General features: G+C 60.8%; 72 protein-coding genes and 1 pseudogene. 5 read left to right on the top strand and 68 right to left on the bottom strand.

Features of this window, described 5'->3' with window-relative positions:
- Nucleotides 1–139 precede the first annotated feature (139 nt).
- From B3H65_RS03565 to yedF, 10 genes are all read right to left on the bottom strand, one after another.
- Entirely contained in the window at nt 140–1,582 is a 1,443-nt protein-coding gene (locus tag B3H65_RS03565; protein WP_286684158.1) for a glycoside hydrolase family 32 protein, read from the bottom strand.
- 101 nt (nt 1,583–1,683) lie between these two features.
- Nucleotides 1,684–3,135, bottom strand: a complete 1,452-nt coding sequence (locus B3H65_RS03560; protein ID WP_286684157.1) for a PTS transporter subunit EIIC — start codon at nt 3,133–3,135, stop codon at nt 1,684–1,686.
- Between the two features lie 45 nt (nt 3,136–3,180).
- On the bottom strand, nt 3,181–4,563 hold the full coding sequence (locus B3H65_RS03555; RefSeq protein ID WP_286684156.1) for a family 43 glycosylhydrolase: 1,383 nt from the start codon (nt 4,561–4,563) through the stop codon (nt 3,181–3,183).
- Between the two features lie 180 nt (nt 4,564–4,743).
- Nucleotides 4,744–5,754, bottom strand: coding sequence for a LacI family DNA-binding transcriptional regulator (locus B3H65_RS03550; RefSeq protein ID WP_286684155.1), 1,011 nt, complete (start codon nt 5,752–5,754; stop codon nt 4,744–4,746).
- 612 nt (nt 5,755–6,366) lie between these two features.
- Nucleotides 6,367–7,392 (bottom strand): XdhC family protein, encoded by a 1,026-nt coding sequence (locus B3H65_RS03545; protein WP_286684154.1) that lies wholly within the window; start codon nt 7,390–7,392, stop codon nt 6,367–6,369.
- A 52-nt stretch (nt 7,393–7,444) separates the two neighbouring features.
- A complete protein-coding gene (gene selD, locus B3H65_RS03540; protein ID WP_286684153.1) occupies nt 7,445–8,530 on the bottom strand; it encodes a selenide, water dikinase SelD in 1,086 nt (361 codons plus the stop codon).
- Between the two features lie 50 nt (nt 8,531–8,580).
- Nucleotides 8,581–9,369 (bottom strand): selenium-dependent molybdenum cofactor biosynthesis protein YqeB, encoded by a 789-nt coding sequence (gene yqeB / locus B3H65_RS03535; protein ID WP_286684152.1) that lies wholly within the window; start codon nt 9,367–9,369, stop codon nt 8,581–8,583.
- A 19-nt stretch (nt 9,370–9,388) separates the two neighbouring features.
- Nucleotides 9,389–9,619 (bottom strand): DUF3343 domain-containing protein, encoded by a 231-nt coding sequence (locus tag B3H65_RS03530; RefSeq protein WP_286684151.1) that lies wholly within the window; start codon nt 9,617–9,619, stop codon nt 9,389–9,391.
- Entirely contained in the window at nt 9,616–10,776 is a 1,161-nt protein-coding gene (locus B3H65_RS03525; protein ID WP_286684150.1) for an aminotransferase class V-fold PLP-dependent enzyme, read from the bottom strand. The genes B3H65_RS03530 and B3H65_RS03525 overlap by 4 nt, the downstream gene beginning before the upstream one ends.
- Entirely contained in the window at nt 10,773–11,438 is a 666-nt protein-coding gene (gene yedF, locus B3H65_RS03520) for a sulfurtransferase-like selenium metabolism protein YedF (RefSeq protein WP_286684149.1), read from the bottom strand. The genes B3H65_RS03525 and yedF overlap by 4 nt, the downstream gene beginning before the upstream one ends.
- Nucleotides 11,439–11,576: 138 nt before the next feature.
- On the opposite strand from yedF, the gene yqeC reads away from it, so the two are divergent.
- Nucleotides 11,577–12,278, top strand: coding sequence for a selenium cofactor biosynthesis protein YqeC (gene yqeC, locus B3H65_RS03515; protein WP_286684148.1), 702 nt, complete (start codon nt 11,577–11,579; stop codon nt 12,276–12,278).
- Between the two features lie 87 nt (nt 12,279–12,365).
- On the opposite strand, the gene hydA is transcribed toward yqeC, so the two are convergent.
- The 6 genes from hydA to dpaL form a co-directional block, all read right to left on the bottom strand.
- Nucleotides 12,366–13,733 (bottom strand): dihydropyrimidinase, encoded by a 1,368-nt coding sequence (hydA, locus tag B3H65_RS03510; protein ID WP_286684147.1) that lies wholly within the window; start codon nt 13,731–13,733, stop codon nt 12,366–12,368.
- Nucleotides 13,730–14,407, bottom strand: coding sequence for a nucleotidyltransferase family protein (locus B3H65_RS03505; RefSeq protein ID WP_286684146.1), 678 nt, complete (start codon nt 14,405–14,407; stop codon nt 13,730–13,732). The genes hydA and B3H65_RS03505 overlap by 4 nt, the downstream gene beginning before the upstream one ends.
- Before the next feature lie 116 nt (nt 14,408–14,523).
- Nucleotides 14,524–15,468, bottom strand: coding sequence for a carbamate kinase (gene arcC, locus B3H65_RS03500; protein ID WP_286684145.1), 945 nt, complete (start codon nt 15,466–15,468; stop codon nt 14,524–14,526).
- A 12-nt stretch (nt 15,469–15,480) separates the two neighbouring features.
- Nucleotides 15,481–16,683, bottom strand: coding sequence for a knotted carbamoyltransferase YgeW (gene ygeW / locus B3H65_RS03495; protein WP_286684144.1), 1,203 nt, complete (start codon nt 16,681–16,683; stop codon nt 15,481–15,483).
- 147 nt (nt 16,684–16,830) lie between these two features.
- Entirely contained in the window at nt 16,831–18,234 is a 1,404-nt protein-coding gene (locus tag B3H65_RS03490) for a YgeY family selenium metabolism-linked hydrolase (RefSeq protein ID WP_286684143.1), read from the bottom strand.
- Between the two features lie 61 nt (nt 18,235–18,295).
- On the bottom strand, nt 18,296–19,510 hold the full coding sequence (dpaL, locus tag B3H65_RS03485) for a diaminopropionate ammonia-lyase (RefSeq protein WP_286684142.1): 1,215 nt from the start codon (nt 19,508–19,510) through the stop codon (nt 18,296–18,298).
- 237 nt (nt 19,511–19,747) lie between these two features.
- Between dpaL and B3H65_RS03480 the strand changes: the two genes are divergently transcribed.
- Nucleotides 19,748–20,401, top strand: coding sequence for a helix-turn-helix transcriptional regulator (locus B3H65_RS03480; RefSeq protein ID WP_286684141.1), 654 nt, complete (start codon nt 19,748–19,750; stop codon nt 20,399–20,401).
- A gap of 178 nt (nt 20,402–20,579) precedes the next feature.
- Here the strand turns inward: B3H65_RS03480 and B3H65_RS03475 are convergent, their stop codons facing one another.
- The 17 genes and pseudogenes from B3H65_RS03475 to B3H65_RS03395 all read right to left on the bottom strand — a co-directional run bounded on the left by B3H65_RS03475 (nt 20,580) and on the right by B3H65_RS03395 (nt 45,379).
- A complete protein-coding gene (locus B3H65_RS03475) occupies nt 20,580–21,581 on the bottom strand; it encodes a BMP family protein (protein WP_286684140.1) in 1,002 nt (333 codons plus the stop codon).
- A gap of 13 nt (nt 21,582–21,594) precedes the next feature.
- The gene (locus B3H65_RS03470; RefSeq protein ID WP_286684139.1) at nt 21,595–22,530 is read right to left on the bottom strand and encodes an ABC transporter permease; all 936 of its coding nucleotides are present in this window, start codon (nt 22,528–22,530) and stop codon (nt 21,595–21,597) included.
- 3 nt (nt 22,531–22,533) lie between these two features.
- Nucleotides 22,534–23,625 carry an ABC transporter permease gene (locus tag B3H65_RS03465; RefSeq protein ID WP_286684138.1) on the bottom strand — a complete coding sequence of 364 codons (1,092 nt, stop codon included), beginning with the start codon at nt 23,623–23,625 and terminating at the stop codon, nt 22,534–22,536.
- Nucleotides 23,618–25,147, bottom strand: a complete 1,530-nt coding sequence (locus tag B3H65_RS03460) for an ABC transporter ATP-binding protein (RefSeq protein WP_286684137.1) — start codon at nt 25,145–25,147, stop codon at nt 23,618–23,620. Before B3H65_RS03460 ends, B3H65_RS03465 begins: the two co-directional genes overlap by 8 nt.
- A gap of 259 nt (nt 25,148–25,406) precedes the next feature.
- Nucleotides 25,407–26,807: an ATP-binding cassette domain-containing protein gene (locus tag B3H65_RS03455; RefSeq protein ID WP_286684136.1), complete on the bottom strand. Its 1,401-nt coding sequence runs from the start codon at nt 26,805–26,807 to the stop codon at nt 25,407–25,409.
- A 5-nt stretch (nt 26,808–26,812) separates the two neighbouring features.
- Nucleotides 26,813–27,850: an ABC transporter substrate-binding protein gene (locus tag B3H65_RS03450; RefSeq protein WP_286684135.1), complete on the bottom strand. Its 1,038-nt coding sequence runs from the start codon at nt 27,848–27,850 to the stop codon at nt 26,813–26,815.
- Between the two features lie 3 nt (nt 27,851–27,853).
- Complete coding sequence (locus B3H65_RS03445) at nt 27,854–29,611, bottom strand: [FeFe] hydrogenase, group A (RefSeq protein WP_286684134.1); 1,758 nt, start codon at nt 29,609–29,611, stop codon at nt 27,854–27,856.
- Nucleotides 29,605–31,434: an NAD(P)-binding protein gene (locus B3H65_RS03440; RefSeq protein WP_286684133.1), complete on the bottom strand. Its 1,830-nt coding sequence runs from the start codon at nt 31,432–31,434 to the stop codon at nt 29,605–29,607. The genes B3H65_RS03445 and B3H65_RS03440 overlap by 7 nt, the downstream gene beginning before the upstream one ends.
- Nucleotides 31,435–31,698: 264 nt before the next feature.
- Complete coding sequence (locus B3H65_RS03435) at nt 31,699–32,451, bottom strand: acyl-CoA dehydratase activase (protein ID WP_286684132.1); 753 nt, start codon at nt 32,449–32,451, stop codon at nt 31,699–31,701.
- Between the two features lie 161 nt (nt 32,452–32,612).
- Nucleotides 32,613–33,548: pseudogene (locus B3H65_RS03430) on the bottom strand (double-cubane-cluster-containing anaerobic reductase); the annotation flags it as partial.
- 12 nt (nt 33,549–33,560) lie between these two features.
- Complete coding sequence (locus tag B3H65_RS03425; RefSeq protein WP_286684131.1) at nt 33,561–33,923, bottom strand: hypothetical protein; 363 nt, start codon at nt 33,921–33,923, stop codon at nt 33,561–33,563.
- 112 nt (nt 33,924–34,035) lie between these two features.
- Nucleotides 34,036–36,804 (bottom strand): selenium-dependent xanthine dehydrogenase, encoded by a 2,769-nt coding sequence (gene xdh, locus B3H65_RS03420; RefSeq protein WP_286684130.1) that lies wholly within the window; start codon nt 36,802–36,804, stop codon nt 34,036–34,038.
- A gap of 16 nt (nt 36,805–36,820) precedes the next feature.
- Complete coding sequence (locus tag B3H65_RS03415; RefSeq protein ID WP_286684129.1) at nt 36,821–37,300, bottom strand: 4Fe-4S binding protein; 480 nt, start codon at nt 37,298–37,300, stop codon at nt 36,821–36,823.
- 3 nt (nt 37,301–37,303) lie between these two features.
- Nucleotides 37,304–40,297, bottom strand: coding sequence for a putative selenate reductase subunit YgfK (gene ygfK / locus B3H65_RS03410; protein WP_286684128.1), 2,994 nt, complete (start codon nt 40,295–40,297; stop codon nt 37,304–37,306).
- A gap of 85 nt (nt 40,298–40,382) precedes the next feature.
- Entirely contained in the window at nt 40,383–41,726 is a 1,344-nt protein-coding gene (gene ssnA / locus B3H65_RS03405; RefSeq protein ID WP_286684127.1) for a putative aminohydrolase SsnA, read from the bottom strand.
- A 137-nt stretch (nt 41,727–41,863) separates the two neighbouring features.
- Nucleotides 41,864–43,294: a uracil-xanthine permease family protein gene (locus tag B3H65_RS03400; RefSeq protein ID WP_286684126.1), complete on the bottom strand. Its 1,431-nt coding sequence runs from the start codon at nt 43,292–43,294 to the stop codon at nt 41,864–41,866.
- A 756-nt stretch (nt 43,295–44,050) separates the two neighbouring features.
- The gene (locus B3H65_RS03395) at nt 44,051–45,379 is read right to left on the bottom strand and encodes a uracil-xanthine permease family protein (protein WP_286684125.1); all 1,329 of its coding nucleotides are present in this window, start codon (nt 45,377–45,379) and stop codon (nt 44,051–44,053) included.
- A 441-nt stretch (nt 45,380–45,820) separates the two neighbouring features.
- Between B3H65_RS03395 and B3H65_RS03390 the strand changes: the two genes are divergently transcribed.
- Nucleotides 45,821–46,504, top strand: a complete 684-nt coding sequence (locus B3H65_RS03390) for a helix-turn-helix transcriptional regulator (RefSeq protein ID WP_270480677.1) — start codon at nt 45,821–45,823, stop codon at nt 46,502–46,504.
- 181 nt (nt 46,505–46,685) lie between these two features.
- Here B3H65_RS03390 and B3H65_RS03385 read toward each other — a convergent pair whose 3' ends face one another.
- A complete protein-coding gene (locus B3H65_RS03385) occupies nt 46,686–47,066 on the bottom strand; it encodes a RidA family protein (RefSeq protein ID WP_009141913.1) in 381 nt (126 codons plus the stop codon).
- Nucleotides 47,067–47,358: 292 nt separating this feature from the next.
- Between B3H65_RS03385 and B3H65_RS03380 the strand changes: the two genes are divergently transcribed.
- On the top strand, nt 47,359–49,935 hold the full coding sequence (locus B3H65_RS03380; RefSeq protein WP_286684124.1) for a U32 family peptidase: 2,577 nt from the start codon (nt 47,359–47,361) through the stop codon (nt 49,933–49,935).
- 173 nt (nt 49,936–50,108) lie between these two features.
- Here the strand turns inward: B3H65_RS03380 and B3H65_RS03375 are convergent, their stop codons facing one another.
- The 22 genes from B3H65_RS03375 to B3H65_RS03270 all read right to left on the bottom strand — a co-directional run bounded on the left by B3H65_RS03375 (nt 50,109) and on the right by B3H65_RS03270 (nt 65,127).
- Nucleotides 50,109–50,537 carry a secondary thiamine-phosphate synthase enzyme YjbQ gene (locus B3H65_RS03375; RefSeq protein WP_286684123.1) on the bottom strand — a complete coding sequence of 143 codons (429 nt, stop codon included), beginning with the start codon at nt 50,535–50,537 and terminating at the stop codon, nt 50,109–50,111.
- Nucleotides 50,530–51,390 carry an amidohydrolase family protein gene (locus B3H65_RS03370; RefSeq protein WP_286684122.1) on the bottom strand — a complete coding sequence of 287 codons (861 nt, stop codon included), beginning with the start codon at nt 51,388–51,390 and terminating at the stop codon, nt 50,530–50,532. Before B3H65_RS03370 ends, B3H65_RS03375 begins: the two co-directional genes overlap by 8 nt.
- 86 nt (nt 51,391–51,476) lie before the next feature.
- A complete protein-coding gene (locus B3H65_RS03365; RefSeq protein ID WP_286684121.1) occupies nt 51,477–52,310 on the bottom strand; it encodes a PTS system mannose/fructose/sorbose family transporter subunit IID in 834 nt (277 codons plus the stop codon).
- Entirely contained in the window at nt 52,300–53,073 is a 774-nt protein-coding gene (locus tag B3H65_RS03360; protein WP_286684120.1) for a PTS mannose/fructose/sorbose/N-acetylgalactosamine transporter subunit IIC, read from the bottom strand. The genes B3H65_RS03365 and B3H65_RS03360 overlap by 11 nt, the downstream gene beginning before the upstream one ends.
- Entirely contained in the window at nt 53,070–53,561 is a 492-nt protein-coding gene (locus B3H65_RS03355; protein ID WP_286684119.1) for a PTS sugar transporter subunit IIB, read from the bottom strand. Before B3H65_RS03355 ends, B3H65_RS03360 begins: the two co-directional genes overlap by 4 nt.
- A gap of 9 nt (nt 53,562–53,570) precedes the next feature.
- Nucleotides 53,571–54,632 carry an SIS domain-containing protein gene (locus tag B3H65_RS03350; RefSeq protein WP_286684118.1) on the bottom strand — a complete coding sequence of 354 codons (1,062 nt, stop codon included), beginning with the start codon at nt 54,630–54,632 and terminating at the stop codon, nt 53,571–53,573.
- Nucleotides 54,633–54,919: 287 nt separating this feature from the next.
- Nucleotides 54,920–55,645 (bottom strand): GntR family transcriptional regulator, encoded by a 726-nt coding sequence (locus B3H65_RS03345; RefSeq protein ID WP_286684117.1) that lies wholly within the window; start codon nt 55,643–55,645, stop codon nt 54,920–54,922.
- Entirely contained in the window at nt 55,630–56,394 is a 765-nt protein-coding gene (locus B3H65_RS03340) for a GntR family transcriptional regulator (protein WP_286684116.1), read from the bottom strand. The genes B3H65_RS03345 and B3H65_RS03340 overlap by 16 nt, the downstream gene beginning before the upstream one ends.
- Before the next feature lie 763 nt (nt 56,395–57,157).
- Nucleotides 57,158–57,475, bottom strand: coding sequence for a 50S ribosomal protein L24 (rplX, locus tag B3H65_RS03335; RefSeq protein ID WP_147327616.1), 318 nt, complete (start codon nt 57,473–57,475; stop codon nt 57,158–57,160).
- Between the two features lie 24 nt (nt 57,476–57,499).
- Nucleotides 57,500–57,868: a 50S ribosomal protein L14 gene (gene rplN, locus B3H65_RS03330; protein ID WP_009141916.1), complete on the bottom strand. Its 369-nt coding sequence runs from the start codon at nt 57,866–57,868 to the stop codon at nt 57,500–57,502.
- Nucleotides 57,869–57,968: 100 nt separating this feature from the next.
- A complete protein-coding gene (gene rpsQ / locus B3H65_RS03325) occupies nt 57,969–58,238 on the bottom strand; it encodes a 30S ribosomal protein S17 (protein ID WP_117678758.1) in 270 nt (89 codons plus the stop codon).
- Between the two features lie 17 nt (nt 58,239–58,255).
- On the bottom strand, nt 58,256–58,471 hold the full coding sequence (rpmC, locus tag B3H65_RS03320; protein WP_009141918.1) for a 50S ribosomal protein L29: 216 nt from the start codon (nt 58,469–58,471) through the stop codon (nt 58,256–58,258).
- Nucleotides 58,472–58,903, bottom strand: a complete 432-nt coding sequence (gene rplP, locus B3H65_RS03315; RefSeq protein ID WP_009141919.1) for a 50S ribosomal protein L16 — start codon at nt 58,901–58,903, stop codon at nt 58,472–58,474.
- Nucleotides 58,903–59,613, bottom strand: a complete 711-nt coding sequence (gene rpsC / locus B3H65_RS03310; protein ID WP_009141920.1) for a 30S ribosomal protein S3 — start codon at nt 59,611–59,613, stop codon at nt 58,903–58,905. Before rpsC ends, rplP begins: the two co-directional genes overlap by 1 nt.
- 5 nt (nt 59,614–59,618) lie before the next feature.
- Nucleotides 59,619–59,990, bottom strand: coding sequence for a 50S ribosomal protein L22 (gene rplV, locus B3H65_RS03305; RefSeq protein ID WP_009141921.1), 372 nt, complete (start codon nt 59,988–59,990; stop codon nt 59,619–59,621).
- Nucleotides 59,991–60,004: 14 nt separating this feature from the next.
- A complete protein-coding gene (rpsS, locus tag B3H65_RS03300) occupies nt 60,005–60,265 on the bottom strand; it encodes a 30S ribosomal protein S19 (protein ID WP_006235035.1) in 261 nt (86 codons plus the stop codon).
- 30 nt (nt 60,266–60,295) lie between these two features.
- A complete protein-coding gene (gene rplB / locus B3H65_RS03295; protein ID WP_009141922.1) occupies nt 60,296–61,126 on the bottom strand; it encodes a 50S ribosomal protein L2 in 831 nt (276 codons plus the stop codon).
- A gap of 161 nt (nt 61,127–61,287) precedes the next feature.
- Nucleotides 61,288–61,575: a 50S ribosomal protein L23 gene (gene rplW, locus B3H65_RS03290; RefSeq protein ID WP_009141923.1), complete on the bottom strand. Its 288-nt coding sequence runs from the start codon at nt 61,573–61,575 to the stop codon at nt 61,288–61,290.
- Nucleotides 61,575–62,201 carry a 50S ribosomal protein L4 gene (rplD, locus tag B3H65_RS03285; protein ID WP_117678759.1) on the bottom strand — a complete coding sequence of 209 codons (627 nt, stop codon included), beginning with the start codon at nt 62,199–62,201 and terminating at the stop codon, nt 61,575–61,577. The genes rplW and rplD overlap by 1 nt, the downstream gene beginning before the upstream one ends.
- 50 nt (nt 62,202–62,251) lie before the next feature.
- Nucleotides 62,252–62,872, bottom strand: a complete 621-nt coding sequence (gene rplC, locus B3H65_RS03280; RefSeq protein ID WP_009141925.1) for a 50S ribosomal protein L3 — start codon at nt 62,870–62,872, stop codon at nt 62,252–62,254.
- Nucleotides 62,873–63,276: 404 nt separating this feature from the next.
- Nucleotides 63,277–63,912 (bottom strand): histidine phosphatase family protein, encoded by a 636-nt coding sequence (locus tag B3H65_RS03275; protein WP_286684115.1) that lies wholly within the window; start codon nt 63,910–63,912, stop codon nt 63,277–63,279.
- A 63-nt stretch (nt 63,913–63,975) separates the two neighbouring features.
- The gene (locus B3H65_RS03270) at nt 63,976–65,127 is read right to left on the bottom strand and encodes a cation diffusion facilitator family transporter (protein ID WP_286684114.1); all 1,152 of its coding nucleotides are present in this window, start codon (nt 65,125–65,127) and stop codon (nt 63,976–63,978) included.
- A gap of 879 nt (nt 65,128–66,006) precedes the next feature.
- On the opposite strand from B3H65_RS03270, the gene B3H65_RS03265 reads away from it, so the two are divergent.
- A complete protein-coding gene (locus tag B3H65_RS03265; RefSeq protein ID WP_286684113.1) occupies nt 66,007–67,053 on the top strand; it encodes a type IV toxin-antitoxin system AbiEi family antitoxin domain-containing protein in 1,047 nt (348 codons plus the stop codon).
- A gap of 88 nt (nt 67,054–67,141) precedes the next feature.
- On the opposite strand, the gene rpsJ is transcribed toward B3H65_RS03265, so the two are convergent.
- From rpsJ to rplJ, 12 genes are all read right to left on the bottom strand, one after another.
- The gene (gene rpsJ, locus B3H65_RS03260; RefSeq protein WP_009141931.1) at nt 67,142–67,450 is read right to left on the bottom strand and encodes a 30S ribosomal protein S10; all 309 of its coding nucleotides are present in this window, start codon (nt 67,448–67,450) and stop codon (nt 67,142–67,144) included.
- A 63-nt stretch (nt 67,451–67,513) separates the two neighbouring features.
- Nucleotides 67,514–69,622: an elongation factor G gene (gene fusA, locus B3H65_RS03255; protein WP_286684112.1), complete on the bottom strand. Its 2,109-nt coding sequence runs from the start codon at nt 69,620–69,622 to the stop codon at nt 67,514–67,516.
- A gap of 21 nt (nt 69,623–69,643) precedes the next feature.
- Nucleotides 69,644–70,117, bottom strand: a complete 474-nt coding sequence (gene rpsG, locus B3H65_RS03250; protein WP_009141933.1) for a 30S ribosomal protein S7 — start codon at nt 70,115–70,117, stop codon at nt 69,644–69,646.
- Between the two features lie 48 nt (nt 70,118–70,165).
- The gene (rpsL, locus tag B3H65_RS03245) at nt 70,166–70,537 is read right to left on the bottom strand and encodes a 30S ribosomal protein S12 (RefSeq protein ID WP_009141934.1); all 372 of its coding nucleotides are present in this window, start codon (nt 70,535–70,537) and stop codon (nt 70,166–70,168) included.
- Between the two features lie 221 nt (nt 70,538–70,758).
- Nucleotides 70,759–70,938: a hypothetical protein gene (locus B3H65_RS03240; RefSeq protein WP_286684111.1), complete on the bottom strand. Its 180-nt coding sequence runs from the start codon at nt 70,936–70,938 to the stop codon at nt 70,759–70,761.
- Between the two features lie 88 nt (nt 70,939–71,026).
- Nucleotides 71,027–71,275 carry a hypothetical protein gene (locus tag B3H65_RS10475; RefSeq protein WP_414630709.1) on the bottom strand — a complete coding sequence of 83 codons (249 nt, stop codon included), beginning with the start codon at nt 71,273–71,275 and terminating at the stop codon, nt 71,027–71,029.
- A complete protein-coding gene (locus B3H65_RS03235; protein WP_286684110.1) occupies nt 71,163–71,954 on the bottom strand; it encodes a hypothetical protein in 792 nt (263 codons plus the stop codon). Before B3H65_RS03235 ends, B3H65_RS10475 begins: the two co-directional genes overlap by 113 nt.
- A 158-nt stretch (nt 71,955–72,112) precedes the next feature.
- Nucleotides 72,113–76,597, bottom strand: a complete 4,485-nt coding sequence (locus B3H65_RS03230; protein ID WP_286684109.1) for a DNA-directed RNA polymerase subunit beta' — start codon at nt 76,595–76,597, stop codon at nt 72,113–72,115.
- A 5-nt stretch (nt 76,598–76,602) separates the two neighbouring features.
- Nucleotides 76,603–80,109 carry a DNA-directed RNA polymerase subunit beta gene (locus B3H65_RS03225; protein WP_286684108.1) on the bottom strand — a complete coding sequence of 1,169 codons (3,507 nt, stop codon included), beginning with the start codon at nt 80,107–80,109 and terminating at the stop codon, nt 76,603–76,605.
- Nucleotides 80,110–80,570: 461 nt separating this feature from the next.
- A complete protein-coding gene (locus tag B3H65_RS03220) occupies nt 80,571–81,479 on the bottom strand; it encodes a UTP--glucose-1-phosphate uridylyltransferase (RefSeq protein ID WP_286684107.1) in 909 nt (302 codons plus the stop codon).
- Between the two features lie 297 nt (nt 81,480–81,776).
- A complete protein-coding gene (gene rplL, locus B3H65_RS03215) occupies nt 81,777–82,154 on the bottom strand; it encodes a 50S ribosomal protein L7/L12 (protein WP_009141939.1) in 378 nt (125 codons plus the stop codon).
- A 106-nt stretch (nt 82,155–82,260) separates the two neighbouring features.
- Nucleotides 82,261–82,782, bottom strand: coding sequence for a 50S ribosomal protein L10 (gene rplJ, locus B3H65_RS03210; RefSeq protein ID WP_117678766.1), 522 nt, complete (start codon nt 82,780–82,782; stop codon nt 82,261–82,263).
- Between the last annotated feature and the right edge of the window lie 176 nt (nt 82,783–82,958).

Here is an 82,958-nt window from a genome sequence, read left to right as displayed (position 1 = left end):
TCCAAGGGAGAACCCCCGGGATGCATCGCGAAGCGCGCATCCCGGGGGTTCTCCCTTGGAGCCTTTCCCGTCGCAATTAACCCAGGTGCTCGCAGCGGGCATTGGAACACTGAACTTCTTTCCGTCCTCAGGCTATCGCCTATCGCGCAAGACGGTAGAACTCCATCGATGCCACAGCCGCGGATTGTAGCTCCATCGTAGGCACTGCCGGCGAATACGTACGACTCGTAAGCACGACCTCTCCAGTGTTGGCAAAGACCTCAAACAAGGTCGTATCCGACAGGATGCGCAAATCACGGAGCTCGCCAACTTCCACCGACCTCTCATCGCGCCCGTAGCCCTCCTTGCCCATATCGAGAGTGAGCATACCATCCACGTAGCGTAAGAAAACGCCCTTGCGAATCGCAAGCTCAAGCGCCCTAGTCCCTTGGCAGGAAACCACAACGTCAAAAAGGCGACCCGGATTCTCGATATACTCACCAGCATTTACGCGCACAACCTCTCCGCGCAAGCTTTCAAGTTCACATGCGGGCCACTGGCAGAGCTTGCCCTCACGCATGGTCAGCTCGCGTGGCACTGTCAATGCACATTGCCATCCGCGCCCAGCCGTTGGATTCAGAGCTGTCGCATCAGGGCATCCCGCCCAGCCAATCATTAGGCGGCGACCACCGTTGTCCTCGAAGGTCTGCGGAGCATAGAAATCAAAACCCGCATCAACCATCGACGGCTTCCCCTCCTCAACAAGCTCAAAGGTCGAAGCGCTCCAATCGGCCTTGACGCGAAACCAGACGCATTGATGCGGGTTTCGATACCGCCATCCCTCAGCAGGCACGCCTTGCGGACAGCAAACAAGAACAAGTTCGCCGTCCAGCTCAAATAGATCTGGGCATTCCCACATATAGCCAAATTTCTCGCCCAGTTCGATACGCGTTGAATATTGCCAAGCTTCAAGATCGCTTGATGTGTACACGAGGACGCAGCCGCGATCATCTTTAGTTCTAGCACCAAGAACCATATAATAGATGCCATCATGCCCGAGAATCTTGGGGTCGCGCACATGGGTGCTGATATCATCCGGATAGTCTCGTGGACCCACCGCGATACGTTTCTCCCCCAGCTCATATGGATTGTCGATAACCATATGAATCTGATTCTGCTCGCGCCCCGCCAGCACGTAGTCGTAGTCATTGCGATCGAAACGCTTCACATTACCGGTGTAAAAAAGGTGAATTGAGCCGTCATGCATAAACGCAGAGCCCGAATAAGCACCGCTCGAATCTATATCGGAATCAGGGAAGAGTACCGGTCCGCAATTCTCATATGTTGCAAAGTCCTTCGTCACAAGATGATTCCAAAGGGTTGCGCCGCCGTGCGCAGCATCAAACGGGTCGTACTGATGATAGATATGATAGGTATCGCCAACTTGGATAAGACCATTGGGGTCGTTAAGCCATCCTAGCTCGGGCTCAACGTGAAACGCTAGCCTGTCTGGATCTGTCGCGATGCGAGTCACCGTGCCATCCTGCCCCGCGCGCCACAGCTCGTAATCCGCACGCGTCGCCTTTTCTTTCTGATTGAACACCTCACTGACCTCCTTTTGCACGAGAAAGGACGCACAGCCCCACGAGCTGAACGCCCTTTCTCCAAGCGCTTAAATATGCTGGGTTCTTTGAATGACTCAGGCTAGAAGCTGACGTCGAAGCCAGCTCCCGCGCCTTCTTCATCAGTAGTCGGAACACCCTTTGCCTTGTTATAGGCAAAAATCAAAACAATCGGCACGAAGAAGGCGATGAGGTTACCAACCACATACCACACTAGCGTCTCGGGGGTAACAATCAGTAAGCCGAGCACACCGGTCAAACCCTGGCCGATAGCACGGACCTCAAAAAGTTTGACGAAAGCCCCACCACAGCCAGCACCGATGCAAGCGCAGACGAACGGAATGATCGAGTAGCGCATGTTAGCAGCAAAGATAGCGGGTTCAGAAATGCCAACCAATGTCGGGATGAATGAGGACATGCAGATGCTGCGCTCTTTGGAATGCTTCTTATGAATGAGGTACATGCCAATAGCGCCGCCGCCCTGGGCAATAATGGAAACGGACCAGATGGCCTGGATGTAGTTGAAGCCAGTCGTAGCGACGAGATTCGCCTCGATACCCTGAATGAACTGATGGGTACCAGTCACAACAAGTGGCTGAAGGAACGTGGCGAAAATGAATGCACCGAATATCCCCATCCTGTTGTAGAGAACATCGATCACACCAGCGAGTACGTCACCAATAAGGTTACCAAGCGGGCCGAATACGGTGAACAGCGCAACATTGGCAAGAATAAGCGTGACGGTTGGGACAAAGACGAACGAAACAACCTCGGGGATATACTTCTGAGCAAGCTTCTCAATCCTTGCCATAAACCAAGCGGTCAAAATGGCGGGGAATACACCGCCCTGGAAAGCGACCATGGGGATGGAGAGGGGGCCAAAATCCCAGTAGTCAGCACCGGAAGAGTCGAGCACGAACGCGTTGCGATTCATGAGACTCGGATGAACCATAACAATACCGACGAGGATGCCTAGGATTGGATTGCCGCCAAAACGCTTAACCGCGCTGTACATAACAAGTACGGGCAGATAATCGAAGGTGGTAGCGATAATGCCGAAGAAACTCGCGACATTCTTGAGAAACTCGCTATGGTCGGCAAGGCTGCCCTCCATGCCAAAGAGGCCGTTGGCCACAAGGAGCGACTTTAAGCCGATGATGATGGCAGCGCCGACGAAAGCGGGAATGATGGGGATGAAGATATCGGAAAATACCTTGAGAACCGAGAAGACCTTACCCTTCTTGTCAGCCTCGGCACCCTTAGCCTCGGAAGCGCTGATTTCCTTAACGCCCGTTAGAGCCATAAACTCTTCGTAGACCTTGTTGACGGTGCCGGTGCCAAAGATAATCATGAGCTGGCCGCTGTTATAGAGCACGCCCTTGACGCCATCTATATTCTCGAGCTCGGCTTTATTATATTTATTCGTATCCTTGAGCACTAAGCGCAATCGGGTCACGCAATGCGTGGCGCCTTCAATGTTCTCCAGGCCGCCAACGTTATCGACGACTTGCTGGGACACTGCCTTGTAGTCCATGTTTTTCTCCATTCCTTTACAAGGGCATAAGATAACGCGCTGTCGTTACAGAGACGCGATCGTTGCGTTTTCGCACTTGAGCGTTCCGTCGGTGACCGTCAGTGCCACTCCCTGACCCTTCTTGTTGCAGAAGCGCGCGTTGAGCGCGACATCGTCGACAAAGATAGTCGCGATATCGTCGTCAACGACCAGGCGCACATGATGAGTGCCCTCGCCCTTAAAGAACAACGGACGCTCGAGGCCCATGTTGTTGACCTGGAACCACGGATACTGGGGGGCCGCCGCAAACTCGAGCTTGCCCTCGCGCAGGTTGGCGCGGAACTCATAGGCAAGACCGGACTCGGCGTCCTCGGCAAGCTTCACCGAGAAGCCGGCAGCGTCACCGGCGAGCTCGATATCGGCGTCGAGCATATAGGTGGAGCCGGCATCCGCGGCGAGCACCTGCTCGACCTTGCCCGACTCGCAGGAAAGCTCAAGGGCCCCGACTGCCTTAGCCTCGCCAAAGGCGCCAAGCATGCTGTCGGGAAGCTTGGTGCCGAGCGTTCCGTCGGCACGCTGAACGATCTCGAGGGGCATAAAAGTGCCACCCCACAGGTAAGAGCTGGGGTCGCCGCCCTCGTCGCGCGTAGGAACCCAACCAAAGAGAACGCGGCGCTCGCCGTCAAATGCGGTACGTGCGGCATAGTACGCGCGGCCATCGAAGGAATCGTCCGCAGGAGTGATCCAAGGACCGTTGATAGAGCGAGACATGCGGTAACGGGTCTTGTTGCCATCGCTGTACTCGGAGAAGACCAGGTACCACCAGTCGCCCATCTTAAAGAGATCGGGCATCTCGAACATGGTGTACAGACCCGGATTCCACCAGTCGCCCTGGAACTCCCAGGTGCTCAGGTCCTTAGAGGTAAACTTGACCAGACGACCGGTCATCAGATGCTTATCCTCGCCCACACGCGTGCCGAGGATGAGCATGTACTCTTCGTTCTCCTCATCCCAAAGCACAAAGGGATCGCGCCAGTTGCGGTCATCGTAACCCTCCTGGGGCGGAAGCAGCGTCTCGGCGATGTTCTTCTCCCACTTGACGGCGTCGTCGCTCGTTGCGTGAAGAAGAACCTGCTTCATCAAACGTGCGCGGACCTTATCGCGATTGCAACCAGTGTAGAGCGCATGGTACTTGTCGCCCACCTTAAACACCGTGCCGGCATAAATGTACTGGTCGACTTCCTCGTCGCCGCCACGCTCAAGGCTCTCGCCAAAGTCCTTGTAGTTGACGAAATCCTTGGTCGTAGCGAGCGCCCAGCCAAACGGCTCTCCGAAAGGTTCGGGGTTACGCGTGTCACGCTGATGATAGAGATAGAACGTGCCGTCCTCACCGTACGGCATGATGTCGCCTACCCAAATTCCCTCAGGCTGATAATAGACTTTGTGCATCCGGGGCTTCCTTTCCCACTGAAGACTTACTCGGTACGATCGCAAGATATGTCAAGCGTTTTCATATGTCAATCGTTTTCACACTTGAACGTCTTTCAACAGCTCAAGTCATAGGCAAACGGTTGACATATACCGGTGAACGGTAATGGGTAATGCTAAAGAACTAGGGCACCAGTAAGGCTAGGCGGTTTTGCCCTCAATAAGCTCAACGGGGAGTTTTATATTCGACTCGGGCTTTTCACCGTTAATGAGAGCTATGACCGATTGCGCCGCAAGCTCACCTATGCGCTCGATATCTTGCCGTACGGTTGTCAATTCCGGCATAAAGGTCCTCGTACGACGAGCGCCATCCGCGCCAATAACTTTGATGTCCTTCGGCGCACTCAGACCTCGTCGAGCCATGACGTTGAGGCAAATGGCGGCCATCATATCATCTCCGGCAAAGATGCCATCGATATCAGGATTCTCATCAAGAATCTGCGCGACCGCAGTCCCCTTCTCTTCATCAGACTTTACAAACTCAACCTCACGCACAAGAGCGGATAAGCCTGCATCAGCGACTGCATCTAGGTATGCCTCGGAACGCTTGTTACCGGGCATTCTCATGCGACTATTATTACGCAAGCACAGGATGCGAGAGCAGCCGCCATCAATCAGACGTCGCGTGGCAATCTCGCCGATGGCATAGCTATCACTGGCGATTTGGACAGAGCCTTCACCTAAATCACAATCGATGCCAACCAAGCTCAAGCCCATCTCGGCATATGCCTCAGCGCCGATATTAAGCGAATTGACAATGACGCCATCGACCATGTTACGCCTGAGCATGTCGATATAGGAGCGCTCTAGATCAGGACGGCAAGCGCTGTTGCAAAGCAGCATCTTAAAGCCGTTTTCCGCAAGCGTTCGTTCAACAACCTGAACAACTTCACCATGAAACGGGTTGCTAACAAAGGGAACAATCATCCCAACAAGATTCAAGCGGCCGTTAAGCATAGCACGAGCAATATCGTTGGGAGCATAATTGATACGCTTCATCGCCGCTTGAACTTTGTCACGGGTTTCTTGACTAATGTAGCCGCGATTGTTAAGAACGCGAGATACTGTCGTTGGAGAAACCCCGGCGGCAGCGGCAACTTCCTTGATGCCCGGCTTTCCGGCATCCTTCGACCGCGCCGTTCCGCGAACCATAGCGCCCTCCAAATCTACTTGTTATCCGATTTCATGAAAGTAAAGCATACCCTAACTCCAGCAACCAATATAACGAAAGAGCGCTTCTGTTGGGAGAAGGCATACATCAAGCAAGAGCGTTCAAATGAAATGCTAATTGATGGTTTTTATTTAATAAGCCCCTACGCGACACCCACAAGGAAAACTCTGAGCGCTTTCCAAACCAAAAACAACAATGCAGACCAGATTGCACACACCCATAGCTGCGCGGCGACGACCTCATTAATCGCGTTGGAAAGTTGGTGTAAGGGAAATCGATATAAGGACAGCGGGCGCCTAAGAGTCAAATCGGCTACGAAAAGGAATCAAAAAAGCCAACGAACGCAATGAGCGTACTGCCACACCCCTGCCCGCTCCGAAGGCCTCTCCAACATGGGGCCTGCCTGCACTCTGCTCGTGTCCATAGTCAATGAGATGATGGACATGCAGGCCGTCACGCCTGCATGGAATGAGCCAACACGCGCAGGAGACAACGAAAAGCAGAACTCGCAGCCCAAGGGAAGTGTCCCCGGGATGCTCCGCGAAGCGCGCATCCCGGGGACTCTGCATTTGGGGCCTGTCTTGCCTTTTGCTCTACAGCTGGTAATGCCGCCTATGAGCGATCAACTCAGCCGCAATGGAGATAGCGATCTCGTTAGGCGTCTCGGCGCCAATCTTGATGCCGATGGGCATATGGATGCTCGCGATATCCTCGTCCGAATAGCCTTCCTCGGCCAGCTTGCCATGGATAAAGGCGGTCTTTTTCTTGCTGCCCAAACATCCCAGGTAGGCGGGATGGGCGGCAAGGGCCTGGGACACCACGGCAAAGTCGCTACCATGGCCCGCAGTGGACGAGATGACGATGTCGCGCGGACCGATCTTGCAGCTCGCCGCCAAATCGCCGTAGTCGACCAGGCGACGGTCGAGCACGCCGGGCAACAGCTCTTCGGAAAGCATCTCCGCGCGGTTGTCGCAGGAGACCACGGCGAACCCGGCGCCGGCGAGCACGGGCGCCAGGGCGCGGCCGACGTGGCCGCTGCCGAAGATATAGGTGAGGCCCTCCGGGCAGAGCGGCTCGAGGTAGACGGGGGCTCCATCCACATCGGTCACGCCGGCGGCGACGCCCGGCTCGACATCGACAACGGAGAGCGCAGGCGCGCCCACGATGGTCGCAGCGGACTCCGCACCATGGGCCGGAGCGTCCGCGGGACGGACCGACGCGAACGGTGCGAGGTCGATCTCAAGCGCTCCATCGCCACGTTCTACCAGCACTTTTTCAAGCTGCTTAAAAAACTCCAGCTTATCGCTATCAAGATAGAGATAGCACAGGTCAATCATGCCGCCGCACACCATGCCGGTATCGCTTACGCGACCACCCATGGTATAGCTCACCGTGCGCGAGGAGCCGGCGGCGAGCAGCTCCACGGCCTCGCGTATGGCGATGTCCTCCACGGCACCGCCTCCCACCGTACCCGCGATCGAACCAGTGGCATCCACGGCCATCCAGGCGCCGGCGGAGCGCGGGGACGACCCGCGCGTACCCGTGACCACCGCCAACTCGACCGCGCGCCCCTGCTCGAGCGCAGCGATCAGCGCGCTTGCAACTTGAAGCTTCTCCATCGAATATGTTCCTTTCATCACGCCAGGACCGCTCGCGAACAACGCGGCGGGGCTACCAGTGTACGCGAAGGCGCGGGGCGGGACCGACACCATCGGGCGCATCGCCATCATCCCCCGCTCCATCATAGGGAAGGACCCTACCCACCTCTACCGCGACGGGCACGCGCGGATCCGCGGCAAGCTCAGCAAGCATCGCGGGCGCGTCCTCCGCATCCACGCAGATCATGAGACCGCCGGAGGTCTGCGGGTCGAAAAGCAAGTCTGCCACGTCAAGCGGCACGTCAGAAAGGTCGGCTGACGCCTGGGCGTACTCGCGGTTGCGGTATGCCCCCGCGGGCACAATGCCCATGGCGGCGAACTCGCGCGCACGGGGCAAGAACTCGAATGCCGCCGCGTCGACGTCGATGGCAACACCTGCGCCCTGCGCCATCTCCAGCAGGTGCCCCATCACGCCAAAACCGGTGATGTCCGTGCAGGCGTGAACGCGGTAGCGCACCATGATATCGCGCGCGCCGCGGTTGAGGGTGGTCATGATGTCGAGCGCGCGCTGCGCGAGGTCCACGTCCACCAGGTCCGCTTTCATGGCAGACGTGAGCACGCCGATGCCCAGCGGCTTGGTGTATACCAGCACGTCGCCCGGGCGGGCGCCTGCGTTGGTGAGGATGCGGTCCGGATGCACCAGGCCGGTGACCGCCATACCGTACTTGGGCTCGGGGTCGTAGATGCTGTGGCCTCCGCACACGATTGCGCCCGCCTCCGTGGCCTTGGCGCAGCCGCCGCGCAGGATGTCGCGCACGGCGTCAGGATCCATATCCTGCGGTACCGCCATGATGTTCAGCGCCGTCTTGGGCTCGCCGCCCATGGCGTAGATGTCCGAGAGCGCGTTGGTCGCCGCGATGGCACCGAAGGTGAAGGGGTCGTCCGCGATGGGCGGAAAGAAATCGAGCGTCTGCACCATGGCGACGTCCGGGGCCACCTTGTAGACCGCGGCATCGTCCGCGCGATCGAACCCCACCAGCAGGTTGGGGTCGTGCGGCTGCTCGAACCCCTCGAACAGCTTCGCCAGCTGGCCGGCGCCCACCTTGGCACCGCAGCCCGCGCAATCCGCCAGTTTGGTCAGCTTCACATCGCTAGCCATCACATACTCCAATCCGTACGCCAGGCGCATTTCTAGGACAATAAGAGGGGTTAAAAGGGGGACGAGAAGTGCATGATCGCCTCGAGCACGCCTCCGCCCACAGCGGACGCCTTGTCGGACACCGTGTCGCAAAACGCGCGCTCGCCGCGGGGGTCGATGTCGCCCGACTTCATGCCGCGCACCACCCGCACGCCCGGGGCGATGAGCCCGCGCAGCACGCCGTCGATGGTCGCGACCATGGGCTCGCCCGCCACGCGACCGACCACCTCGCCCGCGCTCACCGCGTCCCCGATGGCGCGCACGCACTCAAAGGGACCGTCCGCCGGCGCGCGCAGCACGCGGTCCGCGCCCACGCCCGCGATTACGCCCGGGACCCCGGTGTTAGCGATGGGGCTGCCCTGGTAGATAGCGCGCCCCAAGTAGTGGCCCCGCTTGGTCTCCACCGCGGCGTGGCAGTCGATCCCCGCCGTGAAACCGGGGCCCACGCCCACCACCACAGGCGCCATGTCCATACTGGTCCCCAGGTTGCGCTTGGCCAGAATCGCGTCGACCACGGCATCGGGCGCCAGCGCGCCGATCATCCGTGCGTCCGAATCGACCACCACGGCGACGTCGCCCGCGGCGGCGATCGCGCGCGCGACACGCGCATCGGCGACGAGGCGGGCCGTCACGTCCTCCACGCGCGCCTCGCCCAGACGGATGGCCTCGGAGAACGCGACCGTCCTGCGTATGCAGGTTGGCTCGGCGATATCCGCCATAACCACCTGGCAGCCGGCGCGATGCAGGCGCAGCGCGATGCCGGTGGCGATGTCGCCGGCGCCCCTCACGTAAACAAGCATGGCATCTTCCTCTCAGTCCCTACAGCATAAGGTCCACGTAGCCCGCGTCTATACCCTCATCTTGCATGAGCCGCTCGAACGTCGGGCGCTCGAAGGGTTCCATGCGCCAGGCGAGGCCGCAGTCCGCGTTGATCTGCACAGGCAGCGGAATCAAGCGTCCGGCGACCCCGCGCTCGGTGCACGCGCGCTCCGCATGGATGGCGTCATGCGTGCTGTGAAACGTCGCCACGCAGCACGGTCGCGCCCTCATCGCGAATTCCCCGCATCGTCCGAATTTTCTGCCGCCAGCTCGGACAACGCCGCCAGCGCCACGTCGACTTCTTCTTGCGTGGTGTAGTAGCCAAAGGAGAAGCGCACCGACCCCGCGCCCTGGGTGCCCAGCGCGCGATGCATCAGCGGCGCGCAGTGAAGTCCCGCGCGGGTGGCGATGTCGTAGCGCCAGGCCAGGGCGTCTGCCAGCGCGGAGGATTCGCAGCCCGCCAGGTTGAGCGCGACGGTCGCCACGTGGTCGCAGGCATTGCTACCGTACACCGTGATGCCCGGAATCCGCGCCAAGCCCGCCACAAAATGCGCGCGCAGCGCGGCCAGGCGCTTATGGATGGCGTCGACCCCCTGCGCGCGGATAAAGCTCGCACTCTGCGTAAGGCCGGCCAGGCCATGGCCGTTCAGCGTGCCCGCCTCCAGGTGCTCGGGCCACGCGATGGGCTGGTCCTTCTGGTCGGAGAACACGCCCGTGCCGCCGAAGAGGAGCGGCTCGATATCGATCCGCGGGTTGGCGATCAACCCGCCCGTGCCCGTGGGACCCATCAGCGCCTTGTGACCGGTGAAGCACAGCACGTCCGCGCCCACGGCCTCCATGTTCACGGGATAGGCGCCCGCGGTCTGCGAGGCGTCCACCAGTAGCAGCGCGCCGGCTGCATGGGCGATGCGGGCGACGCGCTCGATATCCACCACGTCGCCCGTAAGGTTGGACGCATGCGTGCAGCACACCAGCCGCGCGCCCTCGACAACACGTTCTAGCTGCTCATAGTCAAGTAGCCCGTCATCGTCCAGACCAACGATCGCACGGTCGATGCCGCGCTGGCGCTCCAGCGCGTAGAGAGGACGAAGAACGGAGTTGTGCTCCATAACGGTGGTGACGACGCGGTCGCCGGCTCGCACCAAACCGAAGATGGCGGTGTTGAGCGCTTGGGTAGCGTTAGCGGCGAAGATCACGCGGTCAGGATGGGACGATCCCAGAAGCGCGGCCATCTCAACGCGACAGCCGTACGCGCCGCGCGCAGCCATGAGATCACGGGTGGAGGTGCCGCGCGACGAGCTGCCCAAGCTGGTGAGCGCCTGCGACACGGCCTGCGCCACGCACGGCGGACGCATGAGCGAAGTGGCGGCGCAGTTGAGGTAGATCACAGCGAGACAACCCCTCCGGACAGCAGGATCTGCGAGATGGCATACAGGTTGGTGATGCCGCCCACGGCGAGCTTGTCCTTAAGGCCGTGGAAATCCAGGCAGGTGCCGCAGGTGAGGATCTCACAGCCGCGAGCCTCGAGCTCGCGCAGGTCGTCGATGGAGGGAGAGCCCTCGCAGGTGACCTTGGCCCCGTCGTTGAAGAACACCATCTTGGCGGGCGGAACGTCGGCGTTGGCGAAGGCGTAGATGATGCCCTTGAGCAGGATGCGTCCCAGCTCTTTGTCGCCGCGCCCCATGACATCGTCGCCCACCGCGACCACCACGGGCGCGCCGTTGGCCACGGTTGCCAACGGGCTGGACTGCGTTGCGGGCAGGTCGCAGACGGCCTCAAACGCGGAGGCGCCTTCACCGGCAGAAGCGGAGTCCTCGGCAGGCGCCTCTCCCCCGGCGATGCGCACGGACCACTCGCCCGCGCCTTCCACAACCTCTACGGCGCGACCGCGGGACGCCGCCAGGCGCTTGAGATTCTCGACCGCGACCATCTCGTTGGCAAGCACCTCGAGCTCCTGGTCCGCCTGGCCCTGAGCGGCAAGCTGGTCCAGGGCCTTGGTGGCCAAGATCACGGGTTGCGGACAGGATTTGTTCCTTGCATCGATCTGCATGATGATTCTCCTTTCGCGGCCGCGCTACGGCGGTCGCAGACGTGCTACGGTGTTGGCATGGGCGCCCCCGCGCCAACGTCATGCCAATGTACCCATCGAAATATCCGCTCTTGCATCAAGCGAATTAGGTGATATGCCATGCTCCATACCATACCGCTAGATCAGCTGCTGGCGCCGCGCCGCGGCGTGATATCGGTCATCGGCAGCGGCGGCAAATCAACGCTGCTCGCATGCGGCGGACGGGCGCTGGCAGATGCAGGAAGGCGCGTGGTACTCGCGACCTCGACCCATATGTTCGTCCCCCAAGATATCCCGCTCGCAAGCAGTGAGTTGGAACTTGAAGCCATGCTCGCCAAGTGCAACCTAGTGTGCGTGGGCGAGGTGGAGCAGCGCACCGGCAAGCTCATCGCATCGGCGATCCCCTTCTCGCGGCTCGCGGACATGGCGGATTACGTGCTAGTAGAGGCAGACGGCTCGCACCGCCTGCCGCTGAAGGCCCACGCCCCCCATGAGCCGGTGATCCCCGCCGCGAACGCCCGCACCATCCTCGTAGTCGGCGCCGGCGCCTTTGGCGAGACGGTTGAGACGGCGGTGCATCGACCGGAGATCTTCTGCCGTCTCACGGGCTGCTCGCCCCAGGATGCGGCGACACCGGAGCTGGTGGCGCGGGCCGTGGCTGCAGAAGGTCTGGTGGACGAGGACGACCTGGTGATTCTCAACCAGGTAGACCATATGGACCGGCCTAGCAGCCTGGATGCGTACCATGATTTCGCGCGCACCCTGGGCCGGGAGGTTCTGGCCGGAAGCATACGGTCCGGCGCCCTCGTCCACCTTGGCTAACGGCCTTGCTCGCTAGCCCCCCCGATCACGCGCTGGTCGGCTGGTAGCGACCGCGCGCGACAGCGGGGGCGGGCGATGGCGACGCCGCTAGCGCGCCACGTAGCGACCGGGCTTGGAGCCCACGGGCTCGCCGTCGCGAACCGCGAGCTCGCCGTTGACAAAGACCCACGCCGCACGACCGGTGACGTCCATGCCCTCATAGGGCGTATAGTCCACCGCCTGGTGCTGGCCGGCGGCCGTAATGGTCCAAGCGACGCGCGGATCCCAAACGCAGATATCCGCGTCAGCGCCCTCCGCCAGACGCCCCTTGCGCGGCCATAGGCCAAAGACCTTGGCAGGGCCCTCGCTGAGCAGGCGGCACAGGCCCGCAGGACCCAACTGGCCACCCAGCGCCGTCGCCATCACGACGGGACGGTGCTCGATGCCGGGCCCACCGTTGGGTATGCGGGTAAAGTCATCGCGCACGCGGTCTTTCTGCCCATGCAGGTTAAACGAACAATGGTCCGTAGCGATGCTGTCGACTTCGCCGTCAAGCACTGCCTCGCACAGCGCGCGGGCATTCTCCGCGGAGCGCAGCGGCGGACTCATGACGTACTTGGCGCCCGTAAAGCCGTCCTCGCCCTCTTCCAGATATCGCGTCTCGTCCATAACCAGATACTGAGGGCAGGTCTCCACGAAGATATTCTTCTGGCCGCGGGCACGGGCGGCGCGGACCGCCTCAAGCCCCAGCTTGGTTGACAGGTGCACCACGTTGACCGGTGCGTCGCCCGCTAGGTGCGCCAGGTAGAGCAAACGGCTCACGGCCTCGGCCTCCACCACGGGCGGGCGAGAAAGGGCGTGTCCCTCCGGTCCGGTAATGCCGCGCGCAAGGGTGCGCCGCTGCAATTCGTTAACAAGGTCGCCGTTCTCGCAGTGCACGCACAACACGCCGCCCAGGGGCTTCAGCGCCTCGAGGACCTCAAGGGTCTGCGCATCGTTCAGGCGAAGGTGGTCATAGGCGAAATAAGTCTTGAAGCTGGTGATGCCCGCCTCGCGCATAGCGGGAAGCTCCGCGCGCGTCGCATCGCTCCAATCCGCGATTGCCATATGGAACGCATAGTTGGCGGTACAGGTGCCATCCGCGCGGGAATGCCACTCGCGCAGGGCCTCGTCCAGCGTCATACCGCGGTCCTGTGTGGCATAGTCAACGATAGTGGTGGTGCCGCCGCACGCCGCCGCACGCGTTCCGGTCTCAAACGTATCCGCGGTCCAGTCCATACCGGTCCAGCACTGCAGGTGCGTATGGGCGTCGATAAAGCCCGGGAATACCCAGCAGCCCGCGGCATCGACCACCTGGTCGCCTTGCCCGGGCTCGATATTCGCGGCGATTTTCGCGATGCGGTCGCCCTCCAGCGCGACGTCTGCGCGGCGAAGGCCTTCGGGCTGCACGCAGGTTCCGCCCTTGATGATAATCATGAGGCACGTCCCTCCTTGGATTCACGTTCCAATACAACGGCGCCGGACAGCTGGGCGCGGGCGACATCCAAATCGTCTGGCACATCTATGTCCAGAAGCTCGGCCCTGCTCACGGCCTCGACGATCTTTACGGGTAGCCCCTCCCTGCGCAAGACCGCGGAACCGCCGTCGGCGCCCTCGAGCTTCATCAAATCGGAAAAGCAGCGCGCGGGAAACAGAACGGGGCTTCCGGGATGTCCTTTCCATCCCAAGCGGTAGACGTACTGGGGCTCGCGCCAAAAAGCCTCGGCCAAGCGCTCGAAGCTCTCGCGCGACACCAAGGGCTGATCGCCAGGCAAAAACAGGCAGCCCCGCCATTCCCTGCCAAGGCCCTCGCCAAGGCCGGCCCGCACGGAATCGCTTCGCTGCGGGCCGTGATGCAGAGCGAAGCGCGCCCCGTGCTGCGCCGCGACCATGGCGGCCGTCGGCCAGCGCGTCGACACCACCACGTCGTAGCAAGGCGGCACGGAATCTATAGTCGTCCCCAAGACGGTAGAGGCGCCCAGGGCCTCGAACAGCTTGTTGGACGGCTCGTCGCCGCCGGCAACCCCCAGGGCGGCGGCGAAACGCGACCCCGTCCCCGACGCCATGATGACGCAGCCCAAACGCCCCTTCGCTTCCCGTTGGTCTTCCACAGTGCCCCCCTCGGACCGTCCTCGTCCAATAACCTCGTCCAAAACGCACGCGCCATAACGCCCAAAAAGCGGAGCGCCCGCACACGGCAGCCGCCCCGCTTTCTAGAATACGTTAGTTATGCGCCAAGAATGGCGGTACCGGTCTTGCCGGCAATACCGTCAGCCGCCTTCTCAAGCAGCGTGATCAGCGCGCGACGACCGGGCTTGCTCTGCGCGAAGGCGCAGGCGGCCTGCACCTTGGGCAACATGGAGCCCGCGCCAAACTCGCCGGCGTCGGCAAGCTCGGTAGCCTCCTGGGGCGTCAGCGTATCGAGCCAACGCTCGTGATCGGTACCAAAGCCCACGGCCACCTTCTCGACCGCGGTAAGGATGACCAGCTCGTCGGCATCCAGTTGCTCGGCGAGCTTCTCGGCGGCGAAGTCCTTGTCGATGACCGCCGCGGCGCCCTTGAGGCGGTTGTGCTCGGTGGGCGTGACGGGAATGCCGCCACCACCGCAGCAGACAACCACGTGGTCGTTGGCGACCAGGGTCTGGATGGTATCGAGTTCGACGATCGAAACGGGCTTGGGGCTCGCGACAACGCGGCGATAGCCCTTCTTCTCGTCATGCATGAACTCGTAGCCGCGCGTAGCCTTGAGCTCATCGGCCTCGACCACGTTCATGAACGGGCCGATGGGCTTGGCGGGATTCTGGAACGCGGGATCGTCCGGGTCGACCTCGATCTGGGTGAGGACGGTGGACACGCCCTTCTCGACACCGCGGTTGAGAAGCTCCTCGCGCAGGGCGTTCTGTAGGTCGTAGCCAATGTAGCCCTGGCTCATGGCACCGCAGACGGACAGCGGCACCGGAACGTACTTCTCAGGATCGCTACGGGTGAGCTCAGCCATGGCGTTGGCGATCATGCCCACCTGCGGGCCGTTTCCGTGGACGATGACGACCTCGTTGCCGGCGACGATGAGGTCCGCGATCGCTGCTGCGGTGCCGCGGACGGCCTCCATCTGCTCGGGGAGGTTCGAACCCAGGGCGTTACCGCCAAGGGCGACAACAATGCGCTTGCTCATGCCAACCGGTCCTTACTGCTGGTTCCAACGGGGAGTGGCGGCAGCTTCGAGGGCGCGCAGGGTCTCGACCGGGTTCTTGACCTTCTGCAGGAACATCATAGCGGCGATGGCGTAGGGCTTGTAGCTGGCCTCCTTGTACATGCCGATGCGATGATCCTCGAAGACGTCGGCCATGACCTCGCCGTTCTCGCAGGAGACGCCGGAGATGTCGGCGGGCAGCGGGTGCATGAAGATGGTGTCCTGGCCGTTAGCGGTGGTAGCCATGAGCTCGCGAGTGGAGACCCAGTCCTTATGGGTGGCGTTCTGGGCGAGCAGCTCCTTCTCGAGGGCAGCAATACCGGCGTCGTCGCCAGCGGCGTACAGCTTGGTGCGCTGCTCCATGGCGGCAAACGGAGCCCAAGACTTGGGGATGACGATGTCAGCGCCCTCGAAGGCCTCGGCCATGGTGTTGACCTGCTTGAAGGTGGCGCCGGACTCGGCAGCGTAGGCCTTCGCCTTCTCGACGACCTCAGGCATCAGATCGTAGCCCTCGGGGTGCGCCAGGGTGACGTCCATGCCAAAGCGGGGCAGAAGCGAGATCAGCGACTGCGGGCAGGACAGCGGCTTGCCGTAGGAAGGAGAGTATGCCCAGGTAACGGCAACCTTCTTGCCCTTGAGATTCTCAAGGCCGCCGAACTCCTCGATGAGGTAGAGCATGTCGGCAGAGGACTGCGTGGGGTGGTCGGAGTCGGACTGCAGGGAGATCAGCGTGGGACGGTGGTCGAGAACGCCGTCGGCGTAGGCCTGCTGGACGGACTCGGAGACCTCGGCCATATAGGCGTCGCCGGCACCGATGTACATGTCGTCGCGGATACCGATGACGTCGGCCATGAAGGAGATCATGGTAGCGGTCTCGCGAACGGTCTCGCCGTGGGCGATCTGGGACTTCTTCTCGTCCAGATCCTGGAGCTCGAGACCGAGCAGGTTGGAACCCTTGGAGAAGGAGAAGCGGGTACGGGTGGAGTTGTCGCGGAACAGCGAGACGGCCAGACCGGAGTCGAAGATACGGCTGGAGATGTTGCGCTCGCGCAGGTTGCGGATGGCGGCAGCAGTCTCGTAGAGAGCCTTCAACTCATCGGTGGTCCTGTCCCAGGTGTGCAGGAAGTCGCTGTTGTACATACCGGAGTAGTCGAGGCCGGACAGGGACTCGAGGATCTCGTTGAAATTCTTGGCCATTGTGGTTCTCCTTATCAAAGAATCAGGATTGACGCGCGATCGGTCGAGGGCGCGGAAAGGCTTCAAGCCAAAGGCCGCCGCATGCCAGGCATTGGGAAGAGAGAGTGGGGCATACGGCAGCCTGTGGTCACAAGATGGGAAGGGATACTACTTGATGTCGTTATCGGTAGCGCCGGCACGGAAGACCGTGACGTCACCGGTAGCGAGGGAGTCGTCATAGAGGTTGACGGCCGCGGTGTACATAGCGGCTGCGGTCACCAGGTCCTGCTTGTAGGTAACCTCGTTGGGCGCATGGGCCTGGCTCTCAGCGCCCGGGCCGAAGCCGACGCAGGGGATGCCGTAGCGACCCTGGATGGAGACGCAGTTGGTGGAGAAGGTCCACTTGTCGATCAGCGGGCGATGGCGCTTGTCCATGGACTGCTCGCAACCGATGCGCTCCTCGCCGAACAGGCCGTGGTGAGCGTCGGCGAGCGCCTGCACGTGGGCGGCGTTCTCGGCGTTGATCCACGTGGGGAAGTAGGACTCGGTCTCATAAACCTCGCCGGTCCAGCTGGGACGGTCGTACATGTACATGGAGACCTCGACGTCCTCGCCGTACTTCTTGCAAGCGGGGAGGTTGCGGATCTCGTCCAGGCAGGAGTCCCAGGTCTCGCCGGCGGTCATGCGGCGGTCGATGGAGATCGCGCAGGAGTCGGCGACGGCGCAGCGGGACGGGCTGGTGTAGAAAATCTGGGAAACGGTGCAGGTGCCGCGGCCCAGGAAGCGAGCGTCCTCGTAGTGCTCGGGGTTGTACTTGGGGTCGAGCATCTTGACCAGGCCCTTGATGTCGGTGGACTCGTCGCAGCCGTTGTTGTTGAGGGCGCGGACGTCGGCGATGATGTCGGCCATCTTGTAGATAGCGTTGTCACCGCGGTCCGGCGCGGAACCATGGCAGGAGACGCCGTGGACGTCGACGCGAATCTCCATGCGGCCGCGGTGTCCGCGATAGATGCCGCCGTCGGTGGGCTCGGTGGAGATGACGAACGCGATCTTCTCGCGAGCCTCCTCGACGCTGGAGAAGTACTTGTTGCAGATGTACTGCCAGCACATGCCGTCGCAGTCCTCTTCCTGGACGGAGCCGACGACCATGATCTTGTAGCCCTCGGGGATGAGGTTCAGGTCCTTCATCATCTTGGCAGCGTAGGTAGCGGAAGCCATGCCGCCCTCCTGGTCGGAGCCGCCGCGGCCGTAGATGACCTCGTCGTCCTCATAGCCCTCATAGGGGTCGTGAGTCCAGTTCTCGATGTTGCCGATGCCCACGGTATCGATATGCGAGTCGATGGCGATGATCTTGTCGCCCTCGCCCATCCAACCGATAACGTTGCCCAGGCCGTCGACCTCGACCTTGTCGAAGCCAAGCTTCTCCATCTCAGCCTTGATGCAGGCGACGACCTCGCCCTCCTCGCAGCTCTCGGACGGATGGCTGATCATAGCGCGCAGAAACGCGGTCATGTCCTTGCCATAATCCTGCGCCGCCTTCTTGATGCCCTCGAAATCCAGTTCCTTAGCCATTTCTATCTGTCCCTTCTCTCTAGAAGCTGAAACACTGTCGATCGCCTGCCGACTAACGGTGCTACTCGGCCGGATATGCGCCGTCCCAAACGACCTTGCGGTAGTGCTCGGGATCGGTATCGCCCTCGGTGGAGAACATGAGGACGTTGCTGGTCTTGTCCAGCCCGATCAGGTCGCGCAGCTCGGCATAGGAATCATCCGTCATGAGCGTGGAGATGAGGCCCGCGCCCACGGCTCCCGACTCGCCGGAGATGACGCGGGGATCGCCCTTCTCGGGTGCTCCCAGGATTCGCATGCCGCGCGCGGCGACCCAATCGGGGCAGGCCACAAAAGCGGTGACGTGGTTGCGCAGGATGTCCCAACCAAGCGTGTTGGGCTCGCCGCAGCACAGGCCGGCCATGATGGTGGGCATGTCGCCGGTCACGATGCGGGGCTCGCCATCTGCCGCGACGGCGCCCTTGTACAGGCACGCGGCGTTGGTCGCCTCCATAACCACGAACGTGGGGGGATTATCCGGATACAGGTTGGCGAAGTAGCCTACCACGGCGCCCGCCAGCGAACCGACGCCGGCCTGGACGAACACGTGGGTGGGACGGTTGATGGCGGCCTCGCGGAGCTGCTCCGCGGCCTCGGACGCCATGGTACCGTAGCCCTCCATGATCCAGCTGGGGATCTTCTCATAGCCTTCCCAGGCGGTATCCTGAACGATGACGCCGCGCTCGCAGGCATCGGCCTCGGCGGCCGCCATACGGACGCACTCGTCGTAGTTGACCTCTTCGATGGTCACGGTAGCGCCCTCGGCGGCGATGTTGTCGAAGCGGGGCTTGGTGGAACCCTTGGGCATGTGCACAACGGCCTTCTGGCCCAGGCGCTTGGCAGCCCATGCGACGCCGCGGCCGTGGTTGCCATCCGTAGCGGTAAAGAAGGTCGCCTGGCCAAAGTCGCGAGCGAGCTCATCGCTGGTGAGGTAGTCGTAAGTCATGTCGGCAACGTCGCGGCCGGTCTCGTCCGCGATGTAGCTCGCCATGGCGAAGGAGCCGCCCAGGACCTTGAACGCATTCAGGCCGAAGCGATAGCTCTCGTCCTTGACGCACAGGCTGTTGAGGCCCAGGCGGGCGGCCAGATTGTCCAGGCGGGCGAGCGGGGTCACCGTGTACTGCGGAAAGCTCTTGTGGAAGGCGCGGGCCTTCGCGACGTTCTCCAGCGACATGATGCCGAGATGGGCGTCGTCGCTCTTCTCCATGTGGTTGTCCGACCATTGAATCCTGTCAGCCATGCTTCTCTCCTAAGCTCTTCGCTGCCCGACGTTCAAATCTTTCATCTGGATACCAAACAATTTGTTTGTTAATAAGGTTTTATCACATACAAGAGATTATGTACAGACTTTTTGTTTGGTTTCATAATCGGTCGTTTTTTGGCGTTCAACGGTAGTTTTTGCATGTCACGACTATCGCCTTAATAATGTGTCAACATATACCTTACAAAATGTTTGTTAGGAGTACTGAGGAGTGCCATGACCGACAACCAGATCGAGTTCTATAAAAGGCTCGCACACGGACTCGCCCTGCAATTTGGACCCAATTGCGAGGTAGTGGTGCACGACTTGGAGACCAGCGACCTGGACCGCTCCATCGTTGCGATCGAAAACGGCCACGTAAGCGGGCGCAAGCTTGGAGACGGGCCCAGCCACGTGGTGCTCGAGGCGCTGCAGGGGAACAAGAAGATGGAGGATCGCCAGCCCTACCTCACCAAGAGCTCGGACGGCAAGATCTTGAAATCCAGCACCATCTTCATCCGCAACGACGACGGAGACGCCGTAGGGGTCCTGGCGATCAACTTCGACATCACCCTTATGAAGGGGTTCGAAAGCATGCTGTGGACCTTCATCGGAGAGGAGAAGTCCAAGCACCTGGACCCCGAACCCATCACCCGTAACGTCGGCGACCTGCTAGATGACCTGTTCCGCGAATGCGAGCACGTGGTGGGCAAGCCCGCCGCCCTTATGACGAAGGACGAGCGCATCCGCGCCATCGGCTACCTCGATCGCCGCGGCGCCTTCCTCATCTCCAAATCCAGCGAGAAGGCATGCGAGTTCTTCGGCGTTTCCAAGTACAGCTTCTACAGCTACCTCAATGAAGCCAAGGCCCTGGCGGAGACTGCCCAGTAGCGCCCCGAGCTCCCCGCCCTTGCCGCGCCATCTGCGCGCGAACAGAAAAGCCGTCCCGGTCGACAGCATGACCGGGACGGCTTTCTTATCTAAAAACACCACCTGTCCGAGGGGACGCGCGCCAGTCGCCATAACCCCGGCGAGCACAGAGAGGGAGCTGCCCGCCAGGGCTTGCGCGCTAGAACGACCCTTCTCGAATCTGGTCGATGATCTGTAGATACTCTTCCTGGATATCCTCGGGGACGATGCTCGAGAAGGTTCCCACCGACACGCCTCCGTTGGAGAGGTCGCCCAGAACCGTCTTGTTGCCGTACTCCCCCGCCTCGTAATCGCGCATGCACTGGACGATAAGAACGACGTTGTCGGTGACCACGCTGTTGGGGACCAGCGGGTCATCGGGTCCGCCGAGGTCGTTGGGCTGGCCGATGTTATAGGTTCCCGGAAACCCCGCCTGGGCTTCGCGAGCGCCGGCATCGACGACCGAGGCGTCGCCGAACATGACGTCGACGGCGTTTGACGAGCACATCGACGTGGCGATCTCCTTACCCTTCGCGGCGTCGTTGAATGAGCCGGCATAGGCGGTGGTCACCTGGATATCGGGATTGATCTTCTGCGCCGCCTGCGTGTAGCCCTCGAGCTTCTGCAAGGTGGTATCGATCTCGATGCCGCCGATGAAGCCGATGCTGTTGGTCTTGGTCAGCAGGCCAGCCAGCGCGCCGGCGCACTGGCCGATCTGGACGGCGTCGGGCATCGCGGCCTGGATGCCCGCGTTGACCTCGGTTCCGTTGAGAACCAGGAACTTGGCGTCGGGATTGTCCTTGGAGACCTGCAGGACGCTGCTCTGGTATTCGTTACCGGGAAGGTAGACCAGGTCGTAGCCCATGTCGATGTAGGCCTGCATGGTCGCGCCGTAGTCGGCGGTGGCGACGTTCTCGGAATAGGCGGTCTCCCAACCGCACTCCTCCGCCGCTAAAACCATCGCCTCATAGCAGCTGGAACCCCAGCCGCCATCGTTGATGGGCGCGTTGAACACCATCGCGATGCGGTACTTGCCGCCCTCATTCTCCAGATAGCGGTCGCAACCGGAAAGGCCCAGCACCGATGCCCCGGCGAGGGCGGCGACGCCGGCGAGGAATCCCCTGCGGCTCATGGCGCGTGCGGTGCAAAGGGTATTTGTCATTTCGAACACGCTCCTAACGCTGCTCGCGGTAATAAGGCTGGCCGTTGGCCTTGGGGCCCAGCTGCTTGGCACCGAACCACAGCAGCGCGACCACGGTCACGATGTACGGAATCATCTGGAAGAACTGGTAGGGCACGCCGGGCGCCTGGACCTGCAGGGTGATCTGCAGAGCGTCGCAGAAGCCAAAGAGCAGGCAGGCTCCGAGCGCACCCTGGGGCAGCCAGCGCCCGAAGATGACCGCGGACAGGGCGATGAAGCCGCGACCCGCGACGATGCCCTCGGCATACGTGGAGGTGTAGCAAAGGGTGAGGAAGCCGCCTCCCAATCCGGCGAGCGCGCCGCAGATGATGCAGGCGATGTACTTGGTGCGGATGACGTCGATGCCCATGCTCTCGGCAGCGCGCGGGTTCTCGCCCACCGCGCGCCAGTTGAGGCCCGCCTGGAACCGGGAGAAGAACAGCCAGCATAGGGGCACCAGCAGGTAGCCAAGATAGCCCAGGGCGGTCTGGCGGAAGAAGGCGTCGCCCAGAACGGGGATGTCGCACAGCAGCGGAATGGGGATCACCGACATGGCGGCGCCCTTTACCAGCGCGGTGGAGTTAGCGAAGGCGATCTTGTAGATGAAGGTCGCGAGCGCGGGGGCGAGGATGTTGACCGCCATGCCGTAGACGATCTGATCGCCCATGAGGCCGATGGTGCAAACCGCGTACACCAAGTTGACCACCACGCCGGCAAGCGCCGCAGCGGCGACGCCCAGCCAGGGGTTGCCGGTGAAATAGCCCACCAAGAAACCAACGAGGGCCCCTATCGCCATAAGGCCGTCGAGGCCGATGTTGACCATGCCGGCGCGCTCGGAGAAGAGCTCGCCCAGCGTGACGAACACCAACGGGGTAGCCATGCGCACCGTGGTCACGATGATGGCTGGGAGCAGGAGCACAATCGCGTCCATGTTCTACACCTCGGCTTTCTGAAGCTTTTGGCCCGCCTTCGCATCGCTCCCGGTCGATGCGCCCATGCTATCGAGGTACTGCTTGAACGCCGGGAGCTTGAGCAGCGCCGTTCCGGCGACCGCGAAGATGATGATGAGGGCCTGGATGATGTCCACGATTGCCGTGGGCACGTTGACGGCGATCTGCAGCGAGATGGAGCCCGCGCGGAGGATGCCGAAGAAGATGGCGACCAGCAGGGATCCCAAGGGGTTCAGTTGCGCGATCAGGGCGATGGCGACGCCGTCGAAACCAAAGCCCGCGCCGAATCCGGACATGAGACGAATCTGGTTACCGAGAAGCTCGACGGAACCGCCCAGGCCCGCGACGGCTCCGGAGATGAGGAAAGCCAGGAGCATGAGTCGCTTGACAGGGAATCCGTTGACGCGCGACGCCTCCGCGTTCATGCCGACGGCGCGGATCTTGAACCCGAAGGACGTGTGGAACATGACGTAATACAGCGCCACGGCGCACACGATGGCGATGATAACGCCGGGGTGCATGCGAAACGCATCGGAGATGCGGCCCAGCTGGACGCTGTCGGCGACCGCGGGCGTCTGGGGAGTGGTGCCGTCGCGCAGGGCGTTGGTGAAGACGAATCCCATGAAGAGTGTGGCGATGTAGTTGAGCATGATCGAGGTAATCATCTCGTTGAGCCCGCGCGCGATCTTCATGATGCCCGGAAGCGCCGCCCAAAAAGCCCCTGCCAAAATGCCGACCGTCAACCCGCCCAACATGCCGACGGGCCCCTCGAGCCCGGTGAGGACGCAGAATGCAGAGGTGGCGACTGCGCCCATGATGAACTGGCCCTCTCCGCCCAGGTTGAACACGCCGCACTTATACGCGAAGGAGGCTGCGAGGCTGGTGAAGATGAGCGGGCACGCCGTCACCAGGGACTGCGCTATCTTCTGCGGGCTGCCAAGCGATCCATAGAACAGCATCGCGTAGCCGCGAACGGGATCTCGTCCCAGCGCCGCTATGACCACGCCGCCCGCGATAAGCGCGAGCGCCACGGCGATCACCGGCATGAGCACGGTTAGAACCCTGCGCTTATTCATCGTTGTCCCCCTTTCCCGCCATTGCCAGCGAGATGCGCTCGATAGGCGCGTTCTTACCCGGATAGACGCCCATGACGCGACCCTCGAACATGACCGCGATGCGGTCGGACATCTTGAGAACCTCGTCGAAATCCGCGGAGATCATGAGGATCGCGCAACCTGCCTCTCGCGCGGCGATCATGGACTCGTGCACGAAGCTGGTGGCCCCGATATCCAATCCGCGGGTTGGATGCACCGCCACCAACACCTTGGGATCGGCACCCAGCTCGCGGGCGACGATGACCTTTTGCTGGTTGCCGCCCGACAGGTCGCCCACGCGCTGGCGAATGGAGGTGCACCTGATATCGTTGGACTCGCGCTGCTCCACCGCGAAGCGCTCGATCTCATCAAGGCGCAGGCAGGCACCGCCGCACGCCGCAAAGCGCTCGTCGTCCGTAGACTTGAGCACCAGGTTCTCAGCGATGCTCATGTCGCCGATGAGACCCATCTTGTTCCTATCCTCCGGGATATCTGAGACGCCCGCTATTATGAACGACAACGGATCGAAATGCTCGACCTTCTTACCGAGGAGCTCGACCGTTCCGCCGTCCGGAGCCATCAGTCCGCAGGCGACCTGGGCGAGCTGCGCCTGGCCGTTGCCGCCGACGCCCGCGATTCCCAGGATCTCGCCCGCACGGACCTCCAACGACACGTCCTTCAGGCCGCCGCGCTTCACGTTCGCCTCGACGTCGACATGGTCGAAGCGAAGGGCGACAGGCGCGCCCGCGGCAGCGGCATCCACCTTGGCATAGGAGCCCTCGTGGAAGTCGCGGCCGATCATGAGGCTCGCGAGCTCCGCCTCGGTTACCTGGCGGCACTCGACGGTCTTAACAGAGCGCCCGGCGCGCAAAACGGTGATCTTGTCGCTAACGCGCATGACCTCTCGCATCTTATGGGAGATGAAGATAACGGACTTGTTCTCCGACGTGAGGGACTCGATGATCTGGAACAGGCCCTCGACCTCCAGATCGGTCAGCACCGCCGTGGGTTCGTCGAGAATCAGCAGGTCGGCACCGCGATACAGGACCTTGAGGATCTCCACGCGCTGCCTGGCGCCGATCGAAAGGTCCGACACGGGAACCGTTAGGTCAACGTCCAGGCCGTACCGCTCGATCAGCTCTCTCACCTTCGCCAAAGCATCCGCGCGCTGGATTACGGGCGACCCGCCCCGCTCGCCCAGGATGATGTTCTCGAGCGCGGTCATGGCATCGACCAGCATAAAATGTTGGTGGACCATGCCAATACCGAGATCTACGGCGTCTTTGGGAGAGGCGATGCGGACATGCTTCCCGCGCACGTAGATTTCTCCTTGAGTTGGTTTGTACAGCCCCATGAGAACGTTCATGAGCGTAGACTTGCCCGCTCCGTTCTCGCCCAGCAGGGTGTGCACCTCCCCCTCTTGGATTGAAAGCGAGACATCTTGGTTCGCCCAAAACGAGCCGAAGCGTTTTGAAATCCCCTCGATGCGCAGAAGCTCAGCCATGCGACCACGCCCCCTTCGGTGCAGTAAGATGAGAAAATATTCTTACTGTTGCCTTTATTTGCAAACAAAATGTTATTATATATTTGCTTTAATAAAGTCTTATCAGGGCTTTTGTCGGTAGACGGACAGAATATTAGTATGGATGGCTAATAGTTTGATAATTTTCTATTGGTCTTGAAGTTCGATACCACTTACCGAATTGCAGAAAAGAAGGTGGCGTCGGCCTCTTGGAGCCGATCTTCTCGATACTGCGGCGCACTTAAGCCGGCTTGCCGAGCCTGTAGACCTTAGCATCGAGTAGCTCCACATCGGCGCAATCGTGCGTGGCGACGATGAGCGCGCGATCGCCCGCGCTCTCTTTCACCCAAGCGGCGACAAGATGATGCGTCGCCTCGTCCAAGCCCGCGAAAGGCTCGTCGAGTAGGATGGCATCGCCCGGGGCGACCATCGCCCTCAGCAGTTCAACCCGACGGCGCTGGCCGCCGGAAAGCTTGTTGACCGGCGCGTCGAGGTCGATGTCGGGAACCAGGTGGAGCAGCAAGCTGGACACCCCATCCGCATCATATCTATCTGCCGCGAACAGCAAGACGTTCTCCACCGAGGTAGCCGACTCGATGAGTCGAGCATCCTGGAATTGGACGGATAGCCGACCATGGACCCCAACCGAACCCGACGAAGGTTCGATCAGCCCCGCCGCCATGCGCAGGCATGTTGTCTTTCCCGCGCCCGAGGGGGCCATGAGGCAGACGCGCGCGCCGGGATCGAGCGACAGGCTGATTGGCGAGACGCCCCCATACGGAGTCAGGGCGTTATCGATCGCCACGACCGGAAGCGACCCGCACGTTCTTCGATCCGTCCGCGCACCCGGCCCCTTTGAACGGAGCGCCAGACCGATCGATACGGCGATGCTCCCGTCGAGCAGAGCCAAAACTAGCCGCTCGAACAGCACAGCGAGGCAGACCACGGCGACGGTCCACGCAAATACGTCCGCGGTCTCCAGCAGCAGCTTGGCCTGGAAGATCCTCTCCCCCATGCTCCCCGCGGGCGAGCCGATGAGCTCCGCGGCGACGCCGGCCTTCCAGGACATGCCGACGACGCCCGCGCTCGCGGCGCGCACGAACGGGCAGACCTGCTGCCAGCTAAAGGCGAGCATACGGCGCGCACCCGCAACCCGATGCACGTCGAACAGCTCGCGCATCCCCTGATCCATATGGTCGAAGCCCGTGAGCACTGGGAAATACAGCCCGGGCAGCGCCATGAGGACAACTGCCGCGAAACCGACCCACGACGCCCCGAACCACAGCAGGAGAAGGACGATGATGCAGACGATGGGCGCCGCCTTGACCGCATGCAGGGGCACTTGGATGAACTGCCTCACGGTCTCACAGCGGCTCGATACCGCTGCGAGGGGCAGGGCGAGGGCGTACGCGAGGACGATTCCGAGTGCGATCTGGAAGGATGAGCGCGCCACGGCAAGCCAGAACCTCGGCTCGGACGCCGCCGCGACAAGGGCCGCAACGACCTCGAGCGGCCCAGGCAACAGGATGGGAGAGTTATACAGCCAGGAGGCGAGCTGCCATACCAACAGCCAAAAAACGACGGCCACCGAAGCGGCGACCGTCGTCTTATCCCTGCGGTGAAACTTGCGGGATCCATTCATGGGGCTTATCCCTCGACGTCCATGAGGTAGAAATCGTCTGCGGGAAGGCCTCCGCCAACCGATGCGGGGTCGGCGGCGTGAAGCACCGTGAGGTAGCCCGAGAGGGCGGCCTTCATATCGTCGCCGGTCAGGCAAACGATGTTGCACCCGGGGATCGCGCGCTCAGCGACGGGGGCGCTGTCCACGATGCCGGCATCGACCACCGCCTGAGCCCACGCAGCGGGATCGGAGGTAACGGCCTTCGCACTCTCGGCATGGCAGGCCAAGAACTCCTTCACCGCGTCGGGATGCTCGTCGGCGAACTCGCGACGAACCACGGTGACGCCCGTGACAAGCTGGGATCCGGAATCGCCGGCAATCTCATCCCAAACCTGGGTCAGTCCGATGACGGCGGAAAGCTGCTCGTTCTTAGCGCATGCAGCGGTCACGAACGGCTCGGGCAGAACACCCACCGCCATGGGATCGGCGGCGAGGACGGCAACGACCTCGGGCGCCTCGCTCTTGTACTCCAGCGTCACCGAATCGGCGATACCGGCAGCGGAGAGCAGGTGATTCATGACGTATTCGGGCGTCGTGCCCTTGCCCGTCAAGTAGACCGTCCTGCCAGCAAGGTCGGAGAAGCTGGCAACGGACCGATCACCCGTGACGACGCTCAGCACGCCAAGCGTGTTGATGTCGACGACGGCGACTCCGCCCTCGGTCTTCTTATACAGAACGCTCGCCATGTTCGCCGGGACCAGGGCGATATCGAAGTCGCCCTTAACGATGTTGGGGACGATCTCGTCCGCGGTGCCGACGATCGAGAATTTATAGTCGTTCTCGACCTCGCCCGCCTTGGCCTCATCCATGAAGGCAACCATGCCCATGGAGGTGGGGCCCTTCATCGAGGCCACGCGGACCTCGACGGGCTGAGCCTTCTGCTCGGGCTCGGGTTGAGCGTCGTTCTGCCCGCCTGCACCGGCGCAGCCCGCGAGGACGAAGGCGAGCGCGAGCAGGAGCGACGCAGAGAATACGAGGCGAACGGCCTTCTTGAACTGATTCATACGCTACGCTTCTTTCTCGTTGGGCATCTTCCAGCCAAAGTGATCGGTGTGCAGCAACCTCTCCGCGAGCGGAGACAGCGGCTTCTCCAGGAAGTCGCGATAGCACGCAAGGACATCCGGATTCTCATGCGAGAAACGCAGGTCGGCAGAAGCGTCCAGACCCCACAGCACGTCGCCGCGGAGACCGGCGAGCTCCTCGCCGTCGTGGATGGGTTGGCCGCCACCGCCCACGCAGCCGCCCGGGCAGGCCATGACCTCGACGAAGTCGTAGGCGACCTCGCCGCTCTCAAGGGCCGCAAGCAGCTTGTTGGCGTTCTCGAGACCACTGACTACCGCAAGGCGAACCTTGGTGCCCTGGATATCGGCAACGGCTTCCTTCCATCCATCGAGACCGCGAACGTCGTGGAAGAAATCAGGATCGGGGTTCTCGCCCGTAACCAAGTAGTAGGCGGAGCGAACTGCCGCCTCCATGACGCCGCCGGTGGCGCCGAAAATAACACCGGCGCCCGTACCGAAGCCGAGCGGGGTATCGAGCGGCTCGGGCTCGACCTTGCGGGGGTCGATATGGGAGGCGCGGATCATGCGGACGAGTTCGCGAACGGTAAGCGAGATGTCAACATCGGGATCGACGCCGTTGGCATCCTTCATCGTGGGCAGGGCGACCTCGGTCTTCTTAGCCACACAGGGCATGGCGGACGCGCAGAAGATATCCTTCGCGTCGGCGCCGATCTGCTTTGCGAAGTAGGTCTTGACGATAGCCCCGAACATCTGCTGCGGGGATTTGGAAGTCGAGACGCAGTCGAGGAACTGGGGCCAATGGGCCTTCACATGGCGCACCCAACCCGGACAGCAAGACGTGAACATGGGATATCCCTTGGGATGGCCATGGCCGGCAGCGGCCTCACCAAGGCGCTCGAGAAGCTCGGAGCCCTCCTCCATGATGGTGAGATCGGCGCTGAAATCGGTGTCGAACACGTAGTCGAAACCCACGCGACGCATGCAGGCTGCCAGGCGTTCGACCGTGGCCTCCTCATGGGTGAGGCCGAGCTGCTCGCCCCAAGCGGCGCGAACAGAGGGAGCGATCTGGAGAACGGTGACCTTGTTGGGATCCGCGAAGGCATCGAAGGCGCGTTCGGTATCGTCGCGCTCACGCAGGGCGCCCGTCGGACAATGCGTGATGCACTGACCGCATGCGACGCAATCGGTCTGGGAAATGGGCACGCGGCCCTTGGTGCCGACCGCGGTATGAGATGCGCGATTGGTGAGATCCCAGATGCCGATGCCCTGGACCTTATCGCAGATCTGAATGCACCGCATGCACTTGATGCACTTGTCGTTGTCGCGGATAAGAGGGAACTCGGTGTCCCAGTCCTCACCCGGCAACTCCTTCTTGTACGGCATGCTGTAGATGCCCAGGTCGTTCGCAACGGTCTGCAGCGAGCAGTTGCCGGAACGAACGCAGCTCGTGCACTCCGAGCTGTGCTGGGATAGCAGCAGCTGCACGTTGGTGCGACGTGCCTCGCGAACGTGCGGGCTATTGGTGTAGACCACCATGCCGTCGAGCGCCTCGTTGTTGCAAGAGGCGACGAGCTGCTCGCAGCCCTCGACCTCGACGACGCAGACGCGGCAGCCGCCGATCTCGTTGAGATCCTTGAGGTAGCACAGAGTAGGGATATCGATACCCGCGGCACGAGCGGCCTCAAGAATAGTGGTACCGGCAGGCACCTCGACGGCACGGCCGTCAATCGTAAGTTTTACCATTGGAACGTCCTCCCTCCGCGAAATGCGCCAAAGCCGAAGTGATCGCAGCGCAGGCAGCGCGAGGCTTCCTGCTGCGCCTCTTCCTCAGTAAGGCCGAGCTCGACCAGATCCCAACCTTGAGTGCGCTCGGAAGCGGGGCACTCCTTGAGCTCGCAGCGGCCACAGGCGCGCTTGCCCTTGAACTGCACGGGCGGAAGCTCGACGTCGAGTTTGATCTGGTGGTCGTAACCCAGCGCGCGGTCGATATTGGCCGCAGCGACCTTGCCGGCGTTGATGGCGCGGATGACCGTCGCCGGACCGGACTGGCAGTCGCCGCCGCAGTACAGGCCGTCGAAACCGGGAACGGAGCCGTCCTCAGCGGTAACGATACGGCCGCGGTTGACCTCTATGCCCAGAGCCTCAAACGGAGCAGACTCGATATCCTGGCCGATTGCGACGAAGATACGGTCGGCCTGAACCAGGCGCTCGGGGGCCGCTGCAGCGCGGGGAGCGGGGCGACCGCCGCGAGGAGCGCCGATGATTTGAGGCTGGACGACGACGCCGGCCGCCTTACCCTCGGAGTCGACATCTATGCGCACGGGAGCATGGAGCTCCATGATCTCGCAGCCTTCCGCCTCGGCGCCGGCAATCTCGGCATCTTGGGCGGTCATATCGCAAACGCGGCGGCGATAGATGACGGTAACGGCCTCGGCACCAAGGCGGACGCTGGACCGGGCCACGTCCATGGCGACGTTGCCGCCGCCAATAACCACGACGCGCTGCCCGGTCAGGTCGGGGGCCTCGCCGTCACCGACGGCGCGAAGCAGCTGGACCGCGGACTCGACGCCGGCGGCGTCTTCGCCCGGAAGACCGAGCTTCTTGTCGGTATGGGCGCCGATGGCCAGGTAGACCGAATCGTACTCGGATCGCAGACGCTCGAGCTCGACGGCGTCGACGCTGTGTTCAAGCTCGACGTCGATGCCGCAGGCAAGGATCCAGTCGATTTCCTCCTGCAGTCGGTCGATGGGCAAGCGATAGCTCGGGATGCCGTAGCGCAGCATGCCACCAAGGCTCTTGCGCTGCTCGAAGATGGTCACCTTATGACCCATGACGGACAGGTAATACGCTGCAGAGAGTCCGGCGGGGCCGCCGCCGATGACGGCCACGCGCTTGCCGGTGGCATCTGCGATGGCAGGGCGGTAATCCTCTTCCATATGCTCGGTGGCGTAGCGCTTGAGAGCAAGGATGTTCATAGGGTCGTCTACCATGCCACGGCGACAGTACATCTCACAGGGATGCTCGCACACCAGACCGCACACGATGGGGAGTGGGTTATCCTTGCGAATGACCTTGACAGCGTCGGTGTAGCGGCCAGCCTCGACGAGGCTGATATACGCCGGGATGTCCACGTGAGCGGGGCAACCGGATACGCAAGGCACCTGCTCCGCGCGATCGAAGCCGCATGCACCGTGCTTGATGTGGTGCTCGAAGTCATCCCTGAAACCTTGGATGGCGGTAAGCGCCATGCCACCCGCCTCGTAGCCGATGGCGCAGTCGCTGGACCGGTAGATCGACTCTGCCGTACGCTCTATCAAGTTCAGCGTGTGCTCGTCCGCGCGGTTGTTCAAAACGTCATCGAGCAGATTAGCAAGAGCCTTTAGGCCAACGCGGCAAGGAGTGCATTTACCGCAGCTCTGCGTGGCGCAAAGGTTGACGAGAGCCGCCGTGAATTCCACGGGGCAGGGAGCGAGGGAGCTGACGGCGAGTCGTCTGCCCAGCGCATCATGAAGGTCATCCATGACCCGCTGAGCATGGTCACGCTCCATGACATGCAATCGTGCCATATGGTTCCCCTTTCTTAGGTCGGGCGCCTGTTTCGTATGGCGCACGTTGCCATCGCGCCCGGTACCTCGTGAGCGCGATGCGTAATATTGTTCCATACTTTTTGTTATTTGCCCTAATTTTTTGTTAGGCGGTATTGTATCAGGGGCAAACGGGAACCATGCACCCCATTGGATACTCAATTGTTAACAAATCGTTGCTTAAACGGCGCCCGAAACGCAATGTCGGCATCGGCCCCAAACGCCTCGGCCCCAGGCGACCCCACCCTATTGAAGCGCCGCCCCTATAGCGCCCGCGAAACGAGCGTTGGAACACGTTGAGACCGATGAGTCCAGATGCTCGGAGAGGCGCTCGACAACGTAGTCGTTCTCGCAGAGTCCGCCCGTAAGGAAATATGGCGATCCCGGCGCTTGGCGCACCAGCGAGACGACGCGCGACACAACGGACTCGATGATCCCCGCCGCGATATTCTCGCGGGGCTCGCCTCTACCCACAAGGCCGATGACCTCCGACTCGGCGAACACCGTGCACATACTCGAGATCTTAACCGGCTCGCCCCGGCGCGCCAGCTGCGAGAGCTCCCCCTGCGATACACCCAGGCGATCCGCCATGACCTCTAGGAAGCGGCCCGTGCCGGCGGCGCACTTGTCATTCATCACGAACTTGGTAACCTTACCGCCGCGCAACCTGATCACCTTGGTATCCTGTCCGCCTATATCCACCACCACGCCATCCGGCCCAAAGAGAAAAGCTGCTCCGGCGCCATGGCAGGTGATCTCCGTGACGACCTTATCGGCGAAAGGGACCGCGACGCGGCCGTAGCCGGTTGCGACGCAACGGGTCCCCTCGTCCAGCGGATCGAATCCCGCATGCTCCAGATCGGCTCGAAGACGGCTCGCCGCATCCACGCTCGAGTAGCCCGTAGGTATAACAAGCCTATGGACGAGCAATCCCTCTCCATCCATAACCGCGGCTTTGGCGGCGGTCGACCCTATATCGATTCCTATGCGGTAACCCATGATTCCCCATCATCCCTACGGTTTGAGCGCGATGCGAAATGCAAAGGTCCCCCGGATACCCGATGACCGCCCGAACCCAAGGGCATGGAGTACCGGCACGCATGCGTGCCTTCGAGTTCGGGCGATGATCGGAAATCCAGGGGACCCCTTGCCAAGAAAGGCTAGATCATCTCGAGGAACGCCTCGATGCGGGTGGTAAGCTGGCCCGCGTCCTCGTTGGCGTAGTCCGTGGTGATATGCATGCACGGGATGCCCGCCTCCTCGGCCGCCTTCTCGACGGCGAAAGACTCCATCTCGTAGCACGTGCAGAACTGCAGCGAGCAATCGATGATGCCGTCGGCATGCAGCTCGCGAGCCATGTCGACGATATCGGCCATGCGGCCGTCATTGGGAGTGAAGATGGCGCAGTTGATGCCGAAGTAGCGCTCGGCGATGGCGTCGAGCATCTCGTCCACGGTCTGCCCGTCCTCGCGGACCAGATCCTTGTAGTAGCGAGATCCCGTACAGGTCTCTTCGCCCACGACCACGCCGCCGGCCTTCTCGATGATGTTGAAGAGCTTCCAGTTGGGCACGGCCATGGGGGTGCCGGTGTAAAGGATTCGCTTGGCGCCCTTGGGTGCCACGCCCTCGCCGGCGACGACGCGTGCCTCGCATTCCTCTGCCATCGCGTTGATGGCGCCGGTGAGACGGGGAGCATCGTCCATGAAGGCGGCCTGGACGGTCAGCAGCGAATCAAGGCCGGAGATGGGCACGGGATCGGCGGCGCGGGTGGCGGACAGGCGCTGAAGGGCGCGGCGCTCCTCGTTCGCCACATGGATGGCATCGCGCAGCGACTCGGCCGTGATCTTTCGGCCGCACTCATCCTCGATCTTGGCCGCAAGCTTCTTGACCGCCGCCTTCCACATCTCAAGCGTCTCGTCGGTATGGACGTTGGGAATGTCAACCACGTACATGTTCTTCTGCGTGGAGAAGAACTCATACGCCTTCTTCTTGCCGTCGCAGGTGTTCTCGCCAACCACCAAATCGCTCGCCTCGATGTAGGAGCAGACCTCGCCAAGCTTGAAGCCGGCAAAGCTCTTGATGAGCGGACAGGTGTTGCGCGGAAGGTGCTACTCAACCTTGTCGGTCGCCCAGTCGGCGCCGGAGCACAGGCCGACGGGGATGCCGCCCGCGGCAAGGACGATCTCCTCGGGCACGTACAGGCAGAACGAACCGATAATCTTGGTCGCCTCGCCCGCCTCCTTTTTATCGAGCATCTCCTTGATGCGACCGGAATGGATGTTCGAGGCAACGAAGTCCAGATAGGAAGTGGACGAGGGGCGGTTCTCCTGAGACAGGAACATCTCGCCGTACATCTGGCCCACGGCTCCCAGCAACATGTCATGGTCCGCAAGGTTCATTCCCAGGCCATCCCACATCGCGTGGTAATCGGGCTCCTGGGGAGACGCCACCTGGCTCTCGTTCTCTGACATTGTCGTTCTCTTTTTCCATGTTCCCTTGATCGGACGCAATGTCCCCGGCACCGCGGTAGCAAGCGCGGCTTCATTGGCCCATGCGAGCCGGGGGCACGCCGCCCGCGTTTGACTATTTCCTGCTGTACGGTGTGTTTTTAAGCGGCAGGTCGAACTCGGGCTTGCCCGTGAACGCGCGATAGGCGTTGCGGACCGCCGGGGCGGTGGGGATGGTCGCGATCTCGCCGATTCCCTTGCCACCGTAGGCGACGGGGAGCAGCTCGTCTTTCTCCACGTAGATGGCATGGATGTTTGGGATATCCGTCGAGCGGAGCAGCCCCAAGGTGCCGAACTTCACGTCGGGCACGCAATCCTTTGTGGGCAGATCCTCCGTGAGCGCGTAGCCCATGCCCATGAGCACGCCGCCCTCGATCTGACCCTGGATCGCGATGGGGTTGACCACCTTGCCCGAATCATGCGCGGCGTAGACCTCTGACACGCGCCCTTCCTCGTCCAAAACCACCACATGCGTGGCGAAGCCGTAGCACACGTGGCTCTTGGGATGAGGCACGTCTGCACCCAGCTTATCCGTGGGCTCGAAGTAGACGTAGCCGAACTCGCACCCCTCAAGCGCGGCGAGAGCCGACGCGGGGTCTGCCGGATAAACACCCTGGCCGACGCGCAACGCAGCCCCGGCCCCCTCATACGGCGTTCCGTCGTCGTACTCGATCTTCACTCCGTCGCCGTGGGCGGAAACGCGACAGGCGGGCGCGGGCTTACCGGCCTCTATGTCGAGCATGGCGTCGCGAAGCAGGAAGGCGGCGCCACGGACCGCCTCGCCGGTGATGACGGTCTGGCGCGAACCGGACGTGGTGCCGGAGTCGGGAGCCGCTTCGGTGGAGCACTCGCCGTTGACGATGCAGCGCTTGGGCAGCCCGCACGCCTCGGCGACGTCTTGCAGGAAGACCGTATTGCAGCCCTGGCCGATGTCGGACGTGGCGGCGTACACCACGGCCCGGCCGCCCTCGACGCGGATGTTGCAACGGCCCTTGTCGGGCAGGCCGACGCCGACGCCGGCATTCTTCATAGCGCAGGCGATGCCCACCCGGCCGGGATTGGCCTCGAACGCCGGACGAACCGCCTCGAGCGTCTCCTTAAGGGCGGTGGAGCAATCGGCGATCTGGCCGTTGGGCAGCTCCGCCCCGGGCTCGATGGCGTTGCGGTAGCGGATCTCCCACGGCGAGATGCCAACCTTCTCGGCAAGCTCGTCAATCATGGACTCGAGCGCGAACTCGGACTGGCAGACGCCGAAACCACGGAAGGCGCCGGCAGGCGGGTTGTTGGTGTAATAGCCGATACCCAAGATATCGGTGTTCTGATACTTGTAAGGGCCCACTGAATGGGTGCAGGCGCGCTCCAGGACGGGACCGCACAGCGATGCGTAGGCTCCGGTGTCGAAGCTGATCTCGCATTCCATGCCGGTGAAGATACCCTCTTCGTCGCACGCGAGGATGAAGTAGCCATCCATGGCGTGGCGCTTGGGATGGAAGTTGATGGACTCTTGGCGGGTGAGCTTGGCCTTGACGGGGCGGTTGAAATGAAGCGCCGCGAGCGCGGCCAGATGCTGAACGGACACGTCCTCTTTGCCGCCAAAGCCGCCGCCCACGAGCATGGTCTCGACCACCACGCGCTCGGGGGTCTCGTCCCAACCGAGCATGTGGGCAATCTCCTTGCGGGAGTCATAAGCGCCTTGATCGGTCGATTGCACCTTGACGCCGTCTTTGTAGGGATACGCGACGGCGCACTCGGGCTCGAGGAACGCATGCTCGGTCGCGGGCGTGGAGAAATGCCCCTTCACCACATACGGCGAGGTCGCGATCGCCTCGGCAGCATCTCCGCGAACCACATGGCGGCGCTGGCAGATGTTGTCCTTCAAGGTGACCTCGTTGCCAAAGGCGATATAGGTTTCCGGATGGACCAGCGGGGCACCCGGATGGGCGGCTTCTGCCATATCGCGCACGGGCTCGAGCACCTCGTACTCAACCTTGATGAGCTTCTTGGCCTTCTCGAGCGTCGCCTCGTCTTCGGCGACCACAAGCGCCAGAGCATCGCCCACGCAGCGGGTGATGTCGCCCTCGGCGATGAGGACGTCCCAGTCGTACATGAGGTGACCAACCTTGTTGACGGGAACGTCGCAAGCGCGAAGCACGCCCAGAACCCCCGGAAGGGCCTCTGCCTTAGCGGTATCGATGGAGAGTACTCGCGCACGCGGGTATTTGGAACGAACTGCGCTGGCATAGGCCATGCCGGCGTGGTCGCACTCATCGATATCGTCCGGATACTTGCCATACCCTAAAACCTTGGCGCGAACGTCGGTACGGAAGGCGCGCTTGCCCACACCGTAGTCATCGCCGCGCTCGAGGTCCTCATCAATAGCGGCGTCGCCGCGCAGCACGGCAGCCGCCAGCGAGATGCCCTCGATGATCTTCTTATAGCCGGTGCAGCGGCACACGTTGCCGCGGATGGCGAACTTGATATCGTCCTCCGTGGGATTAGGGTTATGGGCGATGAGGGCAGAGCCCGCCATCACCATGCCGGGGATGCAAAAACCGCACTGCACGGCTCCCACGGCGCCGAAGGCATAGACAAACGCCTCTTGGACCTCATGGGGCAGACCCTCGACGGTGACGATATCGCGCCCCGCGGCGAGTTTGGTGGTCAGCACGCACGCCTTGGTCGCCACCCCGTCGACGTGGATAGTACAGGTTCCGCACGCGCCCTCCGAGCAGCCATCCTTGGCGGAGTGGATATGCAGGTCGTCGCGCAGGTAGCGCAGAAGCGGCTTGCTCTCGCTCGTGGTGCGCTCTACACCGTTGACGGTAAAGGTATATTCAGCAGCCATGTCTTTATTTCCTCCCCTACTCGCTCGCCATAATGCCGAGAGCGTCATGGATAACGCCGCGGGGGCAGCTGACGGCGCACATGCCGCAGCAGATGCACAGCTTGGGATCGATCTTGGCCACGCCGTCCACCACCTTGATGGCGCCGGCGGGGCACTTCTTCTCGCACATGCCGCACGCGATGCAGCTAGTGGTGCAAATCTTGCGCGCGACGGGGCCCTTGTCGGTATTTGAGCAGCGCACGGTTATGGTTTGCCCAACGGGAATCATCTGGATGATGTCGCGCGGGCATGCGCTGGCGCACAGGCCGCAGCCCGTGCACTTGGAACGGTCGACAACGGCGACGCCGTCCACCATGGAGACGGCACCGCGCGGACAAGCTGCCACGCAGGCTTCGCAGCCAACGCAGCGACGGTCGCATGGCGCGGCGGCGCCGGCGGCTTCGCAACCGCCGGCGCACGCGACATGCGCGACAAGGGTGGTACGCGCACGCTTCATACATTACCTCGCAAGCAGATAGGAATAATCATCGCGAACCGCCACGATGGTGCGGCGCACGGTCTCGGGAACGCCGCAGGAAGCGTCGTCCACGTCCACAACATGGGTCTCGCCGGACAGGCGAACGGAGAACTTGCCGTCCTCGAGCAGCAGGAAGCCGTCGTTCTCGCTGTCGAGCATGTCGTCGCCGCTCCAGAACAGGGTCAGCTTGTCCTTGTAGGGACGACCGTTCTCATAGGGGCAGAACACGGCGCAGTTGCCGCACTCGTTGCACATGCCGTCGACGTGAACAACCTGATGCTTGTCCAGGCCGGGCACCTCGATGGCGACGTTGGCACGGTTGGGGCAGACATCGCAGCAGACCTCGCAGACCGCCGCGCAGCCCAGGCAGCGGGTGCCACCGCAGGAGCCGCTGCAGACATTACCCTTCTTGGCGATGCTGGCGGCAACATCGAGCTGCTCGTTCTCGTCCACACGGGCGTTAAAGTCCACGCCTGCGATCGCGCGCGCGACCTCGGCGGCATCGGCGATGGCCTCGACGACGGTCGCGGGACCACGGCGGCAATCGCCAGCGGCCCACAGGCCATCGACACCGGTTGCGATGCCGGCGGGACGGCAGCGGCGGTCGAGCTCGACGCCGGCGCCCTGGTACAGGGAGGCGTCGATGCGCTCGCCGACGGCGCAGATGACGGTGGAGGCGGGAACCTCGACGACCTCGCCGGTAGCCTCGGGGGCGCGGCGGCCGGAGGCATCGGGCTCGCCGAGCTTCATGACGTCGCAGGTAAGGACGCCGTTGTCAACGGACTTGGGAGCGCGCAGCTCGAGGAACTCGACGCCATCGGCCAGCGCGAACTCCAGCTCCTCCTCGTCTGCGGGCATCTGGGCCTTGGTACGACGATAGACCAGTCGAACGTTCTTCACGCCGGCGATGCGCTTAGCGGCGCGCGCAGCATCCATAGCGGTGTTGCCTGCGCCGATGACGACGACGTCAGCACCAAGGCTCAGGGTGTCGGGAGCTTTCTTGGCTGCTTCGAGGAACTCCAGGACGTCCATCTCGTTGCCCTCTCCCAAGCCGGCGGTACCGGGCATCCAGGCGCCGGTAGCGACGACGATGTCGGTGAAGCCCTGTGCGCGCAGTTCCTCGATGGAGTTGACGCGGGTGTTCACATGGACGTCGACGCCGTAGGCGCGGCAGAGAGCCACGTCGTTATCGATATCGCCAGACGGAATACGGAACTCGGGGATGACATGGCGAACGATGCCGCCGAGGTTGTCTTTGGCCTCGAAGATCGTGGTGGGAACGCCAGCTCGGGTCAGGAAGAACGCGGTGGCGAGGCCGGCTGGGCCGCCGCCGATGACTGCGACCCTCTTGGAATCGGAGGCGGCGATGGGCTGAGCCTTCAACTGCGGAAGCACCGCTGCGAACGCCTCGTGGGCCGCCTTGAGCTTGGAGTCGCGGATCTGGGCGCCCTCGGGCTCGTAGAACGCGCGCTCGCAGACGCGACCGCAGGGATGCGGGCAGATGGTGCCGGTGATGTGCGGAAGGGCGTTGCGCTCGATAATGATCTTGAAGGCGTCCTCGAAACGACCCTCCTCGACGGCGGCGAGGTAGGCAGGGATATCCTGGCTGATGGGGCAGCCGGTACGGCAGGGAGCCGTAAAGCAATCCATCAGGGGCACGTCGCCGGGAACCTTGCGGTCGGGGCTCTTGCGCAGCGGGTTACGGTAGAGTTTGCTTGCCAGGGCGTCTGCCTGAATCTTCTCGACCGCGTCGAGCGAGACGCCGGCAAACGGCTTGCCGTCAAGGTCGTCGAACTCGTTCGCGATTTGAGACATGCGCTCATATCCACCGGGTTTGAGGACATCGGTCGCCATGGTGATGGGCCAGATGCCCGCATCGTACAGGGAGCGGATGTTATGGATGGTCGCACCGCCGGAATAGGAGATGCGCAAGTGACCGCCAAACTGCTCGGTCACGCGGCGAGCAACCTCGATGGTCAGCGAGAACAGCGTTCGGCCGGACATATACATCTCGGTGCTGGGGAGCTCCCCGCGGGTCACGTCGACAGGGAAGGTGTTGGTCAGCTTGATGCCGAACTCCAGGCCGCGCTCATCGCAGATGGCCTGCAGGCGCTCGAACATGGGAACGGCGTCGGCCCACTGGAGGTCCTCGAGGAAGTGCTTGTCATCGAACGCGATGTAATCGAATCCCAAATCGTCCATGCGCTTGCGGGCAAACTCGTAACCCAAAAGCGTGGGGTTGCACTTTATGTAGGTGTTGAGGCCCTTCTCGGTGATGAGGTAGCTCGCGATGCGCTCGATCTCCTTGGGCGGGCAGCCATGAAGCGTGGACTCGGTAATGGAGTTGGAGACGCGCGCGGGGATGGAATCGATGAATGCGGCGTCAACGTTCTTGAAGCGGAACAGGTTCTGGTGGGCCCAGGAGATGCACTCCTTCCAGACCTCGGACCCGGACGCGTCCTTCATGCCCTCGATGTAGGCATCGACCTTAGGGGACTTGATGCCCTTGAGGTCGTAGCCGACGGACATGTTGAATACGAAGCCGTCTGCGGAACCCAAACCGTACTCGCGGGCGATAAGATGGCATGCCACCCACGCCTTGACGTACTCGGCATAGGCCTGCGGAACGGTGAGCTCGGTGGACCACTCGCAGTTGTAGCACTCGTCCTGAGCCAAAATGCAGGGTTTGTTCACGCAGGCGGAAAGCTCGGCGCCATCCATGATCTGGACGGTCTTGAGCTCGAAGAAACGCGAGCCCGCAACGTAGGCGGCGACGATGTTCTGGGCAAGCTGGGTGTTGGGGCCGGCAGCTGGGCCAAAGGGGGTCTCGATCTTCTCATCGTAGATGGGAAGGGCGCCGTTCGGATTGGCGGTGACGATCTTGCGAACGCCGAAGATGGAGCCCTTCTGCTCGTGCTCGGACAAGATCCAATCCATTAGGTGGTCAAAACCGATGGGGCGCATGATATCGCTCATGATGATTCTCCTCTTGACGGTCTGGCGGGACGAAGACAGGCGATTCCCCGCCCCGCTCGCGTTGCAAAAGTAATGGTGGAGCCGTTTAGTAGACGCGCTCGTTGAGCGTGCCCCAAAGCCTCTTGGACTGCTCGAGGGTCCACGCGTTGATTCGCTCCTCGTCCAGACCCACGAACTCGCGATCCTTGTAGAGGACGCGGCCGTTGATGATGGTGGTGCGGCAGTTCTTGCCCATCATGCCGAAGAGCATGTGGCCGTCGATGTTCTCGTCCGAGAACGGGGTGAAAGGTTTGTAGTCCATCACGATCACGTCGGCGGCGGCGCCGGGCTTGAGGGCGCCCACCTCGCGCTTGAAGTACTTGCTCGCCATCTGCGCGTTGTTCTTGAACAGCATGGTCATGGCCTCGCCCCAACCCACGTTGGGCATGGCGGCGTTATGGCGCTGGATGATGAGGAACACTTTGAGGCTCTCGAGCATGTCGTGCGTGTAGGCATCGGTGCCCATGCAGACGGGGATGCCGCGACGGAAGAACTCGAGCACCGGAGCGCAGCCCACGGCATTGCCCATGTTGGACTCGGGGTTATTGACCAGCCAGGTGCCGGTCTCTTTGATGATATCCATCTCGGCGGGGGTCACGTGGATGGCATGGCCGAGCATGGTGTCGGGGCCCAGCAGGTTGTGCTGCAGCAGGCGCTCGACCGGGCTGATGCCGCCGCGGTTCTGGCGGGAATCCCAAACGTCGTTCATGCCCTCGCATACATGGATGTGGAAGCCGGTGAGGCCGTTGTTCGCCTCGGCCATCTTATCCATGGTCTCATCCGACAGGGTAAAGGTGGCGTGTCCGCCGAACATGGCGGCGATCATGCCGGAATCCTGCTTGGCTGCCCACTGCGCGAACTCGGCATTCTCGCGGATCGCCTGGTCGCACTTCTCCTGGCCGTCACGATCGGAAACCTCGTAGCACAGGCAGGAGCGGATGCCGACCTCCTCGACCACGTCCTTAATGGCGAAGAGCGACCCCGGAACCTCGGCATAGGAGGCATGATGGTCGAAGATGGTGGTCACGCCGTCGCGGATGGAATCGAGCACGGTGGCGTAAGCGCTGGCGCGCGTGGCATCCAGATCGAGGTTGCGGTCGATCTTCCACCACTGCATCTCAAGGTTGTCGAGGAAGTTCTTGGGGTCGCAGCCCTTGATGGAAAGACCGCGGGCAAGCCCGGAGTAGATATGGGTGTGGGCGTTGACCAGGCCGGGCATGATGACGCCGCCCTGGGCGTCGACGTACTCGGCGTCCGGATACTGGGCCTTCAGGTCCGCCTCGTTTCCCACCGCGAGGATCTTATCGCCATCGATGGCGACCGCTCCGGCCTCGAAGTAGGGGTTGTTCTCGTCGCGGGTGATGACGCGACCGTTTCCGACAAGCAGCATTCGCGTGCTCCTCTCTTTGTCGGAGGCGGGGTTTAACACCTCTTTGCTATCTCCCGGCCCCCGCTTCGCGGGCGTCGGATCAACGCGGCCGGCTTTCCGCCGGGAACGGGCACCTCCCCCGTAACCGCGCGTGATGACTATTCGATACGACCCTGCTTAGCAGCGTCGCCAGACGCGACCGCCTTATCAAGGCGCTCGGTTTCCTCCTGGCCATCCGGCCTCAAATCGATGACGTCGGGGCGAGGCTCCGGCGGCAAGATGTTGTTGAGAACGATCGCCATGATCGCGCAGGGCGTGATGGCGGAAGTTCCAAAGATGGTCGCGATCCAAGCCGGCATTCCGGGGCCCGCGAGAGAGCCGCTTACCTGGGCGATGCCGAGGCCGAATGCGACCGAGACGCCAAATACGGTGCAGGCGCGCGGGGTCAGGCCATCCTTCACCAGGATGCGGATGCCGTTCAGCGTGATGGTTCCGAAAACGCTGATGGTCGCGCCGCCGATGACCGGCTGGGGGATCATGGTTAGAACCGCGGACAGCTTGGGCACCAGACCGGCCGCGAGAAAGATGAACGCAGCGCCGGCGAAGACCCAGCGGTTGATGACGCGGTTAGAGACGATGATGCCGACGTTCTGTCCGAACGCAGAGGTGGGCATACCGCCAAACACGGACGAGATCATGCTCACCAGACCCTGGGCCTTGAGGGCGCCGCCGATCTCATGCTCGGTGGGCATGCGGTTCATGCTGCCCATGGTAGAGGCGGAAAGGTCGCCGATCAGCTGAACATTGACCATGATGTAGACGACGGCGAGCGTAAGGCATGCTGCGATATCGAACTCGATATCGAACGGGAACAGCTTGGGGAGGGAGAACCATCCTGCCTCGGCGACTCCCGAGGGGTCGACCATGCCGAAAGGAATGGAAACCAACACACCGATAACGATTCCGAAGAAAATGGCTCCCAGCTTGACTGTTCCTCGTCCAAAGTTGGTAAGACCGAAAACCACCGCGAAAGTAATGAGGCCGACGATCCAGTTCTCAATGCCACCGAACCCCGGGGTGCCCTCTCCGCCCGCCATATACCGGATAGCCGTGGGATACAGGCTCACGCCGATGGTGAAGATCACCGTACCGGTCACGAGCGGCGGAAACAGGAACTTGACCTTTGAGTAGAACGTACCAAATGCGATCGCGACGGCTCCACCGACAAGCTCGGCGCCAAGAAGGGACGAAAAGCCAAACTCGATGCCGACCGCCTGGAAAGCGGGAAGGAATGCGAACGAGACGCCGGTGAGAATGGGCAGGCCGGATCCCATGCGGCCGAACAGCGGGAACTGCTGAAGCAGCGAGTCGATGGCAGACAAGATGAGGGCGACCTGGATGATGGCGGTTTTCTGCTCCTCGCCAAACTCGCACATGGTGGCGATGATGAGAGCGGGCGTGATAACACCGGCGAACGAAGCCAGAACATGCTGCAGCGAGCAGGGAATCAAGTCCTTGACGGGCGGCATGCCCGCGCGCTCGAACAATGTGGCCGAGAGGCCTTTTGATATTGTGCTCGGAGTCGCCATGCTCTTGGAGCCCTCGCTCTCTTTCTTGCTCTGCGAGAATTAGTTACAAGAATTTTTTATCATGTTAACAGTCTTTATGGAACAAGACTTCCGTAAACGTAATAGTGCCATACAAAAAGTTTTTCTGGCATTCTATTTGTAATAGCTGGGCTTTCCTCCGCCCACTGGCATTCCAACGCCAACCATGCCAATCGGTGAACGGTCATTATGTCCATACGAATGGCCTATCCAGCGAATATTCAAGCTCTTTACTTAGATTTCCAGCGTCTATTGCACCCTGTTTCCCACTACGCCCAATAACGTCGCATGAAGTGCAAGCAAAAGCTTGTCCCCATCCGTCTTCAACGCAGTATTCGCCTATCCAGACATTTTGTTATGGTCATAACTTGCAATTTTTTTATTATCTGTTACCTGAGTATTTTTTGTATCAGAATCACAGATTGTTGAATACCGGTGCGACTCCCACAATAGCGCACATCCTTATCTCCATATGGTTTACGTTGCATTTTCCCGGTCATCCCGGTTTCATCCTTATTTCTTATGGTCATTATCTTGAATATCGAGATTCCGTTATTCACACAATGGCTCAAGATCGTTTATATGGACACGCAACGTACGCGCAGGCGCGTGAGAGCCAAACGTCCCTCCACCCCGCACCCCACAATCCACCAACCACGCGCTGGCGCGTTTAAGCATTAAAAAAGCTCCCCCGCGGCTGCGGGAGAGCTTTCTTGAGGCTTCGTATGAGGTTGGCGATTAATCCTCGGAGTCATCCTCGGGAACAATAAGGTTGAGGACGAAGCAGACGATGAACGCGACCACCAACGAGCTGCCGAAGATGTTCTGGGCAAGCTGCGGCATGAACTGCAGAATGGTGGGGGCGCCGGCGATACCCACGCCGAGAGCCAGAGAGATACCGACAATCATACGGTTGCGGTAGTTGAGCGGCTGCTCGGAAATGAGCTGGATACCGGACAGCGTGATCGCCGCGAAGACCGTGATGGTAGCGCCGCCGAGTACGGGCTGCGGAACGGTGGCGATCAAAGACATAAGCTTGGGGCAGAAGCCGGCGAGCAGCATAATAGCGGAAACGATGACGAATACGCGCTTGGCAACGACCTTGGTGGTGCAGATGAGTCCAACGTTCTGGCTGAAGGGGTCGGTGGGCAGGCCGCCGATGAGGGCGCCGATCATACCGCAGATACCCTGGCCCTTGATGGCGCCGCCGAGCTCGGTGTCCTTAGCGTCGCGGCCGAAACCACCCATAGTAGTGGAGGACACGTCGCCGATGGTCTGAACCGCCTGGACGATGTACATGAGGATCATCATGATGATCGCGTCGGGGTGAAATTCGAGGCCGAAGTGAAGCGGGATAGGAGCGGAGACGATCGCCGCATCCGCAACGGGAGTGAAGTCGATGATGCCGCCCATGATGAGCGCGACAACGTAACCGACGCCGACACCAATGATCATGCCGGACACCTTGATGTAACCCTTACCGAACAAGCTGCAAACCAACGTGACTGCAAGCGTTACGAGCGCCAGAATCCAGAACTGCGGCGAACCGAAGGTGCCGGCAGCCTGCGCGGCGGAACCGCCACCGAAGTAGTTGATTGCCGTGTTATAAAGAGAAAGACCGATGGCAAGAACGACCGTACCGCAGACAATGGGTGGGAAGAACTTGCGAATCTTGCCGATAAACATTCCGATGAAAATCGAAGCGAACGCCGCGATCAGCTGGGCGCCAAAGATCGCAGAGATGCCGTACTGCATGCCGATCGTGGTGAGGATAGGCATATAGGCGAAGGCCACACCCATAACCGTGGGAAGGCCCATGCCAAACCCAAATACCGGGAACAGCTGAATCAACGTAGTGAGACCGCCGATAATCATTGCAGACTGCATGAGCATGGTCTGGTCGGCGGCGGATAGGCCGCACGTGCCAGCGATCAACATGGGCGGGGTGATGTTGCCCACCAGCATGGCGAGCACGTGCTGCATCGCCTGCGGGAAGGCCTCGCCTAATGACGGCTTGCCATCGAGCTTAAACAGTTCGCCTTTTTCTTGTACTTGCTTAGAGGCCATACTATCTCCTTTCCGGACCCGCGCCAACTATGGCTGCGGGCGAACACGCACGAGTCGATCCCCCCCAACTACGTGTCGCAGTTATCCTCTGACCAGAAACTTTAGTGGAAAGAAGTGTTCATATCAATAATAATTTATTACAGACTTTATTTGTTTCTTCATCCATCTTTGCTTTATTGCAGGTAAACATTGCCGATTTATTACATAGGCAATGACGGGTTTCTTTTTGAACACCGTTCATTTCTTCATAGCTACCGTTTATGACGATAATACAGATGTCCATTATCATAAGTTGACCACTTGGCCGCATACCGCTTGCCCCCTATTGGCGGCCTGTCACACATCTGCTAATAAACTACCGCCTGAATTCGATAAAATGTTATTGAAATTCATTTGCCAACTTACGATTTTTATCGCACTCACAATTAAGCGAGGCAACGCATGAACCCCACCGTCCAGAGCTATGTACCGTTTGTTGACTTTCTCGAGGCCGTTCTTGGTAAAAACAGCGAAATCGTCCTGCACGACTTCTCTGATCCCGACCATTCCGTAGTTGATATTCGCAACGGTGATGTATCTGGACGAAAAGTCGGATCGCCGGCTACCGACCTTGCCCTGAAAATCCTCAACGAATCCGCTCGCGGCAACGACCAATATGCCGACCAGCACCACATCACCGAATACGTCAGCCATAGCTCCAGCATGAAGCAACTTCGCTCTGCTTCGTACCTTATCCGCGAGAACGGCTTGATTGTGGGAATGCTCTGCGTCAACACAGACGTTGGCCCCTTCAACCAGCTCGCCGCCGTGGCGCAGCAACTCTCCGGGTTCTACATGCCCGCGCAGCGCCCCGCAAGCGAAGACGGCGATTCTCACGCCCTTGAAGTCGAGAGCCTCACCGACTCTACCCAAGACCTTATCGTCAGCGCCATCTCGCGCATCACCACGCCGCGCGGCATCTCCCCCGATAAGCTGAGCCAGAGCGATCGCGTGGAAATCATTCGCGATCTCAACAACAACGGCATGTTCCTGCTAAAGGGAGCCGTCGCAACCGTTGCGGAAGTTATGGGCGTATCCGAGCCCAGCGTCTATCGATACCTGCAAAAGGTCAAAAAAGAACTCTAGCCCCAAAGTTCGCCGCGTTCATGAGATCCACGCGGCGGGCGGCTCGGGAAACGATTGCAATAAAAAGGGCGCCGTTCCGAACCATCGTGATTCGGAACGGCGCCTTTGCATGCCATGTTCGTCCACGGCAGTCACACCATGGGCGCCAAACACAAGATTCCCGAGCCCCTCGTTGATTGTCCTATAGGGCGGCAACGACCTCGATCTCGACAAGGCCGCCAGCGGGCAGGGCGCCCACCTGAACGGCGCTGCGCGCGGGATACGGCTCGGTGAACTTGGAAGCGTAGACCTCGTTCACGGCAGCGAAGTCGGCGATATCCGCCAGGAATACAGTGGTCTTCACAACGTTGTCGAACGTCGCGCCGGCAGCGGCAAGCAATGCCTCGATATTCTTAAGCGACTGCTGCGCCTGGGCGACAACGCCGCCCTCCGCAAGCTTGCCGGTCTGGGGATCGAGACCAAGCTGACCGGAAAGGAACACCATTTCACCGGTCTTGATGCCGGCGGAATAGGGGCCCAGGGCCGCGGGGGCGTCAGGAGAGGAAACAACGATTTTGCTCATGCGATACTCCTTTGATTATCTGTTTGCGAAAGTCAGTGCGCACGGGCGAAGCAGGAGGCACAGTTAGCTCCTCCCCTGCGCACTGGTTTCGACTTCGATGGTATAAGAGAGGCACTCTATTTGCAATACTTTTATCATCAGAAACAATAATTTATTACCCGTTATTACGGTCTGAATCGGCGAATCTCTTCATCCATAAATATGGGGCCGCCGTGCCCATAGTCCTCCCCGTGCGGTCGCCAGCTTCTCTCAACGTATAATTTGGCTGGTAAACAAGTAGGAAAGGCACGTCATGACAACAAGCTCGCCCGTATCGCCCGCATCGCCCGCATCGCTCGCTTCGCGTGCGCCTCGCCACGTTCCCGCTCCGGAACTGCTCGCCCCCGCGGGCGGGCCCGCGCCCTTCGCCGCCGCGCTCGCCGCCGGCGCCGATGCCATCTATTGCGGCATGGGTTCGTTCAATGCGCGTCGCAAAGCCGACAACTTCACCGATGAGACCTTCGAGGCCGCCTGCCGCGCCGCTCATCTGGCTGGCGCTCGCGTCTACGTTACGGTGAACATCGTTATCAAGGACGAGGAAATGGTCGACGCCCTCTCACTGGTCCGCCGTTGCGCCCAGCTTGGCGCCGATGCCTTCATCATCCAGGACTGGGGCCTGTTCCGCGAAATACGCCGCCTAATGCCCCAGCTTGAAACCCATATCTCTACTCAGGCTAATATTCATGATGCACGCGCGACCGCATGGTGCAGGGATGCGGGCGCCGACCGCGTCACCCTATCGCGCGAGCTCTCCGTTCCCGAAATCGCGATCATCTCTCAGGTTGGTATCGACCTAGAGGTCTTCGCCCATGGCGCCATCTGCTTCTGTTATTCGGGCGTGTGCCTGCTCTCCAGTTTCGCCCGTGCCGGCCGCTCGGCAAACCGCGGCATGTGCGCCCAGCCCTGCCGCCTCCCCTATGAATTGGTGGACGAGAAGGGCCGCGTGCTCTCCCCTGCCAATCGCGAGCGCCCTCTATGCCCGCGCGACACCAACACTTCCGCCATGCTTGGAGAGCTGCTTGACGCCGGCGCTTCCGCCCTCAAGCTTGAAGGGCGCATGAAAGCCCCGGATTATGTCTACTCCATCGTCGACGTCTACCGTCGCCAGCTGGACGACGTTCTTGCCGGCCGCACCGCCACCGAGACCGACGCACGCGCCCGCGCCCGCCAACTCAAGCGTTGCTTCAACCGCGACTTCACCACCGAGTACCAGCACGGCGCATCCGGTGACGAGATGATGAGCTACGAGCGCTCCAACAACCGCGGCCAGCTTGTGGGCGAGGTTATCGCCAGCCGCCCCACCGGTCGCAACGTGCGCGGCCTGCACCCGGATGACCGCCGTCGACGCGCCGCCGTCGCCCGCATCCATCTCTTTGAGCCAGTCGACAAGGGCGATCTGCTCGAGCTTCGCCATGATGACGAGTTCGACCAATTTCTCACAACGCTCGCCCCCGCCGACGCCGTCGCCGGCGAAACCATCGATTGCGATATCGCTCGCGCCATGCCGGCCGGCAGCCGCGTCCGCGTAATCCGCAGTCAGCGCGCTATCGACACCGCTAACGCCGCCCTCAAGCGCGATATCCTCCGCCATCGTCCCGTTAACGTCCATATCACTGCTCGCCTGGGCCAACCCTTCGCCGTCTCGCTCTCATGCGTCGACAACCCCTCGCTTGCGGCGTGTGCCACAGGCTTTACCGTCGAGCCCGCGCGAACCCGTCCCGTCACCCGCGAAGACCTTATCGAACACGTGGGTCGCATGGGCACCTCGCCCTTCCAAGCCGCCTCGTTTACCATCGACATGGACGAGGGCTGCGGCATGGGTTTCTCGTCCGTACACAAGGTACGCGCCACCGCCTGCAAGTCGCTGGAAGAGGCCATTCTCTCCCCTTACGCCGCCATTGCTCGCGATCTCGATAACGTGGCGCCTCTCGCCCAAGCGGCCCTCACCGCATCCCCCGCTGCAACGCCGGCTGCAGGCGAAGCGCCAGTGCCTCTCACCCCCACAACGCCCGCCCTCTGCGTCGTGGTCACTACGCCGCACGCCGCCGCGCTCGCCCGCGACCTTGGCGCCGACGTCCTCTATGCCACCACCGACTCGCTCGACGCCGCCAACATCTCGCCCGTCCAAGCTTCAGAACTTGGCATCATCCCGCTTTTGGACGAGGTCTGCCGCGAAGGCGACCACGCCCGCATCGACCCATGGGTTCTCAAAGGGGCAACCGTTGCGTGCGGCAATATCTCCGAGCTTGCCCTCGCTTCCCAGCAAGGCGCAACCGCGCAGATCCGCTCTTGCATCCCGGTGCACAACCTCGCCTGCGCGACCATGCTCTCAGAAGCCGACGCCGCGCTGTTCTGGCTCTCCCCCGAGCTCACCCTCGCCGAGATCGAACGCTTCTGCCCCCAGGCAGCCACGTCCCTCACGGTGTCGTTCGGCATCGAAGTATTTGGCAAGCCGCGCGTCATGACCAGCGAGCATTGCATCCTTCAGGTCGCCGACGCCTGCATCCACAACTGCGACGCCTGCCGCCTTCGCCGCAAGAAGCTCTGGCTGCGCAGCATCGATGGTAAGATGCTGCCCGTTACAACCGATATCCATGGTCGCTCGCACCTGTATGACTCCTCTGCGATCGACATCACGCCGCAGATTCCGCAGCTGCTCGCCGCCGGCGTCACCCATTTTATGGTTGATACCGCGCTTATGGACGAGGACGAGCTCAAGCGTGCCGTCACCCACGCCCGTCGCGCGCTTGATGCCGCGCTCGCTGGGCGCGCACCGGGCAAGCGACTGCAAGGCGCCTCTTCCGGATGTCTGTTTGTCGGCGTAGACTAAGCATGGCGGCGCCCGATACCGTAAACAACGACGGCCAGATTTCCTGTTTTGAAGTTGACCTCTCCCTTGGATAAACGGTGCTTGAAATACAATTCGCGCGGGCGCCTTCGCCTTGAGGCCGCCCGCGCGAGTCTCGCGCCTATGAAAATGGACTCAAGACGTCCTACCCGACGCTAGTCCCCCATAATCGCCACATGAATGGTCCGCGGCTGTGGGCCATCGAATTCCGCCAGATAGATTTCTTGAGCGGAGCCCAGGCAAATCTGTCCGTCCACCACAGGGAAGACCGCGTGGTTACCCGTCACCATCGCCTTGAGGTGGCCTGTGGGATTGCCCGCCATGGCTCCATAGCTCTGGAGGAACCTGTTGTGGAAGTACGAGCCGCCTTCGGGAAAGAACCTCGACAGCTCGTTCATGATATCGTCCTCGAGGCACTCAAGGCGCTCGTTCACGGTGATGCCCGTCGTAGTATGTTTGGTGATAACGTAGACCACGCCGCTCGTCACAGACGAGGCCGCCACCAGCTCGCGAACGCGCTCCCCCAGCGGCAAAAGCGCGTTATACTCCTGCGTCTCAACGCAGAACTCAAACTGCTCAGTCATGAATCGCGCCTCCTCCAATGAACGCAAGTGCGTTCTCACCCAGCACCATACGCTTCGTCGACGCACGCCATTCCTGTTTACGGACTGCCTCGATCATACGGCGCTGCTCGAGCCGCGGCTCTTCCGATGCGTACATCACCTGATGGCGCAGGCTACGATCAATCCAATTGCGGCCCAGGTCACTCGTGAAGATGTGCTCGTAGAACTCCGGCGCGTTATCGAAGTACAGGCATGAAAGGTCGGTGTAAACGTTCTTGTACTTGAGCATGAGCATCGCCACCTCACGCGTCCACGGCCAGCCGAAGTGCTGCAGACACATGCGCAAGCCCGGGAACGCCGCCGCCACGCGCTCGAAGCGCAAGGGGTGTGATAACTCGCTCGTCACCCCTGGTCTGCAGGACATGCCCGCGTGGAACACGATTGGCTTGCCCATTCGCTCCACCAAATCGTACAGGGGCCAGAGCGCCTTGTCGGCAGGATCGAAGCGCTGGTGCGACGGGTGTAGGTACAGGCCCGAAAGGCCCAGCTCGCCGAGTGCGCGTTCAGCAACCACAAGCGCGTCCTCACGAGAGGGGTCGACCGTCGAGAAGCCCATGAAGAAGTCGGGGCTCTCCTCAACCAGCCATGCGACCTGCTCGTTGGTTCCCAGGTAACCGCCAGCGGTCGTGCTCAGGTCAAGCGGCATCAGGCATAACCTGTCGATGCCCGAGACGCGCGCCAGAGTGCGCATCTCGCCGACCGAAATCGCGTCAGTCTTATAGAGCCCCATCTGCTCGCGACAGAAGTCGAGCTGCTCCTCGCTCGGCTTCAACTCCTCGATGAACGCTGGGGACACGTTCATGTCGATAACCATCTTGCCTCCTTCAAAGCTGCGGGGCGGGCAGCCGCGCACGGCGCCCGCCCCGTCGATACCGTCTCGCTGCACGCGCGGCGCCGATCCTAAACTGCCAGGACGCCGGTCGCCACGCCGAGGATTCCCACGGCCAGAGTACCCAGAATGAGCACGATGACATTGACCTTCTTCTGCAGCAGATAGTAATACACCCCAAGGGCACCGAGCGAAAGCATGCCGGGCATGATGCCGTCTAAGACGTCCATCAAGCCAGTGGCGGCATCGCCGGATCCGAACATAATCGGAGTGTTGATGTAGACCAGCTCGTTGGTCATGCCGCCAACAACCATGACGCCGACGATGGATGCGGCAAGCATGAACTTCTCCATGAGGCCAGAGCGCTGAATCTCCTCCAGGTAGTTCGCACCGAGCTCGTAACCCTTAATCGCACCGAAGTAGCGCACCAAGAACGCCGGGATGTTGAACAGCAGCAGAAAGAGAATCGCTCCCATCGGGTTGCCAGTCGCGGCGAACGACGTACCGATGCCGATAGCGAGAATGCGCAGCGTTCCGAAGAAGAACGAGTCACCGATGCCAGCGAGTGGGCCCATAAGGGCGATCTTCATCGCAGAGATTGAGGAGGTGTCGAACTTCTCATCGCGGGCGTTCATCTCCTCCATGGCGGCCACAATCGAGCCGATGAATGGTGTGAAGTACATCGAGCAATTGAAGAACTCGAGGTGGCGGGTAAGGGCGTCCTTAAACGCCTCGGGCTTGCCGTCGTAGATCTTGCGGAGCGCCGGAATCATCATGTACTCGAAACCCATGTGCATCTGACGCTCATAGTGCCAAGAGAACTCCATAGGAAGGGAGCGCCAGAAGATCTTATGCAGGTCCTTACGGGTCAAAGCGCCCTTAGTCTCGGGAGCATTAGAAGTCATCGTCATCGCCTCCATCGATTACAGCCTGGGCAGCGGGAGTATCCCCGTTCAGAAGGCCGGTCTGCAGAATTGCCGCGGCGACGCCGAGTATGGCTATACCAAGCACCGGAACGCCCATATAGGAAGAGAGCACGAAACCTATCGCAAAGAACACGACGACCTTCTTGTTAATGGTCATCTGCGCAAGCATTGCAAAGCCCATTGCCGGGAGGATGCCGGTCGCGACAGTCAAACCGTCGGTGATTACGGTCGGGATGGCATTGACGACTGCCTCGACCTGTGCGCTTCCAAGCATGAAACCGAGGGTGCACAGAGCACCGAAGACAACGCTCGAGAACAGGCCGCCGCCCATGTGAACCAGTTCAATCTTGCGATAGTCGCCCTCGGCGGCAAATTTATCCGCCCAAGTTCCCGCGATTGGGAAGATAAAGGACATGAACACGTTCTCAACAACGGCGGCAAGCAGCGCGATAGGATAGGCCAACGTGACCGCTACCTCGGCGCCCGAGCCCGTGGAGATGGCGAACGCCGTACCGAGCACACCGCCGACCACCACATTGGGCGGCACGAAGGCGCCGACGGACTGTGCGCCAATAAAGGCGAGCTCAAGGACGCCACCGATAATGACGCCCTGCGTCAGGTCCCCCATGACCAGGCCGACGAGGGGGCCGGTAACAATCGGGTTCTTGATGAGACTCGTTCCCAGGGCGTAGTCGCAATTCGCGATGAAGCCGATGATACCGAGCAGTAGCGCCTGGATCATGCCGCGCCACCTCCCTCTCCCAATGCGCTCAGCGCATCAATCGATTTATCTACAGGAACCATGCGGATGCCCACCTCTGTACCCTCCGCTGCAAGCTCGCGGATCAAGATCTCTTCCTCCGGCGTCACGTAAACGGCCTTAGCGATGCACCTCGTGCTCTCGCGCGGCGGAGTCCCGCCGATGTTGATGGCGGTCACCTGCTCGCAAGCGCGAGCCAATCGCGCCGCATCGGCGATGGTCTCGACCACGATGAACAACTTGTACTTATCCGTCTTGCCCGCATTGATTGCTGCGATCGAATTCTCCACGTCCTTGATTACTAGCTTGACGCCGGCGGGCTTTGCGAGCTTCATCGTCATCTTCCGGATTTGATCGTCGACAACGCTGTCGTTTGCGATGAGAATGCAATCCGAGCCTAGAGCCGTGGTCCAGGTGAACGCAACCTGGCCATGGAGCAGTCGATGATCGACTCGTACGTTCAGAATCATGCGCGTCTCCTAGTAGTCGAACTGGTGATAGTAGCGTCGATAGTCAAGATTGTGCTTAGTCACGAGCTCATAGTAGGCTGCAAGTCGGTCGGTAATGATGGAGGACAGGATCCACGGCGAGACAATGACACGGAATTCGGGGTCAAGGCCAGAAATGCCAAACTCAGCGGTGTCAACGATCACATAGTCCTCGTCGCCGGTCACGCCGCTGCGCAGGAAGGCCTCGACGCGGTTGTCAAGCGCACGACACTCGTCCTCGCCCTTGAAAAGGATCACCGGCACGCCAGGCTCGACGAGTTCGAGGGTGCCATGGAAGAAGTCCGCAGAGGTGATGTAGCGGGTGCGCTTCCATTGCATCTCCTCAAGGATGCACATCGAAAAGAGGATTGTCTCGCCCCACAGGGCACCGGAACCGATGAACATGGTATAAGGTGCCAGCGCGTACTTACGAGCAATCTCCTCGGCGCGAGGCTCGAACCGCTTGCGGATGTCGATGAGATGCTCCCAAATATGCTCGGTCTGAGCGATGAACTCATCGAACTTAGGGAAGCAGCCGCGGCGGTTGAGAAGACGTAGTCCGAAGCAATCGGCAAGGTAATAGCTTCCCTCGCACCCAGAGGCACCATGGGACGCCGCCATCTCGACGCAGTTCTCGGCTCCGACGACCTTGCCGATTGGGCCCTCGGGCTTGGTCATCGCGTAGACACGGATATCCTGCTCCTTAAGCCTCTTGCAAGCCTCAAGCACTTCGGGAGTGGTGCCGGATTCCGAGGCTGTCAAGACGACGGATTTCTTGGTCATTCGCTTGTGACCGAGCACATTCCACTCGGCGGCATGAATTAAATAGACCTCGAGATCTTTGTCGCCGAACTTGTTCATAAGGTACTCGAGCTGCATAAACTCATCCCAAGTGCCTCCTACACCCATGAGGAAGACGGCATCGTAGCCCTCATCAGCAACACGATCGGCCAGGGCGCTCATGCGCTTGCCGGTCTCGAAGAACCGGGCACCGCCAGCAAGGTAAGCCTCCTGATCGAAGTGCATGATCTCTACGATCTCGGTCTGCTTCATCTATCTCTCCTTCTCTTCAAAATACATGTAGATGAATTCTCATACCATTGGCAACTCACAGGTTAAAACTATTTTCAGACCAATTGTCTATTACAGCGTTTCTAGCGGCGAACGGTTGATATTTTTCGCTTATTGGTATTGCTTTATCTATAGCTTGTATTTTTTGACCCTACAGATGCACTGACGTTTCCCCAGTCCTGTCGCACCGCGCAAACACATGAGCGCGGCCGCCATCCACAATGACGGCCGCGCTCGCGGTCACAAAGCAACACTATGTCGCAATCTGGTTAGAAGCGGTACACGTAACCGCCCATGTCCCCGCGATTCCACGCGCGGGCGTATTCCACCACCGTGCCGTCGCAGTCATAGCTCAGGCACTCAAGGAGTAGCGCAGGGCTACCAGCCTCAACGCCGAGCAGCTTGGCGTCACGCACGCTCAAAGCCTCGATATCAATCCTCTCTTGCGCAAGTTCGACGGCATGCCCATACATCTTGTACGTCTCATAAAGGCTGAACATCGAAAGATCGACCTCGTCCACGCCTGGAAAGAGAGCATAGGGCATGAGGGCGCGCTCGATTGAGACGGGCACCCCGTCCACCATGTTCAGGCGCCTCACCCCGTAGAGGATGTCATCGGGCTTCAAGCCAAACAGCGAAGCATAGTGCTTGCCCGCCTCGCGCTTGGCGCACGACAGGATACGCACCGTGGGCTCAGCGTGCGCGGAACGGACAGTCTCGCGAAATCCATCGGTGTCGTCCAGTCCCGAACCAATCCATGCCGGGGAAACGAATGCTCCCTTTCCCTGGGCGCGGCGGATAGTTCCGTTCTTAACCAAACTCTCAAGAGCCGTCCTCACGGTGAACCGAGTCGTTCCGAACTCTTCAGCTAACTCGTTTTCTGAAGGAATCGCGGTGCCAACACGATAGGTGCCATCCTCGATGCGCTTCTCGATGGCTCGCCGGACGGTCAAATATAACAGCTCATCGCGAGCAGTAATCACTCCATCAGCCATGCCGTTCCCACCTTCTCCTTGACGGCATCCGAGCCCGTATTGCTTCCAAAGCGATAGCGCTCTGGTATGAGCACAGCTTTACAATATTCCACCGGAACACCATCCGACATCATCTGGACACCGCGCTGGTAAAACGCAGGCTCTCCGACCTCACGGCCAAGAATAGCCGCCTCGTCCTCTCGCAAAGTGGTAATCGAGATCCGATCCGTACCGTGCTCAACGCGTATACCAAACGAGTCCTGGAGGATCTCATAGAGGCTTGAGTTTGAAAAGTCATACCGAACGATGCCCGGGCAGACTCCCTCGTTCACAAAGCTATGTTCGAGCGAGACGGGCACACCATCCGCGTATCTGACCCGCTGAAGCGAGAACACGGTGGAGCCAGGCTCTACACCGAGCTTGGCTGCAAGATCTAAATCAGCCACCAGCAATACGGCGTCGAGAACGCGAGAACTCGGCTCCATACCTGCGCGCCTAATCGAGTCAGAGAAGCTATAAACCTCTTGGAATATGTTAATGGGTTTGCGCGGACACACATAGGTGCCTGAACCCTGAATGCTCTCGAGCACATTACTCGATATCAAGACACTAATAGCCGAACGGAGAGCGGTCCTCGAGACGCCGAAGCTCTGGCACAGCTCGCGCTCGGGCGGAAGGCGGTCCCCCGCTTTGAGATGAGCGTTACGGATGTACCAAGCCAGGCCCTCAACGGCTCGGTCCTTTGGTGGCACCGGAGAGATGACGTCCATGGGACTGTCCTAACCTACGCATACAACTTTTAGAAGCATGTTACCAAAGTTGCATGCCGCCCATTATGTGTTTATCGATATCAGCCCAACGAAGCCCGGAGCTACTCTATTTGTCGATGAGGATTAGACTCTGATCTAGCCGACATTCTCCAATGAGCTTTCAGAAATCTAGTGATTGCCCACAAGCCATCTCGCAGGTTAAGACTTCCGAAAACCGTCATCCTTATGCTCCTTGGACCATTAAAGTCCAAGGAGCATTACTTTTGCCAATCCAATTAAAAACCGGGCAACTGCGCTCGCCAACGCCTATAGCCGCCCGTATCCGAACCGGCACCAACTTGCCGACTCGATGCCCAACCGCGCATCCCATCCGTCATATTCACACGCCCCGACAACCAAATCCAATCTGGGTGCCCAAGCGTCTATGCCAAAGTCCCCATACATCCATCACGGCACCCAAACCTAAAATGGATGCCCGTTTGTACATTCGCAGAGCATTCGAAATACACCCGGGCACCCAAATTAAAACTGGGCGCCAAAACGGATACAGCGAGAGGGTCTTATATTCTCATGGGAACCCCATGCTAGTTTCGAAGCCCAAACGTACAAACTGTTGAAGAGGCCGAATGCCCGATCACGTATGTAGATGAAATTATCTGCAGACACCAGTCGCTAAACACGGATATGGAGACGCGCCAGTAAAAGAAAAGACCCCGGAGGCCATACGCTCTCCGGGGTCTATAAAGTGCTCAAAGCCTAAAACTTAGAACTTGTGGCCGCACTTTTTGCAGATGCGCAGCTTGGTCTTGTGACCATCGAGCTCGCCGGCCTCGTGACCAACGCGAGTGCGCTGACCGCACTTGGGGCAAACGAGGTTGACGTTAGAAGCGTCGATCGCAGCCTCCTGCGAAACGATGCCGCCCTGCTGGTTCTGCTGGTTGGGCTTGACGGCCTTCTTGACGATGGCGACGCCCTCGACAACGACCTTGCCCTCCTTGGGGAGCGCGCGCAGAACGATGCCCTGCTTGCCGCGATCCTTGCCGGAGAGCACCTCGACCTTGTCGCCCTTCTTAATGGACATAGACATAGTGGTCTCTCCCTAATCTTAGAGGGTCTCGGGTGCGAGCGAGACGATCTTCATGTACTTCTTGTCACGAAGCTCGCGAGCGACGGGCCCGAAGATACGGGTGCCGACCGGCGAACCATCGTTGTTGATGACGACGCAAGCGTTGTCATCAAAGCGGATGTAAGAACCGTCCTTACGACGGATCTCCTTAACGGTGCGAACGACGACGCACTTGACAACGTCCTTCTTCTTGACGTTGGCACCAGGCGTGGCCTCCTGCACGGCTGCGACAAAAACGTCGCCGATTCCCGCATAGCGGCGCTTGGAACCGCCAAGCACCTTGATGCAGCGAACCTTGCGTGCGCCGGAGTTGTCGGCGACGTTCAGCATGGTTTGCATTTGAATCATGGTAGTTCCTCCGAACCTAAACCAGCGAGAGGTGCGCCTTCCTAAATGGCGCGAATAGCAACCGGATGGCGCACATCGCTGGGGGTATTACACGTCGTGCTTACTTGGCGCGCTCGATGATCTCGACGAGACGCCAACGCTTCATCTTCGACAGAGGACGGGTCTCCATAACCTTGACGGTATCGCCGAGACCAGCCGTGCACTCCTCGTCATGAGCGTGCAGCTTCTTGGTGCTGGTCATCATCTTGCCGTACTTAGGATGACGCTTGCGCTCCGTGATCTGGACAACGATGGTCTTGTTGCCAGAGATGGAGACAACAACGCCCTGGCGGACCTTACGCGAATTGCGCGCAACAGTCGTTTCAGTCATGTTCTAACTCCTGAAATCTACTCGGCGACAGCGGACTTCTCCGCTGCGATCTGGCGGGCGCGCTGCTCGGTAAGGATACGAGCGATATCCTTCTTCACGACGCCGACACGGGCGGTGTTGTCCAGCTGGCTCGTAGCCATCTGGAAGCGAAGGTTGAAGAGCTCGGCACGAGCCTCTTTCAGCTTCTCTGCGAGCTGCTCGTTCGAAAGCTCACGAATCTCTGCGGGCTTCATTTACTTATCCTCCCCGTTCTGCTGATCAGCGCGGGCAATGATCTTGGTCTTGATAGGCAGCTTGTGCTGGGCAAGACGAAGAGCCTCGCGAGCAATCTCCTCAGACACGCCGGCGATCTCGAACATAACGCGACCCGGCTTGACGACGGCCACCCACTCCTCGGGGTTACCCTTACCAGAACCCATGCGGGTCTCCGCAGGCTTCTTCGTGATGGGCTTATCCGGGAAGATGGTGATGTAGACCTTACCGCCACGCTTCATGTAGCGGGTCATGGCGATACGAGCGGCCTCGATCTGACGGTTGGTGATCCAATGACGTTCGAGAGCCTGGATACCGAAATCACCAAAGTGGAGCTGGGTGTTGCCCTTGGCCTGGCCCTTCATGGAGCCACGCTGCACCTTACGGTGGAGAATACGCTTAGGAGCAAGCACTACTGACCCCTCCTCTCGTTATTGCGACGACGAGGACGGGAAGAGCCCTCGAGAGCCGGGTTGGGAACAGGCTGGCCGGGAAGCTTCTCGCCCAGGTAGATCCAGACCTTGACACCGCAGGACCCCATGGTGGTGTGAGCGGTAGAGGTGCCGTAGTCGATCTTGGCGCGCAGGGTGTGCAGAGGCACGCGACCCTCGCGGTACCACTCGCGACGACCCATCTCAGCGCCGCCCAGACGACCGGAGCACTGGATACGGATGCCCTTGGCGCCAGCCTTCATAGCGGACTGGACGGCCTTGCGCATAGCACGACGGAAGGCAACGCGGCCCTCGAGCTGCTCGGCGATGGACTGGGCGACCAGGTTGGCGTCCAGCTCGGGACGCTTGATCTCGATAACGTCGACGGACAGCTGGCCCTTGGCCACGCCGGCGACCTTCTCGAGCTCGGTGCGAAGGCCGTCGATCTCGGCGCCCTTCTTACCGATGACGATGCCCGGACGGGCGGTAAGGATGATGACCTTCACCTTGTCACCAGCGCGCTCGATCTCGACGCGGGAGACGGCGGCACGGGAGAGACGCTTGTTCAGGAACTTGCGGATCTCGAGGTCGTTACCGAGGGTCTCAGCGTAGTTCTTCTCAGCGAACCAGCGGGAGCGCCAGTTCTCGGTGATGCCAAGACGGAAACCAGTGGGGTAAACTTTCTGACCCATGACGCTTATGCCTCCTTTCGGGGAGCGACGATGATGGTGATGTGGCTGGTGCGCTTGAGGATGCGGGAAGCGGAGCCCTTAGCGCGGGGACGAATGCGCTTCAGGGTCGGACCCTCGTCGACATAAGCGGCCTTGATGACCAGGTTGTCGGCGCGCATGCCATTGTTGTTCTCAGCGTTAGCGACAGCGGAACGCAGAACCTTCTCCACGTCGACAGCAACGTGACGATCGCAGAAATGCAGGATGTCGAAAGCCGCAGCGACGTTCTTGCCGCGGATCAAATCGACCACAAGACGAGCCTTGCCGGGGGAAACGCGCACGTACTTGGCGGTAGCGCGAACCTCGCGAGTCTCGGTATCGGTAGACTTAGTTGCCATTTACGTAGAACCCCCTACTTGGCCTTGTGACCACGGAACGTACGAGTCGGTGCGAACTCGCCCAGCTTATGACCAACCATGGACTCGGTGACGTACACCGGAACATGCTTGCGACCGTCGTGGACGGCGATGGTGTGACCAACCATCTCGGGGAAGATGGTGGACGCGCGGGACCAGGTCTTGACGACGTCCTTCTTGCCTGCCTCGTTCATCGCGGTGATACGCGAGAGGAGGCGAGTCTCCACGAACGGGCCCTTTTTGAGACTTCTGCTCATAAGTGCTTTCTCCTAAAACTCGGTATCTAACTACTTCTTGCGACGACGGATGATCAGGTCGTTGGAGACCTTCTTCTTCTTGCGGGTACGATAGCCCTTCGTCGGCTTACCCCAAGGAGTAACAGAGGGACGACCAGAAGTGTGGTTCTTGCCCTCGCCACCGCCGTGCGGGTGGTCAACCGGGTTCATGACAGTACCACGGACGGTCGGACGAACGCCCATGTTGCGCTTACGACCGGCCTTGCCGATGACGATGTTGGAGTGCTCGGCGTTGCCGACCTCGCCAACGGTCGCGCGGCAGGTCACGAGGATGCGGCGCATCTCGGAGGAAGGCATACGGACGATGGCGTACTTGCCCTCCTTACCCATGAGCTGGCAAGCGGTACCAGCGGAACGGGCGATAGCAGCGCCCTTACCAGGCTGGAACTCGATCGCGTGGATCAGGGTACCAACGGGAATCTCGGAAAGCGGCATGGCGTTGCCGGGCTTGATGTCGGCGCCAGCGCCGGACACGACGGTATCGCCAACCTTGAGGCCCTTGGGAGCCAGGATGTAGCGCTTCTCGCCGTCCACGTAGTGGAGCAGAGCGATGCGGGCAGAGCGGTTAGGATCGTACTCGATCGTGGCAACCTTGGCGGGCACGCCGTCCTTGTTGCGCTTGAAGTCGATGCGACGATACTGACGCTTGTGGCCGCCGCCCTGGTGACGGACGGTGATGTGGCCATGATTGTTACGGCCAGCCTTCTTGGACAGGGGCTCGAGAAGAGACTTCTCGGGGGTGGTGCAGGTGATCTCGGCAAAGTCCGAAATCGTCTGCCAGCGCCTGCCTGCGCTGGTCGGCTTAAGATGCTTTACAGCCATTAATCTATCCCTTTCATATCAATCCGCTCGCCACCGCAAGCTGGGATCGCGGGTGCGGTGACACCGGATTTACCACGGTATCGGGCGTATCTACTTTTAAATCCCGATACACCATTCTCACGCCTCCCTTACGGGAGGCCTGAGCATTAAAGAACCTGAGCTTAGGCCTGGTTACCGAAGACCTCGATGGAATCGCCCTCAGCCAGGGTGACGATGGCCTTCTTCCAGGAGCGGGTCTTGCCGGTGACATAGCGAACGCGCTTGTTCTTCGGCTTGACGGTCAGGGTGTTGACGCGGGTGACCTTGACGTTGAAGATCTCCTCAACAGCGTCCTTGATCTGATACTTGTTGGCGTCCTTAGCAACCTCGAACGTGTACTTGTTCTGCTCCATGTTGGAGAAAGCACGCTCGGAGACGACCGGACGGATGATCACGGAATGTGCGTCCATTAGGCGAGTACCTCCCCGAAGTGGGTCGCGACGTCAGCGGGCATCAGCAGGGCGCCGTTGTTAACGAGGTCGTAGGTGTTGGCCTCGTTGGGCGTGATGATGAACGTCTTGGGAATGTTGCGGAAAGACAGGTAGGCATTGATGTCGTCCTCGCGCACGATGATCGTGAGGCGCTTGCCCTCAAGGCCGAGAGCCTTGAGCATAGCCACAGCGGCCTTGGTGGACGGCTTCTCAAAGCCATAGTTGTCGACGAGAACGAGCTCGTTGTCGCGAACCTTAGCGGAAAGCGCAGAACGCATAGCGAGCTTGACCTCTTTGTTGTTCATACGCTTGGCGTAGGAGCGGGGCTTCGGAGCGAAGACCACGCCGCCGTGACGCCACTGCGGGGAACGGGTCGAACCCTGACGGGCACGGCCGGTACCCTTCTGACGCCAAGGCTTCTTGCCGCCGCCGGAGACCTCGGAACGGGTCTTGGCGGACTGGGTGCCCTGACGCCAGCAGGCCTGCTGGCAGGTAACGATGTGGTGCATAACGTGGAGGTTCGGCTCGATGCCGTAAACCTCAGCAGCGAGCTCGGCCTCGGCGACCTTGGTGCCCTCGCTGTTCTTTACATCAAACTTAGACATGTGGGTGTTCTCCTTGGTATGACTCTGGGCTTAAAAAGGGTTTTGGGCCCTTAAGCCATACGGATGGCAACCAGACCATTCTTGGCACCGGGCACAGCGCCCTTGACCAGAATGAGGTTCTGCTCGGCATCGATGCGGACAACGGAAAGGTTCTTGACAGTCACGCGCTCATTGCCCATGTGGCCAGCCATCTTGACGCCCTTGAGAACGCGGGCGGGATAGGCGCACTGGCCGATGGAACCGGAGTGACGGTGGAAGTGAGAACCATGGGTCATCGGACCACGACGCTGACCCCAGCGCTTGATGCGGCCCTGGAAGCCCTTACCCTTGGACGTACCGATGACGTCGACCTTGGCGGTGTTCTCGAAATCAGCAACGGTAACGACGTCGCCCACCTTGTGCTCCTCGCCGTTCTCGACGCGGACCTCACGAAGGTAACGGACGGGCTCGACGCCAGCCTTAGCAAAGTGACCAGCCATGGGCTTGGTAACGTGCTTGGACTTGATGTCGCCAAAGCCGATCTGAACGGCGTTGTAGCCGTCGGTCGCCTCAGTTTTAACCTGCGAGACGGTGCAGGGGCCAGCCTGGATGACCGTGACGGGAACGATGTTGTCGTTCTCGTCCCAAACCTGGGTCATGCCGATCTTGCGGCCGAGAATCATGTTGATCATGCAAGATCTCCAACTCTCGGTGGTCTTGGGACACTGCGAACACCCCTTGTGTTCGCCCCTAGAGGACCACTACCAACTACGGTGCACGCCGGTTTGCATTCGCCTACCTGCTCTTTACCACGCAACCCTTATGTGGCTCAAACTTGCAGACAGAATCCTCCCTCAACGGGCACAGCTTGATTAGTATACACGTGCCCGCGCGTTTCCATAGCAGTTCATAAAGTCTTCACCTTGTCTGAACTGCAGCTTTATCGCGTCAAAGCGCTCCTCACCTCTCGACAGAAGCAGCGGGCGCTCCTTTTTCTTGACAATGTTGTCCTGTCTATGCTTTAACCTCATAGCCTTCATCCTTAAGACGCCATCCCGCAGCGTCGATAAACGGATGACAGCCCGCGTTATTTCGCCTAAGGCTTTTGGTTCACAATCGCAGTATTGCTGAAAGTCTCCGCTCTCGGATCGAACGTAAACTTGAGTACGCAACAATTACCCAACGGCTGGTCTTGGTCGCATTGGGCGAGATGCTCCCATGCCAGCTTGAACTGCAGGGTTGCAGACCCGTGCGAAACAGCCAGTACATTGCATCCGTCTTCGCCCCTAGCCTCTGCCTTAGCAACAGCATCACTCATCACCTGCGTGAGCGCCCCGACCATACGCGCCCTCAATTCAACGCTGCCCTCGCCCCCGTACGGGACGACTTCTTCGCGCGGATCCCACACGCTCAATGGAACGTCATCCACAGAGCCTTCTTCTAGCGAACCGTAGCTACGCTCAATGATGCCCGGACATTCCTGGACAAGCGGAACTTCGTGCCGGCCGTCGCGGTACAGGCAGTCGCGGACCACATACGCGGTGTCCATCGCGCGCTTGAGCGGCGAGCTATAGATGGCGCTTAATGCGACGTCTTGCGAAGCCATCCAGGCACCCGCGCCCTTAGCCTGCAAGACACCCGTTGAGGTAAGAGGTGAATCGCAGCGGCCCTGTACCAACCTCTGGAGGTTGTAAAGCGTTTGCCCGTGTCGAAGCAGGTACAGCGTATACAAATGCGTTCTCCTTAGAACTTGGTGGCCTTTTCTAGATTGAGACGCGCCTTTTCATGAGGCGCGCTACTGGCGAGCGCTCACGTAATCATCGTCCACGGTAATCTTTGCCACGGCCTGCGGGTACGCCTTGACCACACGGCGCGCAAGCTCCGCCTTGAGCTCATCTGAGGACAGCGACATGTCATTCGGGCGGAGGCAGTCGAAGATCACGTTGGTGTGCGTTGGGCCAGGCACCGTACGCAGATCATGAATGGAAAGGCGCGGGTCGATCTCTTTTGCGAGCGCGTCTATGCGATTGCGCATGTCTGCCACCGCGGGGTCATCGGTCACGATGGGGTCGTAGTGCAGGGTGACGATGAGGCCGTCTTCGTCCTTAAACGCTTGCTCGATGTTATCAAGGACGTCATGGCTGTCCATGGGATTGGTCTCTGCGGCCATCTCTACGTGTGCGCTGGCAAACTGACGGCCGGGACCATAGTCATGAACCATGAGGTCGTGGGTGCCCAGCACCCCGGGATAACTCATGATTTTCGACCTGATGTGAGCCACAAGCTTGGGGTCCGGCGCCGAGCCAAGCAGCGGGTCGACCGTGTCGCGCAGGAGCTCGACGCCGCTCCACGCGATGTACGCCCCGACAGCAAGCCCCGCCCAAGCGTCAAGCTGGAGCGAGGTGAAGCGCGCGACCACCGCCGAGAGCAGCACCGCGCCGGTGGCGATGCAGTCGTTCTTTGAGTCCTGAGCGGTTGCGATGAGGGTTTCCGAATCTATCTTATTGCCCAGCGAGCGATTGAACGCCGCCATCCAGCACTTAACGAGAATGGACAGAGCAAGGACCGCGACCAGCGCAAGCGAGAAATCCACCGGCGTGGGGTTGATGATCTTGTCGATCGATGACTTGATGAGCTCGACCGCGACCAGCAGCACCAGGACGGCCACAGCAAGGCCCGACAAGTACTCATAGCGCCCGTGGCCATAGGGGTGCTCGGGGTCTGCGGGGCGGCTAGCGAGCTTGAAGCCCAGCACGCTCACGATGTTCGAAGAGGCGTCGGACAGGTTGTTAAGGGCGTCGGCGACGATTGAAACCGATCCGCTCATTACGCCCACAGCCACCTTTGCCGCACAGAGCAGTACGTTTGCGACGATGCACACCATGCCTGCCAGCGCACCCACCTGCGCTCGGTCGCCTTTTGCCCGACCGATAATCCATTCACCCATCTGCATCCCTACCCTTGCTCAGTCATGACCCTTGATTGTATTCCTCTTTGCGCGCTGCGGTGCAAGGCGGCGATGTTCTGTAACGGATTCACACGGCGGCTACGCGCGGCGTTGCGGCGCGGCGGGCACTAGGGGCGGCGGCTTTGCATGCGCCGGTGCGGTGGTCAGGGTGCTTGTACGCTACGGCCCCCGGCCGTAGTTTGGGTACCGGGGCGGACGATGCGACGCTGACTACGCGCACGTTTAGGACCCCGGCGTGATTTTAGGGGCCGCGGCGTGCATTTGCGCGCCCTTATCTGTACGTGCAGGCACCGGTTTTTGAGATTGGTGCCCCTACGTATATAACGACATGCCTGCTTTGTCCGTTGGGGTACCCAGCTTGAAATTGGGCGCCCCAACGAACATTGTGCCTCGTCAGGATAAACGTTAGGGCCCCCATTTCAGCGATGGGTGCCCATTCGGATCCAACATGGCGCCGCAATAATACGGATGGGCACCTTACATGTAATTAGGTGCCCATCCGTAGTTGCCAAAACCCCTTCATGCGTCCATATGGCACCCAATGAGAGGCCGGGTACCCAAACGGACATCCACCCTTATGCCCGCTACAACAGGCCTCTGCATGCCAGACGAAGGCACGTCGCTAGAGCCTGAAGCAACTCAATACGCGCGCGATATAGATCTCCCACCGCTCAAGGGGTGCCGTTAACCGGGCATATTTATGCGTCTGCCGATTATCGATACTCAATGACGCAAACAAGCAAGCCACCTACCTGCCAAAGGAAGATTGAGACGATATCGAGCGATCATCCCAAACGATACACATATGCAAGCATGGTGGCGCAGACCGGCACCAAACAGTCTTGATGGGGGGGCGCTATGCCGCGATCGCTTGAAGACGTACTTGTACGGAAGCTCACAGATGCATTTTCCAACGGGAAGCTCTATGCTCCCAAAACGGACTCAGAGCGCCGGGGCCTCAAGCGGCGCGTGCGCAAGGGAACCGTGACGTCGCCGTATAAAGGCCTCTATGCCCTTAAGGACCAATGGGCCGAAGCGGAGAAGTCCCAGCAATACAAAATGATTATCGCAACGCTTGCAGAGCTATACCCGTCCTGGGTCTTCTGCTCATTTTCAGCCGCCTCGATGCAAGGGCTCGAAGTTCCCTTCACGGAGATGAATCGAATTCACATCGCGACAACGTGCAGCAGACGCACGCATGGATTGGTTTGCCACCACATGAAGATCAATGAGCATGTGACCGTGAACGGGGTAAGGTGCGCCTCCGTTGAAAGCTCAGTATTCGAATGCATCCGGAATAGCGACTTTAAGTATGCACTCGCCGTGGCTGACTCGGCATTACGCCTGCTAAAACTGAATGCAAACGAGATGATTGATCGGCTAGCAACCAAATGTAAGGGCAAACACGGCATGGCCTACGTCAAAGATGTATTCTCGCATGCCAATAGCAAGGCAGAAAACGGCGGGGAATCATATGCGCGTGCAGTGATGATAGAGAACGGCGTTATGTTACCAAAACTGCAGGTTGAACACTATGATCCAGTCACCAAGACAAAATACAGGGACGATTTTGAGTGGGAGCTCAAGACTGGAAACGTAGCTGGAGAGCTCGACGGCAATAAGAAATATACGCTGATAGCCAAGGAGCGGGGATTAACCATAGAGCAAGTGCTTCTTGAAGAGCGCCAGCGAGAGTCAAGGTTGAGAAACCAAGGGCTCAAGTTTGCACGCTTCAGCTTTGACCAACTTCGAAATGTCGCTCCGTTCCTGGACATTCTCGACGCTTGTGGCATTCCGAGAATTGGCACAAATCCCCGTGCACCAAAGCCGCCAACCAAACGGAGAACAATCACGCAGCGAACGTACAGGCGCAAGCGCAAGGAACCGGTTAAAGATGGCGGCTAAGCTGCCGACTGAGGAGCCAAGTCGACAAAAAAGCCCCCTGGCTTATAACCAGAGGGCTTAATGCAAGCTAGTCGTGTCTAAGGCAAGCTTAGAGCTTGATCTCGATGTCGACACCCGCGGGGAGGTCGAGACGCATCAGCGAATCGACGGTACCGCTGGTGGGATCGAGAATGTCGATGAGGCGCTTGTGGGTGCGCATCTCGAACTGCTCACGAGAATCCTTGTCCTTGTGCGGGGAGCGGATAACCGTGTAAAGGTTGCGCTCGGTGGGCAGGGGAATGGGGCCGGAAACGCGAGCACCGGTCTTCTGGGCGGTCTCGACGATGAGCTTCGCGGACTGATCAACAACCTCGTGATCGTAGCCCTTGAGGCGGATCCTGATCTTCTGGCTAGACAACTTGAACCTCCAAATGGAATGCGAGGGCATCCTCGCTGAAATGTACTAACGGTGCGGATGAGCTTAGGCGTTGGTGCCGTTCTTGCTCATGACCTCGTCCATGATGGACTTGGGCGCCGGCTCGTAGGAGTCGAACTGCATCGTGTAGGATGCGCGGCCCTGGGTCTGGGAGCGAAGGTCGGTAGCATAGCCGAACATCTCGCCCAGGGGCACCTTAGCGCGGATGACCTTGCTGCCAGCACGATCGTCCATGCCCTCGATCTTGCCACGGCGGCCGGACAGGTTGCCCATAACGTCGCCCATGTACTGCTCGGGGGTCTCAACCTCGACGAACATGTAAGGCTCGAGGAGGATGGGGTCGGACTTCTTGAGAGCATCCTTGATGGCCATGGAGCCAGCGATCTTGAATGCGGCCTCGGAGGAGTCGACCTCGTGGTAAGAGCCGTCGAACAGGGTGACCTTCACGTCGACAACAGGGTAACCAGCGATGACACCGGTGTTCAGCGCCTCCTGGATGCCCTTGTCGATGGACGGGATGTAATCCTTGGGGACGACGCCGCCGACGATGGCGTTGACGAACTCGTAGCCAAAGCCCTCTTCCATCTTCTCGAGCTTGATGACGGCGTGGCCGTACTGGCCGCGACCACCGGACTGACGGACAAACTTGCCCTCAGCCTTCTCGACGTCATGACCGGGAGCCTCACGGTAGGCAACCTGGGGTTTACCAACGTTAGCCTCAACCTTGAACTCGCGGAGCAGGCGGTCGACGATGATCTCGAGGTGCAGCTCGCCCATGCCGGCGATGATGGTCTGGCCGGTCTCGTGGTTGGTGGACACCTGGAACGTGGGGTCCTCCTCGGCGAGCTTGGTCAGAGCGATGGACATCTTGTCCTGCTCGGCCTTGGTCTTGGGCTCGATAGCAATGTCGATAACGGGCTTAGCGAACTCGATCTGCTCGAGGATGAGCTCCTTGCCCTCCTCGCACAGGGTGTCACCGGTGGTGGTGTTCTTGAGGCCCACGGCAGCGAGGATGTCGCCAGCGGAAGCGCCATCGACGTCGACGCGGTCGTTAGCGTTCATCTCGAGGATGCGGCCAAAACGCTCGCGGCTGCCGGAAGTGGCGTTGGCGACGTAAGAACCGGCGTCCACGTGACCGGAGTACACGCGGAAGAAGGTGAGCTTACCAACAAAGGGATCGGTAGCGATCTTGAAGGCGAGCGCCGCGAACGGAGCGTCAGCGGAAGCCTCGCGGGTCTCGGTCTCACCGGTCTTGGGGTTGGTGCCCTCAACAGCAGGAACATCCAGCGGGCTGGGCAGGTAGTCGACAACAGCGTCGAGAAGCTCCTGAACGCCCTTGTTCTTGTAGGCGGAACCAACCAGAACGGGGTTGAGCTCGTTAGCAAGGGTGCCCTTGCGGATGGCGGCCTTGAGCATGTCGACGGGGATCTCCTCGTCCTCAAGAACCATCATCATGAGCTCGTCATCGTAGTTCGCAGCGGCGTCGAGCAGCTCAGCGCGCTTCTCGGCGGCAACGTCGGCGAACTCAGCGGGGATCTCGTCCATGGGCTCGGGATAGGTCATGCCCTTATCGTCGGGCTTGAAGTCCCAAGCGGTCATGGTGACCAGGTCGATAACGCCCCAGAACTGATCCTCTGCACCCATGGGAACCTGGATGGCCACGGCGTTGGCGTTGAGGCGATCCTTCATGGTCTGGATGGCGTTGAAGAAGTCGGCGCCCACGCGGTCATACTTGTTGATGAAGGCGATGCGAGGGACGTTGAAGTTGCGGGCCTGGCGCCACACGGTCTCGGACTGCGGCTGAACACCGGCGACGGCGTCGAACACGGCGACGGCACCGTCGAGAACGCGCAGGGAGCGCTCAACCTCAGCGGTGAAGTCAACGTGGCCCGGGGTGTCGATGATCTGGATGCGGTAGGACTTGTCATCCTTGCGCCAGAAGCAAGTGGTAGCAGCGGACTGAATGGTAACGCCGCGCTCCTGCTCCTGAATCATCCAGTCCATGGTGGCAGCGCCCTCATGGGTCTCACCGATCTTGTGCTTCTTACCGGTGTAGTAAAGAATGCGCTCGGTAGTGGTGGTCTTGCCAGCATCGATGTGGGCCATGATGCCGATGTTGCGGGTCTCGGAAAGCTTGTACTTGGGCTTAGCCATGAGTCAGTTCCTTCCTTGGAATTACCAGCGGTAGTGAGAGAACGCGCGGTTGGCCTCGGCCATCTTGAAGACGTCCTCACGCTTCTTCACGGAAGCGCCAACGCCGTTGGAGGCATCGAGAATCTCGTTAGCGAGACGCTCGGCCATGGTCTTCTCCTTGCGAGCACGCGAGAAGTTGACGATCCAGCGGATGGCGAGCTGGGTGGAGCGACGGGAGTTGACCTCCATCGGCACCTGGTAGGTAGCGCCACCAACACGCTTGGGCTTGACCTCGAGCGTGGGGCGGACGTTGTCCATGGCCTTCTTGAAGGTGGCAAGAGCGTCACCCTCGGACTTCTCGGCAACGATGTCGAATGCACCGTAGACGACGCGCTCGGCGGTAGCCTTCTTGCCGTCAAGAAGAACCTTGTTGATAAGCTGGGTCACGAGGCGGTTGTTGTACACGGAATCAGGCATGACCTCGCGGCGATTATTCTTTGCTGCACGACGCGGCATATGAAATCTCCTCTATTCGTTGGATCAGGTGTAGTAGCTACTTTGAGACTACTTCGGGCGCTTAGCGCCGTACTTGGAGCGGGACTGCTTACGGTTGTTCACCGGAGCGGAGTCGTAGGCGCCACGGATGACGTGATAACGAACACCGGGGAGGTCGCGAACACGGCCGCCGCGGATGAGGACGATGGAGTGCTCCTGGAGGTTGTGGCCCTCACCAGGAATGTATGCGGTGACCTCGATGCCGTTAACAAGACGGACACGGGCAACCTTACGAAGAGCCGAGTTCGGCTTCTTGGGGGAGGTGGTGAACACGCGGGTGCACACGCCGCGCTTCTGGGAGTTGTGCTGCAGAGCTGCGTTCTTGGACTTCTTGGGAACGGACTTACGACCCTGGCGAACCAGCTGGTTGATAGTAGGCAAAACGTACTCCTTCTTCGTGATGATTCCAGCTTTATACTTAGTGCAACGGCTTGAATCGAGGCGTCAGCATCCGCCTACGAAACACGCGGTTCGCTACGTTACGCCTGTTGTGCTGCGGTGTCAACAGACCACGCCACCGGGCGTTTCCCTATTTGGCACATTTCACGCAGAATCTTCATAGATGGTCAAAGGAATGCGTTTTTCGTTAACCAACAAAGCGGCTATCGCTTCTTAGGACCCTTCTTTGTTGGGCGCTTCTTTGCTTTTTTGGACGAGGAGGGATCGCTCGCGTTCCCATCGCGGTGCTTTACGCGGTAAAACCCCGCGCCCATCACCACCGCGACAACCAAGATGAGCATCCACATGAGTTGGCTTCCAAGAGAGGGAGCGACGGTTTCCATACCAAGCCTTTCCTTGCGCAGCCGGAAGACCACTCCCCCGGACGTATCAACGTTGTGCATTCTACCCAAGCATCGTGTGAGGTCACGGTCAGCGAGACGCCGTATCCGCGAGCGGCCCGGCGTCATTCTGGGGAAGGCGTCGGTACGCAGCGACCAAAACCGCGATCTGCGCCACAACCAGCAACCACTGGTAGTGGCCCGGAATCGTCGTGGTGATTATGGAGCTACCGACGGTGCTCGCAATGTTCACCATGGCATGAACCAGCATCGATGCCGCGAGCGCGTTGTATCGACTGCAGACATCGCCCAAAAACATGCCAAGAACCGTTGCGTAGATCGCCTGAAACGGGTTTCCGTGAAATATGCCAAAGAAAAGCGCTTGGATACCGTTGGCTATCTGCGCGCCTCATGCCGGACGCGCGCAGATAGCCAAAACCAAGGCCCCTAAAGATGGTCTCTTCAACCACGGGCGCGCCAAAGATCAGCGACAAAAACCAGTCCGCTCCGTACGCCTCGAGTCCAGACTGGTCCACAATCTTGCCATAGGATTCCAAAAGCCAGGGCATAGCAGCGCCTACCATGGTAGCGATAAGAGCAGAGAGACCGTGCAGACCCACGGCGACCATAACCAACGTCGCAACGTCTTTGCCGCGCAGAACGCCGGCGCCAAAACGAACAGCAGGTTTCTCAGGTGCGCCGCCAGCGTCCTGGGACGCGCGCCTGCGCAGCGCCCGTGCCCACAGCGCGAACGGAATAAACGTGACCGCATAGCGCGCCGCACTTACCCAGCGCGGGTAGCGCGCCAAAAGAGCGTTGGCAAACGGTTGAAGCTGGGTGGAGCTCATGGCAAATACGCGCTCGCCCGCAGCTGCGGCCATGATCATGCCACCCGTGGTGACAACAAACGTGGCGGCAAGGTAGGTGACCACAATGCCCAATATAAGGACGAGGAGCCCTTTGAGCGCCATTGCGGCATCGATGCCCTGGGCCCCTTTGTTTTGAGTATGCGACCGCACTGCTCTCCCCCACTTGCGATTGCGCCATATTAGCTGGTTTAAGACGAAAACGGGCGAGACAGGTTATCTGCCTCGCCCGTATATGCGTGCTTCTGAATGCAGGCGGCTAGGCCCGCTTCAGGTTATGCGAACCGGACATCAAAACCGATGCCTAACGGCTACTCCTCAAAAGAGTTGTGGCCGTTGGGATCCTCGGGGCTATCGCCATCGTCCTGATCGACCAGCTGGTTGAGCAGCTCGTCGATAGAGGCCATATCCTCGTTGATGATGCCGCCGGATGCCTTGGACTTGTCCTCAGCGGGGGCGCCCAGCAACTCCTCGTCCGAATCATAGTGATGACGCGGAGCAGAGGTGCCCAGCAAGATGTCGTCCGGGCCGTCCGGGCTGAAGACCATCTGCAGCAGCTGGGAGAGGTCCTCTTCATCGGCCATATCCTCGGTGTTATCAAGGATGTGAAGCAGATTGTGGGCCTCCAGACCGTCGCGCAGCTCCTCGATCGCCTTGGCGCCGATGCCATCGATGCGGAGCAGGTCCTCCTCGGACTTGCCGACCAGGTCGCCAACGGTCTCGATGCCGACCTCGCTGAACTTATTGGTCCAGCGCTGGGACACGCCAAGATCGTCGAACAGGTACAGGCGGGCGTCCTCGGCGGAGATGGTGCGGCCATTGCGCGTGAAGGAGCCGTCGCCCGGGTAATCGTCATAGCCAACCCAGTCGAGCTGCTGCGGAAGCTGCTCGTCCAGCTCCTTGAGCTCGGCGGGCGCCCACTCGGGCAGCGCCTTGGAGCCGGGAGCGGTCGCGCCGCCAACGGTTACGTAGCCGTCGGAGGTGCGATAGGTAAGGCTCGCCTCGGAATACGGCTTGAGGCCGGTGCCGACCGGGATCTTCTTGCCCACGATAACGTTGGACTTGAGGTCCAGCAGGTGGTCGACCTTGCCCTCGATAGCGGCCTCGGTGAGCACGCCCGCGGTACGGATGAACGACGCGGAGGACAGCCAGGAGTCGATGGACGCGGCAACCTTGAGGGTACCCAGGATCGCAGCCTCAGAGGTGGGCGGGGTGCCGCCGCGGCGGGCGACGCGCTCGACCTCGTCCGCAAACTCATAGCGGTCGACGTACTGGCCCAGCAGGTAGCTGGAGTCCCCAGGGTTGGTGATCTGAACGCGACGCAGCATCTGGCGTGCGATGACCTCGATGTGCTTGTCGTTCAAATCAACGCCCTGGCTGGTATAGACGTCCTTGACGTTCTCGACGAACGTGTGCATGGTGCTCTCGATATCGGTCAGCTTGCGCAGGTTGCGGAAGTTGACGAAGCCCTTGGTGATCTGGTCGCCGGCACGGACGGTGCAGCCGTCCTCGATACCGGGCATGAAGCGGACAGACGCAGGAACGCGCTTCTCCTCGAGCACACGGGTGTGATCGTCGGAGTCGGTCAAGGTCAGGACGTACTCGGACTTCTCCGGCTTGATGGAGAGGTGACCGGAGAACGGAGCCAGGTCGGCCTCGCGACCCAGGATCTTCTCGTTGACGTTGCCGACGACGTCGAACATACGGCCAACGGTAGGCAGACCCTGCGTAATGTCGTCGACGCCTGCAACGCCACCGGAGTGAATGGTACGCATCGTAAGCTGCGTACCGGGCTCGCCGATGGACTGAGCCGCGATGATGCCGACGGCGGTGCCGATGGCGACGGGACGACGGGTAGAGAGGTCCCAGCCGTAGCACTTCTGGCATACGCCGTACTTGGAACGGCAGGTCAGCAGCGCGCGCAGGGTGACCTTCTTGAGGCCGGCGTCAACCAGCTTCTGGATGTCGGCAACGCTCTCGATGTACTGGTCGCGCTCGAACAGGACGGTACCGTCGGAAGCAACGGCGTCCTCGGAGAAGCATCGGCCAACCAGGTCGGCGTTGAGCGAGTCGGTGCCGGGGATGATGAGGTTGTAGGAGCAGCCCTCCTGCGTACCGCAGTCCTCCTCGCGGACGATGACGTCCTGAGCGACGTCGACCAGACGGCGGGTAAGGTAACCGGAGTCAGACGTGTGGGACGCGGTGTCGACCAGGCCCTTACGAGCGCCGTACGTGGAGATGAAGTACTCCAGGGGCAGCAGGCCCTCGCGGAAGTTCGCCTTAATGGGAAGGTCGATGGTCTCACCGGACATGTCCGCCATAAGGCCGCGCATGCCGCCGAGCTGACGCAGCTGGGTCTTGGAACCACGGGCGCCGGAGTCGGCCATCATGTAGATCGGGTTCTCCTCGTCGAACATGTCGAGCATGAGAGCGGCGACCTTGTCGGTAGCGGCGGTCCACTCGTTAACTACCTCGGTGTGGCGCTCCATCTCGTTGATGAAGCCCTCCTCGAAGTACTCGTTAATGGAGTCGACGCGGTCCTGGGCCTCTGCCAGAATCTGGGGCTTCTCATCAGGGATGAGAGCGTCCCACAGAGAGATGGTGAGGCCGGCGCGGGTAGCGAAGTGGAAACCGGCGAACTTGATGGCGTCCAGGATGGGGCCGACCTCGGCCTGCGGATAGCGATCGCAGCAGGCGGCGACCAGCTTGCCCACATCGCCCTTGACCATCTTGTAGTTGATGAACTCGTAGTCCGCGGGCAGGCACTGGCGGTTGAAGATGATGCGGCCGATGGTGGTCTCGAAACGGCAGGTCTTGTTGCCCGTCACATCGTAGTCCACAAACTCGTTGCGATCGTTCTTCACACGGAAGTAGCTGTGCTCCTTGTCGAAGTAATTAGCCTCGGCCTCGGAGACGCGAACCTGGATCTTGGCCTGAAGGTCAACCTCGGTACGAGCATCATAGGCGTTGAGCGCATCGTCGAAGCTGGCGAACACGTGGCCCTCGCCAGGCAGGCCGTCGCGAGCCTGGGTGAGGTAGTACACGCCAATGATCATGTCCTGGGAAGGAACGTTGACCGGCTTGCCGGATGCGGGCGAGCGCAGGTTGTTCGCAGAGAGCATGAGCACGCGCGCCTCGGCCTGAGCCTGAAGCGACAGCGGCACGTGCACGGACATCTGGTCGCCGTCGAAGTCGGCGTTGAAGGGGGCGCAGACCAGCGGGTGCAGGTGGATTGCCTTGCCCTCGACCAGAACGGGCTCGAAAGCCTGAATGGAGAGGCGGTGCAGCGTAGGTGCACGGTTAAGCAGGACCAGACGGCCGTCGATGACCTCTTCCAGGATGTCCCAGACAAAGCTGGCGCCGCGCTCGATCGCGCGCTTGGCGCCCTTGATGTTCTCGACCTTGCCAAGCTCGACCAGGCGCTTCATGACGAAGGGCTTGAAGAGCTCCAACGCCATGGTCTTGGGCAGACCGCACTGGTGCAGCTTGAGCTTGGGGTCCGTAACGATTACGGAACGTCCGGAGTAGTCGACGCGCTTACCCAGCAGGTTCTGACGGAAGCGGCCCTGCTTGCCCTTGAGGGCCTCGGCAAGGGACTTGAGCGGACGACCGCCACGTCCGGAAACCGGACGGCCGCGACGGCCGTTGTCGAACAGTGCGTCGACGGCCTCCTGCAGCATGCGCTTCTCGTTGTTCACGATGATCGCGGGAGCATCGAGGTCGAGCAGGCGCTTAAGACGATTGTTACGGTTGATAACGCGACGATACAGATCGTTCAGGTCGGACGCAGCGAAGCGACCGCCGTCGAGCTGGACCATAGGACGAAGATCGGGCGGAATGACCGGAATGACGTCGAGGATCATGTTGGCGGGGTCGTTGTGGCCCTTCAGGAAGGCATCGACGACCTCAAGGCGCTTGACGGCTTTCTCGCGCTTCTGCTTCTGGCCATCGACGTCGGCGATGATGGCCTTCAGGCGCTCGGACTCGGACTCCAGGTCGATGGCGGCCAGCAGGTCGCGAACAGCCTCGGCGCCCATGTCGCCGCTGAAGTACATGGAGTAGTAGCGCTTCATCTCGCGGAACAGAGGCTCGTCGGAGATCAGGTCGCGCTCGGAGAGCTTCATGAATGCCTGGAACGCGTCGGAGCGCAGCTGCTTCTCGTCCTTGCACTCTTCCTCGATGTCGATGATGCCGGCGGCGATCTCCTCCTGGGTCAGGGGCTCTTCATCGGAGAACTCATCGAAGTTCTCAGGGTTGCCCTGCTCCTTCAGAGACTCGATCTGGCGTGCGCACTCGGCGTCGATCTCCTCGAGGTCGGCAGCGAGCTCCTCGCGCAGATCCTCTGCATCGGCCTCGCGCGCCTCGTAGTCGACGTGCGTGATGATATAGCTGGCGAAGTAGAGCACCTTCTCCAGGTCCTTGCTCTTGATGTCGAGCAGGCGGCTCATGGGGAAGCTGGTGGGGCTCTTGAAATACCAGATGTGGCTTACCGGGGCGGCAAGCTCGATGTGGCCCATGCGCTCGCGACGCACCTTGGCCGAGGTGACCTCGACGCCGCAGCGCTCGCAGACGATGCCCTTGAAGCGAATGCCCTTGTACTTGCCGCAAGAGCACTCCCAGTCCTTGGCGGGACCGAAGATCTTCTCGCAGAACAGGCCGTCCTTCTCGGGCTTGAGGGTACGGTAGTTGATGGTCTCGGGCTTCTTGACCTCGCCGTAAGACCAGGAGCGGATCTTGTCGGCGCTGGCAAGGGAGATCTTTACCGCGTCAAAATCAGTAGCTTCGAAATCTGCCACAGTTTCTACTCCTTATCAGTGGTGGAAGCGGCCAGCTCGCCGATGAGGGCTTCGGCTGCATCCGCAGAGGTGTCGGCCTCGTCGATGGAGGGAAGGGTGTCCAGGTCGGCCAGGACGTCGTCCACGTCCGCGGTCTCGGCTACGGTCTCGGGCTCCGGCTCGTGGTCGCGGATGGGCTCGATGTCGAGCGCGAGCGAGCGGATCTCCTTGACCAGAACCTTGAAGGACTCGGGAATACCGGCCATGGGGACGTTGTCGCCCTTGACGATCGCCTCGTAGGTCTTGACGCGACCGACGGTGTCGTCGGACTTGACCGTGAGGATCTCCTGCAGGACGTTGGAAGCACCGTACGCGTACAGTGCCCAAACTTCCATCTCACCGAAGCGCTGGCCGCCGAACTGGGCCTTACCGCCCAGGGGCTGCTGGGTAACCAGGCTGTAGGGGCCGGTCGAACGCGCGTGGATCTTGTCGTCGACCATGTGGCCGAGCTTCAGGATGTAGGAGGTGCCGACGGTGATGGGCTCGCGGAACTCCTCACCCGAACGGCCGTCGAACAGGCGGGTCTTGCCGCGCTCGTCCAGCTGGGTGACAAAGTCGGTGCGCATGTGGTCGCCCAGGCGCTCGGTGGCCAAGTTGACCATGTTCTTGTTGGCGCGACGGATGACCTCGGCGATCTCGTCCTCATGGGCGCCGTCGAAGACGGGGGTCGCCGTAAAGAACGGACCGGGAACGTACTTGTCGGAATCAGCGTTGTCCTGATCCCAACCGCAGGCGGCGGCCCAGCCAAGGTGGCACTCGAGCAGCTGGCCGACGTTCATACGGGAGGGAACGCCCAGGGGGTTCAGGATGACGTCGACAGGGGTGCCGTCGGCCATGTAGGGCATATCCTCGACCGGCAGGATCTTGGAGATAACACCCTTGTTGCCGTGGCGGCCGGCGATCTTGTCGCCTTCCTGGATCTTACGACGCTGGGCGACGTAGACGCGGACCATCTCGTTAACGCCCGGAGCCAGGTCGTCACCGGCCTCGCGGCTGAAGCGGGCGACGTCGATGACTCGACCGTAGGAACCGTGAGGCATCTTAAGAGAGGTGTCGCGAACGTCATGGGCCTTGGCGCCAAAGATAGCGCGGAGCAGGCGCTCCTCGGCGGTCAGAGCGCTCTCGCCCTTGGGCGTGACCTTACCGACCAGGATGTCGCCGGGGCCGACCTCGGCGCCGATGCGGATGACGCCGTCCTCGTCCAGGTTGGCGAGCATGTCCTCGGAGAGGTTGGGGATCTCGCGGGTGATCTCCTCGGGACCCAGCTTGGTGTCGCGAGCGTCGATCTCGTGGCGAGAGATGTTGATGGTGGTCAGCAGGTCCTCGGCCACCACGCGCTCGGACACGACGATAGCGTCCTCGTAGTTGTAACCTTCCCAGCTCATGTAGGCGACCGTGAGGTTCTGGCCCAAAGCGAGCTCGCCGTGATCGGTGGACGGACCGTCTGCCAGGGGCTGGCCCTTGACGACCTCATCGCCCACGCGAACCAGCGGACGGTGGTTGATGCAGGTGGACTGGTTGGAACGCTGGTATTTGGGCAGGTGATACTCGTCCATACCGCCAGCGTGCTTAACGGTGATCTTGCGCGCGTCAGCGAAGATGACCTCGCCGGCGTGCTTGGCCAGGGTGACCTCGCCGGAGTCCAGCGCAGCGCGACGCTCCATGCCGGTGCCGACGTACGGGGCGGCAGGGTGAACCAGGGGCACGGCCTGACGCTGCATGTTAGCGCCCATGAGGGTACGCTTGGCGTCGTCGTGCTCCAGGAACGGAATGAGGGTGGCGGCGACGGAGATCATCTGACGCGGAGAGACGTCCATGTAGTCGACCATCTCGACGGGCACGTCTGCGGGAGCGCCGAAGGAGCCGTCGAAGTCGCGAGTACGGGCGACGATGGTGTGGGGACGAACCAGGTTGCCGTCGGCGTCGGCGACCACGAACTCATTGGTCTCGGGGTCGAGCGGGGTGTTCGCCGGGGCGATGATGTGGTTCTCTTCCTCGTCAGCGGTCATCCAGTCGATCTGGTCGGTGGCGACGCCGTTCTCAACGCGGCGATACGGGGCCTCGATGAAGCCGTACTCGTTCACTCGAGCGTAGAGGGACAGAGAGCCGATCAGGCCGATGTTGGGGCCTTCGGGGGTCTCGATGGGGCACATACGGGAGTAGTGCGAGTTGTGGACGTCGCGGACGGCGGTGGGCACGTTGGTGCGGCGGCTGGAACCGGACTTGTGACCTGCAAGGCCACCGGGACCCAGAGCGGACAGGCGGCGCTTGTGGGTAAGACCGGTCAGCGGGTTGGCCTGGTCCATGAACTGGGACAGCTGGGAGGAGCCGAAGAACTCCTTGATGGCAGCCACGATGGGACGGATGTTGATGAGGCTCTGCGGGGTGATCTCGTCGATGTCCTGGGAGCTCATGCGCTCGCGGACCACGCGCTCCATACGGCTCATACCGATACGGAACTGGTTGGCCACCAGCTCGCCGACGGTGCGGATACGGCGGTTACCGAAGTGGTCGATGTCGTCGGTCTTGTAACCGGGGGTGCCGGCGGCAAGCTCGAGCAGGTAACGCAGGGTGGCGACGATGTCCTCGTCGGTCAGCACCGCAACGTCCTCGGTGGTGTCGAGGCCGAGCTTCTTATTCACCTTGTAGCGGCCGACGCGAGCCAGGTCGTAGCGCTGCGCATTGAAGAGCAGGCCCTCGAGCAGGCTGCGGGAGGCGTCGACGGTGGGCGGCTCGCCCGGACGCAGGCGACGGTAGATCTCGATGAGGGCGTCCTCGCGGGTGAGGGCGGTATCGCGCTCGATGGTGCGCTTCACGACATCGGAGTCACCGAGCATCTCGATGATCTCGTCGTTGGTGGTAGCGATGCCCAGTGCGCGCAGGAACATGGTAGCGGACTGCTTGCGCTTGCGGTCGATGGAGACCACCAGCTGGTCGCGCTTGTCGACCTCGAACTCCAGCCAAGCGCCGCGAGCGGGGATGATCTGCGCCTTGTAAACCTGCTTGCCGCCGTCCATCTCGGAGCTGTAGTACACACCCGGGGAGCGGACCAGCTGGGAGACGACGATGCGCTCGGTACCGTTGATGATGAAGGTGCCCTGATCGGTCATCATGGGGAAATCGCCCATGAAGACCAGCTGCTCCTTGATCTCGCCGGTCTCCTTGTTGGTAAGGCGGACATCGGTGAGAAGCGGAGCCTGGTAGGTCATATCCTTCTCGCGGCACTCCTCCACGGTGTGCGCGGGGTCGCCGAACTGGTGCTCACCAAAGGTGACCTCCAGGATATGGTTCTGGCTCTGAATGGGGCTGGACTCCTTGAAAGCCTCGCGGAGCCCATCGGTCATGAAGCGGTCGAAGCTCTCCTTCTGAACGGAGATAAGGTTCGGAAGCTCCATCACCTCGGGGATCTTTCCAAAGTTGACGCGCGTGCGCTCTGTTGCCGTTACCGGCTGGGTGGCTTTTGCATCACTCACCAGGCGTTCCCTCCTTCTTGGGAAAATGCGGTTTGCTTGGCGTTCGGTCGCATGTCGTATACACTGTTCCGCGATCGCTGACGCACATCGAAAACGTGCTCTTGACATCTCGACAGAAATCGCCATATATCGCAACCTACTAGTTTAGCAACTACGAACCGTTTGGCAATAAAAGTCTTGACTATAGGTTGATTTTGGACTAGGCAAAAAAGTTAAAACTAAACCTGCTGGTAGTTGACCTGAACAGAACATGTGTTCATGTTGTTCTAATGGAGACGTTGTATTACGTGTGCATGTCACAAGGCAGGCTGGATTTTAGGAACCGCCGCAAACCAATAGATGGTTAAAAGAAAATGCCCCAACCGCAACGGTTGAGGCATTCCATTCAAGCAAGCTGTCATTATGACCACGCTGGGCTAGTTCTAGCTGGCGTATATGGACGAGCGTTTGGACGAGGCCGCCTAGCGACGGACCAATCCCCCGCGCTCGTCGACGGCCTCCCAGAACTCGTCGGCGAAGCGGGGGTCGGCCGCTGCCATGAGGGCGTTGGTCGCGATCCAGCCCGAGGGGGTGCCGGTGTCGTAGCCGGACAGCGGGTCGATGACGACGGCGTACATGGCCTCGCGCTCGAGAGAGCGGGCCATGGCGTCGGTCAGCTGGATCTCCCCTCCCTTGCCGGGCTCCTGGTCGGCCAGCAGGTCCATGACCAGGGGCGAGAGCAGGTAGCGGCCCACGATGTAGAGGTTGGAGGGGGCCTCCTCGGCGGAGGGCTTCTCCACCAGGCCGGAGACGCGCCACACCGCGCCGGGCTCGTCGTCGGCGACCCCGCCGAGGCCCTCGAGCGCGTCGACGCGCTCGCCCGCGATGACGCCGTAGCGGGAGACGTCCGCCGGCGAGCAGGGCGCCACCGCGATCACGGACGCGCCGGCGTGGGCGCGGGAGACCTCGAGCATGCGGGTGCAGATGTCGCGCGAAGGGACCACGTAGTCGCCGAGCAGCACCAGGAAGCTCTCGCCGGCAACGGCGTCGGCCACCGAGCGGATGGCGTGGCCCAGGCCCCTGGGCTCGTACTGGTAGCGGAAGTCCACGGGCATGTCGCCGGCCTGGGCCACGGCGTCGGCGTAGCCGTCCTTGCCGCGCTCGCGCAGAAGCGCCTCCAGCGAGCGGTCGGGCTGGAAGTAGCTGAGCAGCTCGGGCTTGCCGGGCGAGGTCACGATGACGGCGCCGTCGACCTCCTCGGGCTCCAGCGCCTCCTCGACCACGTACTGGATGACCGGCTTGTCGAGCACCGGGAGCATCTCCTTGGGGGTGCACTTGGTCGCCGGCAGGAAGCGGGTGCCGAGGCCGGCTGCGGGGATGATAGCCTTCATGGCCTTCCTTTCGTCCACGCCTTTATGACGCGGATCAATAACGGGCTTTTCGCCCATAAACAATTGAGTCACAGTCCTACAGGATACCGTCCGAATGCTTGCGCGCTACCCCCTTTTGAGAAAATGCAGCTTAAATACGCACCTTCCGATTATTTAACACGTCCGCATCAACGTATCGAGGAGGCGGGGCACCAAAAAAGGAGGCCCGGCGAACCAGACCTCCTTTAAGACATTGAATGTCAGACCGCGGCACGGGGCCGTACGGTCGTAGCCGGCAGGCGAATCGCCTGCAGGAAACTACTTGATGGTGACAGCAGCGCCGGCAGCCTCGAGCTTCTCCTTGGCAGCCTCGGCGTCCTCCTTCTTGGCACCCTCGAGAACAGCCTTGGGAGCGCCCTCGACGACCTCCTTGGCCTCCTTCAGGCCGAGGTTGGTCAGCTCGCGAACGACCTTGATGACCTGGATCTTGTTGTCGCCGAAGCCCTCGAGAACAACGTCAAACTCGGTCTTCTCCTCGGCCTCCTCAGCGGCAGCAGCGGGGCCAGCAACGACGGCAGCGGGAGCAGCGGCGGAAACGCCGAAGGTCTCCTCGATGGCGGAAACGAGCTCGGAAGCCTCGAGCAGGGTCATCTCTTTCAGGGCCTCGATGATCTCATCGGTGGTAAGCTTAGCCATTTCTAAGTCCTTTCGATTTCCCTGCGTCTTTAGCAGGGAGATTAATTAAGTAGCGCGGCGCATGTGCGCCAGGGGTGCGGCCTTACGACCGCGAGCATGGTGGCGACTAGGCCGCCTTCTGCTCGGAGATCTGCTGGACGCAACGGGCGAGACCGCTGGAAACGCCGTTGACGCAAACAGCGATGTCGCGAGCGAAGCCGTTGATAAGACCGGCGATCTGACCCAGGAGCTGATCCTTGGTGGGAAGGTCTGCGATAGCGTTGACCTCCTCGGCAGTAACTGCCTTACCCTCGGAAATGCCACCCTTGATCTCCAGAACGCCCTTGGACTTCTTAGCGAACTCCTTAAGCGCCTTCGCGGCCTCGACGGGCTCGTTCTCGTAGAAGACATAGGCCAGGGGACCAACGAGGATGTCATCAACGTTGGGCTGCTCCTTGTTCTCCAGAGCGATGCGGACGAGGTTGTTCTTGTACACCTTCATCTCAGCGCCGAGCTCACGAAGCTGATGACGCAGCTCCTGGGCCTGCTTAACGGTCAGACCGTTGTAGGACACCATGAACACACCAGCGTTGGCCTCGATGCTAGACTCGATCTCAGCAACCTTGTCGATTTTGTACTGCTTGGGCATTAGTACACCTCCTTCTCGTTTTTTCCGGGCACGTCCGCGCCTGACATGGCGGGGGTTGTGTCTCGAAAAAAAAGAAACCCCCGTGCTGCAAGAGCAACGGGGGCGAGAAGACATATCTGCTCGACCACCTCGGCTGGCGGGAACTCCCATTAAGCCGCGGTCGGCGCTTGCCTCCC

The organism is Collinsella sp. UBA1693, assembly GCF_002320115.1.
Taxonomy (GTDB): Bacteria; Actinomycetota; Coriobacteriia; order Coriobacteriales; family Coriobacteriaceae; genus Collinsella; species Collinsella tanakaei.
Note: the sequence above shows the minus strand (reverse complement) of the source record. Positions and strands in the feature narration are given on the sequence as shown.

Excerpts from the sequence above, each read along its gene's own strand:
- B3H65_RS03345 (WP_286684117.1), bottom strand. The coding sequence starts at position 55,645 with ATGGCTGATGGAGTGATTACTGCTCGCGATGAGCTGTTATATTTGACC.
- B3H65_RS03560 (WP_286684157.1), bottom strand. The coding sequence starts at position 3,135 with ATGGACTACAAGGCAGTGTCCCAGCAAGTCGTCGATAACGTTGGCGGC.
- rplL (WP_009141939.1), bottom strand. The coding sequence starts at position 82,154 with ATGGCTAAGCTTACCACCGATGAGATCATCGAGGCCCTGAAAGAGATG.
- B3H65_RS03480 (WP_286684141.1), top strand. The coding sequence starts at position 19,748 with ATGACCGACAACCAGATCGAGTTCTATAAAAGGCTCGCACACGGACTC.
- B3H65_RS03555 (WP_286684156.1), bottom strand. The coding sequence starts at position 4,563 with ATGCACAAAGTCTATTATCAGCCTGAGGGAATTTGGGTAGGCGACATC.
- ygfK (WP_286684128.1), bottom strand. The coding sequence starts at position 40,297 with ATGAGCGATATCATGCGCCCCATCGGTTTTGACCACCTAATGGATTGG.
- B3H65_RS03400 (WP_286684126.1), bottom strand. The coding sequence starts at position 43,294 with ATGGCGACTCCGAGCACAATATCAAAAGGCCTCTCGGCCACATTGTTC.
- B3H65_RS03240 (WP_286684111.1), bottom strand. The coding sequence starts at position 70,938 with ATGGAAACCGTCGCTCCCTCTCTTGGAAGCCAACTCATGTGGATGCTC.
- B3H65_RS03455 (WP_286684136.1), bottom strand. The coding sequence starts at position 26,807 with ATGAATGGATCCCGCAAGTTTCACCGCAGGGATAAGACGACGGTCGCC.
- fusA (WP_286684112.1), bottom strand. The coding sequence starts at position 69,622 with ATGGCTAAGCCCAAGTACAAGCTTTCCGAGACCCGCAACATCGGCATC.
- selD (WP_286684153.1), bottom strand. The coding sequence starts at position 8,530 with ATGGCTAGCGATGTGAAGCTGACCAAACTGGCGGATTGCGCGGGCTGC.
- B3H65_RS03490 (WP_286684143.1), bottom strand. The coding sequence starts at position 18,234 with ATGGCTAAGGAACTGGATTTCGAGGGCATCAAGAAGGCGGCGCAGGAT.
- B3H65_RS03270 (WP_286684114.1), bottom strand. The coding sequence starts at position 65,127 with ATGGGTGAATGGATTATCGGTCGGGCAAAAGGCGACCGAGCGCAGGTG.
- rplV (WP_009141921.1), bottom strand. The coding sequence starts at position 59,990 with ATGGCAACTAAGTCTACCGATACCGAGACTCGCGAGGTTCGCGCTACC.
- B3H65_RS03460 (WP_286684137.1), bottom strand. The coding sequence starts at position 25,147 with ATGGCTGAGCTTCTGCGCATCGAGGGGATTTCAAAACGCTTCGGCTCG.
- ygeW (WP_286684144.1), bottom strand. The coding sequence starts at position 16,683 with ATGGCCAAGAATTTCAACGAGATCCTCGAGTCCCTGTCCGGCCTCGAC.
- rpsG (WP_009141933.1), bottom strand. The coding sequence starts at position 70,117 with ATGCCGCGTCGTGCAGCAAAGAATAATCGCCGCGAGGTCATGCCTGAT.
- B3H65_RS03475 (WP_286684140.1), bottom strand. The coding sequence starts at position 21,581 with ATGACAAATACCCTTTGCACCGCACGCGCCATGAGCCGCAGGGGATTC.
- rpmC (WP_009141918.1), bottom strand. The coding sequence starts at position 58,471 with ATGAAGCCCGCAGAGATTCGTGAGCTTTCGAACGAGCAGCTCGCAGAG.
- rpsS (WP_006235035.1), bottom strand. The coding sequence starts at position 60,265 with ATGAGCAGAAGTCTCAAAAAGGGCCCGTTCGTGGAGACTCGCCTCCTC.
- rplW (WP_009141923.1), bottom strand. The coding sequence starts at position 61,575 with ATGGACGCACATTCCGTGATCATCCGTCCGGTCGTCTCCGAGCGTGCT.
- yqeB (WP_286684152.1), bottom strand. The coding sequence starts at position 9,369 with ATGCTTGTTTACGTGAGGGGCGCCGGCGACATCGCCACCGGCATCGCG.
- B3H65_RS03450 (WP_286684135.1), bottom strand. The coding sequence starts at position 27,850 with ATGAATCAGTTCAAGAAGGCCGTTCGCCTCGTATTCTCTGCGTCGCTC.
- B3H65_RS03415 (WP_286684129.1), bottom strand. The coding sequence starts at position 37,300 with ATGAAGCGTGCGCGTACCACCCTTGTCGCGCATGTCGCGTGCGCCGGC.
- B3H65_RS03445 (WP_286684134.1), bottom strand. The coding sequence starts at position 29,611 with ATGGTAAAACTTACGATTGACGGCCGTGCCGTCGAGGTGCCTGCCGGT.
- B3H65_RS03370 (WP_286684122.1), bottom strand. The coding sequence starts at position 51,390 with ATGGTTATCGACATGAACGTGTCCCCAGCGTTCATCGAGGAGTTGAAG.
- B3H65_RS03220 (WP_286684107.1), bottom strand. The coding sequence starts at position 81,479 with ATGAAGGCTATCATCCCCGCAGCCGGCCTCGGCACCCGCTTCCTGCCG.
- B3H65_RS03550 (WP_286684155.1), bottom strand. The coding sequence starts at position 5,754 with ATGGTTCGCGGAACGGCGCGGTCGAAGGATGCCGGAAAGCCGGGCATC.
- yqeC (WP_286684148.1), top strand. The coding sequence starts at position 11,577 with ATGCTCCATACCATACCGCTAGATCAGCTGCTGGCGCCGCGCCGCGGC.
- hydA (WP_286684147.1), bottom strand. The coding sequence starts at position 13,733 with ATGATTATCATCAAGGGCGGAACCTGCGTGCAGCCCGAAGGCCTTCGC.
- B3H65_RS03530 (WP_286684151.1), bottom strand. The coding sequence starts at position 9,619 with ATGAGGGCGCGACCGTGCTGCGTGGCGACGTTTCACAGCACGCATGAC.
- rpsC (WP_009141920.1), bottom strand. The coding sequence starts at position 59,613 with ATGGGTCAGAAAGTTTACCCCACTGGTTTCCGTCTTGGCATCACCGAG.
- ssnA (WP_286684127.1), bottom strand. The coding sequence starts at position 41,726 with ATGCTGCTTGTCGGAAACGGTCGCGTCATCACCCGCGACGAGAACAAC.
- xdh (WP_286684130.1), bottom strand. The coding sequence starts at position 36,804 with ATGGCTGCTGAATATACCTTTACCGTCAACGGTGTAGAGCGCACCACG.
- rplJ (WP_117678766.1), bottom strand. The coding sequence starts at position 82,782 with ATGCCCAAGCAGTACAAAATCGACAAGGTTGCTGAGATCGAGTCTAGC.
- B3H65_RS03395 (WP_286684125.1), bottom strand. The coding sequence starts at position 45,379 with ATGGCCTCTAAGCAAGTACAAGAAAAAGGCGAACTGTTTAAGCTCGAT.
- arcC (WP_286684145.1), bottom strand. The coding sequence starts at position 15,468 with ATGAGCAAGCGCATTGTTGTCGCCCTTGGCGGTAACGCCCTGGGTTCG.
- B3H65_RS03390 (WP_270480677.1), top strand. The coding sequence starts at position 45,821 with ATGAACCCCACCGTCCAGAGCTATGTACCGTTTGTTGACTTTCTCGAG.
- B3H65_RS03340 (WP_286684116.1), bottom strand. The coding sequence starts at position 56,394 with ATGGACGTCATCTCTCCGGTGCCACCAAAGGACCGAGCCGTTGAGGGC.
- B3H65_RS03265 (WP_286684113.1), top strand. The coding sequence starts at position 66,007 with ATGCCGCGATCGCTTGAAGACGTACTTGTACGGAAGCTCACAGATGCA.
- rpsQ (WP_117678758.1), bottom strand. The coding sequence starts at position 58,238 with ATGACTGAAACGACTGTTGCGCGCAATTCGCGTAAGGTCCGCCAGGGC.
- rplN (WP_009141916.1), bottom strand. The coding sequence starts at position 57,868 with ATGATTCAAATGCAAACCATGCTGAACGTCGCCGACAACTCCGGCGCA.
- yedF (WP_286684149.1), bottom strand. The coding sequence starts at position 11,438 with ATGCAGATCGATGCAAGGAACAAATCCTGTCCGCAACCCGTGATCTTG.
- B3H65_RS03440 (WP_286684133.1), bottom strand. The coding sequence starts at position 31,434 with ATGGCACGATTGCATGTCATGGAGCGTGACCATGCTCAGCGGGTCATG.
- B3H65_RS03435 (WP_286684132.1), bottom strand. The coding sequence starts at position 32,451 with ATGGGTTACCGCATAGGAATCGATATAGGGTCGACCGCCGCCAAAGCC.
- B3H65_RS03350 (WP_286684118.1), bottom strand. The coding sequence starts at position 54,632 with ATGAAGCAGACCGAGATCGTAGAGATCATGCACTTCGATCAGGAGGCT.
- B3H65_RS03360 (WP_286684120.1), bottom strand. The coding sequence starts at position 53,073 with ATGATCCAGGCGCTACTGCTCGGTATCATCGGCTTCATCGCGAATTGC.
- rplC (WP_009141925.1), bottom strand. The coding sequence starts at position 62,872 with ATGATCAACATGATTCTCGGCCGCAAGATCGGCATGACCCAGGTTTGG.
- B3H65_RS03545 (WP_286684154.1), bottom strand. The coding sequence starts at position 7,392 with ATGGAGAAGCTTCAAGTTGCAAGCGCGCTGATCGCTGCGCTCGAGCAG.
- rplX (WP_147327616.1), bottom strand. The coding sequence starts at position 57,475 with ATGTCCATTAAGAAGGGCGACAAGGTCGAGGTGCTCTCCGGCAAGGAT.
- B3H65_RS03380 (WP_286684124.1), top strand. The coding sequence starts at position 47,359 with ATGACAACAAGCTCGCCCGTATCGCCCGCATCGCCCGCATCGCTCGCT.
- B3H65_RS03470 (WP_286684139.1), bottom strand. The coding sequence starts at position 22,530 with ATGGACGCGATTGTGCTCCTGCTCCCAGCCATCATCGTGACCACGGTG.
- B3H65_RS03355 (WP_286684119.1), bottom strand. The coding sequence starts at position 53,561 with ATGATTCTGAACGTACGAGTCGATCATCGACTGCTCCATGGCCAGGTT.
- B3H65_RS03385 (WP_009141913.1), bottom strand. The coding sequence starts at position 47,066 with ATGAGCAAAATCGTTGTTTCCTCTCCTGACGCCCCCGCGGCCCTGGGC.
- dpaL (WP_286684142.1), bottom strand. The coding sequence starts at position 19,510 with ATGGCTGACAGGATTCAATGGTCGGACAACCACATGGAGAAGAGCGAC.
- B3H65_RS03465 (WP_286684138.1), bottom strand. The coding sequence starts at position 23,625 with ATGAATAAGCGCAGGGTTCTAACCGTGCTCATGCCGGTGATCGCCGTG.
- B3H65_RS03365 (WP_286684121.1), bottom strand. The coding sequence starts at position 52,310 with ATGACTTCTAATGCTCCCGAGACTAAGGGCGCTTTGACCCGTAAGGAC.
- B3H65_RS03375 (WP_286684123.1), bottom strand. The coding sequence starts at position 50,537 with ATGACTGAGCAGTTTGAGTTCTGCGTTGAGACGCAGGAGTATAACGCG.
- rplD (WP_117678759.1), bottom strand. The coding sequence starts at position 62,201 with ATGTCTAAGTTTGATGTAAAGAACAGCGAGGGCACCAAGGTCGCCGAG.
- rplB (WP_009141922.1), bottom strand. The coding sequence starts at position 61,126 with ATGGCTGTAAAGCATCTTAAGCCGACCAGCGCAGGCAGGCGCTGGCAG.
- B3H65_RS03425 (WP_286684131.1), bottom strand. The coding sequence starts at position 33,923 with ATGTCAGAGAACGAGAGCCAGGTGGCGTCTCCCCAGGAGCCCGATTAC.